103 protein-coding genes and 3 pseudogenes (2 of these 106 running past the window's edge) are annotated in these 114,046 nt (G+C 58.9%); 55 read left to right on the top strand and 51 right to left on the bottom strand.

Annotation, left to right across the window (positions count from 1 at the left end; all coding sequences use genetic code 11):
* Positions 1-189 carry the 5' portion of a putative bifunctional diguanylate cyclase/phosphodiesterase gene (locus tag BVL55_RS10130; RefSeq protein WP_075996794.1) on the bottom strand. Its footprint begins 2,004 nt before the window's first position, so only the first 189 of its 2,193 coding nucleotides appear in the window; its start codon is at positions 187-189; its stop codon lies off the left edge, out of view.
* A 202-nt stretch (positions 190-391) separates the two neighbouring features.
* Here BVL55_RS10130 and BVL55_RS10125 point away from each other — a divergent pair, with 202 nt between their 5' ends.
* The 4 genes from BVL55_RS10125 (at position 392) to BVL55_RS10110 (ending at position 4,827) form a co-directional block, all read left to right on the top strand.
* Positions 392-1,147, top strand: coding sequence for a pyridoxine 5'-phosphate synthase (locus BVL55_RS10125; RefSeq protein WP_075996793.1), 756 nt, complete (start codon positions 392-394; stop codon positions 1,145-1,147).
* A 152-nt stretch (positions 1,148-1,299) separates the two neighbouring features.
* The gene (locus BVL55_RS10120; RefSeq protein ID WP_075996792.1) at positions 1,300-2,661 is read left to right on the top strand and encodes an aromatic ring-hydroxylating dioxygenase subunit alpha; all 1,362 of its coding nucleotides are present in this window, start codon (positions 1,300-1,302) and stop codon (positions 2,659-2,661) included.
* Positions 2,662-2,782: 121 nt separating this feature from the next.
* Positions 2,783-4,114, top strand: coding sequence for a glutamine synthetase family protein (locus tag BVL55_RS10115; protein WP_244530481.1), 1,332 nt, complete (start codon positions 2,783-2,785; stop codon positions 4,112-4,114).
* An 11-nt stretch (positions 4,115-4,125) separates the two neighbouring features.
* Entirely contained in the window at positions 4,126-4,827 is a 702-nt protein-coding gene (locus BVL55_RS10110) for a DUF2461 domain-containing protein (protein WP_162841491.1), read from the top strand.
* A gap of 31 nt (positions 4,828-4,858) precedes the next feature.
* On the opposite strand, the gene BVL55_RS10105 is transcribed toward BVL55_RS10110, so the two are convergent.
* A complete protein-coding gene (locus tag BVL55_RS10105; protein WP_156892508.1) occupies positions 4,859-5,632 on the bottom strand; it encodes a helix-turn-helix transcriptional regulator in 774 nt (257 codons plus the stop codon).
* An 81-nt stretch (positions 5,633-5,713) separates the two neighbouring features.
* Here BVL55_RS10105 and BVL55_RS10100 point away from each other — a divergent pair, with 81 nt between their 5' ends.
* The 4 genes from BVL55_RS10100 to BVL55_RS10085 all read left to right on the top strand — a co-directional run bounded on the left by BVL55_RS10100 (position 5,714) and on the right by BVL55_RS10085 (position 8,860).
* Positions 5,714-6,064 (top strand): hypothetical protein, encoded by a 351-nt coding sequence (locus BVL55_RS10100; RefSeq protein ID WP_205410783.1) that lies wholly within the window; start codon positions 5,714-5,716, stop codon positions 6,062-6,064.
* Complete coding sequence (locus BVL55_RS10095) at positions 6,051-6,737, top strand: TetR/AcrR family transcriptional regulator C-terminal domain-containing protein (RefSeq protein ID WP_162841490.1); 687 nt, start codon at positions 6,051-6,053, stop codon at positions 6,735-6,737. The genes BVL55_RS10100 and BVL55_RS10095 overlap by 14 nt, the downstream gene beginning before the upstream one ends.
* Positions 6,738-6,748: 11 nt before the next feature.
* Complete coding sequence (ilvC, locus tag BVL55_RS10090; RefSeq protein ID WP_075996787.1) at positions 6,749-7,768, top strand: ketol-acid reductoisomerase; 1,020 nt, start codon at positions 6,749-6,751, stop codon at positions 7,766-7,768.
* A gap of 228 nt (positions 7,769-7,996) precedes the next feature.
* On the top strand, positions 7,997-8,860 hold the full coding sequence (locus tag BVL55_RS10085; RefSeq protein ID WP_075996786.1) for a crotonase/enoyl-CoA hydratase family protein: 864 nt from the start codon (positions 7,997-7,999) through the stop codon (positions 8,858-8,860).
* Between the two features lie 28 nt (positions 8,861-8,888).
* Here BVL55_RS10085 and BVL55_RS10080 read toward each other — a convergent pair whose 3' ends face one another.
* Positions 8,889-9,179: a hypothetical protein gene (locus BVL55_RS10080; RefSeq protein ID WP_075996785.1), complete on the bottom strand. Its 291-nt coding sequence runs from the start codon at positions 9,177-9,179 to the stop codon at positions 8,889-8,891.
* A gap of 178 nt (positions 9,180-9,357) precedes the next feature.
* Between BVL55_RS10080 and BVL55_RS16545 the strand changes: the two genes are divergently transcribed.
* The 11 genes from BVL55_RS16545 (at position 9,358) to BVL55_RS10025 (ending at position 25,075) form a co-directional block, all read left to right on the top strand.
* Positions 9,358-9,684 (top strand): hypothetical protein, encoded by a 327-nt coding sequence (locus tag BVL55_RS16545; RefSeq protein ID WP_156892506.1) that lies wholly within the window; start codon positions 9,358-9,360, stop codon positions 9,682-9,684.
* 196 nt (positions 9,685-9,880) lie between these two features.
* Positions 9,881-10,993 carry an endonuclease/exonuclease/phosphatase family protein gene (locus BVL55_RS10070; protein WP_075996783.1) on the top strand — a complete coding sequence of 371 codons (1,113 nt, stop codon included), beginning with the start codon at positions 9,881-9,883 and terminating at the stop codon, positions 10,991-10,993.
* A 582-nt stretch (positions 10,994-11,575) separates the two neighbouring features.
* A complete protein-coding gene (locus tag BVL55_RS10065) occupies positions 11,576-12,895 on the top strand; it encodes an O-acetylhomoserine aminocarboxypropyltransferase/cysteine synthase family protein (RefSeq protein ID WP_075996782.1) in 1,320 nt (439 codons plus the stop codon).
* The gene (locus tag BVL55_RS10060) at positions 12,892-13,707 is read left to right on the top strand and encodes an alpha/beta fold hydrolase (protein ID WP_075996781.1); all 816 of its coding nucleotides are present in this window, start codon (positions 12,892-12,894) and stop codon (positions 13,705-13,707) included. Before BVL55_RS10065 ends, BVL55_RS10060 begins: the two co-directional genes overlap by 4 nt.
* A gap of 38 nt (positions 13,708-13,745) precedes the next feature.
* The gene (locus tag BVL55_RS10055; protein ID WP_075996780.1) at positions 13,746-16,064 is read left to right on the top strand and encodes a 3-hydroxyacyl-CoA dehydrogenase/enoyl-CoA hydratase family protein; all 2,319 of its coding nucleotides are present in this window, start codon (positions 13,746-13,748) and stop codon (positions 16,062-16,064) included.
* 394 nt (positions 16,065-16,458) lie between these two features.
* Complete coding sequence (locus tag BVL55_RS10050) at positions 16,459-17,070, top strand: glutathione S-transferase (protein ID WP_075996779.1); 612 nt, start codon at positions 16,459-16,461, stop codon at positions 17,068-17,070.
* Positions 17,071-17,426: 356 nt separating this feature from the next.
* Positions 17,427-19,100, top strand: coding sequence for an ABC transporter substrate-binding protein (locus tag BVL55_RS10045; RefSeq protein WP_075996778.1), 1,674 nt, complete (start codon positions 17,427-17,429; stop codon positions 19,098-19,100).
* 107 nt (positions 19,101-19,207) lie between these two features.
* Entirely contained in the window at positions 19,208-20,254 is a 1,047-nt protein-coding gene (locus tag BVL55_RS10040) for an ABC transporter permease (protein WP_075996777.1), read from the top strand.
* A 495-nt stretch (positions 20,255-20,749) separates the two neighbouring features.
* Positions 20,750-21,883 (top strand): ABC transporter permease, encoded by a 1,134-nt coding sequence (locus BVL55_RS10035; RefSeq protein WP_075998064.1) that lies wholly within the window; start codon positions 20,750-20,752, stop codon positions 21,881-21,883.
* 70 nt (positions 21,884-21,953) lie between these two features.
* Positions 21,954-24,422 (top strand): dipeptide ABC transporter ATP-binding protein, encoded by a 2,469-nt coding sequence (locus BVL55_RS10030; protein ID WP_075996776.1) that lies wholly within the window; start codon positions 21,954-21,956, stop codon positions 24,420-24,422.
* A 125-nt stretch (positions 24,423-24,547) separates the two neighbouring features.
* Positions 24,548-25,075 (top strand): hypothetical protein, encoded by a 528-nt coding sequence (locus tag BVL55_RS10025; RefSeq protein ID WP_156892505.1) that lies wholly within the window; start codon positions 24,548-24,550, stop codon positions 25,073-25,075.
* Positions 25,076-25,140: 65 nt separating this feature from the next.
* Here the strand turns inward: BVL55_RS10025 and BVL55_RS10020 are convergent, their stop codons facing one another.
* Entirely contained in the window at positions 25,141-26,505 is a 1,365-nt protein-coding gene (locus BVL55_RS10020; protein ID WP_205410782.1) for a mechanosensitive ion channel family protein, read from the bottom strand.
* Positions 26,506-26,740: 235 nt separating this feature from the next.
* Positions 26,741-27,469, bottom strand: coding sequence for a tRNA (5-methylaminomethyl-2-thiouridine)(34)-methyltransferase MnmC2 (gene mnmC2 / locus BVL55_RS10015; protein WP_075996773.1), 729 nt, complete (start codon positions 27,467-27,469; stop codon positions 26,741-26,743).
* Between the two features lie 21 nt (positions 27,470-27,490).
* Between mnmC2 and BVL55_RS10010 the strand changes: the two genes are divergently transcribed.
* The 3 genes from BVL55_RS10010 to BVL55_RS10000 all read left to right on the top strand — a co-directional run bounded on the left by BVL55_RS10010 (position 27,491) and on the right by BVL55_RS10000 (position 32,581).
* The gene (locus BVL55_RS10010) at positions 27,491-28,723 is read left to right on the top strand and encodes an NAD(P)/FAD-dependent oxidoreductase (protein WP_075996772.1); all 1,233 of its coding nucleotides are present in this window, start codon (positions 27,491-27,493) and stop codon (positions 28,721-28,723) included.
* Positions 28,724-28,876: 153 nt separating this feature from the next.
* Positions 28,877-31,438, top strand: coding sequence for a GcvT family protein (locus BVL55_RS10005; RefSeq protein WP_075996771.1), 2,562 nt, complete (start codon positions 28,877-28,879; stop codon positions 31,436-31,438).
* A 276-nt stretch (positions 31,439-31,714) separates the two neighbouring features.
* A complete protein-coding gene (locus tag BVL55_RS10000; protein WP_162841489.1) occupies positions 31,715-32,581 on the top strand; it encodes a phosphodiester glycosidase family protein in 867 nt (288 codons plus the stop codon).
* Positions 32,582-32,587: 6 nt separating this feature from the next.
* On the opposite strand, the gene BVL55_RS09995 is transcribed toward BVL55_RS10000, so the two are convergent.
* From BVL55_RS09995 to BVL55_RS09990, 3 genes are all read right to left on the bottom strand, one after another.
* Complete coding sequence (locus BVL55_RS09995) at positions 32,588-33,502, bottom strand: GlxA family transcriptional regulator (RefSeq protein ID WP_083649660.1); 915 nt, start codon at positions 33,500-33,502, stop codon at positions 32,588-32,590.
* Between the two features lie 291 nt (positions 33,503-33,793).
* Positions 33,794-33,931, bottom strand: a complete 138-nt coding sequence (locus BVL55_RS16540; RefSeq protein ID WP_156892504.1) for a hypothetical protein — start codon at positions 33,929-33,931, stop codon at positions 33,794-33,796.
* Between the two features lie 232 nt (positions 33,932-34,163).
* Complete coding sequence (locus BVL55_RS09990; protein WP_075996768.1) at positions 34,164-34,889, bottom strand: haloacid dehalogenase type II; 726 nt, start codon at positions 34,887-34,889, stop codon at positions 34,164-34,166.
* 67 nt (positions 34,890-34,956) lie between these two features.
* Here BVL55_RS09990 and BVL55_RS09985 point away from each other — a divergent pair, with 67 nt between their 5' ends.
* Positions 34,957-35,787, top strand: a complete 831-nt coding sequence (locus BVL55_RS09985; RefSeq protein ID WP_075996767.1) for a DUF1194 domain-containing protein — start codon at positions 34,957-34,959, stop codon at positions 35,785-35,787.
* 70 nt (positions 35,788-35,857) lie between these two features.
* On the opposite strand, the gene BVL55_RS09980 is transcribed toward BVL55_RS09985, so the two are convergent.
* The gene (locus BVL55_RS09980) at positions 35,858-36,211 is read right to left on the bottom strand and encodes a YjiS-like domain-containing protein (RefSeq protein WP_075996766.1); all 354 of its coding nucleotides are present in this window, start codon (positions 36,209-36,211) and stop codon (positions 35,858-35,860) included.
* A gap of 189 nt (positions 36,212-36,400) precedes the next feature.
* On the opposite strand from BVL55_RS09980, the gene BVL55_RS09975 reads away from it, so the two are divergent.
* On the top strand, positions 36,401-37,294 hold the full coding sequence (locus BVL55_RS09975) for a LysR family transcriptional regulator (RefSeq protein ID WP_075998063.1): 894 nt from the start codon (positions 36,401-36,403) through the stop codon (positions 37,292-37,294).
* A 108-nt stretch (positions 37,295-37,402) separates the two neighbouring features.
* Positions 37,403-38,536, top strand: a complete 1,134-nt coding sequence (locus tag BVL55_RS09970) for a carboxylate-amine ligase (protein WP_075996765.1) — start codon at positions 37,403-37,405, stop codon at positions 38,534-38,536.
* Between the two features lie 21 nt (positions 38,537-38,557).
* Here the strand turns inward: BVL55_RS09970 and BVL55_RS09965 are convergent, their stop codons facing one another.
* The 11 genes from BVL55_RS09965 to BVL55_RS09915 all read right to left on the bottom strand — a co-directional run bounded on the left by BVL55_RS09965 (position 38,558) and on the right by BVL55_RS09915 (position 47,607).
* Complete coding sequence (locus BVL55_RS09965; protein WP_075996764.1) at positions 38,558-40,600, bottom strand: ASKHA domain-containing protein; 2,043 nt, start codon at positions 40,598-40,600, stop codon at positions 38,558-38,560.
* A gap of 25 nt (positions 40,601-40,625) precedes the next feature.
* A complete protein-coding gene (locus BVL55_RS09960; RefSeq protein ID WP_075998062.1) occupies positions 40,626-41,612 on the bottom strand; it encodes a methyltetrahydrofolate cobalamin methyltransferase in 987 nt (328 codons plus the stop codon).
* Positions 41,613-41,718: 106 nt separating this feature from the next.
* A complete protein-coding gene (locus BVL55_RS09955) occupies positions 41,719-42,588 on the bottom strand; it encodes a methylenetetrahydrofolate reductase (protein ID WP_075996763.1) in 870 nt (289 codons plus the stop codon).
* Between the two features lie 77 nt (positions 42,589-42,665).
* Positions 42,666-42,968 (bottom strand): virulence factor, encoded by a 303-nt coding sequence (locus tag BVL55_RS09950; protein WP_075996762.1) that lies wholly within the window; start codon positions 42,966-42,968, stop codon positions 42,666-42,668.
* A gap of 115 nt (positions 42,969-43,083) precedes the next feature.
* Positions 43,084-43,575, bottom strand: a complete 492-nt coding sequence (locus BVL55_RS09945) for a MaoC family dehydratase (protein WP_244530480.1) — start codon at positions 43,573-43,575, stop codon at positions 43,084-43,086.
* Positions 43,572-44,027 (bottom strand): MaoC family dehydratase, encoded by a 456-nt coding sequence (locus BVL55_RS09940; protein ID WP_075996761.1) that lies wholly within the window; start codon positions 44,025-44,027, stop codon positions 43,572-43,574. The genes BVL55_RS09945 and BVL55_RS09940 overlap by 4 nt, the downstream gene beginning before the upstream one ends.
* Positions 44,028-44,058: 31 nt before the next feature.
* The gene (locus BVL55_RS09935; protein ID WP_075996760.1) at positions 44,059-44,673 is read right to left on the bottom strand and encodes a DUF1638 domain-containing protein; all 615 of its coding nucleotides are present in this window, start codon (positions 44,671-44,673) and stop codon (positions 44,059-44,061) included.
* A gap of 80 nt (positions 44,674-44,753) precedes the next feature.
* Entirely contained in the window at positions 44,754-45,431 is a 678-nt protein-coding gene (locus tag BVL55_RS09930; protein ID WP_075996759.1) for a hypothetical protein, read from the bottom strand.
* Positions 45,432-45,479: 48 nt separating this feature from the next.
* On the bottom strand, positions 45,480-46,172 hold the full coding sequence (locus BVL55_RS09925) for a corrinoid protein (protein WP_075996758.1): 693 nt from the start codon (positions 46,170-46,172) through the stop codon (positions 45,480-45,482).
* Between the two features lie 268 nt (positions 46,173-46,440).
* Positions 46,441-47,046 carry a YeeE/YedE thiosulfate transporter family protein gene (locus tag BVL55_RS09920; protein WP_075996757.1) on the bottom strand — a complete coding sequence of 202 codons (606 nt, stop codon included), beginning with the start codon at positions 47,044-47,046 and terminating at the stop codon, positions 46,441-46,443.
* Between the two features lie 3 nt (positions 47,047-47,049).
* Positions 47,050-47,607, bottom strand: a complete 558-nt coding sequence (locus BVL55_RS09915) for a YeeE/YedE thiosulfate transporter family protein (protein WP_075996756.1) — start codon at positions 47,605-47,607, stop codon at positions 47,050-47,052.
* A 283-nt stretch (positions 47,608-47,890) separates the two neighbouring features.
* On the opposite strand from BVL55_RS09915, the pseudogene BVL55_RS09910 reads away from it, so the two are divergent.
* Both BVL55_RS09910 and BVL55_RS09905 read left to right on the top strand, forming a co-directional pair.
* A pseudogene (locus BVL55_RS09910) lies at positions 47,891-49,458 on the top strand (trimethylamine methyltransferase family protein).
* A 113-nt stretch (positions 49,459-49,571) separates the two neighbouring features.
* Complete coding sequence (locus tag BVL55_RS09905; protein WP_075996755.1) at positions 49,572-50,294, top strand: hypothetical protein; 723 nt, start codon at positions 49,572-49,574, stop codon at positions 50,292-50,294.
* Between the two features lie 4 nt (positions 50,295-50,298).
* On the opposite strand, the gene bmt is transcribed toward BVL55_RS09905, so the two are convergent.
* Entirely contained in the window at positions 50,299-51,315 is a 1,017-nt protein-coding gene (bmt, locus tag BVL55_RS09900) for a betaine--homocysteine S-methyltransferase (RefSeq protein WP_075996754.1), read from the bottom strand.
* A gap of 454 nt (positions 51,316-51,769) precedes the next feature.
* Between bmt and BVL55_RS09895 the strand changes: the two genes are divergently transcribed.
* Positions 51,770-52,207 carry a tellurite resistance TerB family protein gene (locus tag BVL55_RS09895; RefSeq protein ID WP_075996753.1) on the top strand — a complete coding sequence of 146 codons (438 nt, stop codon included), beginning with the start codon at positions 51,770-51,772 and terminating at the stop codon, positions 52,205-52,207.
* A gap of 264 nt (positions 52,208-52,471) precedes the next feature.
* Here BVL55_RS09895 and BVL55_RS09885 read toward each other — a convergent pair whose 3' ends face one another.
* The 4 genes from BVL55_RS09885 to BVL55_RS09870 form a co-directional block, all read right to left on the bottom strand.
* Positions 52,472-54,118, bottom strand: a complete 1,647-nt coding sequence (locus tag BVL55_RS09885) for an ABC transporter ATP-binding protein (protein WP_075996751.1) — start codon at positions 54,116-54,118, stop codon at positions 52,472-52,474.
* Positions 54,115-54,960, bottom strand: coding sequence for an ABC transporter permease (locus BVL55_RS09880; protein WP_075998060.1), 846 nt, complete (start codon positions 54,958-54,960; stop codon positions 54,115-54,117). The genes BVL55_RS09885 and BVL55_RS09880 overlap by 4 nt, the downstream gene beginning before the upstream one ends.
* Before the next feature lie 71 nt (positions 54,961-55,031).
* Entirely contained in the window at positions 55,032-55,982 is a 951-nt protein-coding gene (locus BVL55_RS09875; protein ID WP_075996750.1) for an ABC transporter permease, read from the bottom strand.
* Positions 55,983-56,065: 83 nt separating this feature from the next.
* Positions 56,066-57,571: an ABC transporter substrate-binding protein gene (locus BVL55_RS09870; protein ID WP_075998059.1), complete on the bottom strand. Its 1,506-nt coding sequence runs from the start codon at positions 57,569-57,571 to the stop codon at positions 56,066-56,068.
* Between the two features lie 183 nt (positions 57,572-57,754).
* Between BVL55_RS09870 and BVL55_RS09865 the strand changes: the two genes are divergently transcribed.
* On the top strand, positions 57,755-58,123 hold the full coding sequence (locus tag BVL55_RS09865; RefSeq protein ID WP_075996749.1) for a hypothetical protein: 369 nt from the start codon (positions 57,755-57,757) through the stop codon (positions 58,121-58,123).
* 12 nt (positions 58,124-58,135) lie between these two features.
* Here BVL55_RS09865 and BVL55_RS09860 read toward each other — a convergent pair whose 3' ends face one another.
* Positions 58,136-59,416, bottom strand: coding sequence for an acetylornithine deacetylase/succinyl-diaminopimelate desuccinylase family protein (locus BVL55_RS09860; RefSeq protein WP_075996748.1), 1,281 nt, complete (start codon positions 59,414-59,416; stop codon positions 58,136-58,138).
* 157 nt (positions 59,417-59,573) lie between these two features.
* Here BVL55_RS09860 and BVL55_RS09855 point away from each other — a divergent pair, with 157 nt between their 5' ends.
* The gene (locus tag BVL55_RS09855) at positions 59,574-59,996 is read left to right on the top strand and encodes a L,D-transpeptidase (RefSeq protein ID WP_075996747.1); all 423 of its coding nucleotides are present in this window, start codon (positions 59,574-59,576) and stop codon (positions 59,994-59,996) included.
* 111 nt (positions 59,997-60,107) lie between these two features.
* Positions 60,108-60,269, top strand: a complete 162-nt coding sequence (locus BVL55_RS16535; protein ID WP_156892502.1) for a hypothetical protein — start codon at positions 60,108-60,110, stop codon at positions 60,267-60,269.
* A gap of 12 nt (positions 60,270-60,281) precedes the next feature.
* Here BVL55_RS16535 and BVL55_RS09850 read toward each other — a convergent pair whose 3' ends face one another.
* The 6 genes from BVL55_RS09850 to BVL55_RS09825 all read right to left on the bottom strand — a co-directional run bounded on the left by BVL55_RS09850 (position 60,282) and on the right by BVL55_RS09825 (position 65,932).
* Positions 60,282-61,277: a lipid A biosynthesis lauroyl acyltransferase gene (locus BVL55_RS09850; protein ID WP_075996746.1), complete on the bottom strand. Its 996-nt coding sequence runs from the start codon at positions 61,275-61,277 to the stop codon at positions 60,282-60,284.
* A gap of 40 nt (positions 61,278-61,317) precedes the next feature.
* A complete protein-coding gene (locus BVL55_RS09845; RefSeq protein WP_075996745.1) occupies positions 61,318-62,349 on the bottom strand; it encodes a zinc-binding dehydrogenase in 1,032 nt (343 codons plus the stop codon).
* A 126-nt stretch (positions 62,350-62,475) separates the two neighbouring features.
* Positions 62,476-63,753: a beta-ketoacyl-ACP synthase gene (locus BVL55_RS09840; RefSeq protein ID WP_075996744.1), complete on the bottom strand. Its 1,278-nt coding sequence runs from the start codon at positions 63,751-63,753 to the stop codon at positions 62,476-62,478.
* A 15-nt stretch (positions 63,754-63,768) separates the two neighbouring features.
* Positions 63,769-64,968 carry a beta-ketoacyl-ACP synthase gene (locus BVL55_RS09835; RefSeq protein WP_075996743.1) on the bottom strand — a complete coding sequence of 400 codons (1,200 nt, stop codon included), beginning with the start codon at positions 64,966-64,968 and terminating at the stop codon, positions 63,769-63,771.
* Positions 64,969-65,093: 125 nt separating this feature from the next.
* Entirely contained in the window at positions 65,094-65,552 is a 459-nt protein-coding gene (locus tag BVL55_RS09830) for a 3-hydroxyacyl-ACP dehydratase FabZ family protein (RefSeq protein WP_075996742.1), read from the bottom strand.
* A 104-nt stretch (positions 65,553-65,656) separates the two neighbouring features.
* Complete coding sequence (locus BVL55_RS09825; protein WP_075996741.1) at positions 65,657-65,932, bottom strand: acyl carrier protein; 276 nt, start codon at positions 65,930-65,932, stop codon at positions 65,657-65,659.
* Positions 65,933-66,234: 302 nt separating this feature from the next.
* On the opposite strand from BVL55_RS09825, the gene BVL55_RS09820 reads away from it, so the two are divergent.
* From BVL55_RS09820 to BVL55_RS09785, 9 genes and pseudogenes are all read left to right on the top strand, one after another.
* Positions 66,235-67,500 (top strand): ABC transporter substrate-binding protein, encoded by a 1,266-nt coding sequence (locus tag BVL55_RS09820; RefSeq protein ID WP_083649479.1) that lies wholly within the window; start codon positions 66,235-66,237, stop codon positions 67,498-67,500.
* Positions 67,501-67,714: 214 nt separating this feature from the next.
* Positions 67,715-68,365, top strand: a complete 651-nt coding sequence (locus BVL55_RS09815; RefSeq protein WP_244530479.1) for a helix-turn-helix domain-containing protein — start codon at positions 67,715-67,717, stop codon at positions 68,363-68,365.
* Between the two features lie 43 nt (positions 68,366-68,408).
* Positions 68,409-69,490 (top strand): annotated as a pseudogene (locus BVL55_RS17325) (NAD(P)/FAD-dependent oxidoreductase); the annotation flags it as partial.
* An 87-nt stretch (positions 69,491-69,577) separates the two neighbouring features.
* Complete coding sequence (locus BVL55_RS17320; protein ID WP_428977283.1) at positions 69,578-70,879, top strand: glycine cleavage T C-terminal barrel domain-containing protein; 1,302 nt, start codon at positions 69,578-69,580, stop codon at positions 70,877-70,879.
* A complete protein-coding gene (locus tag BVL55_RS09805) occupies positions 70,876-71,334 on the top strand; it encodes a pyridoxamine 5'-phosphate oxidase family protein (RefSeq protein ID WP_075996739.1) in 459 nt (152 codons plus the stop codon). Before BVL55_RS17320 ends, BVL55_RS09805 begins: the two co-directional genes overlap by 4 nt.
* On the top strand, positions 71,331-72,239 hold the full coding sequence (locus tag BVL55_RS09800) for a homocysteine S-methyltransferase family protein (RefSeq protein WP_075996738.1): 909 nt from the start codon (positions 71,331-71,333) through the stop codon (positions 72,237-72,239). Before BVL55_RS09805 ends, BVL55_RS09800 begins: the two co-directional genes overlap by 4 nt.
* Complete coding sequence (locus BVL55_RS09795; RefSeq protein WP_075996737.1) at positions 72,232-74,718, top strand: GcvT family protein; 2,487 nt, start codon at positions 72,232-72,234, stop codon at positions 74,716-74,718. The genes BVL55_RS09800 and BVL55_RS09795 overlap by 8 nt, the downstream gene beginning before the upstream one ends.
* Positions 74,715-75,560, top strand: a complete 846-nt coding sequence (locus BVL55_RS09790; protein ID WP_075996736.1) for an isocitrate lyase/PEP mutase family protein — start codon at positions 74,715-74,717, stop codon at positions 75,558-75,560. The genes BVL55_RS09795 and BVL55_RS09790 overlap by 4 nt, the downstream gene beginning before the upstream one ends.
* A gap of 6 nt (positions 75,561-75,566) precedes the next feature.
* On the top strand, positions 75,567-77,117 hold the full coding sequence (locus tag BVL55_RS09785; protein ID WP_075996735.1) for a trimethylamine methyltransferase family protein: 1,551 nt from the start codon (positions 75,567-75,569) through the stop codon (positions 77,115-77,117).
* An 88-nt stretch (positions 77,118-77,205) separates the two neighbouring features.
* Here the strand turns inward: BVL55_RS09785 and BVL55_RS09780 are convergent, their stop codons facing one another.
* The 3 genes from BVL55_RS09780 to betC all read right to left on the bottom strand — a co-directional run bounded on the left by BVL55_RS09780 (position 77,206) and on the right by betC (position 81,055).
* Entirely contained in the window at positions 77,206-78,996 is a 1,791-nt protein-coding gene (locus BVL55_RS09780; RefSeq protein ID WP_156892501.1) for an autotransporter outer membrane beta-barrel domain-containing protein, read from the bottom strand.
* Positions 78,997-79,347: 351 nt separating this feature from the next.
* On the bottom strand, positions 79,348-79,479 hold the full coding sequence (locus BVL55_RS16530; protein WP_156892500.1) for a M81 family metallopeptidase: 132 nt from the start codon (positions 79,477-79,479) through the stop codon (positions 79,348-79,350).
* Positions 79,480-79,528: 49 nt separating this feature from the next.
* On the bottom strand, positions 79,529-81,055 hold the full coding sequence (gene betC / locus BVL55_RS09775) for a choline-sulfatase (RefSeq protein ID WP_075996733.1): 1,527 nt from the start codon (positions 81,053-81,055) through the stop codon (positions 79,529-79,531).
* A gap of 229 nt (positions 81,056-81,284) precedes the next feature.
* Between betC and BVL55_RS09765 the strand changes: the two genes are divergently transcribed.
* On the top strand, positions 81,285-81,512 hold the full coding sequence (locus BVL55_RS09765) for a hypothetical protein (RefSeq protein ID WP_075996731.1): 228 nt from the start codon (positions 81,285-81,287) through the stop codon (positions 81,510-81,512).
* A 32-nt stretch (positions 81,513-81,544) separates the two neighbouring features.
* Here BVL55_RS09765 and BVL55_RS09760 read toward each other — a convergent pair whose 3' ends face one another.
* From BVL55_RS09760 to pdxR, 5 genes are all read right to left on the bottom strand, one after another.
* Positions 81,545-82,333: an enoyl-CoA hydratase/isomerase family protein gene (locus BVL55_RS09760; protein WP_075996730.1), complete on the bottom strand. Its 789-nt coding sequence runs from the start codon at positions 82,331-82,333 to the stop codon at positions 81,545-81,547.
* A gap of 3 nt (positions 82,334-82,336) precedes the next feature.
* Positions 82,337-83,545, bottom strand: a complete 1,209-nt coding sequence (locus tag BVL55_RS09755; protein ID WP_075996729.1) for a pyridoxal phosphate-dependent aminotransferase — start codon at positions 83,543-83,545, stop codon at positions 82,337-82,339.
* An 84-nt stretch (positions 83,546-83,629) separates the two neighbouring features.
* Positions 83,630-84,388, bottom strand: a complete 759-nt coding sequence (locus BVL55_RS09750) for a sulfite exporter TauE/SafE family protein (protein ID WP_244530643.1) — start codon at positions 84,386-84,388, stop codon at positions 83,630-83,632.
* A gap of 38 nt (positions 84,389-84,426) precedes the next feature.
* Positions 84,427-86,208 carry a sulfoacetaldehyde acetyltransferase gene (gene xsc, locus BVL55_RS09745; RefSeq protein ID WP_075996728.1) on the bottom strand — a complete coding sequence of 594 codons (1,782 nt, stop codon included), beginning with the start codon at positions 86,206-86,208 and terminating at the stop codon, positions 84,427-84,429.
* A 200-nt stretch (positions 86,209-86,408) separates the two neighbouring features.
* Positions 86,409-87,914 carry a MocR-like pyridoxine biosynthesis transcription factor PdxR gene (gene pdxR / locus BVL55_RS09740; protein WP_075996727.1) on the bottom strand — a complete coding sequence of 502 codons (1,506 nt, stop codon included), beginning with the start codon at positions 87,912-87,914 and terminating at the stop codon, positions 86,409-86,411.
* A gap of 187 nt (positions 87,915-88,101) precedes the next feature.
* Between pdxR and BVL55_RS09735 the strand changes: the two genes are divergently transcribed.
* On the top strand, positions 88,102-89,304 hold the full coding sequence (locus tag BVL55_RS09735) for an acetate/propionate family kinase (RefSeq protein ID WP_075996726.1): 1,203 nt from the start codon (positions 88,102-88,104) through the stop codon (positions 89,302-89,304).
* A gap of 12 nt (positions 89,305-89,316) precedes the next feature.
* Here the strand turns inward: BVL55_RS09735 and BVL55_RS09730 are convergent, their stop codons facing one another.
* Positions 89,317-90,321, bottom strand: coding sequence for an Ldh family oxidoreductase (locus BVL55_RS09730; protein WP_075996725.1), 1,005 nt, complete (start codon positions 90,319-90,321; stop codon positions 89,317-89,319).
* Positions 90,322-90,509: 188 nt separating this feature from the next.
* Between BVL55_RS09730 and glpK the strand changes: the two genes are divergently transcribed.
* Both glpK and BVL55_RS09720 read left to right on the top strand, forming a co-directional pair.
* Positions 90,510-92,006, top strand: a complete 1,497-nt coding sequence (glpK, locus tag BVL55_RS09725; protein WP_075996724.1) for a glycerol kinase GlpK — start codon at positions 90,510-90,512, stop codon at positions 92,004-92,006.
* A 74-nt stretch (positions 92,007-92,080) separates the two neighbouring features.
* Complete coding sequence (locus BVL55_RS09720; protein WP_075996723.1) at positions 92,081-93,340, top strand: cysteine desulfurase-like protein; 1,260 nt, start codon at positions 92,081-92,083, stop codon at positions 93,338-93,340.
* Between the two features lie 335 nt (positions 93,341-93,675).
* Here BVL55_RS09720 and BVL55_RS09715 read toward each other — a convergent pair.
* A pseudogene (locus tag BVL55_RS09715) lies at positions 93,676-96,104 on the bottom strand (GcvT family protein).
* Positions 96,105-96,415: 311 nt separating this feature from the next.
* Complete coding sequence (locus BVL55_RS09710; protein WP_075996722.1) at positions 96,416-97,240, bottom strand: enoyl-CoA hydratase; 825 nt, start codon at positions 97,238-97,240, stop codon at positions 96,416-96,418.
* Positions 97,241-97,542: 302 nt separating this feature from the next.
* Between BVL55_RS09710 and BVL55_RS09700 the strand changes: the two genes are divergently transcribed.
* Together BVL55_RS09700 and BVL55_RS09695 are read left to right on the top strand one after the other, a co-directional pair.
* Complete coding sequence (locus BVL55_RS09700) at positions 97,543-97,857, top strand: hypothetical protein (protein WP_075996720.1); 315 nt, start codon at positions 97,543-97,545, stop codon at positions 97,855-97,857.
* 146 nt (positions 97,858-98,003) lie between these two features.
* On the top strand, positions 98,004-99,356 hold the full coding sequence (locus tag BVL55_RS09695) for an arylsulfatase (RefSeq protein ID WP_205410780.1): 1,353 nt from the start codon (positions 98,004-98,006) through the stop codon (positions 99,354-99,356).
* A gap of 11 nt (positions 99,357-99,367) precedes the next feature.
* Here the strand turns inward: BVL55_RS09695 and BVL55_RS09690 are convergent, their stop codons facing one another.
* The gene (locus BVL55_RS09690) at positions 99,368-100,075 is read right to left on the bottom strand and encodes an orotate phosphoribosyltransferase (RefSeq protein WP_075998055.1); all 708 of its coding nucleotides are present in this window, start codon (positions 100,073-100,075) and stop codon (positions 99,368-99,370) included.
* Between the two features lie 334 nt (positions 100,076-100,409).
* Between BVL55_RS09690 and BVL55_RS16740 the strand changes: the two genes are divergently transcribed.
* Together BVL55_RS16740 and BVL55_RS09685 are read left to right on the top strand one after the other, a co-directional pair.
* The gene (locus BVL55_RS16740) at positions 100,410-100,580 is read left to right on the top strand and encodes a hypothetical protein (RefSeq protein WP_162841488.1); all 171 of its coding nucleotides are present in this window, start codon (positions 100,410-100,412) and stop codon (positions 100,578-100,580) included.
* 151 nt (positions 100,581-100,731) lie between these two features.
* Complete coding sequence (locus BVL55_RS09685; RefSeq protein ID WP_244530478.1) at positions 100,732-101,349, top strand: rhodanese-like domain-containing protein; 618 nt, start codon at positions 100,732-100,734, stop codon at positions 101,347-101,349.
* Between the two features lie 25 nt (positions 101,350-101,374).
* Here the strand turns inward: BVL55_RS09685 and BVL55_RS09680 are convergent, their stop codons facing one another.
* Complete coding sequence (locus BVL55_RS09680; RefSeq protein WP_075996718.1) at positions 101,375-101,998, bottom strand: cation efflux transmembrane domain-containing protein; 624 nt, start codon at positions 101,996-101,998, stop codon at positions 101,375-101,377.
* Positions 101,995-102,768 carry a transglutaminase-like domain-containing protein gene (locus tag BVL55_RS09675; protein WP_075996717.1) on the bottom strand — a complete coding sequence of 258 codons (774 nt, stop codon included), beginning with the start codon at positions 102,766-102,768 and terminating at the stop codon, positions 101,995-101,997. The genes BVL55_RS09680 and BVL55_RS09675 overlap by 4 nt, the downstream gene beginning before the upstream one ends.
* A gap of 83 nt (positions 102,769-102,851) precedes the next feature.
* On the opposite strand from BVL55_RS09675, the gene BVL55_RS09670 reads away from it, so the two are divergent.
* Complete coding sequence (locus BVL55_RS09670) at positions 102,852-103,268, top strand: MerR family transcriptional regulator (RefSeq protein ID WP_075998054.1); 417 nt, start codon at positions 102,852-102,854, stop codon at positions 103,266-103,268.
* Positions 103,269-103,304: 36 nt separating this feature from the next.
* On the opposite strand, the gene BVL55_RS09665 is transcribed toward BVL55_RS09670, so the two are convergent.
* Positions 103,305-105,743, bottom strand: a complete 2,439-nt coding sequence (locus tag BVL55_RS09665) for a GcvT family protein (RefSeq protein WP_075996716.1) — start codon at positions 105,741-105,743, stop codon at positions 103,305-103,307.
* 301 nt (positions 105,744-106,044) lie between these two features.
* A complete protein-coding gene (locus tag BVL55_RS09660) occupies positions 106,045-106,905 on the bottom strand; it encodes a helix-turn-helix domain-containing protein (RefSeq protein ID WP_075996715.1) in 861 nt (286 codons plus the stop codon).
* Positions 106,906-107,063: 158 nt separating this feature from the next.
* On the opposite strand from BVL55_RS09660, the gene BVL55_RS09655 reads away from it, so the two are divergent.
* The 6 genes from BVL55_RS09655 (at position 107,064) to BVL55_RS09630 (ending at position 111,374) form a co-directional block, all read left to right on the top strand.
* Positions 107,064-108,113 carry a fatty acid desaturase gene (locus tag BVL55_RS09655; RefSeq protein ID WP_083649477.1) on the top strand — a complete coding sequence of 350 codons (1,050 nt, stop codon included), beginning with the start codon at positions 107,064-107,066 and terminating at the stop codon, positions 108,111-108,113.
* Positions 108,114-108,171: 58 nt separating this feature from the next.
* Positions 108,172-108,972, top strand: coding sequence for a phosphate/phosphite/phosphonate ABC transporter substrate-binding protein (locus BVL55_RS09650; RefSeq protein ID WP_075996714.1), 801 nt, complete (start codon positions 108,172-108,174; stop codon positions 108,970-108,972).
* Positions 108,973-109,094: 122 nt separating this feature from the next.
* A complete protein-coding gene (locus BVL55_RS09645; RefSeq protein ID WP_075996713.1) occupies positions 109,095-109,988 on the top strand; it encodes an NAD(P)-dependent oxidoreductase in 894 nt (297 codons plus the stop codon).
* A 68-nt stretch (positions 109,989-110,056) separates the two neighbouring features.
* The gene (gene cueR / locus BVL55_RS09640) at positions 110,057-110,473 is read left to right on the top strand and encodes a Cu(I)-responsive transcriptional regulator (protein WP_075996712.1); all 417 of its coding nucleotides are present in this window, start codon (positions 110,057-110,059) and stop codon (positions 110,471-110,473) included.
* The gene (locus BVL55_RS09635; protein WP_075996711.1) at positions 110,470-110,898 is read left to right on the top strand and encodes a c-type cytochrome; all 429 of its coding nucleotides are present in this window, start codon (positions 110,470-110,472) and stop codon (positions 110,896-110,898) included. The genes cueR and BVL55_RS09635 overlap by 4 nt, the downstream gene beginning before the upstream one ends.
* A 20-nt stretch (positions 110,899-110,918) precedes the next feature.
* Positions 110,919-111,374, top strand: coding sequence for a c-type cytochrome (locus tag BVL55_RS09630; RefSeq protein ID WP_156892499.1), 456 nt, complete (start codon positions 110,919-110,921; stop codon positions 111,372-111,374).
* Positions 111,375-111,702: 328 nt separating this feature from the next.
* Here BVL55_RS09630 and BVL55_RS09625 read toward each other — a convergent pair whose 3' ends face one another.
* The 3 genes in view from BVL55_RS09625 to BVL55_RS09615 are tightly spaced (at most 15 nt apart) and all read right to left on the bottom strand, a layout consistent with a single transcriptional unit that may run on beyond the window.
* The gene (locus BVL55_RS09625; protein WP_075996709.1) at positions 111,703-111,939 is read right to left on the bottom strand and encodes an Lrp/AsnC ligand binding domain-containing protein; all 237 of its coding nucleotides are present in this window, start codon (positions 111,937-111,939) and stop codon (positions 111,703-111,705) included.
* A gap of 15 nt (positions 111,940-111,954) precedes the next feature.
* Positions 111,955-113,286 (bottom strand): branched-chain amino acid ABC transporter permease, encoded by a 1,332-nt coding sequence (locus BVL55_RS09620; protein ID WP_075996708.1) that lies wholly within the window; start codon positions 113,284-113,286, stop codon positions 111,955-111,957.
* Positions 113,283-114,046, bottom strand: the 3' portion of a protein-coding gene (locus BVL55_RS09615; protein ID WP_244530477.1) for a branched-chain amino acid ABC transporter permease. It continues 250 nt past the right edge of the window; 764 of the gene's 1,014 nt are visible here — the last part of the coding sequence; its start codon lies beyond the right edge, outside the window — the gene reads right to left on this strand; its stop codon occupies positions 113,283-113,285. The genes BVL55_RS09620 and BVL55_RS09615 overlap by 4 nt, the downstream gene beginning before the upstream one ends.

Here is a 114,046-nt window from a genome sequence, read left to right as displayed (position 1 = left end):
CAGGGCGGGGTTGGCCTGAATCTGGTGGCCGTCGAGGCTGGAGCGGTAGAACCCCTCCTGGAGATGATTGATGGCTTCGCGATGATTTTCAAGCTCGGCACGGGTCCGGCGCAGTTTGCGCCAGAGCACGGCAGCCATGGCGGTGCCGCACGATCCGGCCAGCGCCACATACGGTAGAAGTCCGGCCATTTGCTCGTTCAGGACTGACAATCCAATTCCCCGGAACCAAATTTCCCCACAGGCGCAAAGACTGGCGTAAATTGAGAAAGATAAGGCAAAGGAACACGGTAAAGTTTTTCATAAACAGACGTTCCATTGCGGGCCGTGTTGACGCGGGCTTTATCCCGCGACATGACTGGTGCAATCGCCAATGTGAAAACAGGCTTCACCCATGCCCGCCCAGCTTTCCGTCAATCTCAACGCCATCGCCATGTTGCGCAACCGGCGCGACCTGCCGTGGCCCAGCGTGACGGGCCTGGGGGCGATTGCGCTTGAAGCCGGTGCCCACGGGCTGACGGTTCACCCCCGGCCTGATCAGCGGCACATCCGCTTTTCCGATGTGCCGGAAATCCGCGCCCTGATCGACGATGCGTTTCCGGACGCCGAATTCAATATTGAAGGCTATCCAACGCAGGATTTCCTGGCGCTGGTGGACGAAGCGCAGCCCGAACAGGTCACCCTGGTGCCCGACGATCCGATGCAGCCGACCTCCGATCATGGCTGGGATTTCATCACCAATCAGGAAATGTTGGTGGCAATCGTCAACCGGCTCAAGAAAGGGCGTATGCGGGTTGCACTGTTCTGCGATCCTGATGCGTCCGAAGCACAGATCGCGGCGGCCAGGACGACAGGGGCTGATCGGGTGGAATTTTATACCGGGCCTTACGGGGCCTGCCATGATGATTCTGAAAAGGCGGCCAATGCCTTGAAGGATTTGCAGAAAACAGCAGAGCTTGCGCATGCATCGGGACTTGGCATGAATGCCGGTCATGATCTGACGGTTGCCAATCTTCCGGCACTGGTTGAGGTTATGCCGCATCTGGCGGAGGTCTCCATTGGCCATGGCCTGACGGCCGATGCGCTTGAGTTCGGCATGGCAGGGACGGTAAAGCGTTTCCTTTCAGCGCTTCAGCCCCAGGACGACTAGGCGGTTCTGGCGGATATCCGGATTCCATCGCATGAGGGGCTGTCTCGCGGCTTTTCGGCTGTTTATGTCCTGCTATAGTGGATGACCGGATTTGAAGTCGAACAATGCCGTGACAGTTTGTGCCAGTGACCCTGCAGGGAGGAGCCCACACCATGATGAGCCGTGAGAAGAACGACCGCATAACCCGCATCGGCCCGGGAACGGAAGCTGGCGCGGTGCTTCGTCGCTACTGGCAACCGGCAGCGCTCAGTGACGAGTTGTCGGGGTCGCGCCCGGTTGTTCCGGTGACGCTGCTGGGAGAGCAGTTGGTGCTGTTTCGCGATGAGGACGGCGGTCTGGGCCTGATTGGCCGCCATTGCCCCCACCGCGGCGCCGATCTGTGTTACGGGCGGCTTGAGGACAATGGCCTTCGCTGTCCGTTTCATGGCTGGCACTTCGACCGGGCGGGCCAGTGCGTGGAACAGCCCGGCGAGCCGGAGGGCAGCCGGATGCATGAAAACATCAAGGCGGTTTCCTATCCGGTAGTTGAGAAAAACGGCATCATCTTTGCCTATATGGGGCCGCTCGCCGAAGGTGCCGCTCCGCCCGCCTTTCCCGACTATGACTGTTTTCGCGCGCCGGACAGCCATGTCTTTGCCTTCAAGGGGCTGTGGGAATGCAACTGGCTGCAGGCGATGGAAGTGGGCATCGATCCGGCGCATGCCTCTTTTCTGCATCGATTTTTGCAGGACGAGGACCCTGAGGAATCCTATGGCAAGCAGTTCCGCGACAAGGCGGCCAATACCAACATTCCGATGACAAAGCTGCTGCGTGACTATCCAAGGCCGGAAATCCTTGTGGAGGAAGCAGGGCACGGCATGCGGATCATCTCGCTGCGCCACCTTGATGACGGGCGCACCCATGTGCGGGTGACCAACCAGATTTTTCCCGAAGCAATTTGCATTCCCATGTCGCGGGAGATGACGATCACCCAGTGGCACGTGCCGGTCGATGATGAGAACTGCTACTGGTTTTCCATGTTCACCTCTTTCGGTAAGCCGGTGGACAAGGAATTGATGCGGGAGCAGAGGCTGAAGGAGCACACGCTGCCGGACTATGCGCCGGTCAAGAACAAGCGCAACAATTACGGCTACAATCCGCAGGAACAGGAAAACCTGACCTATACGGGCATGGGCCTCGACATCAACGTTCATGACCAGTGGGCGGTGGAAAGTCCGGGCCCGATACAGGACCGTACCCAGGAGCATCTTGGAAAGACCGATACAGCGATCATCCGCTACCGCCGAATGCTGAACGCGGCCATGGATGCCCTGGCAGCAGGCGATGAGGATGGGCTGCCGGCAAGTGGCAATGTTGCGGCGATGCAGGGGCCGGTGTCGATCGACGCCATCGCGCCTGCCGGTACAGGCTGGGAAGCGGTGTGGCGTGAAAGCGACCGGGAGCGGCGCGCGGCCTGTTCCTGGAACGCGCAGGTTGGCGATGATGAAACCGCCATGAGCGGCGCTGCCGAATGAGCGTGGAAGAAGGGCTGAAGGGGGCAGGCTGGCTGGAGGCGGGCTTCTGGATGAAGCCGGGATCACCGCAGCGCTCGAAACGCTCGGCCGCATTGAGGCGGAAGGGATTGAGACCATCCGCATGGTCTTTGCCGACCCGCACGGCATTCTGCGCGGCAAGACGGTAGTGGCCGAGGCGCTGCCCCCGGTGCTGGCATCCGGGCTCGGGGTGCCCTCGACACTGCTTTTAAAGGATTTGTCGCACCGCACGGTTTTTCCGGTATGGTCGGGGAATGCCGGACTTGCCTCCAACCCGCTTGGCGGGGCAGGGGACGTCCTGCTGGTGCCCCAACCTGAAACACTTACTCCTGTGCCGTGGTCGCCTCATTCGGCGTGGATGCAGTGCCGGCCGGTCTATACCAATCTGACTGAAATCCCTTTTGAACCGCAAAATGTGCTGGCAAAGGCGATGGCGAAACTTGCAGATGCCGGCATGGCCTTTGTCTGCGGCCTTGAAATCGAGTTTCACATTTTCAGGGTTACGGACGCAGCACGCGATCATGGATCGGCCACCATGCCGCCCAGGCCTCCAAACACCGAATTGATTGCCGACGGTTACAAATACCTGACCGAAAGCGTTTACGATGCCGCCGAACCCGTGCTCGACGAGATACGCCGCGCTGCCCAGGCCATGGGCCTGCCGATTGCTTCCGTCGAGGTGGAAATGGGCCCGGGACAGTTCGAGGTAACCTTCTCACCGGGGCCCGCAGAGGTTCAGGCGCGCCATCTTGTTCTGTTTCGCACCATGGTCAAGGAACTTTGTGCGCGCAACGGGCTGCACGCGACCTTCATGACGCGGCCGGCGGTCGAAAACTGCGCATCGAGCGGCTGGCATGTTCACCAGTCGGTGGTCGATCTCAAGAGCGAAATCAACCTCTTCGAGCCAAAGGAGGGAGAGGAGCTTTCGAAAGCCGCTGAAGGCTGGTTAGCCGGCTTGCTGGCCCATGCAGGCGAAAGCTGTCTCATGACAACGCCAACGGTCAATGGCTACAAGCGTTATCAACCCTTCATGCTGGCGCCTGACCGCATCCAGTGGGGGCGGGACAATCGCGGTGCCATGCTGAGGGTGCTTGCCTGGCCCGGCAATTCGGCAAGCCGTATTGAAAACCGCGTCGCAGAACCGGCGGCCAATCCCTATTACTGTCTTGCCTCGCAGATGCTGGGCGGGTTGAGGGGCATCGCCGAAGGGCTTGAGGCGCCGCCGCCCGTTGAACGGCCTTATGAGGATGAGGCTGAGACGCTGCCTGCAAATCTTGGCGATGCGATCGGACTGTTTGAGGGCGGAAGCCTGTATCGCGATGCGCTCGGCGAGGAGTTCGTTTCCTTCCTTGCCAGGTTGAAGCGGGCTGAATGGGAGCGTTACCTTTGCGTGGTTTCGCATTGGGAACAGGCTGAGTATTTCACCAATTTTTGATGGAGGCGCTTGTGCCGCAGGAAGTTACGTTCACCGGTTTCGGGAAGCAGTCGCTGCCGTTTTTGAAGGCGCTCGGCTTTTATCAGGACCGCGAATGGTTCAGGGAGAACAGGCCGGTTTACATGCGCGAAGTGCGCGAGCCGATGGGCGATCTCATCGAAACGCTTGCCGCACGTTTTGAAAAGGCGGGCATTCCCCTTGCCGGAGACCGCAAGAACTCGCTCTACCGGGTTAACCGGGATGTGCGGTTTTCAAAGAACAAGGATCCTTATGTCACCCATGCCAGCGCCATGCTGACGCGCTCGGGCACAAAGAAGGATAACGGGTTTGTCTACATGCACTACTCCAATGAACGCAGCTTCATCGCCTGCGGGTTTTTCGGGCTGGAGGGAGAGGCGATGCGGGCCTTTCGCGAAATGATCATTCGCGAGGAAAAGAAGTTTGCCGGCATTGTGAAGAAGCTGGAAGGGTATGGCTACAAGCTGGAGGACGAATCGTCGCTCAAACGCAATCCCCGCGGCTTTGAGGACGTTTCCTCAGAGCCTCTTACGACGTGGATCAGGCTGAAAAACCATACCTTCATGGAAGAGCTGACGCCGGCGATATTCCAGTCGCCGGAAGTTGCAGACCGCATGTTCATCATGGCCAAGCGGGCGATGCCGTTGCTTGAATTCGGCTGGCGTGCAACCGACAGCGTGCGCGATTCGGCGTGATAGGGGCTGGGCCCCGACCCTATTTATGAGTTCATGACCAAAGTTCTTCAGGGGTCTGGCAAAGTTCGCCGGCGCTGGCAGCCTTGATGCCCATTTCCACCAGATTGCTCGCTTCCAGCTTGCGGGATGCCGATTTCAGCAGCAGCGTCAACGAGGTTTGGCTAAGGCCCATCTTGTGACAGGCCTCGCCATAGGATCGCCCTTTTGAGAGCATGGAGACGACCTGCCGTTCCAGCTTTGTCAGGCGTTTGTGCTCGAACAGCGTCGTTACTTCGGGGAATTTGGAAATAAAGGCAGCGACAATGTGCGGATAGGCTGCCCTGATCGGGCATTGAGCAGCGGATGCATGCGTCCTGCCGGGAACGCCGATTGTGGTGACGGCAATTCCTCTGCCGATCATGACAGGAAGAATCAGGATATCTCCGAAGTCCAGCCGATCGATTTCCCGGAAAAAGATGCGGTCATTCAGGGTCAGATATTGCGTGCGGTCAATCGAAGAACAATAAAACGGAGACAGGCGTTTGCGCGATTCCTTGTAGAACGGGCATCTGCCGGCTGGCTGCATGGCGATCGAAATCTGGCGAATCGATTTTGGATAGGCTGAAAACGGCCTGACGATCGCCGTTTCATCTTCGCTGTCGGAGAATTTCAGGGAAAGCAGTTTGCCGTCCAGCTTGTCCACAAAATCACTGGTGACGGCAGTGGCCTTATTGATATCCTCAGCCTCGAGAATGCCTTGCAGGGCGTCCAGAAGAGACCGCCCGGCGGCATATTGTTCCCGCAAGTCTGAAACCGAGTGAATCACAGGCACCCTCCTGCCCCATGAAAAGATAGCACAGAAACAGCCGGAAACGAAAACACATGGCTGTGAAATTCTGTGTTCACCTTGCGTGAACGGCCAAAACCGGACCGCAGCACCGGTCCGAATCTTTTGTCAGAGCGTGTCTTGATTAGCTGGAAGCAGTTTGAATGGATGGATTTTTCGCCTCTGGAAAGGAGAATACCGCAGAGCGATGCGATGGCATCGGACGAGGATTTCGACGAAGCCAGGGCGGAAAAGACACCACAGCCGGTGCAATACCATGTTGAATCCCTTTTGTTTTTTGTAATCGCCTGCAACCCGGTAACCGGCGTTCAAACGATTCCATCCAACCAGGACACGCTCCAGCCGCTGCGCCTGCCGCCTCTTGACTATGTACCGTACGGTACGGTACATGTTTTTCATGAGTACGCATGAGGTTACACAACAGCAGGTTCTGGAGCCGGGCCAGGTAGCCCGGGACAGCGATCTCACGCCCCGCCAGCATGAGGTGCTGGCTGCCGTGCTCGATCTGATGGTGGAGGAGGGGGACGGGTTTTCGCTGGCAAAGGTCTGCCGCAGGGCGAGCTGTTCAAAGGAAACGCTCTACAACTGGTTCGGCGATAGGGACGGACTACTGACGGCAACGGTGCAGTGGCAGGCCGCAAAGGTTAAAATGCCGGAACCGGACGCCGCCGGCATGACCGCGGTCCGCTTTCGCGAAGCCCTTGCAGCCTTTGCCGTATCCTGGCTCGAGGTGATCACCAGTGATGTTTCCGCGGCACTCAACCGGCTGGCGATTTGTCATGTGGCATCGGGAAACGGCCGGCTTGGCGAAATCGTTCGCGAGAACGGGCCGCTCGCCATGCGGCGGCGGTTAAGATCCATTTTTGAAACCGGCAGAACGGCAGGATTTCTTGCCTATGAGAATTGCGAAGCAGCCATTCGCAGCTTCTTCGGCCTTGTGGTGGCCGATTGGCAGATTCGCAAACTGCTGGGAGAGACGGCGCGTCCCTCGGCGGGCGGTATCAGACAGACGGCCGAAAGGGCTGTCGGGGAATTCCTGCTTCTTTACGGAGCAGGCGAGCTTGAAGTCAACCAACACGGTTAGGGAGTAACAACATGCGTGTTTATTATGATCGCGATGCCGATCTCAATCTCATCAAGGGCAAGAAGGTTCTTGTCGTCGGCTATGGATCACAGGGGCGGGCGCATGCGCTCAACCTGAAGGATTCCGGCGTCAAGGATGTGCGCGTTGCACTGCGCGAGGGTTCTTCCACGGCAAAGAAGGTGGAGGCCGACGGGCTGAAGGTGATGAGCGTTGGAGAAGGGGCCAAATGGGCCGACCTGATGATGATGGCAACGCCCGACGAGTTGCAGGCCGGCATCTACAACAGCGAGATCGCGCCGAACATCCGCGACGGGGCGGCAATTGCCTTTGCACACGGGCTTAACGTGCATTTCGGACTGATCGAGCCCAAGGACACCGTGGACGTGCTGATGGTGGCGCCCAAGGGCCCGGGACATACCGTGCGCGGCGAATACCAGAAGGGCGGCGGTGTGCCCTGTCTCGTTGCCGTTGACCAGGATGCTTCCGGCAATGCGCTCGATCTTGGCCTGTCCTATGCCTGCGGTGTCGGCGGCGGGCGCTCCGGCATCATCGAGACGACGTTCCAGGAAGAGTGTGAAACCGATTTGTTCGGCGAACAGGTGGTGCTGTGCGGCGGGCTGGTCGAACTGATCCGCGCCGGTTTTGAAACGCTGGTGGAAGCCGGTTATGCGCCGGAGATGGCGTATTTCGAATGCCTGCACGAGGTGAAGCTGATCGTCGATCTGATTTATGAGGGCGGTATCGCCAACATGAACTACTCGATTTCCAACACCGCCGAATGGGGCGAATACAAGTCCGGTCCGCGCATCATCACCGAAGAGACCAAGGCGGAGATGAAGCGCGTGCTGCACGATATCCAGAGCGGCAGGTTCACCTCCGAATGGATGCAGGAGTGGCATTCGGGTGCTGCCCGTTTCAAGGCGACCCGCCGCCTCAATGACAGTCACCAGATCGAGGAAGTGGGAGAGAAGCTGCGCGGCATGATGCCGTGGATCAAGTCCAACGCGCTGGTGGACAAAGAGAAGAACTAAGGGTCCTAGCTTGCTGCGATCCACGGCTTTCGTGAGTCTGCCTGTCCTCGCGCTTTGCCCTGCGGTCAGGCGAGTGGATCAAATCCAATGCGCTGGTGGACAAGGACAAGAACTGATCCACACCGGGCAAAAATTCTGATGGGCCGCGGAGCAATCCGCGGCCCTTTTCATTTGCCTTGGCCGGGCTGCCGATTCATGGTGTGCACGACAAACGAGAGGAGGCACATCATGAGTGAGCCGGCTGTAGTATGGGAAAAGGACGGGCGCATTGCGCGTATCCAGTTGAACCGCCCGGAGGTTCTAAACGCCATCAACGACGAGTTGCCGGTTGATCTGGCGCGCTGCGTCAAGGAGGCCAACGACGATGATGACATCCACGTCATTGTGCTTTCAGGCAAGGGAGATGCGTTCTGCTCGGGCTATGACCTTTCCTATTATGCGGAGGCGAATGGCTCGGGGCAGGTGACTCAGGAAATGCCCTGGGACCCCATGAAGGACTACAAGTTCATGAAGCGCAATACGGAGCTTTTCATGGAGTTGTGGCGCTCCTACAAACCGGTTATCGCCAAAGTGCACGGGCATGCAGTCGCTGGTGGCAGCGACATCGCGCTTTGTTGCGATATCATCGTGATGGCGGAGGAGGCGCGCATTGGCTACATGCCGGTTCGTGTCTGGGGCTGTCCCACGACCGCCATGTGGGTCTACCGGCTGGGACCGGAAAAGGCCAAGTGGATGATGTTTACCGGTGACAAGATCAGCGGAAAAGAAGCCAAGGAACTTGGTCTGGTTCTGGACGCGGTGCCAGCCTGTGAACTCGACGAGCGGGTGAACGCGCTGGCCGGGCGCATGGCGGGCATTCCAACGAACCAGCTGATGATGCAGAAGTTGGTGGTCAATCAGGCGATTGATGCCATGGGGCTGGCCAATACGCAGATGCTTGCGACGGTATTTGATGGCATCACGCGTCATTCGCCGGAAGGGATCAACTTCAAGCAGCGTTCCGAGGAGGTCGGCTGGCGGCAGGCAGTTCGCGAACGCGACGAGGGTACGTTCGACTGGACAAGAAACCGGCCAATCAATCCGCAGAAGTAAGGTTGCAGCCTGAAAAGAGACTCCACATCTAGTTCGCCCGCTGCATCCACATCGGGGTGAAATAGGGGGACGCACAGTATTTGACGCGGCCGTTGGGAAGGCGCCAGTTGTTCCACTTCTTGCGGTAGCCCGGCTGCTGCTTGGCGCACCACGCGGCATGGCCGGGGGTTGCAAGTGCCTTGGCGTTCTCCTTCTTGATTACCCGGTCGGCAAGCATGAAGACGCTGAGGAATGCGTTGGCAGATGGTGCTGCTGAAAACACTACTGCCGATGCTAGCGCCATCACGGCAAGGCGGTTTGCGAACGGTTTTGCGGTCATGGCGGGTTTTCCTCCTTCATTTCAATCAGCAAAGACTGGCATCGCCACTGCAGGGCGCGCAAGTGGAAATCCGGCACGCCCCAGGGCCGGCCGGCTGTCCCGTTTTGGAACAGGTTCTTCCTGGCATGAAATTCGCTTCCAGCTTCACCAGTGCAGGCGGGTGTATCAGGAGGTGGTGATGAGCACGGCAATCAGCACACGGGATTCAATTGAAAGGCTGCTGGCAGACTGCAGCCTTGAGCGTGGCAGGCTGTTGCCCGAAGGGGACAGCCGGCGAACGCTGCGACGCCGCATGTTCAAGGGTGCGTCGCTTCATTTCAACGAGGGTACGGCGTCGGTCGAGTGCCTTGTGCGCAATCTTTCCGGCCACGGAGTGATGGTCGAGCTCGACCCTTTAAACCTGCTTCCTGATGCGTTCGTGTTTCGTCTGGCAGGAGATGACCGCCTCAGACAGGCCGAACTTGTTTGGCGGCAAGGGGAAAAGGCGGGCATCCGGTTTCCATAGGAACTTCATTTCACAACAAGACCGGTTTCTGCTGAGCGGCTTGGGGGAGCCGTTCGGGAGGGGAAGGGCGCGGCAGTTTTGCTGCGCCCTTTCTGCTTATGGCTCGAAGCAATGTTGAGCGTCATGAAATCGTGTGTTGCTTCGCATCCGGGGAAGGAATACCCATCGGAAATCCGCCTAGTTCACCGGAGCTTGCATGTCCGTCCGCATTGCCACCTTCAACGCCGAGAACCTGATGCACCGGTTCGATTTTTCAGGTTACCGCAATGAATTGCGGCGCGACCGGGCGCTGCGAATGCTCGATGTGAAGGACGAAAAACACTATCGCCAGCTGGAGCAGGCACGGGTGGTGGCCCATACCGACGATGCGATGCAGTTGACGGCGCTGGCCATCGCCGATTGCCGGGCGGACATCATCTGCCTTCAGGAGGTTGAAAACCTCGATGCCCTGCACGCTTTCGAATATGGCTATCTGTTCAAGATGGTCGGTTCCGGCTACCGCCACAAATATCTGGCCGAAGGCAATGACGGGCGGGGTATTGATGTCGCGGTCATGACACGGCCTGAGACAGCCGATGGCCAGGAAATCGAATTCGTCGGGCTGCAAAGCCATGCGCACATCACCTATGGGGATTTTGGTCTGCACACCAAGGAACTGGCGGAAATGGGCGAGATGCCCCATGAGCGCATCTTCCGGCGAGACTGCCTGGAGATCGATTTCAAGATTGGAGGCCATCCGATCACGCTGTTCGTGTGCCATTTCAAGTCGATGGGCGCAGGCAGGAACGGCCAGGAAGGGCGCGATTATACCATGCCGGTCCGTCTTGCGGAGGCGCGGGCCGTGCGCCGCATCATCGAGGACAAGTTCGGCAAGGGAAAAACCGCCAGGAAGCGCTGGATGATCTGTGGCGATCTCAACGACTACCGCGAAAGGCTGGTGATCGAGGGCGACCGGCACAAGGGCTACCGGTTCACGCCGGTGCGCGAGAATGCCTCGGCCATCGATCCGCTGGTGTCGGACGGGTTTTCCGTCAACCTGGTGGAGCGGCGCGAGGAAATGCAGCGCTGGACACTGTACCATTCGCGCGGGCCGCAGGAGCAGCATTTGTGCCAGCTCGATTATCTGCTGGCTTCGCCCTCACTTGCCAAAAGCAACGGCAAGGCCGTGCCGGAAATCATCCATAACGGGCAACCCTACCGCACGCCGTTTCCTGACGGCCAGGAAGTCGGCCGCTATCCCAGAACCGGCTGGGACCGGCCCAAGGCTTCCGATCACAGCCCCGTGGCGGTGACACTCGATCTCATCTGAACAGATTTGCGCTGAAAGCGTTCCGGTTCAAGCGGCCAACAGGCGCTGACCGGCACTACCCGATCTTTGGGGTATGCCGGCCAGCGCCAAGCAGATGCTGCCGGATGTTCCGCCAGAGCGTCAGCGAGGGGGGCTGCCGCTCCCATCCGGCAGCACTGACCCAAGGCAAACCGGCTGGGCAATGCAGCCGAAACTTGCCTTGGCAGATGGTCTGTCCGGGGATGCCGTATCGCAGGGCAGGACATTCAGACCATCATTACGCGGGGCCGAAACGCCCGTCAGTACCGCGTGGCACGTCTTGGAAAGTGCAAAGCAGTTGCGCTCTCAAGGGCCAAGCTGGCGGTAAATTCTGGCTTGAAAGAAGGGAAAAAGTGGCGATCGGCGGGCGAATTGTGCCGATTTGGTGTCGTCAAGCTAACGACATCTGAAATAGCCGCAAATCAATTATGATTCCGGTTTTGGAACATTTCGTGATTTGCCAGGCCGATTTCGAGTCTCCGGCGCCGCTTGGCGATTGACGGCGCGACACGTGCTCCCTAACACTCCCGTCGCAATCAATGGAAAGCACAATGGACTGAGCCAATGGCCGATTTCTACAAACTGGAAACACTTGCCCTGCATGCCGGCCATGTGCCGGATGAAGCGCACGGCTCGCGCGCAGTGCCGATTCATCAAACCACCTCCTATGTCTTCAAGGATGCCCGCCAGGCAGCAGCCCTCTACAACATGGAAGAGGGCGGTCATCTCTACAGCCGCATCTCCAATCCCACGGTTGCTGTGCTTGAGCAGCGGCTGGCGGCCATGGAGGGCGGGGCGGCCTGCGTTGCAACGGCTTCCGGCATGGCGGCGCTGCATTGTGTCACCACAATGCTGGTTTCCGCCGGTGATCACATCGTTTCCACCGCCCAGCTTTATGGCGCAAACATCAACCTTCTCAAAAACACCATGCCGCGTTTTGGTGTCGAGACAAGCTTCGTGCATGGCCGTGATCTTGATGGGCTGAAGGCGGCAATCCGGCCCAATACGAAATTCCTGTTCTGCGAGATGATCGGCAATCCGGGCCTTGATGTGCTGGATGTCGAAGCGGTTGCGAAGATTGCCGGCGAGGCCGGGATTCCGCTGGTGATGGATGCCACGTTCTGTACGCCTTATCTCTTCAAGCCGCTCGATCATGGCGTCAATGTCGTCATTCACTCGGCGACCAAGTGGCTGGGCGGTCATGGTACGACGATTGGCGGTGCGATCATCGATGGGGGCAACTTCAACTGGGGCCGCAAGGATGGCGAGGGCAAGGACAAGTGGCCGACGCTGACAGCGCCCCATTATGCGCTGGACGGCATCGTGTTCTGGGAGGAGTTCGGCCCGATCGCGCTTTCCCAGCGCATAAGGGCTGAAGCGATGTACAATTTCGGTCCCGCCATGTCGCCCTTTGCCGCCTTCCAGCTTTTGCAGGGGATCGAAACCCTGCCGCTGAGAATGGAGCGGCACATGGAAAACACCGCCAGGATGCTGGACTTTCTTGCCGGGCATGATGCGGTAAGCTGGGTCAGGCATCCAAGCCTTCCAGATCATCCAGATCATGAAACCGCCATGCGCCTGCTGCCAAAGGGGGCCGGTTCGGTCATTGCCTTCGGTGTGGCCGGTGGGCGCGACGGGGGCGCTGCCTTCATAGAGAACGTCAATGTGGCTTCGCACCTGGCCAATGTGGGGGACGCCAAGACGCTGGTCATTCATCCCGCTTCAACAACCCATTCCCACATTTCCGCTGAAGACATGAAGGCGGGCGGGCTTTCCGACGACATGATCCGGCTTTCCGTGGGGCTGGAAAACTTCGATGATCTTGCGGCAGATTTCGACAGGGCGCTGAAGATTGCCCGCAAGATTGCAGGAGGGACAAAATGAAAATAACCCTCGACGGCGATGAGGTTCATATTTCAACCGGGGGCAGGGCGCATGAGGCCGGCAAGCCCTTTGTTGTGTTTCTGCATGGTTCGGGATTCAACCATCTTACATGGGTGCTGCAGTCGCGGGCGCTTGCCTATGACGGTTACAACGTCGTGGCGCCCGATCTCCCCGGGCACGGTTTTTCCGGTGGTACGCCGATTGATGGCATTGAGGCGCAGGCGGATTGGGTGTTGCGCCTGCTTGACGAACTGGGCGCAGAGCAGGCGGTGCTGGCAGGCCACAGCCAGGGTGGGCTGATCGCGCTGGAAATGGCGCAAAAGGCTCCAAAGCGCGTACGTGCGATCGTGTTTATCGCCTCGGCTGCAGCGATCCCGGTCAATCCGAAACTGATCGAGATGGCTGAAAGCGCGCCGGTAAAAGCCTATGCCAACATGGTCGACTGGGCCCATGGTTCCAATGCCCACATGCATGACAATACGGTGCCTGGCGGGTCGCACATCCATTACGGCATTCATGTCATGGAGATGAGCGATAGTTCCGCGCTTGCCACGGATCTGAAATCCTGCGCCGCCTACAAGGGCGGGGAGGAAGCGGCAAAGGCCCTTCACTGCCCCGTTTTGTGCCTTCTGGCGGGCCAGGACAAGATGACGCCGCTCAAGGCCGGCAAGCAGCTTGCCGGCCTGATCAAGGATTGCCGCACGCATGTGATCGGCGATAGCGGCCACACCCTGCCGACCGAGCGGCCACGGCAAGTCAATGCGCAGCTTCGGAGTTTTCTGGAGCAGCTTGAAACGCAATCGGCCGCCTGACCGGCGCGCCTCAATACCAGATAATCCGGGGAAGCCAGGTGAGCAATCAAATCGAGACAGTGTGCGTAATCGGCGCGGGAACCATGGGGTCGGGTATTGCAGCTCAGGTTGCCAATGCGGGCAATCGCGTTCTGCTTCTTGATATCGCCTCGGCCGAAGGCAACCGGAACAAGGTGACGGAAGGGGCTCTGGAGCGCATCGCAAAATCCGATCCGCCGCTGCTGATGAAGCCTGAAAACATCGAGCGCATCGCCATCGGCAACATCGAAGACGATCTTGCCAGGGTGAAGGAATGCGACTGGATCGTAGAGGCCATTGTCGAGCGGCTCGACATCAAGCGCAATCTCTACCGTTCGCTGCTGCCGCATCTGAAAACGGGCGCGCTGGTTTCGTCCAATACTTCGACGATCCCCATCGCCTTGCTGATGGAGGACATGCCCGAAGCGCTTCGCAAGCGCTTTTGCATCACCCATTTTTTCAATCCGGTCCGCTATATGCGCCTGCTGGAACTTGTGCGCGGGGAGGAAACCGCGGACGAGGTGATCAAGATACTGGCTGCCTATAACGATGAGGCGCTGGGCAAGGGCGTTGTACGATGTGCCGATACGCCGGGCTTTCTGGGCAACCGGGTCGGGGTGTTTGCCATGCAGGCGGCGATCCACGAAGCAATGGCGCTGGGCATCGACATCGAGAATGCCGATGCAATTTTCGGCCGGCCGATGGGTATTCCCAAGACGGGTGCTTTCGGTCTGTATGACCTCATCGGCGTTGATCTGATGGCCGATGTGGTGCGCTCGCTGCGCTCGATCCTGCCCCAGGGCGATCCATTCCATGAGGTGGGTGCGGAGAACGATCTGATCAATTCGCAGATCGAAAAGGGATTTACCGGCAACAAGGGCAAGGGCGGGTTTTATGCGGTGATTGATGATGCGCCGGTGTCGCTTGATCTAAAAAGCGGCGAATGGCGCCCCCGCAGGAAAGCGGTGCCGGAACTGGCGGCAAGGGCCGAACGCGAAGGGCTGGGCGTTCTGTTGGAGGACGATGGCCCGCTCGGCGAATTCGCCTGGCGGGTGCTGGCGCGCATTCTGACATATTCAGCGAGCCTCGTTCCGGAGGTTACCTCATCACCGCAGGACATCGATGATGCGATGAAGCTCGGCTATAACTGGATCAAGGGACCGTTTGAACTGATCGACGAGATCGGGCCGAAAACCTTTGCCGAACGGCTTGAAAAAGATGGCCGCCATGTTGCCGACTTTTTGCGCCAGGCTGCCGAAGCCGAGGATGCGCAGGATCGCTGCTTCTACCGGACTGGCGGAAATGTGCTTGCGGTGCGGCATTGGGGTGGCGCGTTTAAACCCATCGACCTGCCCGAGGGGGTCGTGCGGTTTCATCTGACGCGGCAAACCCTTTCACCGGAATTCGGCAATGATTCGGCGGATTGTTTCCGTATTGGCGATGATGTGCTGCTGGTCGAGTTCCACACCAAGGCGAATGCACTTGATGACAAGTCGATGGAGATCGTGCGTCAGGCAGCGGAAACCAAAAGCCGTGGGGTTCTGGTTCACAACGATGCACAGCACTTTTCCGCCGGAGTCAATCTGGAGCGCTTCAAGGCATTCATCGAGCAGGAGGACTGGGCGGGCATGGACCGTTTCCTGCACGATTTCCAGATTGCCGTGGAAGCGCTGCTTTATTCCAGCAAGCCGGTGGTCGGCGCTCCCTCGGGGCTGGCGCTGGGCGGCGGGTATGAGGTGCTGGCCCATTGCGACAAGCTGATTGCCCATGCCAACACGGTGTTCGGCCTGGTGGAGAGTGCGGTCGGTGTCGTGCCGGGCGGTGGCGGTGTCAAGGAAACCTATTGGCGCTGGTTTCAAGCCACCGGTGACTGGGAGAAGGCTGCCTGGAACACGTTCAACCAGATCGGATATGGCAAAACGGCAAGTTCTCCCGATCTTGCCGCCGACCTTGTCTACTTCCTGCCGGAGCGGGACCATCAGGTGATGAACCGCGACCGCCTGGTCTCGGCTGCTCTTGGCGAGATTGACCGCATGGCGGATGGCTATCAGCAGCGTGAACGCCCTCAGTTCCAACTGGCCGGCAGCGCCGCTTACGGAGCGATGGTGGATTTTCTGGAAAAGGGCAGGGCGAAGGGACACTTCATGGCCCATGACGTGACCGTGGCCTCGCAGATTGCGTGGATCGTTACCGGCGGTGAGGATGCACTGGATAGCCTGCCCACGGAGCAGGACATGTATGCCCGGGAGCGGGAAGCCTTCCTGCGTCTTGCCCGAACACCCCAGACGCTCGCCAGAATTACCGGCATGCTGGACGGTACCGGAATACCCAGAAACTGAAACCGGCATATTGGAGCCACAAACAGCGGCCAATCTATTGCTGCTAGAGCGTGGTTAGTGCCTGGTGAACGCACCGGTTTGCATTTTAGCGGTTGCATTTGCCGCAGCGTAAAGTTTTTCCACTAAGTTGTTTATTGACCGGGGTCCCCTACCCACACCACCCGGTCAGGCCGCAAGTACGTATGGCTGCCCCCACGGCAGTCCCGGGCGTGTGGCCTTCACAAAAGGCCCCACCCCGAGCGTGCTTGCGGACCGTAGGCACGGCCCGGCCACCCTGCCCCAGCAATGGCCGGGCGCCTTTTTGTGCTTTCCCATTTTCCGAAGATAACGGTTGAGGACAGGCCAAAATCATTGCAGGTTCCCGCTTCTTGCCAAGTTGCTGGAAGGACTGACAATGAAACTGTGGTATTCCCCTGCCTCGCCATTTGTACGCAAATGCCTGATTGTGGCGCATGAACGTGATCTGGCGGACCGTATCGAAATTATGGATGCGAGCGCCAATGTGGTCGATCCGGACATGCGAATCGTTCAATCGAATCCGGCCGGCAAGATTCCAACCATGGTGCTGGAAGACGGGCAGGTGCTGTTCGACAGCCGGGTGATCTGTGCCTATTTGGATACCTTGCATAACGGCAAGAAGCTGATGCCGCGCTCAGGGGCGAAGCGATTTGAAATCATGACGCTTGAAGCACTGGGTGATGGCATCATGGATGCTGCCGTCAACAATCGCTATGAAACGGCACTCCGCCCGCCGGAATACCGGTGGAAAGCCTGGAGCGATGGCCAGATGGGGAAGGTCATGGCCTCCCTCGACCAGATCGAGGAGCGGTGGATCAAATGCCTGGGGCGCAATCCCAACATGGGGTCGATTGCCGTGGCAGCCGCGCTTGGTTATCTCGGCTTTCGTTATCCGGACCTGAACTGGATGCGGGGCCGTCCGAAGCTGACCCGGTGGTTCAGAAGGTTCAACGAACGCCCGTCCTTCCAGGCGACCGAACCCGAATAAGGAGTGATTGCAAGGCCCGTCTCAAATGGCGGAGAGTTGTTCGCAATTGTGCTGCCGAAATGCGGCGGGCAATAGGCAAGGGACATTTGCGACAGATTGCTTTGTCGTTGCGCCTTTTGGCTCACAATTTCGGGATCGCTGTTGACCTAGCCGCTTCAATATGTTGCCATCCGTCCAGACAGTCATGTCCAGTTGCCCTTGCCGTGTCACGCTGCAGCGATATATGCTGATGTTGATACAGGTGAGAAACCGTATAGCAGGGCGCACCTGCGATTTTGGGAACAGACACCGTTCAGGGAGGAGCAGGCCTGAACTGTCAAACGGAACACTTATCAACGTCATCGGGAGGAAACAGGATGACCAAGCACCTCGACACCATTAACGGGAAGCCGCCGCATCCGAAAGTTGCGGAACTGGCGCAGGAATGCCGCGAGGGCAAACTGTCCCGCCGCGAATTTCTTGCAACCGCTTCTGCATTGGGTCTGACGACTGCAGCAGCTTATGGCGCCATCGGATTAAGCGCTCCGGCAAAAGCTGCCTCGCACATCCAGGCCGGCGGTACGCTGCGCATCCAGCAGGAAGTGCGTGCTCTGAAGGATCCGCGGACCTATGACTGGTCGCAGATCGCCAACCTCACACGCGGCTGGCTTGAATATCTGGTGGAATACAATGCCGACGGCACCTTCCGCGGCATGCTGCTCGACAGCTGGGAAGTCAACGATGACGCCACCGAGTACAAGCTGAATGTCCGCAAGGGCGTGAAATGGAACAATGGCGAGGATTTCACCGCTGACGATGTCGTTCGTGTCCTCGAATACTGGTGCGACAAGGCCGCCGAGGGCAACTCCATGGCCGCACGCATGGGTACGCTGATTGACGAGGAAACCAGCAAGGCACGCGAAGGCGCGATCGAAAAGGTCGACAGTCACACCGTCATCCTGCGCCCCGCTCAGCCCGACATCACCATCATCCCCGGCATGGCGGATTATCCGGCTGCCGTGATCCATTCCTCCCACAACCCGGACGACATGCTGTCCAATCCGGTCGGCACCGGCCCCTACAAGCCGGAAACCGTGGAAGTGGGCGTTAAGGGGGTCGTCGTTCGCAACACCGATCATACCTGGTGGGGCACCGAAGTTTATGGCGGACCTCATCTGGATCGCATCGAGTTCATCGACTACGGCACCGATCCGTCAGCCTGGGTTGCTGCGGCGGAAGCTGAGGAAGTCGACATGTTCTATGAAACGGTTGGCGACTTCATCGATGTGATGGACGGATTGGGATGGTCGAAATCCGAAGTGGTAACCGCCAACACGATCGTCATCCGCACCAACCAGAAAGCCGAAATAGATGGCAAGACACCCTATGCGGACGCGAAGGTTCGCAAGGCGCTTGCCATGGCAGTTGACAACAATGTGTGTCTGGAACTGGGTTTTGCCGGCCGTGGACAGGTTGCAGAAAACCACCATGTCTGCCCGCTTCACCCCGAATATGCCGATATCGGCAAGCCGGCACACGATCCGGCCGGCGCCAAGGCGCTCATGGATGAAGCCGGCATGGGCGACTTCGAGCATGAGTTGATCTCGATCGACGACGACTGGCGCAAAAACACCACCGATGCGGTGGCAGCGCAGTTGCGCGAAGCAGGCATCAATGTGAAGCGGACCATTTTGCCGGGTTCCACCTTCTGGAACGACTGGGCGAAATATCCGTTCTCATCGACAAACTGGAACCAGCGTCCGCTGGGTGTCCAGGTGCTCGCGCTGGCCTATCGCTCCGGCGAAGCCTGGAACGAGTGCGGATTTGCCAATGCCGATTTCGATGCCAAGCTGGGCGAGGCCATGTCGATTGCCGATGCCGACAAACGGCGTGCGGTAATGGCCGACATCGAAAAGATCATGTGGGATGAAGGCGTGATCATTCAGCCTTACTGGCGTTCGCTTTACCGGCATTTCCGCGAAGGCGTTGCCGGAGCAGACATGCATCCCACGTTTGAAATCCACGTCTACAAGCTTGGCCTTGCTGCCTAAAGCTGCAATTCAGCCGCGCCCCCCGGGGCGCGGCTGAACGTTGGCCCTTCTTGTTCGGCCTCAAGGTGCGGGCAGACAGTCGGGCGTAACCAGGAGACGGGGGTAGCATGGGACTCTTCATTCTTCGGCGCTTGGGCGTCATGATCCTGACGGCACTGTGCCTGACCTTTGTCGTTTTTTTCCTCACCAATCTGTATCCGAACCTTGAAAAGCTGGCCAAGGCCGAAGGCACCCAGCGCATGCAGGATTCGGAAGTTCTTCAATGGCTGGACAATCGCGGCTACACGGATTCGCTGCTGTCGCGATACGGGCAGTGGCTCGGCGTTGTTCCCGGTTATGTGAAGGAAGGTACCGACGGGAAAATTCGCGGGCGCTGCATCAAGCCCAACCAGACTCCCGAGGAGGCATCCTCGTTCTGCGGCATTCTGCAAGGCGACTGGGGTTTGTCGACCGTTTTCAAGGACAAGGTGAGTTCGATCATCGGCACCAGGCTGGCATTGACCGGCAAGCTGATGTTGTGGGTCATGCTGCTGATGGTGCCCAGTGCGCTGATATTGGGCGTGCTGGCGGGCATGCGCGAGGGCAGCCGAACGGACCGAACGCTTTCCACCTTTGCCATTACCACCACCGCCACCCCCGAATATGTCTCCGGCGTCATCCTGATCGCGGTGTTTGCCTCGTCCGCCGTTGGGCTCAAGTGGTTCAAGGGAACCGCAACCTCAGCCATGGACACGGCAACATTTGCCAACTTCTTCCTGCCGGTTTTGACGATCGCGCTTTACGGCATGGGTTACATCGCGCGCATGACGCGGGCCTCGATGGCGGAAGTCATGACAGCGCAGTATATCCGCACCGCGCGGCTCAAGGGCGTCAGCTTCTCCAACATCGTCATCAAGCATGCCCTGCGCAACGCGCTGATCGCGCCTTTCACGGTCATCATGCTGCAGTTCCCGTGGCTGCTCAACGGCGTGGTCATCGTCGAGACGCTGTTCAACTACAAGGGCTTCGGCTGGACGCTGGTCCAGGCAGCCGGGAACAACGACATCGAATTGCTGCTCGGGGTTTCGGTGGTCTCTGTCGTGGTCGTTCTCGTAACACAGCTGATATCGGATATCGGCTATGTCTACCTGAACCCGCGCATCAGCGTGAATTAGGAAGGGAACGTCATGGAACCGCTTACCTGGTTTGGAGACTACGCCTCCTACTTCACCTTGCCCATGGCCATCCTGTGCGCGCTTGCCGTTGTGTCGGGAGCGACCGGGATGCTGCTTTCGATCACCGATTCAAAGCCCTCGCGTGCACTGTTTACGACCGTCGGGGTGATGATCGGTGTGCTGCTGATTGCCGCGCTCGTCATCGTCTACAGCTGGATCACGGTGGGCTTCAGTGGCGCTGACCTGTCTTTGGGCTCGCCCTTCATAAAGGTCTTCATGGTCGTTGCCGTCATTGGCACCATAACAGCAGCACTGTGCTGGGTGTTCGGCACCTTTCTGGAAGAGCCGGCGGCGATGCTCGGCGGCATCTTCAAATGGTCGCTGCAGCTCATCGGAATCCTGGCCGCCCTTTGGCTGGTGATCACGGTGGTCTTTTCACTGGGTGGCGACCTCACATCGACCCTTGAGAGCCGCGGGATTGTTGCCGCAATCATCATGCGGCTGATGCCGGTGTGGATTGCCCTGGCGCTCACCTTCGGCCTTTCAATCTACTACAAGCGCAGGCTCGGCCTTTACGGCAAGCTGTTCGACAGCTCGATCGGAATGATCGGCTTTGGAATGGTAATGTTCTGGGTGTTTGCCGGAATTTTCGGCGGCGCCTTTGATATGCTCATCACCCACAGCGTGCTCGATCAGATTTCAGGCATGAAGAACAAGGTGCCGGGAACGCCGATCGCCAGCGCAGCCGAAAGCGGGGTCTACCCCTATTATCTGCTTGGCGGGGACAATCTGGCACGCGATGTGTTCAGCCGCGTGATCGTGGGTTCCTGGGAGGTTATCAAGGTTGCGCCCTTCGCGACGCTGTTTGCCTTCATGGTCGGGATTACCCTGGGCCTGCCGGCGGGATATTACGGTGGCCGGTTCGATACGTTCCTTTCCTTCCTGGCAAACCTGGTTCTGGCCTTCCCGGTCATCCTGCTGTTCTTCCTGCTGGTGACGCCGGAAATCGTCCAGACAGGTGTGCCGGTCTATCTGGCTGGTGTGCTGTTCCTGTTTCCGATCATCTTTCTGGTCGTGTTGTGGAACTCGCGGTATTACACCCAGCCATCCAAGCGCAATCTGTATGTCGGCATCACGCTTGTGATCGGGATATGGCTGTATCTGGGCATTGCCTGGAACGCCGATCCGCTCGGCCTTATCTCCTTCCCGCCAAACCTGCTGGTGGTGTTTGTGTCGGTCGTGTTTGTCAACTCGCCGACGGTCTTCCGTATCGTTCGCGGGCTGGCCCTCGACATCAAGACGCGGGACTATGTTGCTGCGGCGCAGACCCGTGGCGAGCGGCCCTGGTATATCATGCTGTGGGAGATATTGCCGAATGCACGCGGTCCGCTGATCGTCGATTTCTGTCTTCGCATCGGCTACACCACGATCCTGCTCGGAACGCTTGGCTTTTTCGGCCTCGGCCTCTCGCCGGAAAGCCCGGATTGGGGTTCGACCATCAATGAAGGCCGCAAGCTTCTGACCATCTACCTCCATCCCGCTTTGCCGCCGGCCCTGTCGCTGCTCAGCCTCGTTCTGGGATTGAACCTGCTGGCAGATGGCCTGCGCGAGGAAAGCTTGAGGGATTGATGCCGTTGCATGAAGCGTCCGCATTCAAGATTGCGGACGCTGCCGCCGGCAAGGACAAGGAAACGACACGATGACCAAATGGCACTATGACGGTCCGATCCTCGAGATCGAAAAGCTTTCCATCAGCTTTTTCACGCGATTGCGCGAAATTCCTGCGGTGATGGATTTTTCTTGTGTTGTTCAACCGGGAGAAGCGATGGGCCTGGTTGGGGAATCGGGCTGCGGCAAGTCAACGGTTGCGCTCGGTGTCATGCAGGATCTGGGCGTTAACGGGCGTATCGTTGGCGGGTCGATCAAGTTCAAGGGCCGCAATCTCAACGAAATGTCGGATCAGGAACTGCGCGACATCCGCGGCAACGAGATCGCCATGATCTATCAGGAGCCGATGGCCTCGCTTAATCCGGCGATGAAAATCGGCAAACAGCTCATGGAAGTTCCGATCATCCATGAGGGCGTATCTGAACAGCAGGCCTGGGAAATGGCGCTGGAAGTGGTCGAGGCCGTGCGCCTGCCGGACCCCGAGCGCATTTTGAATTCCTATCCGCACCAGCTTTCCGGCGGGCAGCAGCAGCGCATCGTCATTGCCATGGCGCTGATGTCAAAGCCGTCGCTGCTGATCCTTGACGAGCCGACCACCGCTCTGGATGTGACGGTGGAAGCGGGCATCGTCGAACTGGTCAAGGATCTGGGCAAGAAATTCGGCACGTCGATGCTGTTCATCTCGCACAATCTTGGGCTTGTGCTGGAAACCTGCGACCGGATCTGTGTGATGTATTCGGGCGAGGCGGTGGAGACCGGGTCGATCGCCGATGTTTTCGACAAGATGCGCCACCCTTACACCCAGGCGCTGTTCCGCTCCATTCCGCTGCCTGGTGCGGACAAGAACGAACGGCCGCTGGTTGCCATTCCGGGGAACTTTCCCCTGCCGCATGAACGCCCGCGGGGCTGCAATTTCGGGCCACGCTGCGATTATTTCAGGGACGGTCTGTGCAATGTGCAGGACATTCGCATGCAGCCGATAGCGGACGATGACCGCCATGGCAGCCGGTGTTTGCGGATCAACGAAATTGACTGGGATGCGCCGATTGCCGCCGCCGTTCAGTCGGAGAAGGTCAAGCCGGGCGAGGTGGTCCTCAAGGTCGACAATCTGAAAAAATATTACGAGCTTGCGGCCAATTCCCTGTTTGGCGCTTCCGGGGGCACACGGGTTGTAAAGGCCAATGAAACGCTGTCCTTCGAAACCCGGGAAGCCGAGACCTTGGCGATCGTGGGCGAATCGGGCTGCGGCAAGTCGACCCTTGCAAAGGTGTTGATGGGTCTTGAAACAGCCACCGATGGGGTGGCAGCGCTGGACGGCAACGAAATTCAGCACATCCAGATCGAGGACCGCGATACCAAGACGATATCTGCCATCCAGATGGTTTTCCAGAACCCGTTCGACACGCTCAACCCGTCCCACAGTGTGGGTGGCCAGATCATCCGGGCGCTTGAGATTTTCAAGATCGGCAATACCGAGGAAGAGCGGCGCGAGCGCATGCTGGAATTGCTGGATCTGGTGAAACTGCCACGCGAATTTGCCGACCGCATGCCACGCCAGCTTTCCGGTGGCCAGAAACAACGTGTGGGCATTGCCCGCGCCTTTGCCGGAACGCCCAGGATCGTGGTGGCCGACGAGCCGGTTTCTGCGCTCGACGTGTCGGTGCAGGCGGCCGTTACCGATCTGCTGATGGAAATTCAGCGTGAAAACAAGACCACCATGCTGTTCATCAGCCACGATCTTTCGATCGTGCGCTATCTGTCGGACCGTATCATTGTGATGTATCTCGGCCATGTGCTGGAGCAGGGGCCGACGGAGGCGGTGTTTGCCCCGCCTTATCATCCCTATACCGAAGCGTTGCTCTCGGCGGTGCCGATTGCCGACACTTCCATCGAGAAAAAACACATCGTGCTGGAAGGTGACATTCCTTCGGCGGTCAACCCGCCGCCCGGCTGTCCGTTCCAGACACGCTGCCGCTGGAAGAGCCGGGTGCCGGGTGATCTGTGCGAAACCGAAGTGCCGTCCATGCAGGAAGTCTCGCCGGGCAATCTGATCAAATGCCATCTGGATGCCAGCGTGCTGGCGGAGATGGAGCCGGTCATCAGCCAGCGCAGCAAGGGCAAGGGCAAGAGCGCCAAGCTGCCGCCCCGCGCCAGGAAATCTGCTTCCGCCAAGGCGATGCCCCTGGTTTCGTCCACCAGCAGAAAGAGCGCCAAAACCGCTGGCGGTGGAAAGCCCAGGGCCATGCGCAAGCCTGCCAGGCCGGATGATCTCAAACTGATCTCCGGTGTGGGGCCGAAGCTTGAAAAAACGCTCAACAATCTTGGCATCTACAAGTTCGAGCAGGTCGCCAAATGGAACAAGACCGAGCGTGACTGGGTGGACGGGTACCTTAATTTCAAGGGCCGCATCGAGCGCGACGACTGGGTCAGGCAAGCCAAGGCGCTGGCCAAGGGCGGGCGTGATGAATATGTACGCGTTTTCGGCAAGGAGCCGCGTTAAGCCCAAAGCCTCAACAGGCCGCACTTGTGGCCAAAGTTCAGGCGCAACCGGGCCGCCCGGTTGCGCTTTCTCCTTTTCCTCTCCATATGAGACCGGAGTTTTCAGCAACTGCGGACAAGACGACCATGCGTGAACTGCTAACGGTGCCGGAAGGCACGATAAGCCGCGCCGAATTCAGGCGCGGTGCCGTGTTTTTGATCCTGCTTTGTGCTGGCCTGGTGCTGCTTTCTTGGGCTGCCGCCCAGGTCAACCGTTCCATGGCGTGGATGACGGTTGCCGTTGTGCCGTTTATGGGACTGCTGGTTTTTTCCGCAGCATGCAGCATTGTCTATTTCTGGTATTGCCTGTTCGCCAAGCGGCTGCGTGCGATGTCACAGCAGTTGCATCTGCTTCATGCCATGCTTGGCGCGCTGGTTCTGGGCGGTGCTGCCCTGCTTGCCGATTACCAGAACCGCACGCTAAGTCTGGCAAATGACGGCCTGCTGGCACAAGCGGGCAATCTTGCCGTTTTGGCGATTTTTGCCGGGGGACTGTTTTTCCTGATCCTGCTCGGCATGGGCTGGTTCGGACCCGATCACCGCGTGCCACCAGGCAACTGTCTTGCGCCGGGCCAGAAACCAGCCGGCACCAAGACACCGGACAAGCAGTCCTGAATCGGTCCAGCGGGCTTTTCAGCAAGCCAATTGCCTGACAGGCCAAATTGGAGAGGGTCGAGCCGTCAGCTCTTCCTGGCCGTTGTTTCCTTGCGGCGGATGGCAAGTTTTGGCTTGTCTTCCAAAATTCTGACCTCGCGCTGGGGATAGGGGATACGGATATCGTTTTCCATCAGCGTTTCCCAGATGATGGTCAAAAGGTCGGCAGAGATGCGGTTCTTGCCGTCGTCAATGCCCTTGATCCAGAACTCCAGGGCGAACTCGATCCCACTGTCGCCGAAGCCGCGCAGTTCGCAATCGGGCTTTTCAGGCTCCTGCAGCACGCCGGGATGTTTCGATACCGCCTTGACGATCAGACCCGGCACTTTTCGGATGTCGGTGTCGTATGCAACGGTAAATTCGACCTCGTAACGCTGGCGCGGGTCATCACGGGTCCAGTTGATGAAAACGGAGGTGATGAACTTCTCGTTGGGCACCATGATTTCCTTGCCGTCATAGGTCTCGAGTGTTGCCGAGCGCATGTTGAGCTCGCTGAGAATGCCCGCGCGTCCGTCTTCCAGTTCGATATAGTCGCCGACGACCAGTGTGCGTTCGATCAGCAGGATGATGCCTGAAATGAAGTTCGAGGCAATTTGCTGGAGGCCAAAACCGATACCAACACCAATGGCACCACCGATTACCGCAAGGGCGGTAAGATCAAGCCCGAGCACCTGCAGCAGAAGGATGAAGATTGCTGCAAACAGGGCGATCTGGAACAGTTTGGCAAACAATTCCTTGGTGGGAAGGTCCAGCGCATCCTGGGAGCGGATCGCATTTTGCCCCGTGCGGTTGGAAATCGTGCCGAGCCAGAAGAAGAAACCACCGGCGATTGCCGCCTTGATCAGGAAGTAGAGCGAGATACGAATGTTGCCGGCTTCCATGGAAATTGAATCCAGGAAGGCGGTGGTTTCATCGAGATATTCGAAGACCTGAAGGGTGGCGACCGGAATGCCGATATAGAGCATTGCCGTGCGCAGCATCGGATGGGTGATGAAGCGGTTGATCGCGGTATACAGCAGGAAGATGACCGCCAGACCCTGGGCGAGCTTGACGAGCCAGCCAACGCCGACGGCAGCGGTAACAATGTCCACCGCAAAGCCCAAAAAGACATAACACAGCAACGCAAACAGCAGGTCCGACAAGGCGTGAACGTATTGGCGGATACGGTAGAAGCGCACGTCCTTTTCAGGCGTGGTGGAAAACCAGCTGACGCGCTGGTTGAGCATGCGGGCCAGGAACCAGGCTGCCGCAACACACAGGAGGATCGCTGCTACCTGGGCGTAGAATTGCGGGCTGGTGAACCAGGCGATGAGCTGGTTCAGAATATCATTGCCAGTCTCCTGCCAGAATGCCGGGTCGAGATATTTCTGCATGGTCATCCCCTGGATCATTTTGCGTCCCGCCGGAAACGCGACAACCTTTTAAGCCATTGATTTTGTTTTTACATTCAGTTTTCCCGGTTCCGTGGAACCCTGAACTACTCTGTCAATACCTATCGCGGCGCGTGTATCGCCGTCATTTTGCAGCCAGTATCACACATCCATGGCTTCGGGGCTATCAGGCGTTTGATGTTTCCACCAGGTTGCGGCTTGAGGAGTCAGGAAGTTGAAGCTGCGGGCCGGCGGTTCAGCGGGGGCGGTGTGCTGTGGTCATCTGCCGTTTTCCGCCATATCCGGGTTGGCGGGTGGTTGAAAAGCCGGCAGCTTCCAGATTGCGGCGCACCCAGCCGGCAGCGGAGTAGGTGGCGAGCGTTCCGGCGGGGCGGGTGTGTGCGTATACTTCGCCCATCAGCACATCGTTCCAAAGCTGCGGGTTTCTGGCGGGTGCGAAGCCGTCGAGAAACCAGGCGTCGGCCGCAAATTGTGCCTTTGGCAGGCTGGTGTTCGCATCGTCCAGGAAAACGGCGAGGCGGACATTGCCGAGTTCGAAACTGAATAAGCCTTCATCTGGCGGCCGTTCTTCCCAGGCTTTGGTGAGGGCTGTTGCCATGGGATGCAATTGGGGCCAGGCATTCAGGGCCGTGCCCATGTCGCGGGCAGCGATGGGAAACTGCTCGAACGAGAAAAAGGCAAGTTCTGCATTTTCAGGAGCGGTTTCCTTCCACAGGCTTGCGGTGGCAAGAAAGTTCAGCCCGGTGCCGAAGCCCAGTTCTGCGACAACAAAATTACGGCAACCGGCAAAGCGTTCTGCGAGCATGTTTCCCTCAAGGAAAACATGCCGGGTTTCGGCAAGCCCGTCCTGCCGCGAATAATAGGGATCGCCAAAACGGGCTGAACGGGGAACGCCGCCTTCCAGCCATTCGATCCGTGCTTTGCGTATTTTGTCAGTCTGCGTTTTGCTTTTGTTTTGAATCATTTGCGCTTATTCACTCGCTCGATGAGTCAGAAAGTTCATACACCGATTCAGCATCAGGTTCAGGCGGGAAATCATGGCAGCCCCGATCTGCTGGTGATTGGCGCCGGCATATTCGGGCTTTGGGCGGCACGCCATGCCCTCAAACGCGGCGAGCGGGTGCTTGTGACCGAAAAGCGCAGCGTCGGCGCCGGTGCGTCGGGCGGATTTCTCGGTGCACTGATGCCGCACATGCCGGATCGCTGGAATGCCAAAAAGCAGATGCAGTATGAGGGCTTGCGGTCGCTTGAAACTGCCATTGCCGCGCTGGAGGCCGATACGGGTCTTGACTGCGGCTACCGGCGCTGTGGGCGGCTGATGCCGCTTGTCCATGAAAAAATGCTTGATCATCTTGCCGAGCGCGTTGCCGGGGCTGATGAAAACTGGCGGGATGAAACGGGCCGCCAGGCTTTCACGCTGGAACATGTTGCGCCGGGGGAACTGGAAAACCGCTTTGTTCTGCCCGATGGCAATTCCTGGCTTTCGCCTGACGTTGCATCATTTGGCGCTGCCCATGACACGTTGTCGGCGCGGGTTAATCCGCGCGCCTGTCTGGCCGCGCTGGCACATTTCGTCGACAGCCATGAAAACGGGAGAATTCTGGAAGGCGCCGAAGTGGCGGCGCTCCACCGGGAAACGTGCTCCGTCACGCTGGCCGATGGCACAGCGATATCGGCGGGCCGGATTGCCGTTGCCAATGGCTGGGAGGCATACGGCCTGATTGAAGGCATGGCAGCCCGCCTTGGCGGACAAAAAGTGACGGGGCGGGGCGTCAAGGGGCAGGCGGTGCTGCTGGAACTGCCACATGGCGATGATCTTCCCATTGTCTATGACAGCGGCAGCTATATCGTGCCGCATGGAAATGCGATGGGCGTTGATGGGTCCGGCCGTGCCAACAGGATCGCGGTTGGCTCCACGAGCATCGATGCCTGGTTGCCGGACGGCGCAGGCGAAGGGGCCCTGGAGGCAGCGCGAACCGGCTATAATGCCGCCGATACCGGTTTTTTCGACCATGCCTGTACGCTGTGCCCGGCGATTGCCCCGGCTTCGGTTGCCGAGCGATGGGCCAATGTGCGGCCAAGAAACACGATCCCCGATCCCAAAACCGGCAAGATCGGCACCGAACCCGTGTTTGGCCAGCTTCAGGATCACGAGCAGATTTCCGTGGCGGTGGGAGGCTTCAAAATCAGTTTTGGCCTTGCCCATCTGCCGTGGTGAGATGGCCGCTGTGCCGCCGACACGCCTTGGTCGCTGACAGAACATCGCTTCGGGCGCTGATTTAAGATAAACCGGGACAGTCCCTGCGGGGAGAGGCCGGGTTTGATCCATGGGGAGCTTCCGGCACAGCCCAGTTACAGCCGGAGCACAGTCATGGCGGAATTTCCCAAGAAAGCAAAAGTGGTTATCGTCGGTCTTGGCGGCATTGTCGGAGCCTGTGTTGCGCACCACCTGATCGAGCGCGGCTGGGACGACATAGTCGGGATCGACAAATCCTCGGTTCCAACCGATATCGGCTCGACCTCGCATGCTTCCGATTTCTGCTACACGACCAGCCACGACTTCCTGTCCTGCTGGACGACGCTTTATTCGATCGATTTCTTCGAAAAGATGGGCAACTACGCCCGGGTCGGCGGGATGGAAGTGGCGCGCACCGGCGATGACGAGCGCATGGCGGAACTGAAGCGCAAGGTCGCCTCGGGCAAGGCGTTCGGTACCCGTGTCTCGATGATCAGCGCGAAGGAAGCCAAGGAAAAGTTCCCGCTTCTGGAAGAAGAGATGATCCAGGGGGCGATGTGGGATCCCGATGCCGGGCTGGTGACGCCGCGGTCGCAGACGGTTGCCGGAAAGCTGGTCGATCAGGCAGAAAAGACCGGCAAACTGAAGAGTTTTCCCAACACCCCGGCAACCGATCTGGTGATCGAGAACGGCCGCATCAAGGGTGTGGTGACCCATCGTGGAACCATTGAGGCCGATTACGTCATCGTTTGCGCCGGGCTGTGGGGGCGCCTGATTGCCGCCATGGCCGGTGAGGACCTGCCGGTGATGCCGGTTGACCATCCGCTGACATTCTTCGGTCCCTATAACGAGTTTGCCGGTACGGGAAAGGACATCGGCTGGCCGCTGATGCGCGATCAGGGCAATTCGGCCTATATGCGCGACACCGGCGATCCGACGACGCCGGAAGGCGGACAGATCGAATGGGGCTATTACGAGGAGAGCGAACCCCGGCTTTGCCATCCCCGTGACATTCTGGAAAAGGATCAGGCACGCCTGTCACCCTCCCAGCGTGATCTCGACATGGAGCAGATCCTGACGCCGCTGGAGCGGGCAATGGAACTGACGCCCATCCTCGGCGAACTGGGCTACAACGAAAACCACTCCTTTAACGGCCTGCTGCAGGTTACCACCGATGGAGGACCGTCCATCGGCGAATCCCAGAAGGTGCGCGGGCTTTGGTATGCGGTCGCCATCTGGGTCAAGGACGGGCCTGGCATGGCCAAACTGCTGGTCGACTGGATGACCGACGGGCGCACGGAAATCGATCACAATCCGGTCGACTATGCCCGTTTCTACCCCCATCAGACCCAGGAGCAGTATATTCACGAACGCTGCACCGAAACGGCGATGAAAATCTACAATCCGGCGGTTCATCCGCGTGAACCGTTTGCCGGAGGGCGCGGCGTGCGGCGCTCACCTTTCTATGAGCGTGAGGTGGAACTCGGCGGCTATTTCATGGAGCTGGGAGGCTGGGAGCGTGCCCATGGCTATGCCGCCAACGAACATCTGCTGGAGAAGTTCGGCGACCAGGTGCCGGTGCGCGAAAACGAATGGGACAACCGCCATTTCTGGCGTGTTTCCAACGCCGAACATCTGGAGATGAGCGAGAATGTCGGCATGGTGAACCTGTCGCATTTTGCCATGTACGATATCACAGGGCCGGACCAGGAAGCCTTCATGGAATATCTGTGTGCTGCCAAGGTCGGCGGCGAGAAGACCATGGGCAAGGGCATCTACACCCATTTCCTCGATGATGAGGGCATGGTGCGGGCCGACTTTACCGTGTTCAGAATGGAAGACCGGTACCGGTTTGTGGACGGTGCGGATGCCGGAAACCGCGATTTTCTCTACATGAAGCGAATGGCCGAGGATGACGGCTATGACGTTGCGATTGAGGATGTTTCGGAGAAATACGTTACCATCGGCCTTTGGGGCCCCAATGCGCGCACGACGCTGCAGCAGGTGGTGGCCGATCCGGACGGGCTTACCCAGGAAAACTTTCCCTTTGCCGCGATCCGGCAGATCGAAATTGCCGGTAAACCGGTTACCGCTTTCCGCATTTCCTATGTGGGCGAGCAGGGCTGGGAACTTCACATGAAGTACGAAGACGGGCTGGCGGTCTGGGACGCGCTGCGCGGGCTGGATGTCATGGCATTCGGGGTTGAGACCTATGCGAACACCCGCCGTATGGAAAAGAGCCTCAGGCTGCAGAACGCCGATCTTCTGACCGAGTACAATCTTTACGAAGCCGATCTTGCCCGTCCGAAAGTCAAGGAAGCCGATTTTCGCGGCAAGGCGAAGCATCTGGAATACCGCTCGCGGGAGCATCAGCCGGCCATGCTGTGTACGCTGGTGATGACGGATAACGTGGATGCGGACGGCGTTGCCCGCTATCCGGTGGGTACGCTGCCGATCCTTGATCCTGAAACAAGGCAAACCCTGGTCGACGCACTTGGAAGGCGCTCGTTCACCACGTCGATCGCATTTGGCCCGACCATCGGAAAGAACATTGCCCTTGGCTATCTGCCCTGGGATTACTGCCAGGAGGGCCGTGAGCTGCTGGTGGAGTATTTCGGGGAGCATTACCCGGTACGGGTCGAGGGGGTTGGCTACAAGCCGCTCTACGACCCCGAAAACCTGAAGCCGAGAAGCTGAGTCCGGGAAGAAATGACCCTGCATATGGGAATTAACGAGAAAGAGCGGCCATGAGGCCGCCCTTTTTGTTGTTGAAAATGTGACAAAGCTGACCTTTCGTGACGATTGCGGCGGCGGCACAGTCCAATTAGGGTCAGGATCAAAGCGTTTGAGAAAACCGGATTCTGATGGAGGCGGCAGAATTCGAAAGCAACGGCCGTGCCTGCCGGACGGGCTGTTTCGTTAGTCAACGGGATGGCAAATGGCCTGCAGGCGCGGAGCAACGGGGAGATCGCGTTGTTGACCAACCGCCTACCTGGAATGCTGCTGCACCAGTGTGCGGCAATCAGGTTGCTTTTTCTGGCGCTCGTCTGCGCCGGTCTTTCCGCAGAACAGGTTCCCGCCCAAAGCCTGTCGCAAGTTCCCGCCAGAACGTTGGAAGCCGTCAACGCACTGCAAGAGAGTGCCTGGCGGCAGCTGGCGCAGGGACTGGACGTTCTGGAGGTTTCCACAGCGCTCGGCACGCGCCTTACGGCACTGCGCATTGACAATTCCCTTTACCGCTTCGATGTCGTTCAACAACAGGAGGAAAGCGGCGAGTGGGCCCGTTCGGTCGTCAGGCGGCTTGATGCGGTGCTCGCGGTCAATGGCGGTTTTTTTGCCTCTTCTGCCAATGGCCGCCTGAGGCCGGTGGGAATGCTGATCGATGATGGCGAACGCCTGTCTAGTGCCTGGCCGCAGAGCGGCGGCTTTCTGGCATTCAATCGTGACGGCCAGCCGAGCATGTCACTTTCGCAGGCCGGACCGCCTGAAGATACGTTTGAAGCCATTCAAAGCCGGCCGGTGATCCTTGAACAGGGCGGGAAATGGGCCATGAACACCAATGGGAACGATCCTGAGCGGCGCACCATCTTCTGCCAGCTCGACCGGGAAAACTCCCTGATCCTCGTGGTTTCGGGGCAGGGGCTCAGTCTGTATGAGGCCGGCTGGCTGCTGCGCAGCCCGTCATGGGGCGGGTATTTTGATTGCGACTGGGCCATTGCGCTTGATGGCGGCAGTTCGACCCAGCTTACCATCGCCAATGAATGGGACTTGCGGGTCGATGCGCTGCTGGGTGTGCAGAATTTTCTGGTGGTTCAGGGTCGCAATCCCAAAACCCAGTAGGCGCGACTACTGGCGTTCCTGCAGCGGGGATTTTCCGTACATTTCGCGGTAGCACTTGGAAAAATGCGAGGCGGAAACGAAGCCGCAGGCAATGGCGACGTCCACCACCGGAATGGTGGATTGGCGCAGCAGATGGCGCGCGCGGTCAAGACGTACTTCCAAATAGTAGCGGGCCGGAGAGCGCCCCATCTGGCTTTGGAAAAGCCGCTCGATCTGGCGCCGTGACAAGCCGACATAATCGGCGATTTCCACCAGCGAAAGCGGCTCGGAAATGTTGGCTTCCATGAATTCGATGATCGAAATCACCTTGGCGTTCTGGACGCCCAGCCTTGCTCTCAGCGGCAGGCGCTGGCGATCGTGGGGATTGCGGACGCGGTCGGTCAGCGCCTGTTCGCAGACCCGGTTGACCAGTTCCTCGTCATTGTCGCGGCCGATCAGGGAGAGCATCATGTCGAGTGCTGCCGTTCCGCCGGCGCAGGTCCAGATATTGCCGTCCATTTCATAGAGGTCGGCAAACACTTCGGCGGTGGGGTACTTTTCCTGAAAGCCCGGCAAGTTCTCCCAGTGGATGGCACAGCGTTTGCCGTTGAGCAGGCCGGCAGCAGCCAGAAGATGGGCCGCTGTGCAAAGGCCGCCAACGGTCACGCCGGAATTCTTGCATTCCCTGAGATAGGCAAACAGCGACTTGTTCTCGGATTTCTCCACCTCAATGCCGGAGCACACAAACATGATGCCGGGCCTGCGGGAGCCCGCCAGGGCATGGCGTTCATCATCGAGTGAACTTTCGACATTGACGGTAATGCCGTTGGATGCGGTGACCGGCTTGCCGTCCATGGAAGCAAGCCGCCAAGCATACATTTCGTCGCCGCGCATGCGGTTTGCAAGGCGCAGCGGCTCGATGGCGGTCGAGAAGGCGATCATGGAAAAATTGGGTACCAGAAAAAACACAATGGTTTTCTGGCGGTGGGCCGCTGGTCTTGCCGCAGCCGATTCAATCGATGTCTGGACCGTCAATCATTCCTCCGCGATCCTGGCGCCACGACGGATCTCTCCGGGGAGATTGCGCCAGCATATCCCAGATGCGACATAGCCGCAATTGCGGGTTTGTCAATCAAATTGCATCGGGAAAACAGCTTAACAAGCTGTTATAGATAGCAAAAAGCCCGGTGCGGCATTCGCATCCGGGCTTTTTGAATGGTCGGGCGGTATGTCTTACAGGCTCATGCCTGCATAACGTATCGAAATCAGGGCTGCGGTTTCACCCGGCATGGAGCGGGCCATGCGTGCGCGAGCGAATTCGGTGTTCATGTTGACGTGTTCCATGCGGAACCGGGAAAAAAGCTTCTTCATTGTTAACTCCATGCATTGGTGTTTGACACAGAGTCGCCTTGCTTCCCTAGCAGGTTTTAAAGCAAATACCGGTTCCTTCCCTCAGAACGTTGCGTATCTGCTTTCCCAAACAAGTTGGTTGGGGCGGCTCACTTTTCGCATATAGTTGCAGACGGGTCTTTGGACCAGTGTGAAAACAACATAGCGGAGATGCGTTTTTCACATGGCTTTGCAGGGTGTTGTTTAACGTTTTTCAGCTGCCGGGCAGCCGGCTGATCGCCTCTGCAAGTTTCACAAAGTCACCGGCCACAATCTCCCAGTCGCCGGTTGCCTCAAGGTCGGTGCTTTGGCCGGGACCATGCTCGTGCGGCCTTGCCACAAAGGCGGTGGTTAGCCCAGCCTTGCGGGCGGCGGCGAGGTCGTCGTTATGGGCTGCGACCATCATCACCTCGCCGGCCTTAAGTCCCAGTACTTCGGCATTGCGGCGGTATACGATGGCTTTGGGCTTGTAGTTTTGGGCAATGTCGGCGCCGAGCACCGCATCCCAGGGCAGGCTGCCATATTTCGCCATCCGTGTGACCATGGCGATGGATCCGTTGGAACAGGGCGCAATGATGGCGTATTTTTTGATCGCGGTAAGCCCCTCGACCGCATCGGGCCAGGGCGGCAGTTTTTCCCAGGCGCGGTTGAGCATTTTCCGCTCCTCGCCGCTGAAATGGTCGCTGATACCGGTTTCGGCAAGCACGACGGACAGGTTTTCCAGATGCAGCGTGTCGAGGGAAACATAGCCACGGCCGCCCGAGCGCACCCTTTGCATGGCAGGCTGGTATTGGCCGCGCCAGCGATCGGCAAACTCGAAGGGGTCTGCGGCAATGCCCTTTCTTTCAAACATGGCGGCACATTCGCCGGCAACACCGCGCCGCCAGTCGACGACGGTGCCGAAAATATCAAATATCAGGGCTTTGGGGCGTCGTTTCACGGGCTTTGGCTTTTCATCTCCATGACCTAATCTAGGGTCTGAACCCCAAGCAGACAGGAATACGATCATGTTTGCGCGTGCACAACTGACAATGAAAAGCGCCTTTTTCGCGCTTGCCCTGGCAGCCTTGCTGCCGGGCCTGTCGTCTGCACAGACCGCTGAGCGGGAAGTGGATGTCGAACTGGTGCTGGCGGTTGATGTTTCACGCTCCATGGGGGCTGAAGAGATGGAAATCCAGCGGCGGGGCTATGCGGCGGCCCTGACCGATCCGCAGGTTCTCGATGCAATATTTTCCGGCCTTACCGGACGGGTGGCGATCACCTTCATGGAATGGGCCGGCGACGGCAATCAGCATGTGGTTGTTCCCTGGCGGGAGATCGCCACGCCGCAAGATGCGCAGGCCTTTGCCGATCTGCTACTGTCGGGCCCTTCGTTCAACATGCGTTATACCTCGATCTCCGGGGCAATTCTGACTGCCGTGCGTCTGTTCGACGGCAACGGGTTCAAAGGACTGAAGCGTGTCATCGACATATCGGGAGACGGCCCCAACAATCAGGGTGTGCCGGTGGACGAAGCGCGGGATCTAGCGGTTGCAAACGGCATCATCATCAACGGCTTGCCTTTGATGACCACCACGGGAACCTATGGACGCTACTCCATTCCCGATCTTGACCGTTACTACATCGATTGTGTGATTGGCGGCCCTGCTTCCTTCTCCGTTCCCGTGACGAGCTGGGAGACGTTTCCGGAAGCGGTGCGGCGCAAGCTGGTTCTCGAACTGGCCGGCGGCGTTCCTGGCGCAAACCAGTTGCCGGTTCACCGGACTGCGGGGGAGGCTTCCACGGACTGCCTGATTGGCGAGCGCCTTTTGTGGCAATGGGATTTCAATGTCCGTTGACGGGCAGTTACGGCAAAACGGCCCCTGCGAAGTTTATCCGGAGAGGCCGTTTGGTGGTTCGGGCAGCATGTTACCGCTTCCATTCCTTGCGGTTGATGATGGCCCTGGTTTCCAGTTCAGTGGCCGCGTTGACCGACAGGGGCAGCCGGTTTGCCCATTCAACATCGGCGCGTGTGAGGCCGATATCGTGCAGCATGTGGTCTTCCAACCCCAGCATCCTCTCAACCGCAGCGCGGTTCAGCCTGTGCTGGCGGTGGGCTTCAAGGGCCTCGCGGGCCATTACCATTGTCGCGCCGGCGCCATCGGCAATATGCTGTATCACTCTGGCGAAGCTTCCCGCTGGCCTGTAATGACGCGCCACAGGATGAAAGGTTGCGGGATTGGAGGCGGTTGAGCAGGTTTCTGCCCTGGTGAAATAGGTCATTTTCTTTCTCCTTCGTGCCATTCCGGTCTGGCCGGTCCGGCGTTTGTGTAAAGGAGACTTCGCGAAGGTCTCGAGAAGCACAGTGCCGCTTTTTCATCTTTCAATCAAACGAATAGATTTTACTGTTGCAATCAAAAAAATTGACATATAGGTTTGGTGGACATTTCGTGTGCAAATCTGGTGACCATCATGAACACGCATCATATACCGCAATTGCCACTGCTTGAGCTGGACCTTCTGAAAACCCTGGTGGCGATTGCCGAAACCGGCAATTTCTCTGCTGCTGCTGAAGCGGTTTTCCGTACGCCTTCCGCGGTTTCCATGCAGGTCAAGAAACTTGAGGAGATTCTGGGAAAGCAGGTTTTCAAGCGCGATTCGCGTTCGGTGCGCCTTACGGCCGATGGCGAGATTTTGCTGGAACACGCCCGCCGTGTGCTGGCGCTGAACCGAGATGTCGTTGCCAAGTTCATCACGCCGGATGTGGAGGGGGTGGTGCGGCTTGGCGCGGTCGATCATTGCGCCGACCAGTTTCTCCCCAATGTGCTGAAGCGGTTTGCCGAGACGCACCCCTTCATCACGGTTGAAGCGACGATTGAAAACTCATTGGAACTGGCCAACCGGATTCGCGCAGGTGAGATGGAAATCGCCATTATCACCAGCAACAACGCAGACTATCGGGGATTGCAGGTGGAAACCCTTTTCCGCGAAAAACTGGTGTGGGCTGGCGTCAAGGGTGGCATTGCATGGGAAAAGGATCCCTTGCCGATCTCAGTCTGGGAAGAGGGTTGTGTTTGGCGAAAGGCGGCCGTGGAAGGATTGCAGGGGTCGGGGACCCGTTACAGCGAAGTGTTCAAGAGTGCCTATATTTCTGCCCAGAAAGCTGCTCTGCGGGCAGACTTGGCGATTGCGCCATTGCCGCTTTCCTCCTGCTCGGGTGACATCGTTCCCATTGAGGGGCGCTGCAATCTTCCTCCCCTTGGGGATTACGCGGTCGGGATGATCAAAACGCCAAACCGGGTTGCTGCAGTGGAAGCGGTTGCAGAGCACTTGCGGGCGACCTTCGCCGAGCGGTCCACTGCCTAGATGTGAGTTGTTTGACACGATATGGTTGAGCAAGCGGCACAAACGGAGAAAAATTCTTAGCCAAATGACGGACTTGCGCCGGGACCAACCAGTTGGCATGGTCTTGTTATGCACAAGTCCGATCCGGCGCTGACGCTTGGTATTGAAGAAGAATATCTGCTGGTTGACCAGGAAAGCCTGGACCTTGCGGCTGCGCCCGATGCCTTGATGCGCGATTGCATGAAGGAGCTTGAAGCGAAGGTCAGCCCGGAATTCCTTCAGTGCCAGATCGAAGTGGGGACCGGGGTTTGCGAAACCATCGGGGATGCGCGCGAAGACCTTGGCTATTTGAGGAAGACCATCAAGCGCGTTGCCAATGAATACGGGCTTGCTCCGCTAGCCGTCTCGACCCATCCCTTTGCCGACTGGCAATACCAGAATCATACCGACAAGGACCGCTACAATACGCTTCAGCGCGATCTTGGCGGTGTGGTGCGGCGGCTCTTGATCTGCGGCATGCATGTTCATGTGGGGTTGAGCGATGATGATCTGCGCATCGATGTTACCAATCAGCTCTCCTATTTTCTGCCCCACATTCTGGCGCTGTCGTGTTCTTCTCCCTTCTGGCAGGGCATGGATACGGACCTTGCCTCCTACCGCCTCACCGTGTTCGACAACCTGCCGCGCACCGGTCTGCCGCCGGCCTTCAACAGCTATTCGGAATTCCAGCGATCGGTTCAGATCATCATCGACAGCGGCCTCATTGAGGATTCTTCGAAAATCTGGTGGGATTTGCGGCCCTCGGCGCGGTTTCCCACCGTTGAGGCGCGCATCTGCGATGTAACGCCCGTTCTCGAACACACGCTTTCCATTGCCGCACTGATCCAGTCGCTGACCGGCATGCTGTGTGAACTTAAAAACCATAACCAGCGCTGGCGGCAATACAGCGAGTTTCTGATCGGCGAAAACCGCTGGCGGGCGCAGCGCTACGGCACCTCACAGGGGTTGATCGACTTTGGCCGCGGCAAGGTGATCGAATATCCGCAACTGCTGGAAGAAATGATCGAATTGTGCCGGCCCCACGCGGAGGCGCTTTCCTGTCTTAAGGAGGTGGAAGGGGCCCGGGATATCCTCAAACAGGGCAACAGCGCCGCGCGTCAGCGTTCGGTCTATGCCAGGTCCATGGAAAACGGCGCCGAACCCAAAGAGGCGCTGAAGGAAGTGGTAAAGGCGCTGGCATCGGAATTCAGCCAGGGCCTGTAGTGAGCCTGGCTGGAAGGGGCGCTATCCCCTGTTGCGGCGCCGTCTGCGCCCGCCGCTCTCGCCACCAGCCGATTGCAGGCTTTTTCGCTCCGGCAGTTTGACCGCCCCGGCCAGTTTGGGGAATGCATCGGCCTTGTTGGGCAGCGCCATGGCGTTGACGAAATGCTGCTGGAAATCGGGTTCGAGCGCTGTTTCGATTTTCTCGATCCGGCGCACGGTTTCCTCGATTTCGCGGCGATAGCTGCGGTTTAGCAAGGCCATCTTGGCGCCATAGCCCGCAGCGTTGCCAACCGCCTTGACGTTTTCGAGGTCGCAATCGGGGATGAGGCCCAGCACCATGGCATATTTGGGATCAATAAAGGTGCCGAAGGCGCCGGCAAAGCTGATCGTATCGACGTGGTCAATGCCCTGTTTGTCCATCAGCAGGCGAATGCCCGCATAGAGCGCTGCCTTGGCGAGCTGGATGGCGCGAACATCGGTCTGCTTGATCGTTAATTCCGGTTCACCGCGCCAGAGTGTGTAGGACCAGGTGCGGCCATCTTCGACAATGCGGTCGGACTTTGCAGCAAGCACTCCGTCGATGACACCGTCTTCGGAAATGATGCCGGAAAGGAACATTTCCGCAACCACCTCGATGATGGCGGAGCCGCATACGCCGGTAACCCCGGTCGTGGCCGTGCCTTCGGCAAAGCCTTCCTCATCCGACCATTTTTCACAGCCGATGACCCGCACGCGGGGTTCCAGGGTTTCAGGATCAATGCGTACGCGCTCGATGGCGCCGGGTGCAGCCCTCTGACCGCAGGAGATTTCCGCGCCTTCAAAGGCGGGTCCGGTTGGCGAGGAGGCTGCAACCACACGGTCCTTGTTGCCAAGGACGATTTCGGCATTGGTGCCCACATCGACCACCAGCATCTGTTTGTCCTGCCGGTGAGGGCCTTCGCACAGGGTTACCGCCGCTGCATCGGCGCCCACATGGCCTGCGATGCAGGGCAGCATGTAGACCCTGGACCCCTTGTTGATGCGCAGGTCGAGATCGCTGGCCCAGGAATGCACGGCACCGGAGACAGCAAGCGCAAAGGGAGCGCCGCCCAGTTCGGTGGGATCGATGCCGAGGAACAGGTGGTGCATGATCGGATTGCCGACGAAGACAAGATCGAGGATGTCGGTGGAGTTTATGCCGGCTTGCGTGCAGACGCTTTCGATCATGCCGTTGATGGCATTGCGCACAGCAGTGGTCATGCCTTCCCGTCCGTCGGGGTTCATCATCACATAGGAAACCCGGCTCATCAGGTCTTCGCCAAAGCGGATCTGGGGATTGGGCGTACCGGTAGAGGCAATGGTGGAACCTGAAAGCAGCGAAACCAGGTGCAGCGCGATGGTCGTTGAACCGATATCACAGGCAACGCCATAGCCTTCGTTGTGAAGGCCGGGATAAAGGGCAATCAATGAGGGCCGGGAAGAGTCCATGTCGCGGTGAATGGCAGCAGTAACCTTCCATTCCCCGTCGCGAAGGATTTTCTGGATGTTGGGCAGAAGGTGGGAATCCACCATCAGGTCGGACCAGCCCCAATCGGCTTCCAGTGACGCCTTCAGCCGGTCGAGGTCGCCAAGGGGTTTGTGCATGTCAGGTTCCTCGACCTCGACATAGCAAAGCTGGATCGCCGGATTGCGTTCAATATGGCGCCCGTCATCGGCCTTGCGGACCAGTTGCGCATTGACCTGCAAATCCTGCGGAATGTCGACAACGAGATCACCCTCGACATAGGCCGAGCAGGAAAGACGGCGCCCTTCCTTCAACTCGCGCTTTTCAGCGTAGCGAAGTTCCTTTGCTCCAAGGGGAGAAATGTTTTCTGCGGCGGAGGTTATGCCGTGTTTGGCGAAATGGCCGGTCTGGATTTCGCACTGGCAGCGGCCGCAGATACCGCGCCCGCCGCATACCGATTCCACATAAACGCCCAGTTCACGCGCCGCATCGAGGATGGCGGTGCCTTTGGCAAAGCGTCCGCGCTTGCCCGAAGGCATGAATAGAACGAGAGGATCGGTGCTGTCGTTTCGCTTGTCCATTCTGCCTGATAGCAGGGCGCGGGCCCTATGCCGACCCCCTGCGTGCAGAGCGGCCGCCCCGTCGGCGTCCGCTCTGGGTCGCCGGATTGGAGCCTGGCTTGATTTCAACGTCCTGGGCACCGCCCATGGTTGCCGGCATGGTTCCCTGGGGGGCTGCATAATCGCGGTATTTTCTGATCCATGCCGCGCAATCCGGATCGGTGCCGTTGAGCACATTGGCGCCGTGCACGGCTTCCATTTCCGCCGGGCGGCAGGGGTTCATGATCGCCGAAGTCATGCCGGAGGCAATCACCATGGGAATGAAGGCGGCGTTGATGCCGTGGCGGTGTGGAAGGCCGAATGAAATGTTCGACAGGCCGCAGGTGGTGTTGACGCCAAGCTCGTCGCGCAAACGGCGCACCAGGGTGAACACCTGCCGGCCGGCATCGCCGAGTGCGCCGATCGGCATGACCAGCGGATCGACTACAATGTCGTGGGGCTTGATGCCGAAATCGGCCGCACGCTCAACGATCTTCTTGGCAACGGCGAACCGCACGTCCGGGTCCATGGAGATGCCGGTTTCGTCATTGGAGATTGCCACCACCGGAACGTCATATTTCTTGATCAGCGGAAGAATTGCCTCAAGCTTTTCCTCTTCACCGGTAACGGAGTTGACCAGCGGCCGGCCCTGGGCGACCTTAAGCCCGGCTTCAATGGCACCGGTCACGGAGGAGTCAATCGACAGTGGAACGTCGACAATCTCCTGAACGATTTCCAGCGTCTTGATCATCAGCGGCGGTTCGGTCTCGTTGGGGTCAACCGCGGTAACGCCGGCATTGACGTCGAGGATGGCGGCGCCTGCGCCAACCTGCTCCCAGGCATCCTTCTTGACCGTTTCGAAATTGCCTTCCTGCATTTCCGCAGCAAGCTTCTTGCGGCCGGTCGGGTTGATGCGCTCGCCAATCACGCAAAAGGGCTGGTCAAAGCCAATGATGACTTCCTTGGTCTTGGAGGCGACGATGGTATGTGTCATTCGTTCGATTTCCTGGGTTTTGGAACGGTCTCGATTGAAGGGTGCACCGGCACTCCGCCGGATGGCGGTATTGAACGGCACGGCCTGCCGGGTTCGATCCGGGCAATCAGGCCGTTACGGCGTCATGATATAAAGATGTCTTTATATCCCATGAGCCACGAGAAACAAGCCATTCGGCGGATTTCTTCATGCCGCCAAACGGAAAGACGTGGATCTGGGCAATCGGGCTTTCAGCGCCATTGGCCTGCCAGTGCTGTTCGATCGGGTTGACGATTTCGTCGGGATCAAAGCCGGCTGCCATCGCCATCAGTGCATTGCCGCGTTTTTTGAGGAAGTTGAGCGAGTTGCCAACGCCGCACATGGCGGCAAATTTCAGCAGGGTGGTGATTTTCGCCGGGCCGGCTACGCCGAGATGAACGGGAAGCGCAACACCGGAAGCCTTGACGTCCATTGCCCAGTTGATGAACCTGGCAGCATCAAACCCGAACTGGGTGACAATGCGCATTTCGATATCGCTGCGCTCAGCAAAGGCCTGTTTCAGGCGAAGGGCTTCGGCGGCAACGTCGTTCGAGAAGTCGGGCGAACCTTCCGGGTGGCCGGCAACGCCCATATGGGTGATGCCGTATTTCCCGAACAGGCCGGTTTCAAGGACCTCCATGGTGGAGGCGAATTCCCCGGCAGGCTTTTCCAGGCCCCCGCCGATCACCAGCACATCGGTAACACCGGCTTCGGCCGTCATCATGGCGATGCGGTTTTCAAGGGCGGCCTTTGTCGTCAGGCGGCGGGAGGCGAAATGGGGAACCGCCTTGTAGCCGAGTTCGCCAACGCGCTTTGCGCCGGCGGTAAGCGTTTCGGCCGGGTCGGTGCCCACATCGGTGATGTAGACCCGGGTTCCGGCTGGAAACAGGCCCGGAAGGTCTTCGCTTTCCACGGCCTGTTTGGGCGAAATCTCAATGGAGGAAGGAATGCTGGTCATGATAAGTTCCTCACGGAATCTGCTGCCGGCAAGCGCCGGGCCGCGGTGTCGGGCGGGGATTTCCCCATGATATGGCGTCAGGCCTCCCTGCCGCCGGCATTGACCAATCGTACAAGCCTTTCCTTGTCGTATTCGGCTTCCAGAGTTTCAGCGGCTTTCGCTGCTTCTGCCTCAAGGTCATCGCTGACGGTCACTGGATCGGCCCGCCGCCATTGGGCGAGATAATCGTCGGTTTCCGCAGCGCCCGAGCGCATGGCGCACATGTCGATCGCCTCGGTAAAGCGCAGCGACAGTTCGCGTTTTGCGACATTGCGCCGGCCGGCCTTGACGATGACCTGGGCCGGAATGTCACGCCAGTAGACGATCTGCAGTTGAGCCATTCAAGCCACCTTACTCTGTGCGCCTGTCATGCTTTGAAAGCGCGTGGCGCACTATGCACGTTACGACGCGCAAACAAACAATCGCGACACCGCGTTTGAACGCGATCATATCCGATCAGACGGGATATTTCAGCATAACGGCGCTTTCGAAGGTCAGCACCAGCTCGTCATGCTGGTTTTTGCCACTGCTCCTGGCCGACATGATGTGCCAGCCGGGGCGGCTGCGGCTTTTACGGCAGGCCGTGGTCTGGTTGAAATAGCGTATGGTATCCCCGGCATAGACCGGCTTTGGCCATTTCAGGTTTTCAAAGCCCGGCGAAGGGCCGAACTCGGCGGCGGGAAGGCCGTTTTTTGCGCGCTCAGCCAGGTACTTCTGCGTGTAATCGCGCTGCTTTCGCATCCACATCGAAGCGGTATGCCAGCCGGAGGCGCACAAGCTGCCAAACAGGCTGGCCCTGGCCGCCTGCGCATCGATGTGGAAGGGCTGTGGATCATAGGCCTTGGCAAACTCGACGATCTCTTCTGCCAAAAAGGTGTGTTCGCCAATAAAGCCAGACCAGCCGGGTACCATGAATTGCGGTAAACCTGCTTCGCTGTGATGGTTCATGCGGCATCCCGCCGTGCCATCATGCCGGTGTTTTTGAACATCAGCACCTGCTGGTCTTTCTGATTGAACAACTCGCAGCGCAGGCCCAGCAGGCCCATGCCGGGGCGGGAGGCTGACCGTCTTGCGGTTTCGACCACTGATCGTCCCTGCAAGGTGTCGCCGGCAAGCACGGGCGCCAGCCATTTGCATTCCTCAATGCCGGGTGAGCCAAGGCTTGCCGATTCCAGGAGATAGGAATCACAGATCATCCGCATGGCGAGCGAGCAGACATGCCAGCCGGATGCCGCCAGCCCGCCGAGCAGGGAGGCTTTGCCTGCCGCCTCGTCGAGATGAAAGGGAATGGGATCGAATCGGGTGGCAAAGCCGATGATCTCCTCTGCCGTTATGGTGCGCGGGCCGAGCTTTCTTTCCGTGCCCGGCGGGCAGTCTTCATAGTAATAGCGATAGGACATGGCAGCTTCGGGCAGGTCTTGTCAGTGCAGGTCAGGGCTTGAGAGCGGCCAGGGCGGGTGTCAGGTCGCCATAGCCGGTATAACGGTATTCGTATTCCAGCCCAAGATAGGCGGCAATTTCGCGGGCGTTTTTCTCAAGTTCGGCATCCCTGGTTTGCGCAAGATAGAGCGCCCTGGTGTAGTTTGAAAAATACATCGCCTTAAGATCGGGATGGCGATCCAGGCCAAGGGGTTTGACCATGAAGGCATCGAACTGGCGGGCAAGAAAATCGGTAATGAAGAATGTGGTCATCAGATCATCTGCCTCCCCGGCAAATGCCGCATTGCCGGCATAGAAGGAAAAGCAGTGCGGGCCGGCGATGCGTTCAACGCCGTGTTTTTTGCACACCCGGTCCAATTCGCCGCCGGTGCCGCAATCGGCATAGCCGGCGAAAACATGCTCGAAGCCTTCATCCCTTGCCGTTGCAATTGCCTTGTCCATGGCAGGGGCAATCTTCTCGGGATAGTGATGATATTCGGCCGGCAGGCATTTAAGATCGATGTGATCAAACCCCAGTTGCTCGTTCACTGCCATCACCTCGCGGGCGATCATGCCGCAAGCAATGACGCGGATTTTTGCCGGGGACGGGGTGGATGCTTTGGCCATGGGGTCACTTTACAGCCGGATGGAAGCGCTTGTCAGCCTGATTCATGATTTTTGGCCAAGCGGTTGATCTGTATCGGATTTCAGGTCTGCCTGAGATGGGTGCGGAGTACAACTGCCAGCAGGATGAAGCCGCCCAGCATGGTGAGCCCAAGGCCGGCAGGCGCGATTTGGCGCAGGCCGAACGCATCCATGACGAACAGCGGTACGGCCAGCGGCAAGCCCAGCCGAAGGCCCCAAACAAGCAGGCGCTCAAGCAGGCTCTCATCAGGCAGGATGAAGGAGACCGAGAACAAGGCGAGGGCGGCCATCTGCCATTTCATGGCGGAGAGCGAAGCCTGCCAGGCGATGCGCTCAAGGGTGATGGATGCGCCGAGAACGGCCATGTCGAGGGACTGGGCCATGATGGCATTTTCCAGCATGTCGAGGATTGCAACAGCGAGTATCGCCAGGCCGCCCAGCCAGGCTGCGGGGCGGCATCTGGATGCAAAAGCGGCAACGGCGAACCCGATCGCCGTCACATAGGCGATGATGAACAGGCTGTCGATAAACAGGATGGTTCGCAGGCCGGTTTCAGCCTTTGCAAGACCGCTGGCATAGGCAGCGGCGTCAGCGATAGTCTCGAACGGCTCCTGGCTGGCGCCGGAGGTGAGCGAGACGATGGTTGCGGCCAGCAACAAACCTATTGCGGCCAAGCACCCGGCAAACGAGATGGCCGGATAATCCTGCTGTGTGGTCTTGCGAACTGGCAATTGCTCCATCAGATATTGCTATCGGCGCTTTTGGATTGCTGCCGGGAGTTTTTGCCGTCAGGCACGCTGGTTGTGTTTGCGGGCCATGAATTCCTTGGCTGTTTCGACGGCAACCGCCGCATCGCGGCAATAGGCGTCGGCACCGATTGCCTTGCCGAATTCCTCGTTGAGCGGGGCGCCGCCGACAAGAATGGTATAGTCGTCCCGGATGCCCTTGGCGATCATGGTGTCGATTACGACCTTCATATAGGGCATGGTCGTGGTCAGCAGGGCCGACATGCCGAGAATGTCGGGCTTGTGCTCTTCAAGGGCTGCAAGATATTCGTCGGCATCGGTGTTGATGCCGAGATCGTACACATCAAAGCCCGCACCTTCCATCATCATGCCGACCAGGTTCTTGCCGATGTCGTGAATGTCGCCCTTCACGGTGCCGATGACCATGGAGCCGAGCTTCGGCGCGCCGGTTTCTGCCAGCAGGGGACGGAGGATGAACATGCCCGCCTTCATGGCGTTTGCCGCCAGCAGCACTTCAGGCACAAAAAGAATGCCGTCGCGGAAGTCGATCCCGACGATGCGCATGCCCTCGACCAGGGCCTTGGTCAGAACGTCATAGGGTGTCCAGCCGCGTTCCAGCAGGATGTTGACGCCTTCCTCGATCTCCTCTTTCAGGCCATCGTAAAGATCATCGTGCATCTGCTGCACGAGTTCCTCATCGCTGAGTTCGGAGAGGACGATTTCATCATCGGACATTGGCGGGATCCTTATGTTCGATCGGCGCACATGGGCAAGGTTTTCGCGGTTGCTGCCGGCAGCTACATGCGTTTCGGCAGCACCAACTTCCCCTATAGCAGGATTTTTACACGGCGCACCTGTTTGTTTCGCGACCAGAAACTCAATTTTTGCGACTGAACGGCAGCATGGCAAATCGGGAAGGAATTTGGGCCTGTCGGGGATATTCAAAGAAAAGGGCGGACCCGATCGGCCCGCCTTTTTCGTGATATATCGGTCCAAATGGCGCTCAAGCGTGTTCGGTGCCGTCCTTTTGAACCGTTTTGAGGGTCTCGCCGCGCAGTCTTGAGGGCAGGGCGACGGCGATGGCGATCAGGACGATGCCGATTACAATCCCGGTCAGGGAGCCGTTGATGGCAAAAAGCGACGGATAGCCGGTTTCCGCAATCTGGCCCAGGGTTGCCTTGCCGCCCAGGATGGCGTCCAGAATGCCGGTCGCTTTGACGCCGTTATAGGTTACCATATAGGCGGCGGCGCCCAGCAGCCCACCCAGGACGAAGAACAATGCGTCCTTGCGCCCGGTTGCCATGGCAGCAAGTCCGGTGCCGGGGCAGTAGCCTGCGACAGCAAAGCCGATGCCGAGCAGGATGCCTCCGGCAAAGACCCCCGCATAAGCGGTTTTGACGCTCAAATGGCCCGGGTCGATGACGCCCAGCAGCAATCCGCCAAACATCAGCACGGACGAAACGCCAATCGCCAGAAGAATGGTCTTCATCAGATGCAGCCTTGAAAGGCGTAGCATGCCGATGATGTAGTCCGGATTGGTGGCGCCGACACGATCAAGCACGAAACCGAAGGCACCGCCGATGAGAATTGCAAGCAATATCGTGGTCATGGCTTATGCCTCCTTGTTGAAGAGAAGAATTGCAGCTGGAATGCCGGCAAGGAATACGCCGGCAGCAAAGATGTAGCCGGAAACAGCGGTCTGCATCATGCCGCTCATCATGTGACCGGAGGTGCAACCGCCGGCAAGGCGGGCGCCATACAGCACGATGAAACCGCCAGCGAAGGCCACGGCATAGCGTTTCCACGGATTGTCGCCAAAATTGCTGCGCCATATCTGCGGCATCTGCCTTTCAGGGCTTGCAACACCGCCGCGCAGAAGGCCGGACAGGAACGCGCCGCCAACCATGGCAAGGGCAAAGATGAAGCTGTAATTGATCGGGTTGGCAACGTTTGCGGCGTATTTACCGCCGCTTTTGTCGAGATAGGCATTGGGGCTGGCGTAGCCGCTTTTTGCCTCGCTGTTTTCAACCACGACCGCCGGGTTGACGGCATCCCATACAATCCCGTCGAAAATCACGAACTGGGTCGAAACCCCTATCGGCTTGACCAGCAACACGGCGGCCAGAAAGACCAGGCCAAGGGCCACTCCGCCGTTCTTCCAGGTTAACATGACAGTCTCCTTTCGTATAAGAGATCACGAATATATGTGATCACTTATATAAAAGATCGCATGGTGTCAATTCCCTCAATTGCATTTTGGGGCAGGCAAGCGCCGTGGGTGCAGCATCGTAATTGCGCCAAGACGAGGCGTTTTTGGTGTCATTGGGACTTTGGCGAGCCGGTATTTTGCAACAAAAGGCAGGTGCACCGGTGCTGCGGCAAGCAATGCCGAGTTGCTGTAGTCTGCCGGTCAGATAAAAAGAGCTAACCAAATGGAAGAATCGGGCGTTGCCATGAGCGAAGATGCTGCAGAAGTTCAGGAAAACGGAGGCCGCCGCGGCAGGGCGCGCGGGGCGGCGGGGCAGCCAGAAGGGCGGCACGATCAGGGGTTCACCTGACGAGCCTGCCATATGCCCACCGCAAGCTGGAACCGGTCGACATCCTGTCTGCCGAGGCCATCGAGCTTATTGAGCACAATGCCGATATCCTGATGGAGGAAATGGGGGTGGAATACCGCGGTGACGCGGAAGCGCTGTCCATGTGGAAGGACGCCGGTGCCGACGTTCAGGGCGAGCGGGTGCATTTTCCAAAAGGGCTTTGCCGCGAGCTGATGAAAACGGCGCCCTCGCAATTTACCCAGCATGCCCGCAACCCGGACCGGAATGTGGTGATCGGCGGCAAGCACACCGTGTTTGCACCGGTTTACGGCCCGCCTTTCGTGCGCGATCTTGAGGGTTCGCGCCGGTATGCGACGATCGAGGATTTCAAGAATTTCGTAAAGCTCGCCTATATGGCGCCGGCCATGCACCACTCAGGCGGCACGGTTTGCGAGCCGGTGGACATTCCCGTCAACAAGCGCCACCTGGACATGGTCTATACCCATATGCGCTATTCCGACAAACCCTTCATGGGGTCGGTCACGGCGCCCGAGCGGGCCGAAGACACGGTAAAAATGGTGCAGATGCTGTTCGGCGAAGACTTCATCGACAACAATTGCGTGCTTGTTTCCCTGATCAACTGCAATTCGCCCATGGTGCTGGACGACACCATGCTGGGGGCGCTGAAAACCTATGCACGGGCCAATCAGGCATCCATCGTTTCTCCGTTCATTGTCGGCGGGGCGATGAGCCCGGTCACGGTGGCGGGCACGCTCACCCAGGTATTGTGCGAAGCCACCTCGGCAATCGCATTTTCGCAGCTTTGCCGCCCCGGTTCCCCGGTCATCTTCGGGACATTCGCAACCGCCATCTCCATGCAGTCGGGCGCGCCGTCCTTCGGCACACCTGAACCGGCGCAGGTGCTGATGGGGGCGGCGCAGTTTGCCCGCCGCTACAACCTGCCGTTCCGCTCCGGCGGCTCGCTGACCGGCTCAAAAATGCCCGATGGGCAGGCAGCCTATGAAAGCGCCAACACGCTCTGGCCGGCCATGCTGGGCGGGGTAAACTTCATGCTGCACGCGGCGGGCTGGCTGGAAGGCGGGCTGGTATCGTCCTTCGAGAAGTTCATCATGGATTGCGACCAGCTTGCGGCGGCGCAGAAATTTGCCGGCGGGATTGATGTCTCCGAAACGGCCCAGGCAATGGATGCGATCCGCGAAGTGGGCCCTGGCGGGCATTATCTCGGTTGCGCCCATACCCAGGCGAATTTCAAGGAAGCATTCCACGTCTCCAACGTTGCTGACAACAATTCCTTCGAACAGTGGGAGATCGAGGGGGCAAAGCGCACCGAGCAGAAGGCCAATGACATTGCCCGTGCCTGGCTTGAGGCCTATCAGCCGCCGGCCCTGGATGAGGGCATTGACGAAGCGCTGAAGGAGTTCATGAACAAGCGCAAGGATTCCATGCCTGACGCATTTGGCTGAAAGGGTGACCCGGCCGGCGAAGCGCAGAGCCGCCGGCGCGTGGGAAACCAGATCACCCGCAGTGTCTGGCATCTGTCCGAGCCCACGGGCGTGAAGAAATAAGGGTGCGAGACATGGCGGGATCAATACACGCCGGTTCCCGCCTGAGTGTTTTTCTGGCAGACCATGGTCTGGCCCGGTTCGGTGATTTTGTGATCGAGCCGGGCGATATCATCAGCAAATCCCATCGGCATCTTGCCGGCAGGACTGCATTGCTGTTCGGCAATGCGGGTGGTTCCCTGTGGCAGCACTTTTCGGCATCTGCCGAATACCGTGATGAAAAATCCGACCCGCTGGATCGCTGGACCCGGCGCATCGTTGTTGAAAGCGTTGGGCAACTCACCGTGAAGGAGCAGGAGGACGTCGAAAGCCTTTTTCCTTTCGGCAAGCCGCTGTGGCCCTTTCAGCGCTGGGCGAAACGGGCAATGGGCATTAGCGCTTCACCACTTGGCTTGCTGATCCATCCCCAATACGGATTGTGGTTCGCCTTGCGCGCTGCGATTGTCTTGCCGCAGGCAGGGCAGGCGGTGGGCAACGTGTCACCGGGGGAAAAAATCCTCCATCCCTGTGACCGGTGCGTTGAAAAGCCGTGCCTTTCTGCTTGTCCGGCCGGGGCGTTCGGGCAGGAGGGTTTTGATGCCGCTGCCTGCAGAGGCCATCTTGGCAGCGCCCGTGCTCCGGACTGCGTGACGTTGGGCTGTGCGGCACGCAATGCCTGCCCGGTTGGTGCAGGCTGGCGCTATGATGAGGCACAGTTGCGCTTTCACATGGCTGCGTTTAACCACCCCAGGATGTGAGCTTTCAAGCCCGCCGCTTGCCCCGCCGTTCCCGGCGTGGTGTCTCGTCATTGGCCGACGAGGTAGCGTTTTTCATCGGGCCGATCTTTTCAACGATTTCCTCCACGGTCGGCCGTTGAGGCTTTTCGACGGCAAGATGCTCGTCAAGCGCCTTGCGCATATAGCGCAAATGGTTGCAGGACGTGCCGCAGCATCCGCCAATGATCCGTGCGCCGGCATCCATGGCCAATTTTGTGTAATCGGCCATCAGTTCCGGCGTGCCGGTATAGACGACATTTTCACCCCGGATTTCGGGAATGCCGCAATTTGCCTTGGCAATCACAATCGCCGAAGGATCGGCAGCCGTCATGTCGAGAACGGAGGACAGCAGATCGGATGCGCCGACACCGCAATTGGCACCCACGGCCAGGGGTGCCCTGTCCTGGCTTGCCAGCATTGCCGGCATGTTTGCAGGCGCAAGCCCCATCATGGTTTTTCCCGCCGTGTCGAAAGAGGCGGTAACCACATATGGTAGACCGACTTCCACGGCTGCTTGTGCTGCTGCCTCGATCTCGTCGACGGCGGACATGGTCTCGATCCAGAACACATCGGCGCCGCCGGCCTTCAGTCCTTCCATCTGTTCGACGAACGCCTGCTTGGCTTCTTCCTTGGTCAGCGCGCCAAGCGGCACGAGCAATTCACCGGTGGGGCCAACCGAACCTGCCACCACCACCGGCCGTTCAGCGTTTTCAGCAACGTCCCGGGCGATTTGCGCCGCCTTTTCGTTCAGTTCGAACACCCGGTCCTGGGCATTGTGCAGCTTGAGGCGGTGCGGGTTGCAGCCAAAGGTGTTGGTGAGGATGATGTCGCTGCCGGCATCGACAAAGTCCTGATGCAGCTTTCGGATGTTCTCCGGTTTTTCGTCGTTCCAGAATTCCGGCGAGTTACCGGATGTAAGGCCCATGTCGAACAGGTTGGTGCCTGTTGCGCCATCGGCCAGAAGGACACCCTTTTCCTCCAGCAATCGGGTAAGCAGATCCATCACGATGCCCTTTGTGATATGAGGATATAAAGATTTCTTTATATTTATTTTTCCTGCGCCCTTTGGTCAAGCTGTTTTGTTGGTCCGGCAGGCGCAGGGCGGGAAAAACCGAAGGGGCGACAGCCAAATCAGGTCTTGCTGGAACTTTTTTGCAGATCAGTGGCAAAAACCTTCTCTGTTAATCATGCCGTAACCCAATTCTAACCGCCTGTTTACACTATTCGCATAAAACTCAATGCGTGTCCGGCAGCAACCGGACCGACCCCCGGATCAGGTACTGCGTACCGGGGCTATACAGTTGGCTGGCAATGCCGGCTTGTAGCGTCTCAAAACCGACTATTTCCCGGCTCTTGCCTGGTGATAGTCGGTTTTTTAGCATTTTCGGCCCGGTTGTCCTCCCTTGCTGAAATCTCTGGTTGCGTGTAGCCTCGGCTTAAAAAGAGGGGCGAAATTCTTGTATGCTTCCGTCAAGCATCTGCTGGACAAGCTGGGAGAACCGGCGCAGTCCATTGAAATCACGCGCGAGGACATGCGCACCGCCGTTGCGGTTCTCTATTACCGGGTGATACTGGTCGATGGGCGTGTGCGATCGCAGGAATTGCAGTATTTCCGCAACCTGCTGGCGCAAAGCCTGGATGTCAGTGAAGACGAGTTAATGCACTTCGAGCAGGAAGTGCTGCAGATCGCCAAGGAGCAGCCGGAGGCATTTCCGCTCACCGGCCCCATCCGCAAACTGCCGGTTGCCCGGCGGCGCGAGATTTTCGAGGACATGAAGGCAATTTCGCTCTCCGATCAGGAGTTTCACGAGTTTGAAATCAACATGCTGACCCGCGCTGCCGAACTGCTTGGCCTTGACGCCGACGGGGAGGAAAGTGTGGAGCAGGAAAACTAGAGCGTGTCCGGCTTAAATGGAATCGTTTGAACTTGGTTCCTTGCCCTTCGGGCAGCGTCGGAAAATACTAACAGTGCCTGATCCTTTCGAGGTTCCGCGACGCCGAAGTGGGCGACTTTCCCCTGTTCTTGCAGAACGCGGCGGATTTTGCCCCTGGCATCGTTGAAAACCCCTTGTGGTGGGGCCACACCACGGCGGATTTTTCGCCTTGCCAGAGACGAAATCCGTCTCGCGCCGCGTGCGAAACCTAAATGTCGATACAGCCTAGGCTTCTTTTTGTGAGTTCAAGACCTGGACCGGTTCCGTGCGCCGGGTAAGCGCAGCGGCAAGGTCGGGTGCAGCAGAAATCAGCTGTTTGGTGTAAGCCTCACCTGGAGCTGCATAGAGCGCCTTCGCCGGACCGCTTTCCACAATCCTGCCATGCTGCATCACCATTACCGTGTCGCACAGGGCGTGAACGACAGCCAGATCGTGGCTGATGAAAAGCCAGGCAAGCCCCTTGCGCTCGCGCAGTTCAACGATCAGGTCCAGGATTTGCGCACGGATCGAAACGTCCAGGGCGGAAACCGGCTCGTCGGCGACAATCAGCCGGGGATGATTGACAATGGCACGGGCGATGGCGAGGCGCTGGCGCTGGCCGCCGGAAAATTCATGCGGATATTTGCCAAGGTCTGAGGCCGACAAACCGACGCTTTCCAGCGCCTCGGTCACCTGCATGCGTTTTTCCGCACGTGAAGCGATGTTATCCAGGAACAGCGGTTCTGCGACCAGCCGCTCGGCTGTGTGGCGCGGATTGAACGACCCATATGGATCCTGAAATACCGCCTGCGCCAGATGAACGATGCCTTGCGTGTTGAGGGTGCCGGGCGAATTCAGCACCTTGCCGGCAGAAAGGATTTGACCTGATGCAGGCCGCATGAGTCCGAGAACGGCGCGCGACAGGGTTGACTTCCCGCATCCTGATTCACCGACAAGGCCCAAAATTTCACCGTCCTGCATTTCAAAGCTGACATCGTCCACTGCCTTGAAAGGCTGGGCCCTTGCAAACAGCGAGGTGCGGCGGCCCGGATATTCGCAGACCAGGTTCTCAATCTTCAACATGGCAGGTTTGCCCGCCTCTGCCTGCCAGGGTTCGGATTGTTCGGGGACATGGCTGGAAGCCTCGGCCAGTTGGGCGGTGTAGGGGTGCGCACGGTCCTTCAGCACCACGATGGCCGGGCCTGCCTCCTGAACCTCGCCATGGCGCATGACGACGATGTCGTCGGCCAGTTCCGCCACGACGCCAAGATCATGGCTGATAAACAGCATCGCCATGCCGTCTTCGCGAACCAGTTCCTTCAGCAATTCCAGGATCTGCGCCTGCACCAGCACATCCAGTGCCGTCGTTGGCTCGTCAGCGATGAGCAGTTTCGGGCGCATTGCGCATGCCATGGCAATGACCACGCGCTGACGCTGGCCGCCGGACAGTTCGTGGGGGTAGCGCGAAAGCGGAAAGCGCTCTGGTGGCAGGCCGACCCGGGTGAGGATTGAAGCTGCGCGCGTCATGGCCTCGGCATTGGAAACGCCGGCATGGATGCGGATGCCTTCGGCAACCTGCTCGCCAATCGCCTTGACCGGATTGAGCGCGGTCATCGGCTCCTGAAACACCATGCCAATATCGTCGCCCCGCAGGGCGCACATGGTTTCCTCGCCGGCATCGAGGAGTTCCTTTTTACCAAAGCGGATTGAACCCCCGGTACGTGATCCGGCCGGCAGCAGTTGCATGATCGACAGTGCGGTAAGCGATTTGCCGGAGCCTGATTCCCCAACGAGGCCGGTAATGCGGCCTGCTTCAAGCTGAAAATCCACATGTTTGAGGATCGGCTTGCCCTTGATGGCCAGGGAGAGGTGCTTGACCGACAGCAGGCTCATCCATCACCCCCTTGCGGGCTTTCTTCTGAAGCGCTTTCCCTCAGCTTCGGATCGAGGGCATCGCGCAGGCCATCGCCCATCAGATTGAGGCCAAGCACGGTGAAGATGATCGCAAGGCCCGGAAAGATCGCCATGTGAGGGGCGATCGCCATCATGGTCTGGGCTTCGAACAGCATGCGTCCCCAGCTTGGCATGGGCGGCTGGGCGCCGAGCCCCACATAGGAGAGGCCGGCTTCTGCCAGGATGCCGAGCGAAAACTGGATCGTGCCCTGGACGATCAGCAGGTTGGCGATGTTGGGCAGGATGTGTTCGACAGAGATTCGTGCTGCGCCCTTGCCCGAAACCCTTGCCGCCAGAACGAATTCCCGTGTCCACAGGGAAAGCGCGGCGCCGCGCGTCAGCCGTGCAAAAACCGGAATGTTGAAGATGCCGATGGCGATGATGGCGTTGACCGCGCCGGGGCCGAAGATTGCTGTGATCATGACGGCTGAAAGGATGGAGGGAAAGGCGAAGATCAGATCGTTGGTGCGCATCAGAACATCATCGGCGATGCCGCGCTTTGCTGCCGCCCAGGCTCCCAGCGGCACGCCGATTGTCATGCCGATGCCAACAGCAATCAATGCCACGGCAATCGAGTTGCGCGCGCCCACCATGATCATGGAGAAGACATCGCGCCCGAAGTGGTCGGTGCCGAAGAGATGTTCCGGCGATGGTGCTTTCAGCCGGTTTGCCACGATGAGCCTGGTGACGTCATAGGGGGTCCAGACAAAGGAGATCAGCGCCATCAAAACGATGGCTGCGGTGATCAGCGCACCGATGATGAAGGAGCGCGAGGTCAGCATCCTGGGGAGGAGGCCAACAGGCTTGCCGCCCGCTTGCGGCAGCCGCTCACCTGTATCGCTTCGGGGTTCCGTCATCGCGCTGCCTTTCGCAGGCGCGGATCGATCCAGGCATAGACGAGATCGACGAGGAAGTTGGTCAGCACCACGCTTGCGACCAGCAGCAATACGGTGCCCTGAACCACCGGCAGATCGTGCTGGGTGATCGCCTGAAAGACGAGGCGCCCAAGACCCGGCAGGTAGAAGACATTCTCGATGATGATCGTTCCGGCAAGCAGGAAAGCAAACTGCAATCCCATGATGGTGACAACCGGGATCAGCGCATTCCTGAGGGCATGGTGCCAGAGGGTCTGGCTGCGGGTCAGCCCCTTGGCACGGGCGGTGCGGATGAAATCCTCACCAAGCACCTCGATCAGGGCGGAGCGGGCAACGCGCGAAAGAATGGCCGCCTGGGGCAGGGCAAGTGCGATTGCGGGAAGTGCGAGCGATTTCAGTGCCGGCCAGAACCCGGCCTGCCAGCCGGGAAAGCCGCCGGCTGGCACCCACCGCAACAGAACGGCGAAGACATAAACCAGCAATAGCGCAAACCAGAAATTGGGGATGGCGATGCCGAACTGGCTTGCCGCCATGATCGTGGTGTCGCTGGCCTTGCCGCGTCTTGCGGCTGCATAAAGGCCGACAGGAATGGCAATGAGCGTCGACAACGACAGCGCCATGAGGGCAAGGGGAAGCGATACCCATATGCGCTCGCCGATCAGTTCTGTGACGGATGAAGAATAGGTGAAGCTCTGGCCCAGATCGCCCTGCAACAAGCCCGCAACCCAGGAAAAGTAACGTGTCAGCAAGGGCTGGTTGAGGCCCAGTTGTTCGCGCAGCGCAGCGACGGCATCTTCGGTGGCATTGATCCCCAGCATCAGGCGGGCGGGATCGCCGGGAACCACTTCCAGCACGGCAAAGATCACGATGGTGGCAAGCAGAAGCGTCAGGATCAGCGACAGCAGGCGGCGGAAGACAAAATAGCTCATGCGTTCCGTGTGATGGTTGCCACTCCTGTAACAAGGGGCGCGGCAACTGCGCCGTGCACCTTAATCAACGCCGACAGAGGCGGTCACTCGGTCCAGCGCACACCTGTCAGGTCGTTTGCCTGGACGGGTGAGTTTTTCCAAAGCCCCTCAATCCTGGCATTCCAGACACCGGATTTGGCAAGCTGGAAGAGATAGCCATTGACCGCATCCGTTGTGATGATCGTCTGTGCTTCGCCCATCAGCCTGTAGCGTTCTTCGGTGTTAGCGGTGACATCGAGTTTGGCGATGACATCCTGGAGTTCCTTCGAATCGTATTTGAAGTAGTAGTCCGGATTGGCATAGATGCCGATGTCCATCGGCTCGGTGTGGGAAACGATGGTCAGGTCATAGTCGCCCTTGAAGGGACCTTCGAGCCACTGTTTCCACTCGACGGGGATGATTTCCAGATCGATGCCGATTTCACGCAGCTGGGAGGCGATGATTTCGCCGCCGCGGCGGGCATAGGTGGGGGGCGGCAGTTGCAGGGTTGCCTTGAACCCTTCCGGGAAGCCGGCCTCCGCCAGCAGGGCCTTGGCCTTTTTTGTATCGTGCGGATAGGTGTTGATCAGTTCTGCCTTGTAGGCTGGATGATGGGGTGCGAAATGCGTGCCGATCGGCGTTCCCTGGCCGAACATCGCGCCATCGATGATTGCCTGCCGATCAAGAGTATGGGCAATCGCCTGGCGCACCTTCGGGTCGCTGAACGGTGCCTTGGAATTGTTGGTGGACAGGATGGTCTCACCCTCGGTGGAGCCCTGAACCACCGCAAAGCGGGGATCGGCTTCAAGCTGCGGCAGGGCCTCGGGGGCCGGGAAATTGGCAAAGGCATCCACATCACCGGCAAGCAGGGCGTTGGTCGCTGCTGCTGCATCGGGGATGATGCGGAAGGTTGCCTTGGACAGTGCGACGGCTTCACCCCAGTATTCATCGTTGCGAACGATCTCGATGGCCGAACCCTTGGCCCAGTTGGAGAACTTGAAGGGGCCGGTGCCGACCGGATTTTCCTTGTTGCCGTCTGCCGATTCGGGAGCAACGATGACCGCGTCGCCCCAACCCAGATTGAACAGGAAGCTGCCTGCCGGTGTGGAAAGATTGACCACGACTGTTTGCGGATCGCTTGCCTCTACCGATTGAATGGCGGCAAACAGGCCTTTCTGGGCGTTGGTCGAATCTTCTGCACGGGCACGGTCCAGTGAGAATTTGACGTCTTCGGCATCGAAGTCCGTTCCGTCATGGAACTTGACGCCGCTGCGAAGCTTGAAGGTGTAGGTCTTGCCGTCTTCGGAAACTTCCCAGCTTTCTGCCAGTGCGGGCAACACCTCGCCGTTTTCATTGATGCGGGTCAATCCCTCGAACACATTGGCATAGACGACTTCGTCGATCGCGGCTGCAGCGCCAGCCGTCGGATCGAGATGGGGCGGCTCCAGCGCGACGCCCATCACCAGCGTGTCCTTGGCAGCGAGTGCCGGTGTGGAAACGAAAACGGTGGAAACAAAAATTGCGGCCGCGATATTGCGCACGAACCCGTTCTTCGAACGGTTGACGGACATGGATGCCTCCCTTGCAAACAAAACCGCCATGAGCATAGGCAGGCCCGGCACCGGTTGCAACGGATTTTGCGGGAACTTGCGGCCTGTTTACAGTTGTACTGGCAGGTTGCGGTTTGCGCCGCCGCAGCGCACAATCGGCTGCATCACAACAATCATGATGGCGATCATGGCAAGGAGGGGCGAATGTATGGTGAACTGGGCGTGTGGCTGGGCATTGTGGCGGGCGGGATTGCCGGCTGTTTTGCAACCGGGCTGTTTGCAAACTGGCTGAAAGGCGTGCCGGTGATGAAGGTGGCTGGCAATCCGGCCAAGCATTTGTGGTCGGTCATCTTCGCCGTGCCGGTCCCCTTGCTGCTCTTTCTTGGTGGAGCAGGGGGCGTTCTGCTGGCGTTTGCATGGCTTGTGCTGGCACCCACCGCCGCCTCCAAGCTGCATTTCGGGCCCAAGGATGTGCCGGCAATGGTGCTCAACGCTTTCCACAGCGGCTATGCAGTGGCGGTGCTGTTCGTTTATGTCTTGGTGACCTGGCTGATGGCCGTTGCCATTGCATAAGTAATCCGGCTGCTAATTAGAAGGGTGCAGCAGGGCATCGATAGAAAGCGCCATGACCTTGGCGCTTTCGACCATGTCGGCGATGATGATGAACTCGTCCGGGCGGTGGGCAAGATCGAGAATGCCGGGCCCGTAGGCAATGCAGTCATGCAGATGCCCGATGCGGGTAACGTGTTTCTGGTCATAGGTTCCCGGCGAGACCACGTATTCAGGTTCCTTGCCCATGACACTGCGAATCGCCGCAGCGACAGTTGTGGGAACGGGCTGGTCGCGATCCGTCATCATGGGAAGAACCTCCATCAGGTCACGGATGGCATATTCGAATTTCGGGCGGTCCTTCCTTAGGCCTTCCAGGATCGAGACAACCTCTTTCTTTACCTCCTTTATCTCCTCTTCAATAAGAAAGCGGCGGTCGATCACCATACGGCAGGAATCGGGTACGTTCGGGCTCGGCAGGCCGGAATAGTCATCTGTCTGGCCGCCATGGATGGCGTTGATGTTCAAGGTCGAGGATCGGGCACCGTCCGGTACCACCGGCATGGCTGTGTGCTTGGCGGCAAGCATGGGAAAGAGATCGCGCTCGAAACGCTCCAGCACCGCGCCCATGTGGCGCACGGCACAATCGCCCAGAAACGGCATGGAGCCATGGGCGATTTCGCCCTTTGTCTCGATTTCGGCCCACCACACGCCCCGGTGACCAAGGCAGATGCGGTCCTTGTTTAGCGGCTCGGGAATGATGACATGATCGACCCGCGGCTTCGAAAAATAGCCTTTTTGGGCCAGATAGGCGACGCCGCCGAACCCGCCTGACTCCTCATCCACCGTGCCGGAAATCTCTATTGCTCCGTCATAATCGGGATTGGCGGCAATATAGGCCTCTGCCGCAATGATGGAGGTGGCGAGCCCGCCTTTCATGTCGCAGGTGCCGCGGCCATAGATCTTTCCGCCGGCAATGGTGGGCACAAACGGATCGCAGGTCCAGTCCTCCCCGGCTTCGACCACATCGATATGGGAGTTGAAATGTACGGTGGGGCCGGGGCGGGCGCCCTGGCGGCGGGCGATCACATTCGTGCGCGGGTAGCGGTCGTTATCGCCGGGGGTTCCGGTGCCGCGCTCGAATATGATCTCGAAACCGGAGCGGCTGAGGCGGTTGGCGATGTACTCGGCGCAGGGCGCATAGGCTTCTCCCGGCGGATTGACCGTGGGAAAGCGCACCAGATCGCAGGTCAGCGCAACGAGGTCATCAATATTGCTGTCGATGCGTTGAAAAAGCCCGTCAGATAGCCTGGTCATGGTTTGATGCTTCCACGGGCAGCCTGCGCGATCAACCTGTTTTTGTTTGTGTTTACCTTGAATTTCAATGAATTGGCGATCACGGGCTTTTTATCTTCACCCGCGTAAAGGTTGTGCTATTCTTGCGTGAGGGGCATTTACATTGTTGGAGGGAACAATGATCCGTTTGTTGGGGGCCGTATTTCTTGCGGTGGTACTGCTTTCGACGCCGGCGCTGGCGGCGCGGATTGAAGCGCGTGTCGACCTTTCCGAACAGAAGATGCGCGTTTACCAAAACGGCGTTCTGAAATATGTCTGGCCGGTTTCCACCGCCAGGCGGGGAAAGGTGACGCCGACCGGCGTATGGCGGGCCAAATGGCTTTCCAAGAACCACCGTTCCAGCCGCTACAACAACGCGCCCATGCCGTATTCGATCTTCTACAGCGGCAATTTCGCGATTCACGGAACCAGCCACATCAAGCGGCTTGGCCGGCCGGCTTCTGCCGGTTGCATTCGCCTGCATCCCGAAAACGCCCGGGTGCTGTTCTACATGGCGCGCAATGCGGGGCTGAAAAACATGAAGGTCCGGGTTACGCGCTGAGAGGATCAGCGCGGGTTTTTGAACTAGATGTGAGTTCTCACCAGGTTGTTCACTCGATCCCATTCTGAAAAGCTGAAGTTGTAAACCATCAGTGATCAGGAGAGGGACCGAATGAACATCCACAAGAATGCCCGTTTGACGCCGAAAGGACGAGAGATATTGATCGAGCGCCTTGAGCGTGGAGAACATCCTCGCGAGGTGGCAAGGCACCGCGCTGCGGTATTCTCCTTGCCGGAAACGAAAAATCCATCCATGCAAACTGCTTTAATTTAAACCGGACACGCTCTAACGGCGGTCCTGTTTCTTTGCAGTATTTGAAACCGGTTTGTTGCGCAGCACGCGGCGGCGCGGCTTGCTGGCACGCCAGCGCCGGTGCAGCCACAGCCATTGCTCGGGATATTCACGGATCCAGCCTTCCATGACCGTGTTGATCAACTGGGTGGTGGCGTCGGTGTCGATCTTGCCTGCTGCATCGCGCGGCAATTCCAGCCGGTCCTGCAGTTCAATGCGGTAGCGCCCGCCCGGCAGGCGGATGGTGCGGGCAGGATAGACCGGGCAATCATAATTGCGCGCCAGTTTTGCCAGCAGGGGATTGGCTGCGGCCTTCTGTCCGAAAAACGTAACCATCGGCCCGCTGCGATAGTACTGGTCGGCCAGCAGGCCGATCTTGCCGCCCTCGTCCATCACACCTGAGAGTGCCCAGGCAGCGCCCGCCCGCGAGGGGACGAGATGGCCCATGGCGGTCTTGCGTGCCTTTAGCAGTTTTCTTGCCAGAAACGGGTTGTTGGGCGGGCGGAACAGCGCCGTGATGTTGAGCCCGTAGGCGGCAGCGGCGATCGGCAGAACCTCCCAGTTGCCGGTATGGGCGGTAAAGCAGATCGCCGGGCCGTCATGTTCGCGCAACTGCTCGAAATTGGGGATGCCGGCGATTTCAAACCGGCTTTTTTCCGGGTTGTCGAAATCGACATCGAAAATCTTGTCGAGAAAGGCGTATTCCGCGCCGGTGCGGCCAAGATGTTCCCACATGCCGCGCAGGATTTCCTCGATCTGCGCTTCGGATTTTTCGGGAAACGCCATGCGCAGGTTCTTGCGTGCGTCGCCCGTCCGCGGGTGCCACATGCCGAAGATGCGGGCAAGGCGGGCCGTGCTATTGATGGCCGGATCGGCCGGCAGGAACTTGATCAGCCGGATCGATCCGAGCGCCAGTGTGGCGATGGACCAGTTCCGTGCATTGCGCAGCAGAACATACCATCGGGGATATTTGGTGCGCTTGCCGGCCATGTTTGTTTCCGGTCGAAATTGTGGAGCGAACTGCGAAGTATCAGTCGTTGACACGCATGACGATCTTGCCGAACACCTTGCGGCCTTCCATGCGCCCCAGCGCGGTTGAAAGATCGCCGAATTCCAGTTCGGAATCGATCACCGGATGAACGATGCCCTTGGCCATTTTCTCCATTGCGTCGGCCAGGTTGCGCATGTTGCAGCCGAAAGAACCGATCAGGCGCAATTGCTGCTGGAAGAGCATCATCAAATTGGTTTCGGCTGAAACCCCGGAGGTCGAGCCGCAGGTAACCAGCCGCCCGCCGCGGCGCAGCGACAGCATGGAACCCTGCCAGGTGTCCTTGCCGACATGCTCGAACACCACATCGACGCCCTTCTTTTTGGTGATCTTGCGCACCGCGCCCTCGAAACGGTCGGTGCGATAGTTGATCACGTGATCGGCGCCGAGTTTGCGGCAGGGTTCGATCTTGTCGTCAGAGCCAACCGTGGTGATCACCGTGCAGCCGATCTTCTTGGCAAGCTGGATCGCCGCAGAACCGATGCCCGAGCCGCCAGCGTGGACCAGAATGGTTTCCCCGCTTTCCAGCTTTGCGTTGTCGAACAGCATGTGCTCACAGGTTCCGAACGTCACCGGCGCAACGGCGGCGGCAATGTCGCTGAGGCCTTCCGGTGCCCGAACCACGTTGCGGGCCGGCATGTTGGCAAGTTCGCGGGCATAGCCGTCAAGATGGAACCCGTGCACGCCCTTGGGGTTTTCGCAATGGTTGTCGCGGCCCTCGCGGCAGGGCCGGCAGACGCCGCAGGTCGGGGCGCCGTAAATGGCAACAAGATCACCGGTTTTCAGGCCACAAACGCCGGGGCCGATGGCGGCAACTTCCGCCGATGCCTCGGCGCCCACGGTCATGGGCAATTTGCGTTTTGCGAACGCCATGCCCCGCCAACCCCACACATCGATGTGGTTGAGAGCGATGACCTTGATCCGCAATTGCACCTCGCCTTCGCCAGGCGGCGGCGGAGCCTCGATATCGGTGACCTTTACTTCGCGTTCGGAAACCAGTTGGAGCGCGCGCAAGGATGTATCCCCCTTGTCAGTGCTGGCATACAGGCCAATTGAAAGGAACCCCCGCGCAGGACGGATAAACCGTTTCAGCGCCTGGCGCGGGCTGTTTGAATTTTATTCTCGTTATGCCACGTCCCGTTATGCCACATCTCTGGCAAAGACAAGACAGGCGTTTTGTCCGCCAAAGCCGAACGAGTTCGACAATACTGATGTTACTTCGGCTTCGCGCTTGACGTTGGGTACCACATCAAGCGGGATATCGGGGTCCGGATTGTCATAGTTGATGGTTGGCGGAATGGTGCTTTCCTTCATGGTGAGAAAGGAGAAAACCGCTTCCACGGCGCCGCCGGCAGTCAGGGTATGGCCGATCATCGACTTGTTGGAGGAAATGGGAACCTCATGGACGCGCTCGCCGAGCACAGCCTTGAGCGTGTTGTATTCCATGCGGTCGTTTTCCGGCGTCGAGGTGCCGTGAGCGTTGATGTAGTCGATCTCATCCGGCGCCATGCCGGCATCCTCAAGGGCGGCGCTGATGGCGGCGATCACCGGCTTGCCGTCCGGGCTGGAGCGGGTGCGGTGGAAGGAGTCCGCCTTTTCGCCGACGCCGCGAATAACGCCGATGACTTCGGCGCCGCGGGCAACGGCATGTTCCAGGGTTTCCAGAACAAGGGCAGCAGAGCCTTCCGACATGATGAAGCCGTCGCGGTCCTTGGAGAACGGGCGGGAAGCACCTGAAGGGCTTTCATTGTTGGTGGAAAGGGCCGACAGGAGCGAAAACCGGATCAACCCTTCGGCAGTCACCGAACCATCGGATGCAACGCACAGGGCAGCTTCGGTTTCGCCGCGCCGGATCGCCTCGATGCCCTGCTGCAGCGCGGTGGCGCCGGAAGCACAGGCAGTTGAAAGCGAGATCGGCAGGCCCTGAGTGCGGTATTTTTCAGCCAGCTTGTAGGCGATGGTGCCGAGCTGGATAAGCTGGTGCATTTGCGGGTGCGGCTTGGCGCGGGCCGCCTCCAGCAATTGCTCATAGCCGGGCTCTGATGACGGGCTTTCCTCCATCAGGGAAAAGCGGTGCTGCCATTCCATTTCCACCGGAGGGGCTGCAAAATACAGCGGTCCGGGGAATCCTTCATCGCCAAAACCTGCTTCCTCAAGCGCTTCACCGGCGGTGGTTTCGGCCATGGCGTAGGAGATGGCCGGTGCCGATATCTCCTCGGTCTCCATGAAATCGACCGTGCCGGCGATTACGGTATTGAGGCCGTCGGTCGGGAAGCGGCTGATCTTCTTGATGCCGGACTTGCCGGCGGTCAGTGCTTCCCAGTTTTCTTTCTTGCCCTTGCCGAGCGATGTCACCACGCCCATGCCGGTTACGGCGATGATTGGCCGTCCGAGGTGATCTGTAAATTGCGTGGGCATATAAAATCTCCTTGCTCAGGAAGCCGCTTCCACCATGGCCATTCCTTCGCCGCGGTAGTGGCCGGCGGTACTTACAAGAATGGAGGATGGGGGAATTTTAACCGGCTTTTCGGCAGGTTCAAACGGTTCGTAGAAACCGCCGTTTTTCAGCGCCATTGCGGCAAGGGCGATGCCGAACGGGAAATTCGCCTCGATGGGGTTGCCGATCATCGATGTGTAGGCGCGGATCGCAGCCTCCATGCCGAAACGGCTGCGCAGCGCATCCAGTTCCAGACCGGTAATGCCGGCATAACCGCTGGCGCCCGACAGGATCGCCGGGCGGCTGTCGCGGTCCAGCGGCAGGGTTTCAAGCATGCGGTTGAAGCGTGCGGTGGTTTCGTCTTCATCACGGCCGCCCAGATCGGAGGCAATGGCCGAGATTTTGGCATAGGGTTTTGCGCCCCGTGCCCTGGCATGGTCTTCAGATTCCAGAACCAGAAAGGCGCCTGCCGATCCTGGAACCATGCCGCCGCCGGCCTCCTGGCGTTCCTGAACGGGCGCAGCCGAATCGCGGGCCAGATAGCGGCCCAGCTCGATGTTCAGGAAAAGGTCCACCCGTTCAGCGTTATAGCCACCGCCGACCAGCAGATGGCTGCTCTGGCCATGGGAAATTCTCGCCACCGCATCGCGGATGGCGGTAACGCCGGCCGATTCTTCGCCCATATAGGTGCGCGAAGAGCCGGTTACCTTGTGAACAATGGAAATGTTGCCCGCCATCAGGTTCGATAATTGCGCCAGAAACAGGGTAGGGCGCAGGTCCTGGGGCAGGCGTTCGTTGAGAATAAGGTCGCGGTCGTTGCGGGTCTTGGCTTCCTTGAGGATTTCGGTGTCCACCTCAAGGTCCCGCTCACCACCGCCGGCGCAAACGACAAGGTCCATGGTGGAAACCAGTTCCTCGACTTCCTTCATGCCGGCGTCTTCAAGCGCAAGTCCGGCAGCGTAGGTGCCGATGCGCTGCCAGTTCTCCATCTGGCGCATGTCCTTGCGCGACATCTGCGCGGTCCAGTCGATTTCCGGCAGGGGATGAACCGCATAGGGTGCATAGGTTTCGCGGTCGATCGGTGCTGCGGCGGCATCGGCCGAATGGAGTTTTTCCCAATGGGCATCGGCGCCTTCGCCGAAACAGGACACCAGCCCGATACCGGTGATCCACACGTCATTCTTCTTGTCAGTCATTCAGTTTCCAAAGCGTGTTTGGCAAGGGTTTCCAATCAGGCGCCGTACTAGCAGGTATCAGAAAATGAAAACACCCCAAAACAGGGTTGCCGGGCGGTTCTACATCGGGCGTGTGGATACCGGCCTCAAGCCGGTTCCTGCTTCATGCCGGCGACCTGCTGCCTGATCATGCCCTGCAGTTCATCGCTGGGGAACGGCATGATGGTAAAGGTGAGCTGGGCGTTTGCCACCCGTTTGCCCTGCGAGCGGATTTCCGCACGGGTTACTGCAAAGCCCGAACCCTCATGTTCGATCTCGGCCTTGATTTCGAGCGCGGTCCTGGGGCCAACGAAATCCCTGAGTTTGCCTTCTTTTACGCCCGCCAGCAGCGGTATCTTTGCAAAATCGATCGTGTGCATGATCAAAATGCCGGAACACTGCGCCATGGTTTCGATCATCAGCACGCCGGGAACCAGGGGATGGCCGGGAAAATGTCCCTCGAACACGGTGCTCTCGTCGGGAACCGTGGAGCGGGCATGCATCACCTTGGCCTCAAGATCGACTTCGGTGATGCGGTCAATCATCTGGAAATATTCAAGCTGCATGGGTGGCGGCCATTTCCCGTTTGAAAGTGATATCAACAAAACAGGCCCCGTGGGGGCCTGAATTCAGGTGGAATTGTATTGCTGTCCGCCCAAGGGCGCGGGCATCACGCCTTTGCGGCGATCAACTCGTCGATCTTGGCGACCAGGTTCTTCATCACGAAGTATTCTTCGGTCGAAGCCTTGCCGTCATTGACTTCCTGGGTCCAGGCTTCAAGCGGAATCTTGATGCCGAACTCCTTGTCGATGGCAAATACGATGTCGAGAAAATCCAGGCTGTCGATGCCCAGATCGTCGATCGTATGGCTGTCCGGCGTAATTTCTTCGCGCGGTATCTCGCTGGTTTCGGAAATGATGTCAGCTACTTTGTCAAAGGTGCTCACGGTACAACCTCTTGTTCTGTTTGCCGGCTATTGCCGTTCTTCGGCGATTTTCCGGCGCTAGACCCGCTGGGGGCGGGTTCTGATGCCTTGCATGCCCTCATTTACCTGAAAACCAGTTTTGACTGGCGAATTCAACGCAAAAATGCGGGGAGGAGGCTCGCCCGGCATTATTGAACTGTCTTCAAAAGGACTCGGCGCGGTGTTTATCCGCGAATGGCGCCGATGTCTATAGTGGAAGCGCATCAAGTTAGCTGATAAGAGACCGCCTCAAATCGGCACGATATACAGGGACAGGATCAAAGATGATATCCGCCAGTCAGCTACGCCTGCCGTATGGCATGTGGAATGCCGGTCTGGCATGTCTGGTGTTGCTGGCAGCGATCGTCCATGCCCCATTTGCAAATGCCGATTGCAGCACCCCGAACAACACCAAACTGACGGTCAATCTGCCCGATTATCCGTTCTGGCGCGCCGTCGCACAGCACATGGAGCAGTGCGGCAATGTCAGCGTCGAATATGGTTTCGATGCAGCCACAGTCGAGCCCGACCCGGGAAAACCGGACCGCAATCTGGGATCCCTGGTCGGCATCTCCAATGCCAGCCTGGCCCGCCTTGCCGGCCAGAACCTGCTGCGGCCGCTGGATGATCTGGCGGAGCGCTACAAGGTATTGCTGCACCCGCGCCAGTTGATCCGCCACAACGGCAAGGTGATCGCCATTGCCGTGGCCGCCAATACCAAGGCCCTTGTCGTCCACCGCGAATTGCTGTCCCAGGAAGGCATTGAAACACCAGCAACCTATGACGGCCTGCTGAAGGCGGCGGAAAAACTCAAGGCGACTAATTCAAAACTGTTCGAAGCACCCCTGACGCTTGCCTACAAGCCGGGCTGGAATCTCACCCAGGAATTCCTGGACCAGTATCTGGGTGCAGGCGGTACGCTGTTCGGCAAGGACAACAAGCCGACCGTTTCCACAGACAAAGGGATTGCCACGCTGGAGCGCATGAAGCGCCTAGGCCAGTATCTTCCCAAGGATGCCCGCGAGCGCGACGGCGCCGGTGTACTCAACGATCTGATGCGGTTTACCGCGCCGATGTCGGTGACCTGGATCAGCAGCGTCGGGCCCCTGGACAATCCGGCGGTCAGCCGGGTTGCCGGCAAGATGCAGATCCTGCCAGCACCAGCGATCGAGAAGGGAGGCAAGCCCGCCGTAACCTTGTGGTGGGAAGGGTTTGCGATTCCAGTCAGCGCTACGGTGGAAGAGGCCGAGGCGGCGTTTCTGACAGCGCTGGAGGGGCTGGACCAGGACATGCTGGCGACACATGCCTGGGAAGCCCTTTGGCTGGTCAAGGATTACAAGCCGGGCCGCCTTACCAAGGAAGTGCTTTCTGCAATCGATGCAGGCATTCCGGTCTATCCCGACAGCCAGGCGCTTAATCTGTTGCGGCGGGCCTTAAACGACCAGATCGAGGCGGTTATGTTTGACGGGCGCGACCCGGCTGCCGCATTGCGGCGGGCCGAGGATGACTACCGCAAGGCAGCCCGGGAACTGGGCTTGCCGGGCTTCTGATCCGGTTTAAAATTAGCTTTCTCTGCATATTGCGCTTCTCCTTTCCTGACGGTTGGCGGAACCGGGTGATCGCATCCGCTCGTATGAAACCGGGCGCTCGAATGAAAACCGGATGGTTTTACCACAAAACACTTGCCAAAATTACAAATAAATGAAATTCTGAATGGATATTTCATTTCGGCCCTGATGGCCGAAGATTGCCGGGAGGACGCCGGTGGCAGGGCGCATCGATTCGAAAGCGTTTGTCGCTCCGCAGGTGGAAGACAGCCTTGCGGAGGCGGAAACTGCCGAACGGGCAAATAGCAGCGCGGCGCCGCACCATCATGTGGGCAATGACATCAGGGCACTGCGCAAGAGCCGCGGCCTGACGCTTAACGACCTTTGCGAGGCGCTGGGGCGGTCCATCGGCTGGCTGTCGCAGGTCGAGCGCGGCCAGACCAACCCTTCCATTCCCGATCTGAAGGCGATTGCCGGGCACTTCGGCGTGCCGGTGAGTTTTTTCTTTCGTAATGCCGATGCGCCTGAAGCAGAGCGCGGCTGGATCGTGCGCGCCCATTCGCGGGCCGTCATGGGATCGCCCGATGACGGCCTGGCAGAGGAGTTGCTGTCACCGGACCTTGGCGGCGAGTTTGAAATGATCCGCTCGGTGTTCGCGCCCGGCGCAAGGCGGGAAGTGATGGCGGCCCGCGACACACAGGACGGCGGCTATGTGGTCAGCGGCGAGTTGGAGATGACCATTGGCAGCCAGACCTATGTGCTGAGGGCGGGCGACAGTTTCCAGTTCGACCGGCAGCCCTATGGATGGATCAACAGGGGGGACAGACCGGCGGAAGTGATCTGGATCATTTCACCGCCGACCTATTGATGCACTGATTCAAGAGTTGAAAAAGACGAGTCAAAACAGCGGGATGAGTGAAATGTCTGAAAAAGGGAATCAAGCCTTTCCAAGCCAGGCCAGGGTTGTGATCATTGGCGGCGGTGCCGTCGGCGCGTCCTCGCTGTATCATCTAGCCAGGGCGGGATGGACCGATTGCGTTCTGGTCGAGAAGAACGAGTTGACGGCAGGCTCAACCTGGCATGCGGCAGGCAATGTGCCGACCTTTTCTGCCTCCTGGTCGATCATGAATGTACAGCGCTATTCGACCGAGCTTTACCGGGGGCTTGGGGAAGCGGTCGACTATCCGATGAACTATCACGTTACCGGCTCGGTGCGGCTGGCGCATTCGAAGGAACGCATGCAGGAGTTTGCGCGGGCTGCAGGCATGGGCCGCTATCAGGGCATGGATATCGAGGTCGTCAGCAATGGTGAACTCAAAAACCGCTATCCTTTTCTGGAAACGCATGACCTTCGGGCGGGCTTTACGACCCCTATGACGGCGACATTGACCCCGCACAGCTCACCCAGGCGCTGGCCAAGGGTGCACGCGACTTGGGCGCAAGAATCATCCGGTTCTGCCCAGTAACCGGTGTCCGGCGCGAAAACGGCGAATGGGTGGTAGAGACCGAAAAGGGGGAAATCCGCTGCGAATATGTCGTCAACGCCGCTGGCTACTACGCAAAGCAGGTCGGGCAGATGTTCGGGCGCAACGTTCCCATGATGGTGATGGAGCACCAGTACATTCTGTTCGAGGAAATCAAGGAGCTGAAGGAGTGGGCTGAAAAAGAGGGCCGCAAGCTGCCGTTGTTGCGGGACGTGGATTCCTCCTACTATCTGCGCCAGGAAAAAAACGGCATGAATCTGGGCCCCTATGAGCGTAATTGCCGTGCGCACTGGGCCACTTCGGACGAACCGATGCCGGAGGATTTTTCCTTCCAGCTTTATCAGGACGATCTGGAGCGGCTCGAATGGTATCTGGAAGATGCGATGGCGCGGGTGCCGATCCTGGCAAAGGGCGGCTTGTCCAAGGTGATCAACGGGCCGATTCCCTATGCGCCTGACGGCAATCCGCTGATCGGACCAATGCCCGGTGTACCGAATGCGTTCGAGGCGTGTGTCTTCACCTTTGGCATTGCGCAGGCCGGGGGTGCGGGCAAGGTGCTGGCGGAATGGATAACCGAAGGCCAGACCGAGTGGGACATGTGGTCCTGTGATCCGCGCCGCTTCACCGACTATTGCGATCACGACTACTGTGTTGCCAAGGGGATGGAAGTCTACGGCCATGAATATGCCATGCATTTCCCGTTTCACCGCTGGCCGGCTGGTGCGAACAAGAAACTCTCGCCAATCCATGAAACGCTCGTTGCTTCGGGGGCGCAGTTCGGCGCCTATAATGGCTGGGAGCGTGCCAACTGGTTTGCGAAAGAAGGCGATGATCTTTCCGAAGAATCCACCCAGACCTGGGAGCGGGAAGGGCCATGGTTTGCCCGTATCCGCGAGGAGTGCCACGCGGTGCGCGATCATGCCGGCATTCTCGACCTGCCGGGCTTTTCGCGCTTTGCGGTGCGTGGCGAAAACGCCGTCGAGTGGATCGAGAGCCTGATTACGGGCTCGGTGCCCAAGGTGGGGCGTGTCGGGCTCGGTTATTTTGCCGATGACAGGGGGCGCATCGTTACCGAGATGTCGTTGTCGCGCATCGAGGAGGAGGGCGTTTTGTGCATCACGGCCGCAGCGGCCCAGTGGCACGACCGGGAGTGGCTGGAAAAGCATCTGCCGGAAGATGGCAGCATCACCATAAAGGACGATACCACCGACTATACCTGTTTCATCCTGACCGGGCCCATGTCCCGGGACATTTTGAAGGGATGCGCTGATCTTGATCTCAATCTGCCCTGGCTCTCGGTTCAGCGCGGCAGGGTCGATGCCCATGACGTGATGTTCATGCGGGTTTCGTTTGCCGGCGAACTGGGCTGGGAAATCCACTGCCGCAACGGCGTTGCCGGTGATGTCTATGACAGCCTGATGGAGGCGGGTGATCGCTACGGCCTCAAACCGTTCGGCATGTTTGCGCTGAACTCGCTGCGGCTTGAAAAGGGCTATCGTGCCTGGAAGGGAGACCTTTCAACCGACTACACCATTCTGCAGGGCGGCCTCGACCGCTTCGTGAAATGGTCGAAACCGGACTTCATCGGCAAGGCTGCGCTGGAGAAGGAGCGCCAGCAGGGTGTTTCCAAGCGCTTTGTAACCCTTGTGGTCGAGTGCGATGACTTTGATGCGCCCTACATGTCAACGCTCTGGCACATGGGAGAGGTTGTCGGCGAAACGACATCGGGGGGCTACGGCCACCGGGTGGATAAATCGATCGCCCTCGGCATGCTGCGGGAAGACCTGACGGTGCCTGGCACGCGCCTGGAAGTGGAAATCTACGGCATGCGCTATCCGGCGGAAGTGCAGGAGGATGCCCCGCTGTGGGATCCCAACAATGAAAGGCTGAAGGCATGAAGCTCAATGCCTTTGCCAGGAAGGTGATCGGCGAATTCCCGCTCGGCTTCGTTGCCACGGTTTCGGCGGAGGGAAAACCCTGTGTTTCGCCCAAGGGCACGTTTTTGGTGCTTGACGGGGAAACGCTTGCCTTTGGTGAAATCCGCTCACCGGGGACACTCGCCAATCTGAAGGCAAACCCCGAATGCGAAGTGAATTTCGTCGATCCCTTTCTGCGCAAGGGAGTGCGGCTGCGCTGCAAGGCGGTGCTGGTCGAACGCGGCTGCGGCCGCTTCGATGACCTTCTGCCGCAATGGCGGGCTGTCTGGAATACGCTCGCCGACCGCATCAACACGCTGGTGTTGCTGAAGGTCGGGGAGGCAAAGCCGCTTACCACGCCGCCCTATGACGAGGGAGCAAGCGAAGCGGAGATGATTGCGCTCTACAAGAAGAAATATTCGGAGATTTACCCATGAAGCGCGTCGTTCTTCTCGATGGTGGTATGGGCCAGGAACTGCTCAAGCGGTCCGGCAAGCCGCCTTCACCGCTCTGGTCTGCCCAGGTGATGATGGATGAACCGGAGATCGTGGAAGCGGTGCATCTGGACTATATCAGCGCCGGTGCACGGGTGCTGACGCTCAATACCTATTCGGCAACGCCTGAGCGTCTGGCCCGCGATGCGGAAGAAGCCCTGTTCGAGCCCCTGCAGCAACAGGCCATCGCGGTTGCCAAATCTGCACGCGAAAAGAGCGGTGAAAGCGTTGCCATCGCCGGCTGCCTGCCGCCGCTTTATGCCAGCTACCGCCCGGATGTGGCACCGGACCATGAACCGATGCTGGCAACCTACCGGCGTGTCGTGGCGGTGCAGGCGCCTCATGTGGACTGTTTTTTATGCGAAACGCTCTCCTCGGTGAAGGAGGTTGAGGCTGCCACCGCCGCCGCGAAGGAAGGCGGCAAACCGGTATGGACCTCAATGACGGTTGAAGATGGCAACGGGCTGAAACTGCGCTCGGGTGAAGCGGTTGCAGAAGGCGTTTCGGCCGCGCTCACCGCCGGAGCGGATGCCGTTCTGGTCAACTGCTCCTGGCCTGAATCGATTGGCGAAGCCATGACAGCGCTGAAGCAAAGCGGCCTGCCGTTTGGCGGCTATGCCAATGGCTTTACCGGCATCGGTGCGCTTCAGCCCGGCGGAACCGTGGAAGAGCTGAAAGTGCGCGACGATCTGGGGCCTGACCGGTATGCGGCTCATGTCATGGACTGGGTCGGGGCAGGGGCGGTTATTGTTGGCGGCTGCTGCGAGGTGGGCCCGGCGCATATAGCCAGGCTTGCACAAACTCTTGTTGAAAACGGTTATAAAACGGTGGGGACGCTCGATGACTGAAGCAAAGGCAATTCCCGGCAAGGCGCGGGCGGTGGTGATCGGTGGCGGGGTGGCCGGCTGTTCGGTTGCCTATCATCTTGCAAAGCAGGGCTGGAAGGATGTGGTGCTGCTTGAGCGCAAGCAGCTTGCCTGCGGCACCACCTGGCACGCGGCGGGCCTGATCGGCCAGCTCAGGGCAACGAAGAACATGACCCGGCTGGCGAAATATTCCGCCGATCTTTACACCCGGCTTGAAGCAGAAACCGGGGTGGCAACCGGTATCAGGCAATGCGGTTCGATCTCCGTTGCGCTGACGGATGAACGGCTGGAGGAACTGCACCGTTCTGCATCCATGGCGCGGGCCTTTGATGTCGATGTTGAAGAGATATCGCCGGAAGAAATCAAACAGCGTTACGAGCACATCAACCTTGACGGGGTTGCCGGTGGGGTGTGGCTTCCGCTCGATGGCCAGGCCGACCCTGCCAACATCGCACAGGCGCTGGCGAAAGGCGCAAGGCAGATGGGGGCAAAGGTGATCGAGGGCGTGAAGGTCACTGAAATCCATGAAAGCGTTGTGGCCGGCCAGCGCATCGTCTCCGGTGTTTCCTGGCAGCGTGACGGGTCCGGCGAAAGCGGAACCATCGACGCTGAGATGGTGGTCAATTGCGGTGGCATGTGGGCCCATGAACTGGGCCGCCAGAACGGTGTCAACCTGCCGCTGCATGGCTGCGAGCATTTTTACATCGTAACGGAGAACATTCCCGGGCTTGCCCAATTGCCGGTGCTGCGGGTGCCCGATGAATGCGCCTACTACAAGGAGGATGCCGGCAAGATCCTGCTCGGTGCGTTCGAACCGGTATCCAAGCCCTGGCCGCCGCTTGCAAGCGGAGAGCGCATTCCGGAGGACTTCTGTTTCGACCAGCTGCCGGAGGATTTCGACCACTTTGAGCCGATCCTGGAAGATGCGGTCAACCGCATGCCGATGCTGGCGGAGGCGGGCATTCACACCTTTTTCAACGGGCCAGAAAGCTTCACGCCGGACGATGCCTATCACCTCGGCGAGGCGCCGGAAATCCGCAATTACTTCGTGTGCTGCGGGTTTAATTCGATCGGCATCCAATCTGCGGGCGGGGCCGGCATGGCGCTTGCCTACTGGATGGAGCACGGCCATCCGCCGTTCGACCTTTCCGATGTGGATATCCGCCGCATGCAGCCCTTCATGGGCAACAAGACGTTCGTGCATGAGCGGGCGAAGGAAACGCTCGGCCTGCTGTATGCCGATCATTTTCCCTACCGCCAGAAGGCGACGGCGCGCGGCATCCGCCGCTCCCCGTTTCACGAGCACCTGAAGACACATGGGGCGGTGTTTGGTGAGGCGGCCGGCTGGGAAAGGGCCAACTGGTTTGCCAATGAGGGTGAAGCGCGGGAATACCGCTATTCGTGGAAGCGGCAGAACTGGTTTGAAAATTCCGCCGCCGAACACCGCGCCGTCCGCGAGAATATCGGCATGTACGACATGTCCTCCTTCGGCAAGATCCGGGTTGACGGGCGCGATGCGGAAGCCTGTCTCAACCATATCTGCGGCGCGGACATGTCGGTTCCGGCGGGCCGTATCGTCTACACCCAGTTTCTCAATGCGCGGGGCGGGATCGAGGCGGATGTAACCGTCACCCGGCTTGGTGAGACAAGCTATCTGATCGTGACTCCGGCAGCGACCATGGTGCGCGAGATGGAATGGCTTGCCCGTCACCGGGGCGACTTCGAGGTTTCCTTTGTCGATGTGACCGCCGGCGAAGGCGTTTTGGCAGTAATGGGACCCAATGCACGGGCCGTATTGCAGAAGGCAGCCCCGTTTCATGACTGGTCCAGCGACCATCACCCCTTCGGTACGGCGCGGCAGATCGAACTGGGCATGGGCCTTGCCCGGGCGCACCGCGTTTCCTATGTGGGCGAACTTGGCTGGGAGCTCTATGTTTCTGCCGATCAGTGCGGCCATGCTTTTGAAACACTGATGGAAGCCGGCGAAGCAGAGGGCATGAAACTGTGCGGCATGCACATGATGGATTCCTGCCGCATCGAGAAAGCCTTCCGCCATTTCGGTCATGACATCACCAGCGAGGATCATGTGCTGGAAGCCGGTCTCGGCTTTGCCGTGAAAACCGCCAAGGAGGATTTCATCGGCCGCGATGCGGTGCTGCGCAAGAAGGAGGAAGGGCTGAAACTGCGGCTGCTGCAATTCCGCCTGACCGATCCCGAGCCGCTGCTTTATCACAATGAACCGGTGCTGCGTGATGGCGAGATCGTCGGCTACATCTCTTCGGGCAACTACGGCCATACGCTGGGGGGCGCCATCGGCATGGGCTATGTGCCATGCGAGGGCGAAAGCGCGCAGGATGTGCTTGCATCCTCCTACGAAATCGAGATTGCCGGCACGCGGGTGGGTGCCGAGGCTTCCTTGAAGCCGATGCATGATCCGAAAGCTGAAAGGATGAAGGCATGAGCGCATCTTCCCGCCACCAGGCATTTTTCGACCTGCATCAATCGGGCTGTTTCGTCATTCCCAATCCATGGGACATCGGCTCGTCGCGGATGATGGCAGCGCTGGGCGCCAGGGCGCTGGCTACGACCAGTGCCGGATTTGCCTTTACGCTGGGAAGGCCGGACATGGGCCAGATCAGCCGCGATGAGGCGCTTGCCCATGCCCAGGATATCGTTGCGGCGACCGATCTGCCCGTCAGCGGTGACTTTGAAAACGGATTTGCCGACGCGCCGGACGATGTTGCCGAGACCATAAAACTGGCGGCAGAGGCAGGGCTTTCGGGCTGTTCCATCGAGGACACGCAGATGGTCGAGGGCAACCCGGCCTATGATTTCGATCTGGCGGTGGAGCGGGTGAAGGCGGCGGCAGCGGCAGCAAAGGCCCTGCCGCACCCTTTTGTCTTTTGCGCCCGCGCCGACGGCGTGATGAACGGTGCCTACGGCCTTGAGGAGGCGATCCGGCGCATTCAGGCCTTCGAGGCGGCAGGTGCCGATCTGCTCTATGTTCCGGTTCCACCAGGCGTTGAAGAGCTGAAACAGGTGCTTGCCGCTGTCAGCAAGCCGGTCAATGCGCTGGCTGCCGGGCCGCTGGCAAAGTGCAGCGTCAGCGAATTGGCAGCGCTGGGTGTGCGCCGTATCTCGCTGGGTTCGATGATTTCCAGGGCAACCCATGCGGTTATTCGCGATGCGACGAAAGCGATGCTGGATGAGGGCAGTTTTGCACCGCTGGCAGGTGTTGCAGGTGGAGCGGAAATTGACGGTCTGCTGCTGGCAGGAGCGGCAGGCAAGGGTGGCGGGAGGTAGCAAGCCATGGATCAGGAAAGCATGCGCCGGTCGCGGCGCAGCGGTGGCAGGGCAGGACGGCATGCAGTGCGTTCTGCCCCTTTGACGGAGGACATCAAACCGATCCGGCCCGGCATGGAAGGCGGTGCGTACAAGCCGTTGAGCGAAACCGGCATGCAGCGCATCCATGAAGCGGCGCTTGAAGCCATGGAGGTGATCGGTTTTGCCGATGCGCCGGAAAGCGGGGTGGAAATCCTGACCGGCGCGGGCTGCATTCAGGAGGAGGACGGGCGTATCCGGTTTCCCCGTGCGCTGGTCGATGACATGCTGGCCAAGGCGGCAAGGGAGGTTACGCTTTGCGCCCGCGATCCGGCTCATGATCTTCAACTCTCCGGCAACCGCGTCCACTATGGGACGGCGGGTGCAGCGGTTTATGTGGTGGACCAGGAAAACCGCGAGTACCGCGAATCCACCCTGCAGGATCTGTTCGATGCGGCGCGGATCACGCAGGAACTGGACAATGTGCATTTCTTTCAGCGCCCGATGGTTGCCCGGGACATCGAAGACAATTTCGAGATGGACCTGAACACCATCTATGCTTCCTGTGCGGGCACGAAAAAGCATGTGGGAACGTCGATCTTCGATCCCGATTATGTCGATGGCTGTCTTGACCTGTTGCATCACATCGCCGGCGGCGAAGACAAATGGCGCGAGCGGCCCTTCGTTTCCAATTCAAACTGTTTTGTCGTGCCGCCCATGAAATTCGCCACGGAAAGTTGCCGGGTGATGGAAAAATGCATTGCGGGCGGCATGCCGGTATTGCTGCTCTCGGCAGGCCAGGCAGGCGCAACGGCCCCCGCGCCGATTGCCGCCGCCATCGTCCAGGCAGTGGCCGAGTGCCTTGCCGGCATGATCTATGTCAACGCCATCAAACCTGGCCATCCTGCGGTGTTCGGCACCTGGCCTTTCGTTTCCGATCTGCGGTCGGGTGCCATGTCGGGCGGGTCGGGCGAACAGGCACTGCTGACGGCAGGCTGCGCCCAGATGCACCATTTCTACGGCCTGCCGGGCGGGGCGGCAGCCGGCATTGCCGATGCCAAACTGCCGGACATGCAGGCCGGCTGGGAGCAGATGTGCTCGAACGTGATGGCCGGGCTTTCCGGCCTCAACATGGTCTATGAAGCTGCCGGCATGCATGCCTCGCTGCTGGGCTTTTCGCTCGAAAGCCTGATTTTGGGAGACGACCTGCTGGGCCAGGCAATGCGCTGCGTGCGCGGCATCGAGGTCACCGAGGACAGCGTGTCGCTCGATACGATGAAGGAAGTCTGCCTTGAGGGTCCGGGGCATTATCTTGGTTCCTCACAGACGCTCGAACTGATGCAGCGCGACTATGTCTATCCGGCGATTGCCGACCGGCTCAGCCCCAAGGAGTGGGCGGAGGTCGGCAAGCCTGACCTGCTGGAACAGGCGATCAAGCGCAAGCGTGAAATCCTTGATGCACCGCGCAAGGCAAACATCGATCCCGTCGTGGACAATGAGATCCGCAAGAAGTTTGCGATTCATCTGGGCGCGGGATGAGGGAAGATCAGCGCGGTATCCCCGGTGGCCATCTTCAGGCGCTCGCGCAGCAAGAGAGGCCCGGGCATCTTGCGTTGAAGGTTATGCCCTATTGCAGCGGGATAGAGAGCCTGACGTTGCCACCCATGGCCTCGTAGTCATCAATGCCAAGCCCATCATAATAACCATTGGCAGCTAGCGTCCAGCCAAGGGTGTTGGTGAATGAGAAACCTGCATCCACTCTTGCCCTCATGCCGTTGTCTCCCAGAGTGTTGGCTTGAGAGGCATTATTGTTTGCAGCGTCGAAATTCCATACACCGGCAATGCTGAAAGCAGGTGAGAAGACGGCGCCATTTCCCAGTTGAAGGGTTTTGGAGAAACCAGGGCCGAACTTCACCTCGCCTAAGGTAATCGTCTGCTCTGGTATCGTCCGGGTGAGGCTATCAGTATAGCTGCTCTGTGTTTCCTCCCAATAGGCAACGCTCAGAGCCGGGCTGATGGTCAGACCGTCAATGATATAGGTTCCTTTCAGCTTACCGGAGGCCATGAAACGTTCGGTATCAAAGTCATCCTTATACGTTCCAATGGGAGATACATTGTTGTCAGAGCGCCCCCAAAGGACCTTTGCCTCATAGAAAAGCGATGTCCCAACAAACCTGCCTGCAACATATGGTCCTGCCATCCAGCCATGACCATCAGATTCGGAGTTGGCTGTCTGGTTTTCCTCACTGGCCCAGTCCAATTGCATCATGCCGCCGACTATGAGATTGGGAGTAAGGAAGTAATGGGCACCCAAATATCCAACCCACAGGGAGCTTTCAGCATCCCCCGCCGCAGATCTTGCCCCATAGATTTCTGTCCAGATGTCATAACGTCTGGAAGGCATGGCATTGTAGGAGCTTATATCTTCCACTCCATCCCCTAAATCCGCTCCATAGGCACGGTCGCCAGAATCTATTTCATTGCCATATGATGTTTTTGGGATCGTTGTATCGGAATCCGTCGGTGAGCCAGAGTTTCTTTGGGCTGGAAACAGGCTGGCAAGACTGGAAGTATGGGCTTCTTCATCCCTGTGCGTTTCTTCACTGCGGCCACTGACAAGAGCAGAAAGGGACTTTTCCTTTTCCCGTTCCAGTTTGGAAAGACTGGTCGAAAAAGCAAGGTCCATGCCTTGCTCATTACCATTCAGGCTTAGAAATCCGGCGGGACCACCACCTTCGTTGTTGGTTCCATTCAAATAACCGATCATGCCTGGCTGGTTAGCCAGGATGTTATTGGCCCGGTTCAGCATGAATTCGGAAATTATCTTCTGGGTGTGTTTTACCGTAGAGACCACACTTGAGCTAGCGGCACACTGATTAACCGGAATGGTTCCCGCTGTGAGTTCAATACCAGTTGGAAGTGACAGCGTGTTATCAGCTGCAACTACGATTGTACCAATCCATGAAGTTGCGCCGGTGTTGAATTTGATTGTGTGGGTCTGCCCCGCCGTCAATTCGATCGGTGTTCCTGGTGTAAACGGTTTCCCATTGACGCAAGTCCCATCAATGTTTGCTGTATTTGAGTTTACATCAAACCAAATCTCACGTCCGTAGCCCGTACCTCTGTGACCAAATACAAACGTTGAAGTGGTATCACCCAGGCCAAATGATATCATGTTCAATCCGCCTCCGGAGGACTGACTTACGCATTGCTGAGTATGTTTGCGGCCCCGAAAACCAGAAACATTATGCAGTTGGTTTAGCGTAACATTATTGTAATTTGTGGTAAAAGACGCCGGGCATAAAAATGTTGTATCGCCTTCTTGTTGAGCAGCCGCATCTGTTGGATGAAACAAGAACCAGATTACGCTAATCGAGATAACAATAGTTCTAAAAAACGGCTTGTTGTAATCCAACATATCAAAAATTCCCCAAACAGCTTTCAAGGGTGCCGTTATAATTGCGCTAGGACGCCCGCGCATTCAGCCTCGGGGAAATACTTCCGCCACCAAATGAATTGGAAAATATCGCGCAGCGCAGATATCTGGTAATTAAATAGGAAGTTTTTCCAAGAGTCTTTTATTTGTTAATAAATTGATAATTATTACTGAGGCTGTCTCTTTAATATCACGCCAGTTTGAAGTGGATTTTGATAGCCCGAATGAGAGTATTTTTTTGATAACCTGAGTGCAGGGACACAAATCAGATTGGTGGATAAAGTTTGTCGTGGTGCGCTTGGATCGCCCGATTCCGTTGAAAAACTCCTTCGATCACCGGGATTGAGGGGGTAAGGGGCGGGGTTCAATTGCCGACAGGAAGCCTTCATTGGGTGCCCCCATCGGTGCAAACGTGTTGGTCTCGTGCTGGAAACCGGCAATGGCGATGCGGGCTGTGCGGGTCATTGTTTACTCTCTGCGTCCTGTTCCCCCAGTTTACTGTTCCTCCAGTGTCCTATTCTCCCCTGGGAAACCGCTTGTCGTCTTCCAGGCGATCGAGGTTCATGTGGTTTCGCATATACTGTTCGGAAGCCTGTTTGAGGGGCTGGAAGTCCCAGGGGTAATAGGCACCGTTTCGCAGCGCCTCATAGACCACCCACCGGCGGGCCTGGGAGGCGCGCACTTCCGTGTCGAAGGCCGCCATGTCCCATTGGGCGCGGATGCGCTTCATCCATGTTTCCACCAGTTCGCCATTGTCCGGGTCTTTGGCAAGATTGACCTGCTCGTGGGGGTCGGCCTGCAGGTCGAAAAGCTGCGGCGGGTCAAGTTCGCAGTGGTTGAACTTGTAGCGCCCGTCGATCATCGAAACGAGTGGCGCGTAGCTTGCTTCGGCGGCATATTCGATCATGACCGGGTGGGGGCGGGGTTCGCCGGCAGCTACCGGCAACAGCGTTTCGCCGTCGGTCCAGGGTGCAATCTCGCTCATGTCGACGCCGGCAAGATCGCACAGGGTCGGCAGGATATCGACGTTGGAGACCGGCTCGGCAATGAGTCCTGGTTTCATCTGCGGCGCTGAGACCATCAGCGGAACCCGCGACGAGCCTTCGTAAAAGCACATCTTGAACCAAAGGCCGCGCTCGCCGAGCATGTCGCCATGATCAGAGCAGAAGAGGACAATCGTGTCCTTGGCCTGCCCGGTGGTCTCCAGCGCCTCCATCACCTCGCCGATCTTGTCGTCGAGATAGGAGATGTTGGCAAAATAGGCACGCCGCGAGTGGCGGATGTTTTCTTCGGTGATGTCGAAACTGAGCCAGTCATTGGCCTTGAAGATGCGCTGGGAATGTGGATCCTGATCGTCGAGGGGAATGGCAGGAACTTCCGGCAGCAGGTGCTCGCAATCCTCATACAAGTCCCAGTATTTCCGGCGCGCCACATAAGGGTCGTGGGGATGGGTGAAGGAGACGGTGAGGCACCAGGGGCGCCGGTCCGGTTTGCCGGACGTACGGGCAAGGTCATAAACCTTCATCTTCGCTTCATGGGCTACGTTGTCGTCATATTCCATCTGGTTGGAGATTTCGGCGACGCCTGCGCCGGTTACCGAACCCATATTGTGGTACCACCAGTCGATGCGCTCGCCGGGCTTGCGGTAGTCCGGCGTCCAGCCGAAATCGGCAGGGTAAATGTCGGTAGTCAGGCGTTCCTCGAAACCGTGCAACTGGTCGGGGCCAACGAAATGCATCTTGCCGGAAAGGCAGGTCTGATAACCGGCCCGGCGCAGGTGATGGGCATAGGTAGGAATGTCGGAGGCAAATTCTGCCGCATTGTCATAAACACGGGTGCGGCGGGGCAATTGCCCCGACATGAAGGAGGCACGGCCAGGGGCGCAAAGCGGGCTTGCGGTATAGCAATTGGCAAAGCGGGTGGCCTGATCGGCCAGCTTTTTCAGGTTTGGTACATGCAGCCAGTCTGCCGGGCCATCGGGAAACAGCGTGCCGTTCAACTGATCGACCATGAAGATCAGGATGTTGGGTTTTTGCTTCATTTTTGAATTCCTTGGTGGCAGGCGCTGATATGGCGGTTTGTTTGCCAGAAGATCAACGGAAAGGCCGTTCCGGCGGCGGCAGTGGCAATTCCGTCAGCGGCCCGCGTTTCCTAACGGTTTATTGTGACCGGTTTTTCTTTTCTTGTTCCGAAAACGGCTTTGTGACGGATCGCACAGCGACCGGGAACCGATTGGGCGATGATGCGTTCAATACAGAGAGGAAGAAACCATGTTGAAGTCACTGTTTGCCGCCATCGCCATCGCCACCGCCGTAACGGGTGCCGCCGCGCTTGCCGATGGCAAGGGCACCGACATCCAGTCGGCAAGCGCTGTCATCGAAGGCCGGGAAGGGCATGTGGATTGCCGCGATCAGGTATGGCCCAACATTGACAGCCAGTGCCTGAGCCCCGTTTCGGAACAACTGAGCGTGCGTTCAGCCCGGGTTGTTGAAATGTAGAATATCCCGTGGATTTCCATCCGCAGGACCGCCTATTCCTGGGGCATCCATTTTGCCTTGCGTTTTTCCACAAAGGCCAGCGTTCCCTCGGCGCCCTCATCTCCCGTAACCGCATCCACAAACAGGCTTGCAGCATGTTCGACCAGCGTGTCGGACTGAACGAAGCGGGCTTCGCGCAGCAGTTCTTTCGACACTGCCACGGCGCGCGGCGCACAGCGAAGACAATCTGAAATCGCGTTGGCAATCGCATCGTCCATGTCCTGCGTGACCGCATGGACCAGACCGATGCGATGGGCCTCTTCGGCGCCCAGCCTGGCGCCGGTGACGGTAAGGCGCTTTGCCTCTGAATAGCCGATACGTTCCAGCAGGACCGGTGCGATCTGGGCCGGGATCAGGCCGAGGGTTGCTTCCGGCAGGGCGAATTTCACCGTATGGGAGGCGATCGCGATGTCGCAGGCGCAGGCCAGGCCGAAACCGCCGCCCATCACGGCGCCTTCCAGTGCGGTGATCACGGTTTTCGGCGTTGTTGCAAAACGCGCCACCATGGCACCGAAGGCGGAGGAAAGTTCGTGGATTGCCTTTGCCGGGTCATCGGCGTTGCGGGCATTGGCCATGTCCTTGATGTCGGCGCCGGCTGAAAAGTTTCCATCGGACCCGCGGACGACGACAATACGGATGGCATCGCTCTTTTCGGCATCCCCCAGCGCATCGACAAGTTCTTCAAGCAGCGCCAGGGACATGGCGTTCTTGACCTGTGGCCGGTTGAGGGTGAGGTGGCGCACGCCGCCTTCGTCACGGATCAGGATCAGCTTGTCGCTCATGCCCTAGGACGCCTTTTGTTCGTTGTGGCGGCTTGCGGCGAAACGGTAGATGCGCTCGCATGCCTCTGCAATGTCTTCATCGGAAATGGTGAATGCAATGCGCACACAGCCGTCCGCCGAGGGGCCGAAGGGCTTGGCGTCGAGTACGGCAACCTTTTCGTTCCGGTACAGTTCGGCAGCGAACTCCGCCGAGCCATAGCCGGTCCCGGTAACGTCCAGCAGCACATACATCGCGCCTTCGGGGGCAATGGGATGCAGGCCAGGTGCCCCGGCAAGCTTGTCGAGCACGATGTTGCAGCGCCTGCGGTAGATGTCGCGCATGTCCTCGACGTCCTTCTGGCAGTCGCGCAATGCGGTCACCGAGGCATGCTGGATAAAGGCGGAAACACCATAATGCATGGCAATGCCGGCATTGTGACAGTGATGGATGAACGGCTCGGAGCCAGCCACCCAGCCGACCCGCCAGCCGGTCATGGCAAAGGCCTTTGAAAGGCTGCCGCAGGTCACGGTGCGTTCTGCCATGCCGGGCAGGGCGGCCATCGAATGGTGTTTGCCGTCATAGACCTGACCGGCATAAACCTCATCGGCGATGACCCAAAGATCGTGGCGTTTTGCGATATCCGCGATGGCTTCCAGCTCCGCCAGGGTGAAAACGGCGCCGGTCGGGTTGTTGGGATTGGCAAACAGGATCGCACGGGTGTTCGCCGTTATCGCCTTTTCGATCAGTTCGGGCTGGGGACGGAAGCCGGTTTCGCGCGGACAGGCGACGGGGACCAGTTTCGCGCCATTGATTTCGAAAGTGGCCTGATAGGTCAGATACATCGGCTCAAGCGCGATGATCTCGTCTCCTTCCTCAAGCAGACACAGCGAGGCGGCAAACAGGGCGTTCTGGGTTCCCTGGCAGATCATCACATTGGCCGGGCCAACCTTGTAAGCATCTGTGGAAACGCCGGAAACGCGCATCAGTTCATCGGCCACTGCCTCGCGCAGGTCAGGAAGACCCGGAATGTCGATATAGTGTGTGTGGCCTGCATCCATCGCCTGTTTGGCGCTGTCGATGATCTTTTGCGGTGTGTTGAAGTCGGGGTCGCCGACGGCGAGAATGATCACATCTTCGCCCGCGGCCTTGTCCTTCCAGGCCTGGAACAGAATATCCCAGGCTGCAGACCCTTCATTGGCGGTACGAGAGATGAGGGAAGCGTATTTCGGCATGGCAGGCCCCGGCGGTTGGCGGTTGTCAGCGAGGGTTAGCAGGGCTGTGATGGCAATGGCAAGGGGCGCTGGGAGAAGCCGGCGCTACAACGCCCGCGTCAGACTGATCAGGGCGAGCGACAGCAGCAGCACGAGGCAGAAGCGCTTGTAGAAATTTTCCAGTGCGGGGCGAAACAACCAGCTTCCGGTGACAACGCCGGCGATGACGGCAGGCACAAAAACCAGTCCGCGAGTCACAGCGGTCATGTCCAGCATGCCATAGTAAAGCAGGTAGACAAGCGAGGTGAACATGGTGATGGACAGGTATATCACCAGGGAGGCGCGCATGGTTTTTGCCGCTTTGTCTTGCGACAGGACATAAAGGGCGACCACCATGCCGCCAATCGAGGCAAGGCCCGTGGCAATCCCGGCCATCAAACCGGAGATGTAGAGCCCGGGTCTGGTGGCCAGAAACGCAATGCGCACTTTGAGCAGTTGCAGGGTGGCCAAAGTAATCAGCAGTACCAGGGCAACCAGTTTCGATGTGCCGACGGGCAGGGTGGTGGTGGCATAAAGACCAATGGGCGCGCCAAGGGATGCGGAGATTGCCAGCCCCCAGACGATGCGCATATCGGCATCTTTTCTGCCGCCGCGAAACATCATCATGCTGGCGGTTGATTCAAGCAGAAAGCAGATCGGGATCAGCTGTATCGGCGGTATGATGGTAACGATGGAGGCCATGATCAGCGCTGACAGCGCAAATCCGGCAAAGCCGCGTACGATGGCCGCAAGAAAAATGGCCCCGATGCAGAGCATCAGCTCGCCCGGGGCGAGATCCGTCAGGTTGGTGAGCGTTTCAAACACGGTAGCCAACCGTTTTTATTCCCGACCCTTCAAGGCCGTCACTGCGCGCCTTTTTGAGGTTGCATGTCGCTGGCATTGATGCCGGCAACGGCGACCGGCGCCTTCATCGCATCGCGGCGGAACGGTTCGCCCAGTTCCTGATTGATCAGGGCCTCGATGAAAGTGGTTTTGCCGTTCTTCATCTGGTCCTCGACTGCTTTTTCAAGGGCTGCCGTCAGTTCGTCCATGGTGCGCACCTGAACCCCAACCAGCCCGCAGGCATCGGCAATCTTTGCGTAGGAAACATCGGGATCAAGCTCGGTGCCGACGAAATTGTCGTCATACCACAGGGTCGTGTTGCGCTTTTCCGCGCCCCACTGGTAGTTGCGGAAGACGACCATGGTGATCGGCGGCCATTCCTCGCGGCCGATGGCGGTCATCTCGTTCATGGAAATTCCGAAGGCCCCATCGCCCGCAAAGCCGACGACCGGGACGTTCGGATTGCCGATCTTGGCGCCGGTAATTGCCGGAAAACCGTAGCCGCATGGGCCGAACAGGCCGGGCGCCAGATATTTGCGGCCTTTTTCGAAGGTCGGATAGGCATTGCCGATGGCGCAGTTGTTGCCGATGTCCGATGAAATGATCGCTTCCTTGGGCAGTGCCTGCTGGATGGCGCGCCATGCCATGCGCGGGCTCATCCAGTCCGGTTTTGCGTTACGGGCGCGCTCATTCCACGTGGTGCCGGGATCATCGTCCTCATGGTCCATGGAGGAAAGCTGCTGCAGCCAGGAGGAGCGGGACTGGTGGATCAGCGCCTCGCGCTCCGAGCGGCCCTTGTCGCCTGCGCCGCCGTCGAGTTTTTCAAGCAGCTGGTTTGCCACCTTGTTGGCGTCTGCCTGTATGCCGACAGCCACTTTCTTGGTCAGGCCAATACGGTCGCCGTTGATGTCGACCTGGATCAGCTTGGCGTCTTTCGGCCAGTAGTCGATGCCATAGCCCGGCAGGGTGGAAAAGGGGTTGAGCCGTGTGCCGAGGGCCAGCACCACATCGGCCCTTGAAATCAGTTCCATCGCAGCCTTTGAGCCGTTATAGCCAAGCGGGCCGGCGAACAGCGGATGGGAGCCGGGAAAGGCGTCGTTGTGCTGGTAGTTGCAGCAGACCGGAGCCGACAGCCGCTCGGCGAGCCTGGCGGAGGCTTCGATGGCACCGGAAAGCACCACGCCTGCGCCATTCAGGATGACCGGGAATTCAGCTTCAGAAAGCAGCTTGGCGGCTTCCTCGATGGCGGTATCGGCGCCTGGTGCCCGGTCAAGCCGTACGATCTGCGGCAGCTCGATGTCGACAATTTGGGTCCAGTAATCGCGCGGCACGTTGATCTGGGCCGGTGCCGAACCGCGCCAGGCCTTTTCGATAACCCTGTTGAGCACCTCGGCGATGCGGGTGGGGTCGCGCACTTCTTCCTGATAGCAGACCATGTCGGCAAACAGCCGCATCTGCTCGATTTCCTGAAAGCCGCCCTGGCCGATGGTCTTGTTGGCAGCCTGAGGCGTGACCAGCAGCAGGGGCGTATGGTTCCAGTAGGCGGTCTTGACCGGGGTTACGAAGTTGGTGATCCCGGGGCCGTTCTGGGCCACCATCATCGACATTTTGCCGGTTGAGCGTGAAAAGCCGTCAGCCATCATGCCGGCATTGCACTCATGGGCGCAGTCCCAAAAGGTAATGCCGGCCTGGGGAAACAGGTCGGAAATCGGCATCATGGCCGAGCCGATAATGCCGAATGCATGTTCGATGCCCTGCATCTGCAGCACTTTTACGAAGGCTTCTTCAGTGGTCATTTTCATGGCAGTGTTTCTCCGCTCATGCCTGCGCGCAGATCATCCGGCAGGCAGGTGTTCCCTTCCTTTTTGATAGCGGCGAGCGATATGCTCCGTTAGTGCCAGATGGTGCCAAGATTGAAGCCATGCTCCGCGAACTGGCCAGCGGGGACGGCGGGTCAGATAGCCGGACACGCTCTAGCTGCACTGAGTGGCCTGAGGGGAGTTCACGACCCCTGGCCGCGCAACTGGCGGCTGGCAAGTTCGTGCAGGCGCTCGAGCCCCGGCCTGATGCGCTCTTCGGGTATTGAGGAAAAACCGAGCCGGAAGTAGTTGGTACGTTCGTTTTTAACGGCCTGGGGGTCCGCCCAGCAGACCTGGCCCGGTTCGATGATGATGCCGTCTTCAAGGGCTGCGGTCTGCAATGCGTTGGTATCCAGAGCCGCCGGTCCTTCCACCCAGAAGGATGTGCCGCCGAAGCCCGGCCATTTGGCCCAACCGGGAAAATACTCTTCCAGCGCGCTGCCCATGGTTTTCCAGCGGGCCTGATAGGCCTTGTGCAGGCGGTTGATGAGCGCATCGTGATGGCCGAGCGCCAGAAACAGCGAGACAACGCGCTGATTGTTGCCCGGCGGATGGCGGAACATCAGCCGCCGCAGCGCTCGCAATTCGCCGATCAGCTGCTTTGGCGCAACGACAAATCCCATGCGCAGGCCCGGCATCAGTGACTTTGAAAGGCTGCCGGCATAAATTACCCGGCCCTCGCGATCGCGCGATTTCAGCGCAGGGGTGGGTTCGCCGTTGTAATTGGTCTCGAACTCGTAATCATCCTCGATGATCAGCGCGTCGTTTTCCTCCGCCCAGGCGAGCAGTTCGCGGCGGCGGTCCGCCGACATGGTTATGTTGGTGGGGAACTGGTGGCTGGGCGTTGTGAAAACGAAATTGCATCCCTTAAGGTGCTCATCGATGCAGATGCCTTCCCCGTCGATTGGAACGGGAACGATGTTCTTTGTCTTCATGGCAAAGATGTTGCGCATGTCCGGATAACCCGGATCTTCCACCGCAACCTTGTCGGTCGGCTTTATCAGCAGGCTTGCCACCATGTAGAGGGCGTTTTGTGCGCCCAGCGTCACCAGTATCTGCTCCTTGTCGGCCATGATGCCGCGCCGTGGCAGGATGCGCTGATAAATCTGCTCGACCAGCATGGGATCGTCTTCGTTGTAGAGGTCGGATGTCCAGGCATCCATCCATTTGCGGTTCATTGCCTGGCGGGTGCAGTCGCGCCAGGCTGCGATGGGAAACAGCGCCGCATCAGCCTGACCGTAGATGAAAGGGTAGGGGTATTCATGCCAGTTCGCCGGCTTGGTGATGTTGCGCTGGCTGGCGGGGGTGAGCCGCAGGCGCTTGTTCCAGTCGACGGTGGAGTGGTTGGTGGCCACGCCACCGCCTGAAGAGGCGGTGGCGCGTTCCATCGCACCGCGGCGCACGTCCTCCGAAACATAAAAGCCGGAGCGCTCACGCGACTGCAGGTACCCATCGGCGGCCAGCGCCTGATAGGCCAGCATGACGGTGTTGCGGGAAACTTTCAGCCGCTTTGCCATGGTACGGGTGGAGGGGATCGGGCTGCCCGCCGGCATCTGGCCTGAAAGCATGGCGGAAACCAGCATTTCGCGAATCTGTACCTGCAGCGAGGTCATCTGCTGCCGTTCGACCTGGAAAAGGGTTTCGCGCAAACCGGTACCTTTCTGGAAGCATGGCGGTCACCGCGAGAACTGCCGCGGCGCGGTAAAGCGCTGGTTCTATCCCATGCGGATCGATTTGGTCAAATTGGCACCATATCTGGTCCAATAGCCGGTTTATTGTCTTTGTGACACGATACAGCCCAGATCATGGTTTGGAGCGTTTTGCATGGAGGTAGCAATGGGGGCGGCCGGAAATACCCCAACGCCGTCAATTCTGGTTATCAACGCCGGATCGTCTTCGGTGAAGTTTGCCCTGTATGATGCTGCCGCGCCCGAAAACAGGCTGCTGACCGGTCAGGTTTCAGGCATCGGCACCGGCGCCGTTGAAGCCGACTTGCCGCAGGAAACGCATAAGGAAGTGCAGAATTTCGGGGAACTGGCGGGCGACGCCAGTCACGAAGCGGCGATTTGCTGGGTGCTGGAAGGACTGGAAAAAAGCGGCTTTGCCATCATGGCAGCGGGGCACCGGGTGGTGCATGGCGGATCGGCGTTTTCAGCGGCCTGCCGTGTCGATGCTTCGGTTGAAGCGGAAATCGAGCGGCTGATCCCGCTGGCGCGATTGCACAATCCCCATAACCTTTCGGCCATCCGAACGGTTCGCAGCCTGTGGCCGGATTTGCCGCAGATTGCCTGTTTCGATACCGCTTTTCACGCAACGCAGCCTGAAATTGCCACAACGCTTGCCCTGCCAGGGGAGTTGCGCGAGGCCGGGATAAGGCGGTACGGCTTTCACGGGCTGAGCTATCAGTCGGTTGCCAACAGCCTTCAACGCTTCCTGCCCGGTGGCTTGCCGGATCGGGTCATCGTTGCCCATCTCGGCAATGGCGCGAGCCTTTGTGCGCTTCACAAAGGAAAATCCATTGCTACCACAATGGGCTTTACGCCGCTTGACGGCCTCATCATGGGAACCCGGCCGGGCCTTACCGATCCGGGGGTTATCGTCTATCTGCTGGAAGAACAGGGCATGGAGGCCGGGCGCCTGAGCCACCTGTTGCAAAAGGAAAGCGGCTTGCTCGGTCTTTCGGGCATCAGTGCCGACATGCGGGTGCTGGAGGCCTCCGATGAGGCAGCGGCGCGGTTTGCCGTTGAAGCGTTTTGTTACCGCATCGTGCGGGAGACGGGATCGCTGGTGGCGGCTCTTGGCGGGCTTGACGGCTTTGTGTTCACCGGCGGCATCGGTGAAAACAGCGCGAGGGTGCGCGGCAGGATCATGGAAGGCCTCGGCTGGCTGGGCGCTGGTGTTGATGGCGATGCCAATCAGGCACGGGCTGGCCGTGAGCCTTTAGCGATCTCGCCGGCAGGTGCCCGTTTGCCTGTTTACATGGTGCGTACCGATGAAGAAAAGGTCATTGCCGCAGAAACGGCGCGGCTGGTGGCCTGAGCGAGATACGCTCTAAATCTCGATCTGCTCCATCAGCGAGCGGGGAACGACAACGCCTTTTTCCGCCACCTCGGCACGGCGGGTCACCCGGCCCTGTCCTGGCAAACGAACGCCTTCCTGTTCCAGCATGGCGGCAAACAGCCGCTCGGCATTGCCGCCTGATTCAGTTTTTTGACGGGTCTTTGCCGGATCGAAAGCGAGTATGAATTCTCCGCCGCGCGCCGGCCCGCCATCGTTGAGGTCGGTTTCAGCAGCCTCAAGGCTCAGATTTTCACCGAGCAGGGGACCGGCCAGCAACTCCACCATCATGGCGATGGAAGATCCCTTGTGGCCGCCAAAGGCAAGCTGGGCGCCTTCGAGAATTTTCTCCGGATCATTGGTTGGATTGCCATCTGAATCAACGCCCACCCCGTCGCCGACCTTCTTGCCGTCACGCTGGTGAATCTGGATGTCGCCCCGCGCCATGGTGGCGCTTGCCTGATCGAAGGTTACCGGATCGCCGTCCGGGCGGGGCCAGGAAAAGGCGAACGGATTGGTGCCGTAGAGCGGCTTTCTGCCGCCATGGGGCGCAACGGTTGGCTTGTAGGAGGTACAGGCCATTGCGACCAGCCCCCGGCTGGAGAGCATCTCCACCTCCGGCCAAAGGGCAGCAAAATGAAAGGTGTTGGTGATGGCCGCCAGCGCCACGCCCTGGGCCCGTACCAGCTCGGCGAAATCTTCCAGCATGGTTTTATGGGCGATTGGCGCATACCCGCCATCGCCATCAACCCAAAGGACAGAAGGTGCAGCACGATCCAGCATGGGCCGGGCGGCACCGTTTACCTTGCCGCTGTTGAGCGATTTGCAGTAGCCGGGAATGCGGAAAAGGCCGTGGCTGGAGCAGCCATCGCGTTCTGCCATCCAGACTACCTGTGTGATGGCGTCGGCATTGGCGTTGTCACAGCCGGCATTCAGCAATGCTGCCTTGGCCAGGGTTTTTACATCGTCCAGTTTTATCGTCACAGTGTCTGCCGACATGGACGCCTCCAGTAAATAACCAGCTAGGGTCAGGGCTCATTCATTGGCACGAGAATCGGGGCAAGACTAGTGCGTTGCCCCGTGCGATGGCAATGGGCATGACAAGGTGGTGTGTACTGCTGGCTTGCAAGCTTGACCGGGCGGGCGCTTCATGTTTGTCAGGCGGGCAGCAAATCCGGGGAGGAGAAATGGCAACTGGCTATATTCTGGCGATCGATCAGGGCACCACGTCCACACGCGCCATCGTTTTCGACAAAAACCAGAAAATCATCGGTGTCGGGCAGAAGGAATTCACCCAGTATTTTCCGAAATCAGGCTGGGTGGAGCATGATGCGGACGAAATCTGGCAGACGGTGGTTGCGACCTGCAAACAGGCACTGCGCAAGGCGAAGATCAAGCCATCGGATATTTCCGCCATCGGCATTACCAATCAGCGCGAGACCACGGTTCTGTGGGACCGCAAGACCGGCAAACCGGTTCACAAGGCAATCGTCTGGCAGGACCGGCGCACCGCAGAAACCTGCGAAAAACTGAAGAAGGCCGGTCACGAATCTGCGTTTACCCGCAAGACGGGTTTGCTGCTCGATCCGTATTTTTCCGGCACCAAGGCTGCCTGGGTGCTCGACCGGGTCAAGGGGCTGCGCAAGAAAGCGGAAGCTGGCCAGATCGCCTTCGGCACCATCGACAGCTTCCTTATCTGGCGGTTAACCGGCGGCAAGCGGCACGTTACCGATGCCACCAATGCCTCCCGCACGCTGATGTTCAACATCAAAACGAACAAGTGGGACAAGGGGCTGCTTGACCTTCTGGGCGTGCCGCCGGCGGTCCTTCCGCAGGTGCTTGATTGCGCCGATGATTTCGGCATTGCGGAAAAATCCGTTCTGGGCGCGGAAATCCCGATCCTCGGCGTCGCCGGCGACCAGCAGGCTGCCACCATCGGCAATGCCTGTTTTGCCCCCGGCATGATGAAGTCGACTTATGGTACGGGCTGTTTTGCCCTGCTCAATACCGGCGGCGACATGGTGCGCTCCAAAAACCGGTTGCTGACAACCATTGCCTACCGGCTCAATGGCAAGACGACCTACGCGCTGGAAGGCTCGATCTTCATGGCGGGCGCCAGCGTGCAGTGGCTGCGCGACGGGCTGAAATTCATGAAGGCGGCCGCCGAAAGCGGCAAGATGGCAGCAAGCGCCGATCCCAATCAGGACGTCTATCTGGTGCCGGCCTTTGTCGGGCTTGGTGCGCCATACTGGGATGCGGAGGCGCGTGGTGCCCTGTTCGGGCTGACGCGGGGCACTGGTCCCAATGAGATCGCAAAGGCAACGCTTGAAGCGGTGTGCTATCAGACCCATGACCTGCTGACAGCCATGCGCAAGGACTGGAAATCGACCGGCACGCGCAAGACCGTGTTGCGCGTCGATGGTGGCATGGTGGCCTCAGACTGGACGATGCAGTTTCTGGCCGACATCCTGAACGCTCCGGTCGACCGCCCGGTGGTTCTGGAGACAACGGCATTGGGGGCGGCATGGCTCGCGGGATCGCGTGCCGGTGTGTGGCCCGACAAGCAGGGTTTTGCAAAGACCTGGGCGCTCGATACCCGCTTCAAGCCAAAGATGAAGGCGGCCGAGCGCCAGCGCAAGCTGGCCGGCTGGCAGGATGCGGTGTCGCGGACGCTTTCACGTTGACGCTTTCACGCTGATGTTCTGCGCGCTGGCTTGGCCGCGCCCACTTTCCACAACCCGTTTCAAGGATACCGCTCATGACCGCTTTTCCTCTGGAGGCCGTAAGGGCGCGGTTTCCCTCGCTTGCAACGAAAGACGGGGCAAGCCGCCGCATCTATCTGGACAATCCGGCCGGGACCCAGGTGCCCCGGAGCGTTGCCGATGCGATCGGCGACGCAATCCTCAACAAAAACGCCAATCTTGGCGGGGATTTTCCGACCTCCCGGGCGGCGGGCAGCATCATCGAGCGCGGCCATGGTGCCATGGCCGATTTTCTTGGATGCGATGAGGATGAAGTCATCATCGGGCCGAACATGACCAGCCTGACCTATCATTTTTCCCGAATGATCGGGCGCGGGCTCAAGCCGGGCGATGAAATCATCGTCACGCAGATGGACCATGAGGGCAATGTCTCGCCCTGGCTGCAACTGGCGGACGATCTGGGGCTTAATATCCGCAAAGTACCCTTTTCGACCGGCAGCTGGACGGTGGAAGAAGACGTGCTCAAGGCCGCCATCACCGACCGCACCAGGGTCCTGGCGCTGAACTATTCCAGCAATCTGACCGGCGCCACCAATGCGGTGGGCGAATTGGTGGCAATTGCAAAGGCAGCGGGCATCCTGACCTATGTGGATGCCGTTCAGTTTGCCCCGCACGGGCTGTGTGATGTGGGGGCGCTCGACTGCGATTTTCTCGTTTGCTCAGCCTACAAGTTCTTCGGGCCGCATCTTGGCATTCTTTACGGGCGGCGTTCGGTGCTGGAAAAGCTCGATGCCTATAAGTGCCGCTGTTCCGACAACGCATTGCCTTACCGCTTCGAGACCGGCACGCCGCAGATTGAACTGGTGGCGGGGCTTGAAGCGACGGTGGATTATATTGCCTGGCTGGGCGGGGAGTGCGGTGAAGATGGGCGGCGGCGGCAGAAGATTGCGGCAGCCTACAGCGCCTCCATCGCGCATGAAAATGCCTTGTGCGGCGAACTGATTGACGGGCTTTTGCAGGTCGATGACCTGACGGTTTACGGCATCACCGACAAGGCCCGTTTTTCAGAACGCGTGCCAACGGTTTCCTTCACCCTTGCCGATATCTCACCGCAGGAACTGGTCAACCGCCTCAACGAAGAGGGCATCTTCTGCTGGGCCGGGCACAACTATGCCTGGGAAGTGGTGCATCAGCTTGGTATCGATCCGGACCAAGGTGTCGTTCGCATCGGTATCGCCAATTACAACACCGCCGAAGAGATTGCCGAGACGGTGGAAGCAGTACAGCGCAATGTCAGGATGCTGCGCCAGGGGTAGGGCGCGCTGCTGCAAGGGCGGCTTGTTAGATGAATGTCATCCTCGGGCTTGTCCCGAGGACCTGTGCCGTGATGTTTCCTTCTCTGCGAAGCCAGTGATGTTCGTCATCGTCGGGCTTGACCCGACGATCCAGCATCACGGGGTATTCACTGGATCCTCGGCTCAGGGCCGAGGATGACGAAGGAGGCGTGGGAAAAGGCCGAGGATGACGAAGGAGACGCGGTCGAGGATGATGGAGGAGGCGAGGGCAAAGCCCGGCGATGGCACCCGTGTTTGATGTTACGTCAAGCCCGGCTGTCTGCTTTACGTAAAGCGTCGCGAAGAGAAGACAAGTTTCATCCCCGCATGCGCTCGCCATCGGGGTCGAACAGCGGTTGGGTATAGAGCCGGGCCTTGCGCATTTCGCCAAGGATTTCGATTTCCACCTCGCGCCCTTCACTGATCAGTTCCACCGGCAGAAAGCCGATGGCGACCGAGGTCTGCGAATAATGGGCAAACCCGCCAGAGGTAACGAAGCCCACGACCTTGCCATCGATAAAGACCGGTTCATCGCCCCAGACATCCCCCTGATCCATGTTTGAGGGGTCAGCCTCGACGGCAAAGGTGCAAAGCCTGCGTGCCGGCCCTTCGGCGCGTTCCTTTTCGGCTGCAGCACGGCCTATGAAATCGGTGTTTTTCTTCCAGGCGACAAAGCGGTCCATGCCGGTTTCGCAGGGACCGTAGTCAGGGCGGAATTCCCGGGCCCAGGAACCAAAGCCCTTTTCCAGCCTTAACGACATCATGGCGCGCATGCCGAACGGCTTCATGCCGAGCGGTGTGCCGGCTTGTTCAAGGACGGCAAAAAGCTGCGGCTGTTCTTCGGCGGGGACATAGATTTCATAGCCCAGATCGCCGGTGTAGGAGACGCGCTGGACGATGGCGCGCGATGTGCCGATATCGCAAAAGCGCACATCCATGAATTTCATGTCCGAAATTTCGGGATAGGCGACAGCCTTCAACAGGTCGCGTGCCTTTGGGCCGGCAATCTGAAAACCGATGCGCCGGGTGGAAATGTTTTCGATCATCACGCGGTCATCGGCAGAGAGATTTGCTTCAAACCAGCGCATATGCGCTGCCTGCATGCCGAAGGAGGCTGTAAGCTGGAACTGTGTTTGCGACAGGCAGGAAACGGTGAAATCGCCGATCAGCTTGCCCTTGGGCGACAGCATCGGGGTAAGCGACAGGCGGCCGGGCTTGGGAATGCGGCCTGCCATGATGCGATCGAGCCAGTCTCTGGCATGGGGTCCCTTGACCTGGAACTTGCCGAAATTGTGGATTTCATTGATGCCGACGGCTTCACGCACGGCGCGGCATTCTTCCGCCACGGTGGCGAAGGCATTTGAGCGGCGGAAGGTTGGGGTTTCCTCCAGTGGTTCGTCTTCACGGGCAAAGTAGTTGACGACCTCCATGCCGTATTGGGCGCCGAAGACGGCGCGCCGATCCCGCCAGAGCGGGTAGGCGGGGGTGGTCTGGTGGGGTCTTGCAGCGGGCAGTTCCTCATTGGGATAGGAAACGGAGAAGCGGCGCTGGTAGTTCTCCTTCACCTTGGGGCGCGTGTAACCGGGGTGATCCATTCGCCGAAACGGGCGACATCCATGGCAAATACATCGCGGGAAGGTTCGCCCTCGACCATCCATTCGGCCAGGGTCAGGCCGACACCGCCGCCCTGGGAAAAGCCTGCCATGACGGCACAGGCCGACCAGAAGTTCTTTTTGCCGGGCACGGGGCCGACCAGGGGGTTGCCGTCGGGGGCAAAGGTAAAGGGGCCGTTGATGACGCGCTTGATGCCGGCGCGCTCGAGCACCGGAAACCGCTTGAAGGCAAATTCGAGCGAGTCGCCGATGCGTTCCAGATTGTCGTTCAGCAGTTCATGGCCGAACTCGGCAGGCGTCCCGCCCACTGCCCAGGGATCACATTGCTGCTCGTAAAAGCCGATGCAGATGCCACGGCCTTCCTGGCGCAGATAGCTTTCGCCTTCGGGGTCCATTACGTGCGGCAGTTCGCTTTCGCGCTCATAGACTTCCGGCGTTTCCTCGGTAATTAGGTATTGATGCTCCATGGGATGGAGCGGGAAATAGACGCCTGCCAGTTCGCCCACTTCGCGCGCCCAAAGACCGGCGGCATTGACCACGTGTTCTGCGTGGACAGCTCCCTGTTCCGTGACCACATCCCAGCTGCCGTCCGCGCGGTGGTTCAGTTCCTTCACAGGATTGCGCAGCACGATTTCCGCCCCTGCCATGCGTGCCGCCCGGGCATAGGCATGGGTGGTGCCGGAAGGATCAAGGTGACCGTCAAGGGGATCGTAAAGGCCGCCAATGACGCCGCCGGTGTCGGTGATTGGCGAAAGTTCGCGGATTTCGTCCGGTCCCACGATACGGGTATCAAGCCCCATATATTTGTGCTTGGCGTGTTCGGCGACGAGATAGTCCATGCGGTCGCGGTCGCCGGCAAGGGTGATGCCGCCGACATGATGCAGGCCGCAGGACTGGCCGGTAATCTCCTCCAGTTCCCGGTACAGGCGGATCGTGTAACCCTGAAGGGCGGCCATGTTGGTATCCGCATTGAGCGTGTGAAAACCGCCCGCAGCATGCCAGGTGGAGCCGGAAGTCAGTTCCGAGCGCTCTATGAGCATGATGTCGTTCCAGCCGAGCTTGGTAAGATGGTAGAGCACCGAGCAGCCGACGACCCCGCCGCCGATCACCGCAACACGTGTATGGGATTTCATGAATGCACCTCCGTCCGGTTATTGAACAGAGGTGTACAGACCCGTCAATGACGAAGTTGCACCAGCGGTAAAACACCCCAGGCTGTATCGACATTCAGGATTTGGAGCGCGGTATTGGGGAAAATCGTTCAATTCCAGGAGCGGGACCGATGACAGGTCGCTATCCTTTCGAGGTTCCGCGACCCTGAAGTGGGCGATTTTCCCCCTATTCTTGCAGAACGCGGTGGATTTTTCGCCTTGCCAGAGACGAAATCCGTCTCGCGCCGCGTGCGAAGCCCAAATGTCGATACAGCCTGGAAGCAGGGCTCGTGTTATTCACCTTTCCACTCGGGCTTGCGCTTGCCGATGAACGCGTCCAGTCCCTCATCGGAATCGGCCGTGGTGAAGCTCTCGACCATGACGCGGTTGGCATAGTCATAGGCTTCGGAAAGACGCATGTCGGCCTGCTCGTAGAAGGCGCGCTTTCCCCTGGCGATTGCCATCGCCGATTTTGAGGCGATGCGTTCAGCCATCTTGGCGACCACCTGATCGAGATAGTCACGCGGCACGATCTTGTTGACGAGGCCCATGCGCATGGCGGTTTTTGCGTCGACCATGTCGCCGGTCAGCAGCATCTCCATGGCATGTTTGCGGGAAAGGTTGCGCGACAGGGCCACCATGGGAGTGGCGCAAAAGCCGCCAATGCTGACGCCCGGCGTGCCGAATTGGGCATCCTCAGAAGCAAAGGCAAGATCACAGGCAGCAACAAGCTGACAGCCGGCGGCGGTGGCGATGCCGTCCACCTTGGCGATGACGGTTTTCGGCAGGCGGGGGATTGCCTTCATCATTTCCGAACAGGCGGCAAACAGCGTCTCAAGCGCTCTTGCGCCGCCATCAGCACCCTCCCGGTAGCCGCGCATCTGTTTAAGATCATGGCCGGCACAGAAGACCTTGCCGCTTGACGCAATCACGATGACGGCGACCTTGGGATTGTCGCGGGCATCAAGCAGCGCCCCGTGCAGAAGTCCGATCATTTCAAGCGACAGGGCATGGGCAGGCGGATTGGCGAGCGTAATCGTCAGCACCTTGCCATCGAGCTGGGTTTTCAGCGGGCCTGATTGTGAAGCCTCGCCCGTCAAGGATACGATTTGCGCCATGAAACCCTCCGTGCAGCGCTGGTTGGTTGCCTCAGGGTTTCATTGGCCAGCCGTCCGGTCAAGCAATTGTGTTGCGATATTCGGCAATCGGGCATCGGTGGGAAAGTTCAAGCAACGTTGCTGAAAACCGCCATTTGTGCCAATTGAGGCGAAATAAAAGCTTTGCCGCTGCAGAAAATTTCTTTATGCGGCACATGAAACCATGGTGCTGAGTCCTTTTCTGCCACCGGTGTGTATTGAAACAATAATCCGGCGCGCGGGGCAAACTCAGCAGGGTGGACAGAATCAACAGGAGTGAAACCATGAAAACCGTTATCACAGCAATCGTTGCCCTCGTCATCGGTGCAGCGGGCGGCTACTTTTATGCCCAGAACGACGTTACCACGCTGCAGGGTGCGCTTGATGCCGCCAAACAGTCCATGGAATCTGCGAAACAGAAGGCAGAAGAAACCATGGGCGAACTGACGGCTTCCAAGGAAGAGTCTGCCACCACCATCAAGACGCTTGAGGATGAACTGGCGGCTGCAAAGCAGCAGGCTGAAGAATCGATGAGCAAGGTATCCGATCTGGAAGCCCGCATTCAGGAACTGGAAGCAGCTCAGCAGAGCAGCCAGTAATCCAAGGCCGTACACGGCAGTTTTAATTAGGCCCGCGGTTTCAGCCGCGGGCCTTTTTGTGTCAGGCTGCAGGGCAGGCACACAAACAGGTAGGCAGGCAAACAGGTAAGCAGGCAAACAGGTAAGCAGGCAGGCGGAGAAACGTGGTGGCTGAAACACAACCGAACATCGTGCTCATCATGGCGGACAATCTCGGCTGGGGGGAGCTTGGCTGTTATGGCGGCGGTGCTCTGCGCGGTGCGCCCACGCCGCGGATCGATGCTTTTGCGAGGGAAGGCCTGCTGCTGCACAACTTCAATGTGGAAAGCGACTGCGTTCCCACCCGCTCGGCGCTGATGACCGGCCGCCATCCGATCCGCACCGGCGCGCTGCAATCGGTCGCGCCCGGTCTGCCGCAGGGCATCTCACCGTGGGAAATCACTTTGCCGCAGCTGCTGAAGGATGCCGGGTATGCCACCGCGATGTTCGGCAAATGGCATCTTGGCGACCGGCCGGGGCGTTTTCCAAACGACCGCGGTTTCGATGAGTGGTACGGCATTCCGCGCACAACAGACGAAGTGCTTTACCAAAGCGGCATTGGCTATGATGAGGACGTTGCGGGAATACCCCAGATCATGGAGGGAAAGGCCGGCGAGGCGGCGCGGGAGACAGGCGCCTATGACGAAACGGCGCGGCGCATGATCGATGCGGAACTGGTCCGCCGCAGCAAGGATTTTCTGCAACGTGCCGGCAGCGGCACATCGCCGTTCTTCCTGTTCATGCCGATCGTCAACCTGCACTATCCCACCCTGCCGCATCCTGATTTTGAGGGCCGCAGCGGTTATGGCGGCAATGCGGACTGCATGATGGAGATGGACCATCGGGTCGGTGAGGTGCTGGAGGAAATCGACCGCCTTGGGTTGCGGGAATCGACCCTGGTGGTTTTCTGTTCGGACAACGGGCCGGAATTCCGCAATCCCTGGCGCGGCACGGCAGGGCCCTGGCGCGGAACCTACCACACCGCCATGGAGGGCAGTTTGCGTGTTCCCTGCATTTTGCGATGGCCGGGAAGAATCGCTGCTGAAAAAACCAGCAACGAGATGGTTCATGTGACGGATTTTTTTGCAACGCTGGCAAAGCTTGGCGGGGCAGGATTGCCCGATGACCGGCCGGTTGACGGGATTGATCAGTTGCCCTTCTTCACCGGCCAGAGTGAAAAGTCCCTGCGCGAAGGGTTTCCTTTCTACATCAAGGAGGACCTGCGCGCTGTTAAATGGCGCGACTGGAAGATGCATTATTACTGGGAGCCGGAGGTCAATGGGGGCAAGGGCAAGCTTGAATCGCCCTATCTGTTCAACATCACCATCGACCCGAAGGAAGAGCACGACATCGCCACGGTACAAGCCTGGGTATGGACACCGATTTCGCGGCTGGTGGCCGATTTCAAGGAGAGCATGGAGCGCTATCCCAATACCAGGCCGGGCGCCGATGGCCCGCCGGGACTGAACGGTAACGATTAAGTCCGCTACTTCTAGCCGTTTTCCCGGCTTGGCAGCTTGTCGACGCCGCCGTTCCTTTTCGACCATGAAAGCGGCTTGTCGAGAAAGGCCTCAACGGCCTTGAGCGTTTTGGCGTTGAACAGCTTTTCCTTCTTCGCCACTGCCAGCACGTCTTTCCAGGTCGTCAGATAGTGCAGCTTCATGCCGTGGCTGGCGAGTGTTCTCGGCGCGTCCTTGAAGATGCCGTAATAGAAGACCGAGAAGGTATCGGTCACTTCCGCGCCTGCATCCCGGATCGCGTTGGCGAAGGAGATTTTCGAGCCACCATCGGTGGTCAGGTCCTCCACGAACAAAACCCGCTGACCTTCCTTGAGATCGCCTTCAATGCGGGCGTTGCGGCCAAAACCCTTTGGCTTCTTGCGAATGTAGATCATGGGAAGCCCCATGCGTTCGGCAATGAAGGCAGCGTAGGGGATGCCGGCTGTTTCGCCGCCGGCAACGCAATCGTATTTTTCAAAGCCCGCATCGCGCAGCACGGTGGCGACGCCGAAATCGGATACCGCGGAACGGATGCGCGGGTAGGAGATCAGCTTGCGGCAATCGATGTAAACCGGGCTCTTGAGCCCCGAGGTGAAAGTGTAGGGTTCATCGGAGCGAAAATGCACGGCGCCGATTTCCCACAGCATTTTCGCAGTCAGTTCGGCAATCGTGGCCTTGTCCGGAAAGGTGTTTTGAAACATCGAATGGATATCCTGCGGCTGGGTCTCTTTTGTTGAACGTTTGCCTGGGGGGTCAAAACGAAAGCGCTCGCCAAGTAGCTGAACCGCATAACGCATTCCGGTTTTGCCGATTCCGCCAAGATCGAAATTTCTCTAGCAAGTTTATCAGCCGTTTGCGACGGGGCAGGGGCCATCGAGCTGTGGACGGGTTGACGCCAAACCTGGCGGTTCGGGGCCTCAAGCGGGTTGTCGTGAAGTTGACATCATACCAAAGTTTAACAACCTTTGCGGCGGGAGTGACGGGCGATTCGCCGATTTTCCGGCAAATCGCCAATTTGAAACCAAGGAGGGGACCATGTCTCTCAGTGCACCTACCACAGTCGTGTTCATCATTTCGGTGATCATCGCCATCATCGGATTGCTTGGAGGCCTGGCGATTATTCCGGGCCTGCCGCTTTCAGCGTTCTGGATCATGACCGTTGCCTGGGTTATTCTTGCTGCAGGCTGCTTGCTCAAGGGCGTGTAGGCGACAGGGCGTAAGCAAAAAGCAATACAATCAGGCCGGCGGCGATCCGCCGGCCTTTTTTGTGCGGTCGATTGGACGCATTGCATTTGATGTGCCGTCCCGCCAGTTGTGTGAAGCAGAAAACCTCAACGACGACTGGAGGATGTCACCAATGCGCTCAACAATGCGGAAAACCCTGGAAGGGATTGCTCTTGGAATTTTGCTGCTTGTGCTTTCAGCAGCGCTAGCAGGCGCTGAAGAGCTGGAAGTCGGGATTGCAAAAGACATGCCTTCCGTGACGGTTAAAACGCCGACGGGTGAAACAACCATCAAACGTATCCAGGATACTGAAAACGAGATATCGGGTGCCTTTGCCAAGACGTCGCGCGCCTGTCCGCCGTTCTGCATCCAGCCGATGACGCCCGCCGAAGGCGTTGCCACCATCGGCGAACTGGAATTGATTGCGCTGTTGCAGGATCCCGAAGCGATTGTCATCGATAGCCGTACCGCGGACTGGTATGGCAAGGGAACGATCCCCGGCGCAATTCACCTGCCCTATACGGTGATTGCAGAACAGCTGGACCGGCTCGGCTGTGAGGTCGACTTCGACGGCTGGGACTGCACCGGCGCAAAGCGCGTGGCGCTGTTTTGTAACGGGCTTTGGTGCGGCCAGTCGCCGACTGCCATCCGTGCTATGATTGCCGCCGGGTTCCCGGCGGAGAAGATCAGTTACTACCGGGGCGGGATGCAGAACTGGCAGTTGCTCGGGTTGACGGTAGTCAAGCCGTAGCGAACTGCCGTCTGCCTTATCCTGCTCAAGATTCAGCGCTGCGCCGTTCTGCCAGTGCCTGGGTGATGATCTGCCAGGCAGAGGACAAAAACAGGCTGGCCATGATGGCGGCAACGATAAGGTCGGGCCAGCCGGTTGCCGTGCCCCATACGCCCAGGGCTGCGATCATAACCGCGACATTTCCGATGGCATCGTTGCGCGAGCATAACCAGACCGAGCGCACATTGGCATCGCCATCCTTGTAGGCAACCAGCAGCAGAACGCTTGCAATATTGGCGAGGAGGGCCAGAAAGCCGATCAGTCCCATGATCTCGGCTTGCGGCACGCCGGTGAAAAAGACTTTCCATACGGTCGAGCCAAGCACCCATATTCCCATGGCCAGCAGACTTGCGCCTTTCAGCAGGGCCACATTGGCACGGGTTGCAAGCGGCATGCCGATGACGGCGAGCGACAGGCCATAGGTCAGCGTATCACCGAAGAAATCCAGCGCATCGGCCTGCAGCGCCTGGGAGCGGGCGAGGTAACCGGCGGTCATTTCGACGATGAACATTGCGGCATTGATGATAATGACGGCGATCAGCCGGCGGCGGTAATCGGCCGACATGCCTTCGAAGACCGCATCGTCATGGTTATGGCATCCTGCGCTCATGATGCTGCCTCCTTGTTTGCATGGCCTGCCGGAATCCCGGTGCCTGGAATTGGTGGCACCTTGCCGCGCCGAAGCCTGTTTACCCGCAGGTTCATCCAGTGGCGCACAACCCAGCGGTATAGCAAGCCTGACAACAGCGTAAATTGCTGTTTGTGTGCGGAATAAAAACTGTCCGGGTCATCAAACAGGCCGAGGTCTCGGTTAATGCCGGTTTTCTGGATAAAGGTGTCTTTTCCCTGCCATGTCACCGATGGATCAGGCAGGTTGTCGGTCCCCACGCCATAGGCGCAAAGCTTGATCGTTTTGCCGGCAAACTCTGCCTGTAGTGCGGACAACACCGCATCGTCGACAATGAACCCTTCCAGCACAGCCCAGCGCCCGCCGAAGCGGCACTCCACCCAGCTGTGCAGAATGTTATCGGGTGTCAAGCGGTATACCGGTTCCGGCACAATGCCGCGCTGCAGGGATTTGTGAATGGTAAAGCCGTGCAGCCTTGAAGGAACACCGAGCCGTCTTAAAAGCGCCATCAGCAAGGTGGCCTTGGTGTTGCACTGGCCGTAGCCCTGGGTGAGCACGGCAGATGCCGGCAGGTCGTCACGGGGGTTGTAGCCAAAGCGGATTTCGTTGCGCACGAAATCATAGGCAGCGCCGATGCGGCCGAATTCGTCCAGCTCCGGCCATCCGCGTTTGGCAACGAGGCTTTCAATCGCCGGATGGTGAAAATCCAGAAGCCCGGTTTGCTGCAAGTATCGGTCTGTCGTGTCTGTCACCGGTTTCTCCAAATGTCGGTTGCCAAGGGATTCGCGAAAACCTAATCTCTCTAGTAGCTATAGGTTCAAGAGGAAAAATGAACATGCTGTCGATTGGAGAACTGTCGTTGCGTGCCGGAGTGAAGGTGCCGACCATCCGCTATTATGAGCAGGTGGGGCTTATCGCGGCGCCTGAGCGGACCGAGGGCAATCAGCGGCGTTATTCAAAGGCCGAGCTTGAGCGGCTTTCCTTTATTCGGCACGCTCGCGATCTGGGCCTTTCCATCGAGGCGATCCGCGATCTGGTGCATCTTTCGGAAAATCCCGCCATGGAATGCAATGAGGCGCATGCCATTGCCGGTGCGCATCTGGAAGCGGTTGAAAGCCGCCTGAGAAAATTGACACAGCTGGCAGGCGAGTTGCAGCGCATTGCCGCCAGTTGCGAAGGCGGGGGCACGGTGGGCGAATGCCACATCATCCGCGCACTCGCCGATCACGAACTGTGCGAGGGCGAACACTGATCTTCAGTCGACAAGGCCCCGGCGGTTCACCGTGATTCACCCCCGCAGCCGTTCGCCTTTCGGGTCGAACGGGGGTTCAGGGAGCAGTTTCGCGCGGTGAGGCAAGCCCAGAATGGCGATGTCGAACTCGCTGCCGGGTTCGGCAAGTTCGGATTTGACGAAACCGAGCGCCAATGACTTGCCGACCGAGTGCCCATAGGCGCCGGAAGAAACGCGCCCGGCCGGCTTGCCGTCAGGGGTGAAGATGGGTTCGCCGCCCGCAGCGTCTGCATTGTGCGGGGTTTCCACTTCGAAGATCGCCAGTTTCTCGCGTGGCGCCTGGTCCTTCAGTTTCAGCCACGCCTCGCGGCCAAGAAACTCGCCCTTGTCCTCCTTCACCAGCCGGTCGAGGCCGACTTCCTGTGGCCAGTATTCCGGGGAGTATTCGCGGCTCCAGGAGCCGTAGCCCTTTTCAACGCGCAGGGAGAGCAGCGAGCGGCCGCCCACGGGAATGGCGCCCAGGTCGCGGCCTGCCTCAAGCAGCGCTTCATAGAGCGCCAGTTGATCGGCCTCGGCCACGTAAAGCTCCCAGCCAAGATCGCCGGTGAAGGAAACGCGCAGGCCGATGGCGTCGATGCCGGCGACGGGCAGGCGTTTGGAGTGCATGAATTTCCAGTTGTCACTGGACAAATCCTCATTGGTCAGGCGCTGCAACAGTTCGCGGGATTTGGGACCGGCGACGTTGAAACCGGTTTTGGCCGCCGTCAGCGATTGAAACGATACGCTTTCGGGCCGTTCCACCATGTTGAAGAAGCGCTGATGGTAGCGCTCGGCAATGCCCGAGCCGACCATGTAATAGTGGTCTTCGCCCAGCATGGTAATGGTGAAATCACCGGCAATGCCGCCGCGCACGCCAAGCATGGGCGTCAGGCAGGAACGGCCCGTCTCGGTGGGCACGCGGTTGGCCACGATGGCATCGAGCCATTTGCGCGCGCCTTTGCCCCTGATCTCGTATTTGCCGAAGTTGGAAACGTCGATAATGCCGGCGTTTTCGCGCAATGCGGCGCATTCGCGCTTGACCTCGTTGAACCAGTCCTGGCGTTCGAAGCCATAGGTTTCGCCGGCTTCGCGGCCCTCACCGGCAAACCATAGCGGATGTTCCCAGCCATAGTTGAGGCCCATGACGGCGCCGAGCTGTTTTTGCCTTTCATAGGCAGGGCGCGTGCGCACCGGGCGGCCTGCTTCGCGCTCCTCATAAGGAAAGTGAATCTTGAAGCGGTGGGAGTAGGCGTCCATGACCTTCGCCTTGACGAAACTCTTGAGCGTCCAGTCGAGGCCGTAGCGGGCAAGATCCCAGGGGAACATGTCGAGTTCAGGTTCACCCTCGACCATCCACTGCGCCAGCATGGAGCCAAGCCCGCCCGACTGCGAGAAGCCCGGAATGATGCCGTTGCAGCACCAGTAGTTCCTTAACTCCGGCACCGGGCCGTACAGGGCGGCTGAATCGGGCGACCAGATCATCGGCCCGTTTATGACACGCTTGACGCCGGCATTTTCCAGCACCGGCACCCGGGTGCAGGCGCGCAGATAGTTTTCGGAGATACGCTCAAGGTCGTCGGGGAACAGTTCATGGCCGAAATCCATCGGCGTGCCGTCCTCGGCCCAGAATCTGCCGTTCTTTTCATAGGCGCCGACCAGCAGGCCGAGGCCTTCCTGGCGCATGTAGTATTCGCCATCGCGGTCGGCAACCGAGGGCAGGCGGCGGCCCATATCGGCGATCTCGGCGATCGTTTCGGTGACGAGATACTGGTGTTCGGTGGGCTGGAGTGGCAGGTCGATGCCCGCCATCTGCCCCACTTCACGCGCCCAAAGGCCGGCCGCATTGACCACCGCGTCTGCATGGATGCGGCCCTTGGGCGTTTCCACATGCCAGGAGCCGTCGGCCTGCTGGGTGGTGGCGGTAACCGGGCAGAAGCGTTCAATTCTGCCGCCCATCTGGCGGGCGCCCTGGGCATAGGCCATGGTAACGCCGGAAGGATCGACATTGCCGCCATCGGCCTCGAACATGATGCATCGAATGCCGTCGAAATTTACCAGCGGGTGCTTTTCCTCCGCCTCGGCACGGGTCAGCTCGAAAAAATCAACGCCAAACGTTTTCGCCTTGGCGGCCTGTATGCGCAACTGGTGTTCGCGGTCCTTGGTCTGGGCCAGATAAAGCGAACCGGGTTGAAAAACACCGCAGGACTGACCGGTTTCCGCTTCCAGCTCCTTGTAGAGCTTCATCGTATAATATTGCAGCCTGGAGATGTTGTTGGTGTCGTGCAGGCCGTGAAGGTTTGCGGCAGCATGCCAGGTGGAACCGGAGGTCAGTTCATCGCGCTCAAGCAGGATGACGTCCTTCCAGCCAAGCTTGCACAGGTGATAGAGGATTGAACAACCGACGAGGCCTCCGCCGATGACCACGGCCCGGGCGTGGCTGGGTAACGCTGCGCTCATGAATTCCTCCATCCTGCAGACTGCTACTGCGAACGGAAAGAGGATAGGGCGCGGATGCGAGGGGAGTTTTCAAAAAAGGACGGTTTCTGTCGAAATCCGGCAAGTGGCGGGCTTTGGCCCAGGCTGTATCGACATTTGGGATTTGGAGCGCGGTACGGGGGAAAATCGTTCAATTCCAGGAGCGGAACCGATGACAGGTCGCTATCCTTTCGAGGTTCCGCGACGCCGAAGTGGGCGATTTTCACCCTATTCTTGCAGAATCCGTCTCGCGCCGCGTGCGAAACCCAAATGTCGATACAGCCTAGGGCGCCGCGGTGCCAAGCAGCCTGTCCATGTGATCTGATATTCTGTCCGGCCCGATATCGGCAATGCGTATGAGATGATCGAAATGGCGGGTCAGGGCCTTGATGTGTTCGGCGGAATTGATGACCAGATAAAGACCGCCCAGATAGACGGCGGCCCGCTTGGGGCCGAAAACGGTGTAGGGGGAGGCGTGGATCAGCCGCTCATCGTAAAGAAACAGCCGGAAGGTGGGGTACATTTCGGTGGTCAGGCGCGCGATTGTCTCCAACTGGTGGCGGCGTACGGTGGAAGAAAGCCCGGTCCACACGCCCCGGCCTTCGGCAAATATCTGCAGGCGCTGCAGGGGCATGCAAACTTCCATGTCGGTTTCTGGCCGGCGGGAATAATCAAGCTGTTCGCGTGCCTGCTTGTCCTTGGCGGCCACGCCTTCCGGCGTTCTGACGGAAAACTCGTGCTGGCTGACCGCCTCGGTTCTGAGCAGGTCGGGGAGCCCTGAGGGAACGTAGCGGATCTTGTAGCCCGTTGCCTCGCGATGCCATTTGGCGTGCAACTGGCCATCGACCTGGTCGCTGGTGGGTTCTGTTTCCAGCAAGGGAACGGTTTCACTGCCGGTTTCCTCGCTGGCAATGAGCCCCAGCAACCAGTCGAGGGAGACGCCGCAAGTGCGTGCGATGGCATGCAGGGTTTCGGCGCGGGGCAGGCGGGTCGAACCTGGTGCCATGAACTGGCTCAGGGCCGAGCGGTCGACGCCAATGGCATCGGCAAAGGCTGAAAAGCTTTCGCCGCGCTGCTCGATCAGCATGATCAGCCGCTCACGGAAAACCGCTGCCACATCGCGTTTGTCGGACGTTCCCGGCATTGTGCGATCATAGCGAGATTGTTGTGACCTCACAACAAAATTGATGTTTATGTGTGAATTTCATATTCATCTTGCGGATTGTCGCGTTGTCAGGAGCTGTCAGTATTCCGTATTATTTCGCTGTCTGTTGGGGAGCAGACCGTGAATTGAGGGGATGAATGAAACGCATGCAAGATAGCGGCGCGGCTGCCGCAACGGGGAACAAACAGGTTGAAATTCAGGGCAGTTTCCTTCGCCTCGCCGACAGCGGCGACTGGCGGACGCTGGTGCTGATGGCTTCCATATATCTGGTTTGGGCCGGACTGGTTTTCTACGGGCCCGCGATTTTCTCCACCATACCCGGCGGTCTGCTGGCCATTGCCGCGCTGGCGCCTCTGCTGACGCTGCATTCCTCTACCCAGCATGAGTTTGTGCACGGCCATCCTTTCAGGGCGCAATGGCTCAACGATGTTCTGGCCTTCGCGCCAATCGGCCTGATCATTCCCTATTGCCGGTTCAAGGAAACCCATCTGACCCACCATCTGGACTGCAATCTGTGCGATCCTTATGACGATCCGGAAAGCTGGTACATGGATATTGCGGACTGGTTGCGGCAGAACGCGGTTGCCCGGGCAATTCTCAACGCCAACAACACCTTTGCCGGGCGGCTGGTGCTTGGTCCTGCTATCGGCACGCTCGGTTTGCTGCGTCACGACTTCAAGCGCGTTGGAGCCGGTGAGGCCTGGCTTGCGGCGCGCTGGCTGTTCCATTGGGCGCTCGGCGGCCTGTTGCTGGCGCTGATCGCCGCCCATGGTGTCGTGCCCGTCTGGGCCTATCTGGTGTCCTGTTATCTTGGCATGTCGCTTTTGATGGTGCGCACGTTTGCCGAGCACCAAAGCGAGCTTTCAGAAGCCATGCAGGGCGGGACGGGCGCCATCCGCCGCGGGCGCAGCATCATCGTTGAAAATGGCGGCATTTTTTCCTGGTTGTTTCTCAACAATTCCCTGCATGCGGTGCACCATGCCGCACCGTCCCTTGCCTGGTACCGCCTGCCGGAACGCTACCGGCAGAATGTGGCCCGTTACCGGGAAATGAACCGTGGTTATTCGGTTTCGACCTATGGCGAACTGTTTCGCCGCTACGCCTTCCGCCGCAAGGAACCGGTACCCTTTCCCGGGAATGTTGCGGGCGGGAAAAAAAGCGGATCGCGCCCCAACAGCCAAAATTAAGGACTGTTCAAATCCGGGCGGATACCTTATTGCGGGCAGCATGATTCAATCTCTACCCATGATTGCTGCTTTGCCGATGTATGACTGGCCGGAAATCCGCCATCATACAGAGCGCTTCTGGCAGGTGCTGCGGCAGATGCTGGCCGATCACGGCATCGGTGGGGCCGTACCGCAGAACCTGAGCCGTGCGGGCGATCCGCATGCGCTTTGGCTCGATCCGGGATTGCTGATCGGCCAGACCTGCGGGCTTCCCTTTGTGAACGAGCTTGAGGGAAAGGTAACGCTGCTCGGTTCGCCAACCTATGCGATTGGCTGTGGGCCGGGCAATTACCGCAGCGTTCTCATTGCAGGGGAAGGGCGGGAGGATATCGATCCCTTCAAGACGCCTTCCTTGCGGTTTGCCTATAATGATCCCCGTTCGCAATCGGGTCTGGCTGCCTGGCTTTCGGGAGTTCTGCAGGCAGGCGGCAAGCTGCCGAAAGGGCTTGTGCCGGTCAGAACCGGTTCGCACCGTGCTTCCATTCAGGCGGTGGCAGAAGACAGCGCCGATCTGGCGGCGATCGATGCGGTAACGTTTGAGCTGGCGCGGCGTCTTGATCCGGCAGCGCGCCGCGTTTCGGTGATTGGACACACACCCGAGACGCCGGGACTTCCCTTCATCGCTTCTGCCACCTTTTCCGGCCGGAAGGATCAATTGTGTTGCGCCATTGAGGATGCCATTGCCGAACTTGACGAGGAAACCAGCCAGGCGCTGCTGATTACCTGTTTCAAACGGCGCGGTGAAGAAGACTACAGACCGATCGCGGAAAGCTGGCAGGCCGTAAAGGCAGCAGGGCTCGACAAGCTGTTTGTAGCCTGACCAACGATCAGCCTGATTCCACTTATTGCGGCAAGCTGTTGTAAACAGCGCAGTTTTGCATTTGCCTGTTGCCGCCGTGATGGTCAGAATAGCGCTTCAAATGGCGAGTGGGACTACATTGCATGGAAAGCGCAGACCGGGAAAAACATACCATCGGGCTTGCCGGTGTCGGATTGATGGGTCTGGGAATTGCCACCAATCTGGTGGCAAAGGGCTGGCGGCTGGTCTTTCTCGATCATCCCGGAAACCAGAAGGTGAACGGCCTGCTTGGGGCCGGCGCACAGAAGGCCGAGAGCGGCGCGGGACTTGCCGCTCAATGCGACGTCATCCTGCTGTGCGTTACCGGTTCGCCCCAGGTGGAGGATATCCTTTCCCGCAAGGACGGCATTCTGGCCGGGATGAAACCGGATATGGTGATCATCGATTGCTCCACTGCCATTCCCTCCTCAACACGCCGTCTGGCGCAATTGGTTGCACAAAAGGGCGGTGCCTTTATTGACGCGCCGATGACCCGCACGCCCAAGGAGGCCATGGAAGGCAGGCTCAACCTGATTTGCGGCGGCGAGGAAGCGGTGTTTGCCGCCATGGTGCCGCTGCTTGAAAGCTTTGCCGAAAACGTCACCCATGTGGGCGGCATTGGCGCCGGCCATACCATGAAGCTGTTGCACAATTACGTCTCGCTGGGATTTACCGCCGTGCTGGCGGAGGCTTCAGCCAGTGCGCAGCGTGCAGGCATTGCGCCCGAACGCTTCGTGGAAGTACTGGCAAAGGGCGGGGGAAACAGTGTCGTTCTCGACCGGCTCTCGCCCTATCTTGTTGACGGCGATGTTTCCGGCCTTAAATTCTCTGTTGCCAATGCGGGAAAGGATATCGGCTATTACGTGCAGATGGCAGATGACCTTGGCGCGCAGAAACAGGCTGCCGAAGCCATTTTGAAACTGCTTGAAGGTGAAATCGAAGCTGGCCACGGTGAGCGCATGTTGCCGGAACTGGTGCGGCTGCTCAACAAGCCTTGAACGCAAAATGCCGCCCTTGACCTTCCAGTTGCTGTAAGCGCTATCGAACACTTGGGAAAGGAGGCTCCATGAACATCGGAAAAGCCAGTGCGCTTAGTGGGCTGCCGCCAAAGACCATCCGTTATTATGAGGATATCGGCCTGGTGCACCCTGATCGCGGCGAGAACAATTATCGCGACTACTCCCCAAAACACATTTCAAAGCTGCAGTTTGTGCAGCGGGCGCGCAGCCTCGGTTTTTCGATCGGGGAGTGCCGGCAATTGCTGGCGCTGTATGAGGACCACAACCGGGCCAGTGCCGATGTGAAGGCGATTGCCAGCGCCAAGATCGAGGCGATTGAGCAGAAAATCGCTGAACTGAAGGCGATGCAGATGACGCTTGCCCATCTTGTGGAGCACTGTCATGGCGACGACCGGCCGGATTGCCCGATCCTGGAGGACCTTGCGGGGGAAGCCGACATTGCAGGGTCAAGGAGGTTCTCATGAGCGCATTTGATGCCCGTAAAATGGTTGTCGCTGCAGCAGTAATCGGTGTTGCAGCAGCAGGATACTGGCTGACCCGGCCGGGCGGAAACGAAACCGGCGGCACGGGGGCACCCCTTGTCAGGGTGACGGTGCCTGAGCTTGACGGTGCAGCAGCCCGGGGTGAGGCGGCCTTCAACGGCAATTGCGCAACCTGCCACGGCAAGAATGCTGCGGGTAATGACGGCAAGGGGCCACCGCTGGTGCATGTGATCTATGAACCGAACCATCACTCTGATGGCGCATTTTTCCATGCTGCTGCCAATGGCGTGCGGTCTCATCATTGGCGGTTTGGTAACATGCCGCCGGTAGAAGGTGTCAGCGAAGACGAGGTTCGCGACATCGTTGCCTATGTCCGCACCTTGCAGCGCGCCAACGGTATCCATTGAGCAGAAAAGGGAAGTTGATCTTGAAAAGGACACTGGCAGCACTTGTGCTTGCTGTTGCCCTCGGCGGGGCGGCTTTTGCCCACCAGGGCGCCACGGGGATTGTCAAGCAGCGCATGGACGCCATGACGGCCATGAAGGATGCGATGGCGGTTGTGGGGCGCATGTTGAAAGGTGAAAGCGCCTTCGAACCTGCCAAGGCAGGCAAGGCTGCAGACGCCATTGCCGGACATGCAATCGAGATGAAAACGCTGTTTCCCGATACGCCGGAAAGCCGGCAGGCAATGAGCGAAGCCACACCCCTGGTATGGGAAGAAGCGCAACGTTTTAACGACCTTGCCGATGAATTGGCAGCTGCTGCACGCCAGCTCTCACAGGTGGCGCATGCAGGCGATGAGGCTGTGCTGTCAAACCGGTTTCGGGCCGTGGGCAAGGCGTGTTCTGCCTGTCACCAGGATTTCCGGCAGAAAAAGAACTGAGCTTGCAGAGGTCCTGATCCTAGAGCGTGTCCGGCTTAAATGGAATCGTTTGAGCGCCGGGAGTTTGGTCTTCGGCAAGGAGGAAAATGCGACGCAGTGCAGGCACTGTCAGTATTTTCCGACGCTGCCCGAAGGGCAGGGAACCAGGTTCAAACGATTGCAGAAAACCCGATACATTCATGATGTTAAGTGCCCGGCTGTGGTGTCTTTTGCGTTCTGGCTTCGTCGAAATCCTCGCGAGGTGGCAAGGCACCGCGCTGCGGTGTTCTCCTTGCCGGAAACGAAAAATCCATCCATGCAAACTGCTTTAATTTAAACCGGACACGCTCTAGAATGCCTTGAAGGTCAGCGTGGTCAGCGAGCGGCTGATGCCCGGAATGTCCAGAACGTTGTCGTTGATGAACTTGCCGATGTCCTTGCCGTCCTCGATGTAGAGTTTCATCAGCAGATCGTAGTCGCCGCTTGTCGAATAGAGTTCGGAAGCGACCTCACGCTTGTAAAGTTCGTCGGCAACCCGGTAGGTTTCGCCGGGTTTGCACCTGATCTGGACAAAGACGCATTTCATCTGGGACTCCGGTGTTTACTGCTGCTGATTGTATTGCTGCCCGGTGCGTTCGGGAATCAGCCCGCGTGGTGAGAACCTTAGCACAAGCAGCAAAATCAGGCCCATGACGATCAGGCGCATGTGTGCAGCGCTGTCGATGAGATGCAGGCGCAGGGGATTGTCGGGCGCCATGCCGGCGGTCAGGCTGTCCATCAGCCAGATGCCGATAGGCTCGGCCTCGATCCAGAAGAACCAGATGACAAACCCGCCGAGCACAGCGCCCCAATTGTTGCCTGAGCCGCCAACAATCACCATTACCCAGATAAGAAAGGTAAAGCGCAGCGGCTGGTAGGAAGCGGGCGTGAACTGGCCGTCCAGCGTCGTCAGCATGGCACCGGCAATGCCGATGACGGCAGAACCCAGCACGAAGACCTGCAGGTGGCGGCGGGTGATGTCCTTGCCCATGGCATTGGCCGAAATCTCGTTATCGCGAATGGCGCGCATCATCCGGCCCCAGGGCGAATTCAGCGCCTTCTCCGAAAGATACAAAATGACCAGCAACACGATGGTGAACAAAATTGCATAGCAGAGCTTGACGAAAATCGAGGAGAAGTCGACCGGGCTCATGCCAAGGCTGGCAGACAGGTTAAGAAACCATTCGGCCTGCTGCAGATCAACTTCATAGGGGACAGGGCGGGGAAGGCCGATGACGTTTTTAACGCCTCTGGTAAGCCAGTCCTCGTTCTTCAGCATGGCGATGATGATTTCGGAAATGCCCAGGGTGGCAATCGCCAGATAGTCGGAACGAAGCCCCAGTGAAATCTTGCCGATGATCCAGGCGATGCCGGCTGCTGCCAGGCCGCCAATTGCCCAGGAAATAATGATGGGTATGCCAAGGCCGCCAAGAAAACCCGTCGCTGCCGGATTGACGGATTCAATGGCGTCGACGGCGGGATCGTAGGCAATGCGAATGATGAAATAGCCGGCCAGAATAATGGCGGATATGGTCCACATCCGGGCCTGGCCCTTGCGCATGAAACGATAGGCCGCATAGCAGGCCGCGGCGATAATGGCGGCCAGCAGGCCGGAAACCAGAATGCCGGCGCCCCCGGCAGCCCAGGCTTCGGCGACCGGCGGATAGGAAACGAGCACTGCCATCAGGCCCCCGACGGCGGCAAAGCCCATGACACCGACATTGAACAGGCCGGCATATCCCCACTGGATGTTGACGCCGAGCGACATGATGGCGGAGATCAGGCACAGATTGAGGATCGCCAGGGCCAGGGACCAGCCCTGCACAAAGCCGACCGCCAGGAAAAGCAGGGCCATGACAGCGAATGACAGATAGGCACGCGTGGTCTCGGTCATAGGGTTTTTCCGCTGAACAGGCCTGTCGGTTTAACAAGCAGCACAACAACAAGGATGACGAAGGAGACGGCAAACTTGTAGTCGGTGGACAAAAGCTGTGCCAGCCCGTCCGGCACCAGGGCGGGCGGCAGGGTGTAGGAGAGGAACTTCTTGTAGGCAAAGGTGACGGCGATCTCGGAGAAGGCTACCACAAAGCCTCCGGCAATGGCGCCGACCGGATTGCCGACGCCGCCGACAATTGCCGCCGCGAAGATCGGCAACAGCAATTGCAGAAAGGTGAAGGGCTTGTAGGACTTGTCGAGGCCGTAAAGGGTTCCGGCAATGGTGGCGAGCGCTGCAGTGAGGATCCAGGCAATGCGTACCACCCGGTCGGGATCGATGCCGGAAAGCAATGCCAGATCCTCGTTGTCGGAATAGGCGCGCATGGATTTTCCGGTGCGGGTGCGGTTCAAGAACCAGAACAGCGCTGCAACGACCACGACGGCGGTCAGCACGGTGATCAGCACTGTCGAACGCAGGGCAAGCCCCTCGGCAAGGCCCGACCATTCCTTGAATTCGCGGGCAGTGAAGATGAAGCGCTCGCCATCGGCAAAGCGGCGGTCGTCAGGCCCGATGATAAAGCGCACAATACCGTTCATCACGAACATCACGCCGACAGAGGCAATCAGGAAGATGACGGGGGCAGCCTTCTGCTTGCGATAGTAGCTGTAGACCAGCTTGTCGGTTGCGAGGACGACGGCGGCAGTAACGGCAATGCCGG

It is taken from the genome of Salaquimonas pukyongi (assembly GCF_001953055.1).
GTDB lineage: Bacteria > Pseudomonadota > Alphaproteobacteria > Rhizobiales > Rhizobiaceae > Salaquimonas > Salaquimonas pukyongi.
The sequence above is the reverse complement of the archived record's forward strand: the minus strand, read 5'-3'. Positions and strand labels throughout refer to the sequence as shown.

Excerpts from the sequence above, each read along its gene's own strand:
- BVL55_RS09955 (WP_075996763.1), bottom strand. The coding sequence starts at position 42,588 with ATGACCAGCATTCCTTCCTCCATTGAGATTTCGCCCAAACAGGCCGTG.
- BVL55_RS09700 (WP_075996720.1), top strand. The coding sequence starts at position 97,543 with ATGAAAACCGTTATCACAGCAATCGTTGCCCTCGTCATCGGTGCAGCG.
- BVL55_RS09625 (WP_075996709.1), bottom strand. The coding sequence starts at position 111,939 with ATGAAATGCGTCTTTGTCCAGATCAGGTGCAAACCCGGCGAAACCTAC.
- BVL55_RS10035 (WP_075998064.1), top strand. The coding sequence starts at position 20,750 with ATGCGGCTGATGCCGGTGTGGATTGCCCTGGCGCTCACCTTCGGCCTT.
- BVL55_RS09850 (WP_075996746.1), bottom strand. The coding sequence starts at position 61,277 with ATGGCCGGCAAGCGCACCAAATATCCCCGATGGTATGTTCTGCTGCGC.
- BVL55_RS09800 (WP_075996738.1), top strand. The coding sequence starts at position 71,331 with ATGAAGCGCGTCGTTCTTCTCGATGGTGGTATGGGCCAGGAACTGCTC.
- BVL55_RS10125 (WP_075996793.1), top strand. The coding sequence starts at position 392 with ATGCCCGCCCAGCTTTCCGTCAATCTCAACGCCATCGCCATGTTGCGC.
- BVL55_RS17320 (WP_428977283.1), top strand. The coding sequence starts at position 69,578 with ATGTGGTCCTGTGATCCGCGCCGCTTCACCGACTATTGCGATCACGAC.
- BVL55_RS09710 (WP_075996722.1), bottom strand. The coding sequence starts at position 97,240 with ATGGCGCAAATCGTATCCTTGACGGGCGAGGCTTCACAATCAGGCCCG.
- BVL55_RS09805 (WP_075996739.1), top strand. The coding sequence starts at position 70,876 with ATGAAGCTCAATGCCTTTGCCAGGAAGGTGATCGGCGAATTCCCGCTC.
- BVL55_RS10060 (WP_075996781.1), top strand. The coding sequence starts at position 12,892 with ATGAAAATAACCCTCGACGGCGATGAGGTTCATATTTCAACCGGGGGC.
- BVL55_RS09835 (WP_075996743.1), bottom strand. The coding sequence starts at position 64,968 with ATGACTGACAAGAAGAATGACGTGTGGATCACCGGTATCGGGCTGGTG.
- BVL55_RS09785 (WP_075996735.1), top strand. The coding sequence starts at position 75,567 with ATGGATCAGGAAAGCATGCGCCGGTCGCGGCGCAGCGGTGGCAGGGCA.
- BVL55_RS09875 (WP_075996750.1), bottom strand. The coding sequence starts at position 55,982 with ATGAGCTATTTTGTCTTCCGCCGCCTGCTGTCGCTGATCCTGACGCTT.
- BVL55_RS09685 (WP_244530478.1), top strand. The coding sequence starts at position 100,732 with ATGCGCTCAACAATGCGGAAAACCCTGGAAGGGATTGCTCTTGGAATT.
- BVL55_RS09665 (WP_075996716.1), bottom strand. The coding sequence starts at position 105,743 with ATGAGCGCAGCGTTACCCAGCCACGCCCGGGCCGTGGTCATCGGCGGA.
- BVL55_RS09925 (WP_075996758.1), bottom strand. The coding sequence starts at position 46,172 with ATGTCCGATGATGAAATCGTCCTCTCCGAACTCAGCGATGAGGAACTC.
- BVL55_RS09970 (WP_075996765.1), top strand. The coding sequence starts at position 37,403 with ATGCACAAGTCCGATCCGGCGCTGACGCTTGGTATTGAAGAAGAATAT.
- BVL55_RS09980 (WP_075996766.1), bottom strand. The coding sequence starts at position 36,211 with ATGACCTATTTCACCAGGGCAGAAACCTGCTCAACCGCCTCCAATCCC.
- BVL55_RS09995 (WP_083649660.1), bottom strand. The coding sequence starts at position 33,502 with ATGATCGCCTTCTCGACCGCCATCGAGCCGCTGCGCCTTGCAAACCGC.
- BVL55_RS10080 (WP_075996785.1), bottom strand. The coding sequence starts at position 9,179 with ATGACCGCAAAACCGTTCGCAAACCGCCTTGCCGTGATGGCGCTAGCA.
- BVL55_RS09840 (WP_075996744.1), bottom strand. The coding sequence starts at position 63,753 with ATGCCCACGCAATTTACAGATCACCTCGGACGGCCAATCATCGCCGTA.
- BVL55_RS09830 (WP_075996742.1), bottom strand. The coding sequence starts at position 65,552 with ATGCAGCTTGAATATTTCCAGATGATTGACCGCATCACCGAAGTCGAT.
- BVL55_RS10065 (WP_075996782.1), top strand. The coding sequence starts at position 11,576 with ATGGCCGATTTCTACAAACTGGAAACACTTGCCCTGCATGCCGGCCAT.
- BVL55_RS09985 (WP_075996767.1), top strand. The coding sequence starts at position 34,957 with ATGTTTGCGCGTGCACAACTGACAATGAAAAGCGCCTTTTTCGCGCTT.
- BVL55_RS09720 (WP_075996723.1), top strand. The coding sequence starts at position 92,081 with ATGACCGCTTTTCCTCTGGAGGCCGTAAGGGCGCGGTTTCCCTCGCTT.
- BVL55_RS09620 (WP_075996708.1), bottom strand. The coding sequence starts at position 113,286 with ATGACCGAGACCACGCGTGCCTATCTGTCATTCGCTGTCATGGCCCTG.
- BVL55_RS16545 (WP_156892506.1), top strand. The coding sequence starts at position 9,358 with ATGAGCACGGCAATCAGCACACGGGATTCAATTGAAAGGCTGCTGGCA.
- BVL55_RS10040 (WP_075996777.1), top strand. The coding sequence starts at position 19,208 with ATGGGACTCTTCATTCTTCGGCGCTTGGGCGTCATGATCCTGACGGCA.
- BVL55_RS10005 (WP_075996771.1), top strand. The coding sequence starts at position 28,877 with ATGGCGGAATTTCCCAAGAAAGCAAAAGTGGTTATCGTCGGTCTTGGC.
- BVL55_RS10050 (WP_075996779.1), top strand. The coding sequence starts at position 16,459 with ATGAAACTGTGGTATTCCCCTGCCTCGCCATTTGTACGCAAATGCCTG.
- BVL55_RS10070 (WP_075996783.1), top strand. The coding sequence starts at position 9,881 with ATGTCCGTCCGCATTGCCACCTTCAACGCCGAGAACCTGATGCACCGG.
- BVL55_RS09940 (WP_075996761.1), bottom strand. The coding sequence starts at position 44,027 with ATGTCCTATCGCTATTACTATGAAGACTGCCCGCCGGGCACGGAAAGA.
- BVL55_RS09920 (WP_075996757.1), bottom strand. The coding sequence starts at position 47,046 with ATGACCACGATATTGCTTGCAATTCTCATCGGCGGTGCCTTCGGTTTC.
- bmt (WP_075996754.1), bottom strand. The coding sequence starts at position 51,315 with ATGGATCTGCTTACCCGATTGCTGGAGGAAAAGGGTGTCCTTCTGGCC.
- BVL55_RS09760 (WP_075996730.1), bottom strand. The coding sequence starts at position 82,333 with ATGAGCGACAAGCTGATCCTGATCCGTGACGAAGGCGGCGTGCGCCAC.
- BVL55_RS09765 (WP_075996731.1), top strand. The coding sequence starts at position 81,285 with ATGTTGAAGTCACTGTTTGCCGCCATCGCCATCGCCACCGCCGTAACG.
- BVL55_RS10085 (WP_075996786.1), top strand. The coding sequence starts at position 7,997 with ATGAGTGAGCCGGCTGTAGTATGGGAAAAGGACGGGCGCATTGCGCGT.
- BVL55_RS09855 (WP_075996747.1), top strand. The coding sequence starts at position 59,574 with ATGATCCGTTTGTTGGGGGCCGTATTTCTTGCGGTGGTACTGCTTTCG.
- xsc (WP_075996728.1), bottom strand. The coding sequence starts at position 86,208 with ATGAAAATGACCACTGAAGAAGCCTTCGTAAAAGTGCTGCAGATGCAG.
- BVL55_RS09635 (WP_075996711.1), top strand. The coding sequence starts at position 110,470 with ATGAGCGCATTTGATGCCCGTAAAATGGTTGTCGCTGCAGCAGTAATC.
- BVL55_RS10045 (WP_075996778.1), top strand. The coding sequence starts at position 17,427 with ATGACCAAGCACCTCGACACCATTAACGGGAAGCCGCCGCATCCGAAA.
- BVL55_RS09885 (WP_075996751.1), bottom strand. The coding sequence starts at position 54,118 with ATGAGCCTGCTGTCGGTCAAGCACCTCTCCCTGGCCATCAAGGGCAAG.
- BVL55_RS16535 (WP_156892502.1), top strand. The coding sequence starts at position 60,108 with ATGAACATCCACAAGAATGCCCGTTTGACGCCGAAAGGACGAGAGATA.
- BVL55_RS09755 (WP_075996729.1), bottom strand. The coding sequence starts at position 83,545 with ATGCCGAAATACGCTTCCCTCATCTCTCGTACCGCCAATGAAGGGTCT.
- BVL55_RS09975 (WP_075998063.1), top strand. The coding sequence starts at position 36,401 with ATGAACACGCATCATATACCGCAATTGCCACTGCTTGAGCTGGACCTT.
- BVL55_RS09945 (WP_244530480.1), bottom strand. The coding sequence starts at position 43,575 with ATGAACCATCACAGCGAAGCAGGTTTACCGCAATTCATGGTACCCGGC.
- BVL55_RS16740 (WP_162841488.1), top strand. The coding sequence starts at position 100,410 with ATGTCTCTCAGTGCACCTACCACAGTCGTGTTCATCATTTCGGTGATC.
- BVL55_RS10115 (WP_244530481.1), top strand. The coding sequence starts at position 2,783 with ATGGTCTTTGCCGACCCGCACGGCATTCTGCGCGGCAAGACGGTAGTG.
- BVL55_RS09735 (WP_075996726.1), top strand. The coding sequence starts at position 88,102 with ATGGGGGCGGCCGGAAATACCCCAACGCCGTCAATTCTGGTTATCAAC.
- BVL55_RS09960 (WP_075998062.1), bottom strand. The coding sequence starts at position 41,612 with ATGACACATACCATCGTCGCCTCCAAGACCAAGGAAGTCATCATTGGC.
- BVL55_RS09670 (WP_075998054.1), top strand. The coding sequence starts at position 102,852 with ATGCTGTCGATTGGAGAACTGTCGTTGCGTGCCGGAGTGAAGGTGCCG.
- BVL55_RS09650 (WP_075996714.1), top strand. The coding sequence starts at position 108,172 with ATGATTGCTGCTTTGCCGATGTATGACTGGCCGGAAATCCGCCATCAT.
- cueR (WP_075996712.1), top strand. The coding sequence starts at position 110,057 with ATGAACATCGGAAAAGCCAGTGCGCTTAGTGGGCTGCCGCCAAAGACC.
- BVL55_RS10020 (WP_205410782.1), bottom strand. The coding sequence starts at position 26,505 with ATGATCCAGGGGATGACCATGCAGAAATATCTCGACCCGGCATTCTGG.
- BVL55_RS16530 (WP_156892500.1), bottom strand. The coding sequence starts at position 79,479 with ATGACCCGCACAGCCCGCATCGCCATTGCCGGTTTCCAGCACGAGACC.
- BVL55_RS09660 (WP_075996715.1), bottom strand. The coding sequence starts at position 106,905 with ATGCCGGGAACGTCCGACAAACGCGATGTGGCAGCGGTTTTCCGTGAG.
- BVL55_RS09680 (WP_075996718.1), bottom strand. The coding sequence starts at position 101,998 with ATGAGCGCAGGATGCCATAACCATGACGATGCGGTCTTCGAAGGCATG.
- BVL55_RS10095 (WP_162841490.1), top strand. The coding sequence starts at position 6,051 with ATGAGTACGCATGAGGTTACACAACAGCAGGTTCTGGAGCCGGGCCAG.
- BVL55_RS09780 (WP_156892501.1), bottom strand. The coding sequence starts at position 78,996 with ATGTTGGATTACAACAAGCCGTTTTTTAGAACTATTGTTATCTCGATT.
- BVL55_RS09645 (WP_075996713.1), top strand. The coding sequence starts at position 109,095 with ATGGAAAGCGCAGACCGGGAAAAACATACCATCGGGCTTGCCGGTGTC.
- BVL55_RS16540 (WP_156892504.1), bottom strand. The coding sequence starts at position 33,931 with ATGAAGAAGCTTTTTTCCCGGTTCCGCATGGAACACGTCAACATGAAC.
- BVL55_RS10030 (WP_075996776.1), top strand. The coding sequence starts at position 21,954 with ATGACCAAATGGCACTATGACGGTCCGATCCTCGAGATCGAAAAGCTT.
- BVL55_RS10025 (WP_156892505.1), top strand. The coding sequence starts at position 24,548 with ATGCGTGAACTGCTAACGGTGCCGGAAGGCACGATAAGCCGCGCCGAA.
- BVL55_RS09905 (WP_075996755.1), top strand. The coding sequence starts at position 49,572 with ATGGCGGGATCAATACACGCCGGTTCCCGCCTGAGTGTTTTTCTGGCA.
- BVL55_RS09690 (WP_075998055.1), bottom strand. The coding sequence starts at position 100,075 with ATGTTTCAAAACACCTTTCCGGACAAGGCCACGATTGCCGAACTGACT.
- BVL55_RS09795 (WP_075996737.1), top strand. The coding sequence starts at position 72,232 with ATGACTGAAGCAAAGGCAATTCCCGGCAAGGCGCGGGCGGTGGTGATC.
- BVL55_RS09935 (WP_075996760.1), bottom strand. The coding sequence starts at position 44,673 with ATGGCCAAAGCATCCACCCCGTCCCCGGCAAAAATCCGCGTCATTGCT.
- betC (WP_075996733.1), bottom strand. The coding sequence starts at position 81,055 with ATGAAGCAAAAACCCAACATCCTGATCTTCATGGTCGATCAGTTGAAC.
- BVL55_RS09860 (WP_075996748.1), bottom strand. The coding sequence starts at position 59,416 with ATGACCAGGCTATCTGACGGGCTTTTTCAACGCATCGACAGCAATATT.
- BVL55_RS09950 (WP_075996762.1), bottom strand. The coding sequence starts at position 42,968 with ATGGCTCAACTGCAGATCGTCTACTGGCGTGACATTCCGGCCCAGGTC.
- BVL55_RS09965 (WP_075996764.1), bottom strand. The coding sequence starts at position 40,600 with ATGGACAAGCGAAACGACAGCACCGATCCTCTCGTTCTATTCATGCCT.
- BVL55_RS09820 (WP_083649479.1), top strand. The coding sequence starts at position 66,235 with ATGATATCCGCCAGTCAGCTACGCCTGCCGTATGGCATGTGGAATGCC.
- ilvC (WP_075996787.1), top strand. The coding sequence starts at position 6,749 with ATGCGTGTTTATTATGATCGCGATGCCGATCTCAATCTCATCAAGGGC.
- BVL55_RS09870 (WP_075998059.1), bottom strand. The coding sequence starts at position 57,571 with ATGTCCGTCAACCGTTCGAAGAACGGGTTCGTGCGCAATATCGCGGCC.
- BVL55_RS09930 (WP_075996759.1), bottom strand. The coding sequence starts at position 45,431 with ATGGAGCAATTGCCAGTTCGCAAGACCACACAGCAGGATTATCCGGCC.
- BVL55_RS09865 (WP_075996749.1), top strand. The coding sequence starts at position 57,755 with ATGTATGGTGAACTGGGCGTGTGGCTGGGCATTGTGGCGGGCGGGATT.
- BVL55_RS09730 (WP_075996725.1), bottom strand. The coding sequence starts at position 90,321 with ATGTCGGCAGACACTGTGACGATAAAACTGGACGATGTAAAAACCCTG.
- BVL55_RS09915 (WP_075996756.1), bottom strand. The coding sequence starts at position 47,607 with ATGTTAACCTGGAAGAACGGCGGAGTGGCCCTTGGCCTGGTCTTTCTG.
- BVL55_RS10010 (WP_075996772.1), top strand. The coding sequence starts at position 27,491 with ATGAGTCAGAAAGTTCATACACCGATTCAGCATCAGGTTCAGGCGGGA.
- mnmC2 (WP_075996773.1), bottom strand. The coding sequence starts at position 27,469 with ATGATTCAAAACAAAAGCAAAACGCAGACTGACAAAATACGCAAAGCA.
- BVL55_RS09655 (WP_083649477.1), top strand. The coding sequence starts at position 107,064 with ATGAAACGCATGCAAGATAGCGGCGCGGCTGCCGCAACGGGGAACAAA.
- BVL55_RS09790 (WP_075996736.1), top strand. The coding sequence starts at position 74,715 with ATGAGCGCATCTTCCCGCCACCAGGCATTTTTCGACCTGCATCAATCG.
- BVL55_RS10120 (WP_075996792.1), top strand. The coding sequence starts at position 1,300 with ATGATGAGCCGTGAGAAGAACGACCGCATAACCCGCATCGGCCCGGGA.
- glpK (WP_075996724.1), top strand. The coding sequence starts at position 90,510 with ATGGCAACTGGCTATATTCTGGCGATCGATCAGGGCACCACGTCCACA.
- BVL55_RS09880 (WP_075998060.1), bottom strand. The coding sequence starts at position 54,960 with ATGCTGACCTCGCGCTCCTTCATCATCGGTGCGCTGATCACCGCAGCC.